91 protein-coding genes and 1 riboswitch (2 of these 92 running past the window's edge) are annotated in these 115,343 nt (G+C 70.4%); of the genes, 35 read left to right on the top strand and 56 right to left on the bottom strand.

The window, feature by feature from the left end; genetic code table 11:
- Both ACFQVD_RS02490 and ACFQVD_RS02485 read right to left on the bottom strand, forming a co-directional pair.
- Positions 1-375 carry the beginning of a glycosyltransferase family 2 protein gene (locus tag ACFQVD_RS02490; RefSeq protein ID WP_343983146.1) on the bottom strand. The gene continues 519 nt to the left of window position 1, outside the view, so only the first 375 of its 894 coding nucleotides appear in the window; the start codon lies at positions 373-375; its stop codon lies off the left edge, out of view.
- Between the two features lie 428 nt (positions 376-803).
- Positions 804-2,057, bottom strand: a complete 1,254-nt coding sequence (locus tag ACFQVD_RS02485; protein ID WP_343983149.1) for a hypothetical protein — start codon at positions 2,055-2,057, stop codon at positions 804-806.
- 390 nt (positions 2,058-2,447) lie between these two features.
- Here ACFQVD_RS02485 and ACFQVD_RS02480 point away from each other — a divergent pair, with 390 nt between their 5' ends.
- Genes ACFQVD_RS02480 through ACFQVD_RS02460 form a run of 5 tightly spaced genes read left to right on the top strand, consistent with a single transcriptional unit; the run spans position 2,448 to position 8,037 of the window.
- Complete coding sequence (locus ACFQVD_RS02480) at positions 2,448-3,614, top strand: glycosyltransferase (protein WP_386270486.1); 1,167 nt, start codon at positions 2,448-2,450, stop codon at positions 3,612-3,614.
- Positions 3,611-4,576 carry an NAD-dependent epimerase/dehydratase family protein gene (locus tag ACFQVD_RS02475; protein ID WP_343983152.1) on the top strand — a complete coding sequence of 322 codons (966 nt, stop codon included), beginning with the start codon at positions 3,611-3,613 and terminating at the stop codon, positions 4,574-4,576. Before ACFQVD_RS02480 ends, ACFQVD_RS02475 begins: the two co-directional genes overlap by 4 nt.
- Positions 4,577-4,632: 56 nt before the next feature.
- Positions 4,633-5,622, top strand: a complete 990-nt coding sequence (locus ACFQVD_RS02470) for an NAD-dependent epimerase/dehydratase family protein (RefSeq protein WP_343983155.1) — start codon at positions 4,633-4,635, stop codon at positions 5,620-5,622.
- Positions 5,619-6,656 (top strand): glycosyltransferase family 4 protein, encoded by a 1,038-nt coding sequence (locus tag ACFQVD_RS02465; RefSeq protein WP_343983159.1) that lies wholly within the window; start codon positions 5,619-5,621, stop codon positions 6,654-6,656. The genes ACFQVD_RS02470 and ACFQVD_RS02465 overlap by 4 nt, the downstream gene beginning before the upstream one ends.
- Before the next feature lie 4 nt (positions 6,657-6,660).
- Positions 6,661-8,037 (top strand): polysaccharide biosynthesis tyrosine autokinase, encoded by a 1,377-nt coding sequence (locus ACFQVD_RS02460; protein ID WP_343983162.1) that lies wholly within the window; start codon positions 6,661-6,663, stop codon positions 8,035-8,037.
- On the opposite strand, the gene ACFQVD_RS02455 is transcribed toward ACFQVD_RS02460, so the two are convergent.
- The 3 genes from ACFQVD_RS02455 to ACFQVD_RS02445 all read right to left on the bottom strand — a co-directional run bounded on the left by ACFQVD_RS02455 (position 8,015) and on the right by ACFQVD_RS02445 (position 11,483).
- Positions 8,015-8,596 carry an arsenate reductase/protein-tyrosine-phosphatase family protein gene (locus tag ACFQVD_RS02455; RefSeq protein WP_343983164.1) on the bottom strand — a complete coding sequence of 194 codons (582 nt, stop codon included), beginning with the start codon at positions 8,594-8,596 and terminating at the stop codon, positions 8,015-8,017. The two genes, ACFQVD_RS02460 and ACFQVD_RS02455, sit on opposite strands and share 23 nt — an antisense overlap.
- 288 nt (positions 8,597-8,884) lie before the next feature.
- Positions 8,885-10,651, bottom strand: a complete 1,767-nt coding sequence (locus ACFQVD_RS02450; RefSeq protein WP_343983167.1) for a DUF4012 domain-containing protein — start codon at positions 10,649-10,651, stop codon at positions 8,885-8,887.
- The gene (locus tag ACFQVD_RS02445) at positions 10,641-11,483 is read right to left on the bottom strand and encodes a hypothetical protein (protein ID WP_386270485.1); all 843 of its coding nucleotides are present in this window, start codon (positions 11,481-11,483) and stop codon (positions 10,641-10,643) included. Before ACFQVD_RS02445 ends, ACFQVD_RS02450 begins: the two co-directional genes overlap by 11 nt.
- Positions 11,484-11,850: 367 nt before the next feature.
- Between ACFQVD_RS02445 and ACFQVD_RS02440 the strand changes: the two genes are divergently transcribed.
- On the top strand, positions 11,851-12,603 hold the full coding sequence (locus tag ACFQVD_RS02440; RefSeq protein ID WP_343983172.1) for an SDR family NAD(P)-dependent oxidoreductase: 753 nt from the start codon (positions 11,851-11,853) through the stop codon (positions 12,601-12,603).
- 138 nt (positions 12,604-12,741) lie between these two features.
- On the opposite strand, the gene ACFQVD_RS02435 is transcribed toward ACFQVD_RS02440, so the two are convergent.
- Positions 12,742-13,962, bottom strand: a complete 1,221-nt coding sequence (locus tag ACFQVD_RS02435) for an ABC transporter ATP-binding protein (RefSeq protein ID WP_343983176.1) — start codon at positions 13,960-13,962, stop codon at positions 12,742-12,744.
- A 177-nt stretch (positions 13,963-14,139) separates the two neighbouring features.
- Here ACFQVD_RS02435 and ACFQVD_RS02430 point away from each other — a divergent pair, with 177 nt between their 5' ends.
- Positions 14,140-15,138 carry a LacI family DNA-binding transcriptional regulator gene (locus ACFQVD_RS02430; RefSeq protein ID WP_343983179.1) on the top strand — a complete coding sequence of 333 codons (999 nt, stop codon included), beginning with the start codon at positions 14,140-14,142 and terminating at the stop codon, positions 15,136-15,138.
- Here the strand turns inward: ACFQVD_RS02430 and ACFQVD_RS02425 are convergent.
- The gene (locus ACFQVD_RS02425; RefSeq protein ID WP_343983182.1) at positions 15,110-15,595 is read right to left on the bottom strand and encodes a glutathione peroxidase; all 486 of its coding nucleotides are present in this window, start codon (positions 15,593-15,595) and stop codon (positions 15,110-15,112) included. The genes ACFQVD_RS02430 and ACFQVD_RS02425 overlap by 29 nt on opposite strands.
- A 220-nt stretch (positions 15,596-15,815) precedes the next feature.
- On the opposite strand from ACFQVD_RS02425, the gene ACFQVD_RS02420 reads away from it, so the two are divergent.
- The gene (locus tag ACFQVD_RS02420; RefSeq protein ID WP_343983184.1) at positions 15,816-16,208 is read left to right on the top strand and encodes an aggregation-promoting factor C-terminal-like domain-containing protein; all 393 of its coding nucleotides are present in this window, start codon (positions 15,816-15,818) and stop codon (positions 16,206-16,208) included.
- A gap of 349 nt (positions 16,209-16,557) precedes the next feature.
- The gene (locus tag ACFQVD_RS02415; RefSeq protein ID WP_030923427.1) at positions 16,558-17,052 is read left to right on the top strand and encodes an aggregation-promoting factor C-terminal-like domain-containing protein; all 495 of its coding nucleotides are present in this window, start codon (positions 16,558-16,560) and stop codon (positions 17,050-17,052) included.
- 67 nt (positions 17,053-17,119) lie between these two features.
- Here ACFQVD_RS02415 and ACFQVD_RS02410 read toward each other — a convergent pair whose 3' ends face one another.
- Positions 17,120-17,752: a TetR/AcrR family transcriptional regulator C-terminal domain-containing protein gene (locus ACFQVD_RS02410; protein WP_343983189.1), complete on the bottom strand. Its 633-nt coding sequence runs from the start codon at positions 17,750-17,752 to the stop codon at positions 17,120-17,122.
- Between the two features lie 93 nt (positions 17,753-17,845).
- Here ACFQVD_RS02410 and ACFQVD_RS02405 point away from each other — a divergent pair, with 93 nt between their 5' ends.
- Positions 17,846-18,967: a ferritin-like domain-containing protein gene (locus tag ACFQVD_RS02405; protein ID WP_343983192.1), complete on the top strand. Its 1,122-nt coding sequence runs from the start codon at positions 17,846-17,848 to the stop codon at positions 18,965-18,967.
- Between the two features lie 78 nt (positions 18,968-19,045).
- On the opposite strand, the gene ACFQVD_RS02400 is transcribed toward ACFQVD_RS02405, so the two are convergent.
- The 3 genes from ACFQVD_RS02400 to ACFQVD_RS02390 form a co-directional block, all read right to left on the bottom strand.
- Positions 19,046-19,378 carry a DUF202 domain-containing protein gene (locus ACFQVD_RS02400; protein WP_343983195.1) on the bottom strand — a complete coding sequence of 111 codons (333 nt, stop codon included), beginning with the start codon at positions 19,376-19,378 and terminating at the stop codon, positions 19,046-19,048.
- Positions 19,375-19,716, bottom strand: a complete 342-nt coding sequence (locus ACFQVD_RS02395) for a YidH family protein (protein ID WP_343983198.1) — start codon at positions 19,714-19,716, stop codon at positions 19,375-19,377. The genes ACFQVD_RS02400 and ACFQVD_RS02395 overlap by 4 nt, the downstream gene beginning before the upstream one ends.
- Before the next feature lie 69 nt (positions 19,717-19,785).
- A complete protein-coding gene (locus ACFQVD_RS02390) occupies positions 19,786-20,187 on the bottom strand; it encodes a hypothetical protein (RefSeq protein WP_343983201.1) in 402 nt (133 codons plus the stop codon).
- A 130-nt stretch (positions 20,188-20,317) separates the two neighbouring features.
- Here ACFQVD_RS02390 and ACFQVD_RS02385 point away from each other — a divergent pair, with 130 nt between their 5' ends.
- On the top strand, positions 20,318-20,575 hold the full coding sequence (locus ACFQVD_RS02385; RefSeq protein ID WP_343983203.1) for a ubiquitin carboxyl-terminal hydrolase 14: 258 nt from the start codon (positions 20,318-20,320) through the stop codon (positions 20,573-20,575).
- A gap of 115 nt (positions 20,576-20,690) precedes the next feature.
- Positions 20,691-21,122 (top strand): hypothetical protein, encoded by a 432-nt coding sequence (locus ACFQVD_RS02380; RefSeq protein ID WP_343983206.1) that lies wholly within the window; start codon positions 20,691-20,693, stop codon positions 21,120-21,122.
- Positions 21,123-21,128: 6 nt separating this feature from the next.
- On the opposite strand, the gene ACFQVD_RS02375 is transcribed toward ACFQVD_RS02380, so the two are convergent.
- The 3 genes from ACFQVD_RS02375 to ACFQVD_RS02365 form a co-directional block, all read right to left on the bottom strand.
- Positions 21,129-22,712, bottom strand: a complete 1,584-nt coding sequence (locus ACFQVD_RS02375) for a Na+/H+ antiporter (protein ID WP_343983209.1) — start codon at positions 22,710-22,712, stop codon at positions 21,129-21,131.
- Between the two features lie 192 nt (positions 22,713-22,904).
- Positions 22,905-24,161 carry a hypothetical protein gene (locus tag ACFQVD_RS02370; protein ID WP_343983212.1) on the bottom strand — a complete coding sequence of 419 codons (1,257 nt, stop codon included), beginning with the start codon at positions 24,159-24,161 and terminating at the stop codon, positions 22,905-22,907.
- Between the two features lie 334 nt (positions 24,162-24,495).
- The gene (locus ACFQVD_RS02365; protein ID WP_343983215.1) at positions 24,496-24,723 is read right to left on the bottom strand and encodes a zinc ribbon domain-containing protein; all 228 of its coding nucleotides are present in this window, start codon (positions 24,721-24,723) and stop codon (positions 24,496-24,498) included.
- A gap of 376 nt (positions 24,724-25,099) precedes the next feature.
- Between ACFQVD_RS02365 and ACFQVD_RS02360 the strand changes: the two genes are divergently transcribed.
- On the top strand, positions 25,100-27,181 hold the full coding sequence (locus ACFQVD_RS02360; RefSeq protein ID WP_343983218.1) for an ATP-dependent DNA helicase: 2,082 nt from the start codon (positions 25,100-25,102) through the stop codon (positions 27,179-27,181).
- Between the two features lie 189 nt (positions 27,182-27,370).
- On the opposite strand, the gene aroB is transcribed toward ACFQVD_RS02360, so the two are convergent.
- The 4 genes from aroB to ACFQVD_RS02340 all read right to left on the bottom strand — a co-directional run bounded on the left by aroB (position 27,371) and on the right by ACFQVD_RS02340 (position 30,937).
- Entirely contained in the window at positions 27,371-28,447 is a 1,077-nt protein-coding gene (aroB, locus tag ACFQVD_RS02355; protein ID WP_343983221.1) for a 3-dehydroquinate synthase, read from the bottom strand.
- A complete protein-coding gene (locus ACFQVD_RS02350; RefSeq protein ID WP_343983224.1) occupies positions 28,444-28,947 on the bottom strand; it encodes a shikimate kinase in 504 nt (167 codons plus the stop codon). Before ACFQVD_RS02350 ends, aroB begins: the two co-directional genes overlap by 4 nt.
- A gap of 40 nt (positions 28,948-28,987) precedes the next feature.
- On the bottom strand, positions 28,988-30,166 hold the full coding sequence (gene aroC / locus ACFQVD_RS02345; protein WP_343983227.1) for a chorismate synthase: 1,179 nt from the start codon (positions 30,164-30,166) through the stop codon (positions 28,988-28,990).
- A gap of 69 nt (positions 30,167-30,235) precedes the next feature.
- The gene (locus tag ACFQVD_RS02340) at positions 30,236-30,937 is read right to left on the bottom strand and encodes a prepilin peptidase (protein ID WP_343983230.1); all 702 of its coding nucleotides are present in this window, start codon (positions 30,935-30,937) and stop codon (positions 30,236-30,238) included.
- 201 nt (positions 30,938-31,138) lie between these two features.
- On the opposite strand from ACFQVD_RS02340, the gene ACFQVD_RS02335 reads away from it, so the two are divergent.
- Together ACFQVD_RS02335 and ACFQVD_RS02330 are read left to right on the top strand one after the other, a co-directional pair.
- Positions 31,139-32,131 (top strand): hypothetical protein, encoded by a 993-nt coding sequence (locus ACFQVD_RS02335; RefSeq protein WP_343983233.1) that lies wholly within the window; start codon positions 31,139-31,141, stop codon positions 32,129-32,131.
- Positions 32,110-33,129, top strand: a complete 1,020-nt coding sequence (locus tag ACFQVD_RS02330; protein WP_343983237.1) for a hypothetical protein — start codon at positions 32,110-32,112, stop codon at positions 33,127-33,129. The genes ACFQVD_RS02335 and ACFQVD_RS02330 overlap by 22 nt, the downstream gene beginning before the upstream one ends.
- Here the strand turns inward: ACFQVD_RS02330 and ACFQVD_RS02325 are convergent.
- The 3 genes from ACFQVD_RS02325 to ACFQVD_RS02315 form a co-directional block, all read right to left on the bottom strand.
- A complete protein-coding gene (locus ACFQVD_RS02325) occupies positions 33,050-33,604 on the bottom strand; it encodes an SseB family protein (protein WP_386270483.1) in 555 nt (184 codons plus the stop codon). The genes ACFQVD_RS02330 and ACFQVD_RS02325 overlap by 80 nt on opposite strands.
- 65 nt (positions 33,605-33,669) lie before the next feature.
- Positions 33,670-34,761, bottom strand: a complete 1,092-nt coding sequence (locus ACFQVD_RS02320; protein WP_364148345.1) for a barbiturase — start codon at positions 34,759-34,761, stop codon at positions 33,670-33,672.
- Positions 34,762-34,788: 27 nt separating this feature from the next.
- Positions 34,789-35,697 carry a carbamate kinase gene (locus tag ACFQVD_RS02315; protein ID WP_343983247.1) on the bottom strand — a complete coding sequence of 303 codons (909 nt, stop codon included), beginning with the start codon at positions 35,695-35,697 and terminating at the stop codon, positions 34,789-34,791.
- A gap of 250 nt (positions 35,698-35,947) precedes the next feature.
- On the opposite strand from ACFQVD_RS02315, the gene ACFQVD_RS02310 reads away from it, so the two are divergent.
- The gene (locus ACFQVD_RS02310) at positions 35,948-36,829 is read left to right on the top strand and encodes an esterase/lipase family protein (protein WP_343983250.1); all 882 of its coding nucleotides are present in this window, start codon (positions 35,948-35,950) and stop codon (positions 36,827-36,829) included.
- Positions 36,830-36,838: 9 nt separating this feature from the next.
- Here the strand turns inward: ACFQVD_RS02310 and ACFQVD_RS02305 are convergent, their stop codons facing one another.
- The 8 genes from ACFQVD_RS02305 to ACFQVD_RS02270 form a co-directional block, all read right to left on the bottom strand.
- Positions 36,839-37,567 carry a thioesterase II family protein gene (locus ACFQVD_RS02305; RefSeq protein ID WP_343983253.1) on the bottom strand — a complete coding sequence of 243 codons (729 nt, stop codon included), beginning with the start codon at positions 37,565-37,567 and terminating at the stop codon, positions 36,839-36,841.
- Positions 37,564-37,782, bottom strand: a complete 219-nt coding sequence (locus tag ACFQVD_RS02300) for an MbtH family protein (protein WP_343983256.1) — start codon at positions 37,780-37,782, stop codon at positions 37,564-37,566. The genes ACFQVD_RS02305 and ACFQVD_RS02300 overlap by 4 nt, the downstream gene beginning before the upstream one ends.
- Positions 37,779-41,570, bottom strand: a complete 3,792-nt coding sequence (locus ACFQVD_RS02295) for an amino acid adenylation domain-containing protein (protein WP_343983259.1) — start codon at positions 41,568-41,570, stop codon at positions 37,779-37,781. The genes ACFQVD_RS02300 and ACFQVD_RS02295 overlap by 4 nt, the downstream gene beginning before the upstream one ends.
- Positions 41,567-49,321, bottom strand: coding sequence for an amino acid adenylation domain-containing protein (locus ACFQVD_RS02290; RefSeq protein ID WP_386368360.1), 7,755 nt, complete (start codon positions 49,319-49,321; stop codon positions 41,567-41,569). Before ACFQVD_RS02290 ends, ACFQVD_RS02295 begins: the two co-directional genes overlap by 4 nt.
- Positions 49,318-61,782 carry an amino acid adenylation domain-containing protein gene (locus tag ACFQVD_RS02285; protein WP_386274248.1) on the bottom strand — a complete coding sequence of 4,155 codons (12,465 nt, stop codon included), beginning with the start codon at positions 61,780-61,782 and terminating at the stop codon, positions 49,318-49,320. Before ACFQVD_RS02285 ends, ACFQVD_RS02290 begins: the two co-directional genes overlap by 4 nt.
- A 182-nt stretch (positions 61,783-61,964) precedes the next feature.
- Positions 61,965-64,343 (bottom strand): MMPL family transporter, encoded by a 2,379-nt coding sequence (locus ACFQVD_RS02280; RefSeq protein WP_343967261.1) that lies wholly within the window; start codon positions 64,341-64,343, stop codon positions 61,965-61,967.
- Positions 64,340-64,612 (bottom strand): acyl carrier protein, encoded by a 273-nt coding sequence (locus tag ACFQVD_RS02275; RefSeq protein ID WP_343967263.1) that lies wholly within the window; start codon positions 64,610-64,612, stop codon positions 64,340-64,342. The genes ACFQVD_RS02280 and ACFQVD_RS02275 overlap by 4 nt, the downstream gene beginning before the upstream one ends.
- 2 nt (positions 64,613-64,614) lie before the next feature.
- Positions 64,615-66,351, bottom strand: coding sequence for a fatty acyl-AMP ligase (locus ACFQVD_RS02270; RefSeq protein ID WP_343967265.1), 1,737 nt, complete (start codon positions 66,349-66,351; stop codon positions 64,615-64,617).
- Positions 66,352-66,602: 251 nt separating this feature from the next.
- Between ACFQVD_RS02270 and ACFQVD_RS02265 the strand changes: the two genes are divergently transcribed.
- Positions 66,603-67,499: a cation diffusion facilitator family transporter gene (locus ACFQVD_RS02265; RefSeq protein ID WP_364153361.1), complete on the top strand. Its 897-nt coding sequence runs from the start codon at positions 66,603-66,605 to the stop codon at positions 67,497-67,499.
- Here ACFQVD_RS02265 and ACFQVD_RS02260 read toward each other — a convergent pair.
- Positions 67,489-68,049 (bottom strand): TetR/AcrR family transcriptional regulator, encoded by a 561-nt coding sequence (locus tag ACFQVD_RS02260; RefSeq protein ID WP_343967269.1) that lies wholly within the window; start codon positions 68,047-68,049, stop codon positions 67,489-67,491. The two genes, ACFQVD_RS02265 and ACFQVD_RS02260, sit on opposite strands and share 11 nt — an antisense overlap.
- A gap of 81 nt (positions 68,050-68,130) precedes the next feature.
- Here ACFQVD_RS02260 and ACFQVD_RS02255 point away from each other — a divergent pair, with 81 nt between their 5' ends.
- Complete coding sequence (locus ACFQVD_RS02255; protein ID WP_343967271.1) at positions 68,131-69,717, top strand: MDR family MFS transporter; 1,587 nt, start codon at positions 68,131-68,133, stop codon at positions 69,715-69,717.
- Positions 69,718-69,822: 105 nt separating this feature from the next.
- Here ACFQVD_RS02255 and ACFQVD_RS02250 read toward each other — a convergent pair whose 3' ends face one another.
- The 3 genes from ACFQVD_RS02250 to ACFQVD_RS02240 form a co-directional block, all read right to left on the bottom strand.
- A complete protein-coding gene (locus ACFQVD_RS02250; RefSeq protein WP_343967273.1) occupies positions 69,823-70,326 on the bottom strand; it encodes an RICIN domain-containing protein in 504 nt (167 codons plus the stop codon).
- 197 nt (positions 70,327-70,523) lie between these two features.
- Entirely contained in the window at positions 70,524-71,438 is a 915-nt protein-coding gene (locus ACFQVD_RS02245) for a bifunctional 5,10-methylenetetrahydrofolate dehydrogenase/5,10-methenyltetrahydrofolate cyclohydrolase (RefSeq protein WP_343967678.1), read from the bottom strand.
- 14 nt (positions 71,439-71,452) lie between these two features.
- Positions 71,453-71,535: riboswitch (ZMP/ZTP riboswitch) on the bottom strand.
- A gap of 44 nt (positions 71,536-71,579) precedes the next feature.
- Complete coding sequence (locus ACFQVD_RS02240) at positions 71,580-72,752, bottom strand: pyridoxal phosphate-dependent aminotransferase (RefSeq protein WP_343967276.1); 1,173 nt, start codon at positions 72,750-72,752, stop codon at positions 71,580-71,582.
- 209 nt (positions 72,753-72,961) lie between these two features.
- Between ACFQVD_RS02240 and ACFQVD_RS02235 the strand changes: the two genes are divergently transcribed.
- Positions 72,962-76,102 carry a DEAD/DEAH box helicase gene (locus tag ACFQVD_RS02235; RefSeq protein ID WP_386274473.1) on the top strand — a complete coding sequence of 1,047 codons (3,141 nt, stop codon included), beginning with the start codon at positions 72,962-72,964 and terminating at the stop codon, positions 76,100-76,102.
- A gap of 43 nt (positions 76,103-76,145) precedes the next feature.
- The gene (locus tag ACFQVD_RS02230; protein ID WP_343967281.1) at positions 76,146-76,994 is read left to right on the top strand and encodes an SWIM zinc finger family protein; all 849 of its coding nucleotides are present in this window, start codon (positions 76,146-76,148) and stop codon (positions 76,992-76,994) included.
- Positions 76,995-77,127: 133 nt separating this feature from the next.
- Here ACFQVD_RS02230 and ACFQVD_RS02225 read toward each other — a convergent pair whose 3' ends face one another.
- The 6 genes from ACFQVD_RS02225 to ACFQVD_RS02200 form a co-directional block, all read right to left on the bottom strand.
- Positions 77,128-77,508, bottom strand: a complete 381-nt coding sequence (locus ACFQVD_RS02225) for a type II toxin-antitoxin system death-on-curing family toxin (protein ID WP_343967284.1) — start codon at positions 77,506-77,508, stop codon at positions 77,128-77,130.
- On the bottom strand, positions 77,505-77,702 hold the full coding sequence (locus ACFQVD_RS02220) for a FitA-like ribbon-helix-helix domain-containing protein (protein ID WP_350952663.1): 198 nt from the start codon (positions 77,700-77,702) through the stop codon (positions 77,505-77,507). The genes ACFQVD_RS02225 and ACFQVD_RS02220 overlap by 4 nt, the downstream gene beginning before the upstream one ends.
- 170 nt (positions 77,703-77,872) lie before the next feature.
- Positions 77,873-79,261, bottom strand: coding sequence for a GH1 family beta-glucosidase (locus tag ACFQVD_RS02215; RefSeq protein ID WP_343967288.1), 1,389 nt, complete (start codon positions 79,259-79,261; stop codon positions 77,873-77,875).
- Entirely contained in the window at positions 79,258-80,148 is an 891-nt protein-coding gene (locus tag ACFQVD_RS02210) for a carbohydrate ABC transporter permease (protein ID WP_343967290.1), read from the bottom strand. Before ACFQVD_RS02210 ends, ACFQVD_RS02215 begins: the two co-directional genes overlap by 4 nt.
- Before the next feature lie 3 nt (positions 80,149-80,151).
- The gene (locus ACFQVD_RS02205; protein ID WP_343967292.1) at positions 80,152-81,105 is read right to left on the bottom strand and encodes a carbohydrate ABC transporter permease; all 954 of its coding nucleotides are present in this window, start codon (positions 81,103-81,105) and stop codon (positions 80,152-80,154) included.
- Positions 81,106-81,231: 126 nt separating this feature from the next.
- Positions 81,232-82,515 (bottom strand): ABC transporter substrate-binding protein, encoded by a 1,284-nt coding sequence (locus tag ACFQVD_RS02200; RefSeq protein WP_343967294.1) that lies wholly within the window; start codon positions 82,513-82,515, stop codon positions 81,232-81,234.
- 279 nt (positions 82,516-82,794) lie between these two features.
- Between ACFQVD_RS02200 and ACFQVD_RS02195 the strand changes: the two genes are divergently transcribed.
- The 5 genes from ACFQVD_RS02195 to ACFQVD_RS02175 all read left to right on the top strand — a co-directional run bounded on the left by ACFQVD_RS02195 (position 82,795) and on the right by ACFQVD_RS02175 (position 86,522).
- Entirely contained in the window at positions 82,795-83,808 is a 1,014-nt protein-coding gene (locus ACFQVD_RS02195; protein ID WP_343967296.1) for a LacI family DNA-binding transcriptional regulator, read from the top strand.
- 75 nt (positions 83,809-83,883) lie between these two features.
- Complete coding sequence (locus ACFQVD_RS02190) at positions 83,884-84,831, top strand: DUF418 domain-containing protein (protein ID WP_343967298.1); 948 nt, start codon at positions 83,884-83,886, stop codon at positions 84,829-84,831.
- Positions 84,828-85,622, top strand: a complete 795-nt coding sequence (locus ACFQVD_RS02185; protein ID WP_343967300.1) for a carbon-nitrogen hydrolase family protein — start codon at positions 84,828-84,830, stop codon at positions 85,620-85,622. Before ACFQVD_RS02190 ends, ACFQVD_RS02185 begins: the two co-directional genes overlap by 4 nt.
- 10 nt (positions 85,623-85,632) lie before the next feature.
- A complete protein-coding gene (locus ACFQVD_RS02180; protein ID WP_245651881.1) occupies positions 85,633-86,094 on the top strand; it encodes a hypothetical protein in 462 nt (153 codons plus the stop codon).
- Positions 86,091-86,522: a hypothetical protein gene (locus tag ACFQVD_RS02175; RefSeq protein ID WP_343967304.1), complete on the top strand. Its 432-nt coding sequence runs from the start codon at positions 86,091-86,093 to the stop codon at positions 86,520-86,522. Before ACFQVD_RS02180 ends, ACFQVD_RS02175 begins: the two co-directional genes overlap by 4 nt.
- A gap of 73 nt (positions 86,523-86,595) precedes the next feature.
- On the opposite strand, the gene ACFQVD_RS02170 is transcribed toward ACFQVD_RS02175, so the two are convergent.
- The 7 genes from ACFQVD_RS02170 to ACFQVD_RS02140 form a co-directional block, all read right to left on the bottom strand.
- Complete coding sequence (locus ACFQVD_RS02170) at positions 86,596-88,092, bottom strand: carboxyl transferase domain-containing protein (RefSeq protein ID WP_343967306.1); 1,497 nt, start codon at positions 88,090-88,092, stop codon at positions 86,596-86,598.
- A gap of 31 nt (positions 88,093-88,123) precedes the next feature.
- Positions 88,124-89,281 (bottom strand): CaiB/BaiF CoA transferase family protein, encoded by a 1,158-nt coding sequence (locus tag ACFQVD_RS02165; protein WP_343967308.1) that lies wholly within the window; start codon positions 89,279-89,281, stop codon positions 88,124-88,126.
- Between the two features lie 180 nt (positions 89,282-89,461).
- Positions 89,462-90,121 (bottom strand): histidine phosphatase family protein, encoded by a 660-nt coding sequence (locus tag ACFQVD_RS02160; protein ID WP_343967310.1) that lies wholly within the window; start codon positions 90,119-90,121, stop codon positions 89,462-89,464.
- A 251-nt stretch (positions 90,122-90,372) separates the two neighbouring features.
- Positions 90,373-90,576, bottom strand: coding sequence for a cold-shock protein (locus tag ACFQVD_RS02155; RefSeq protein WP_343967313.1), 204 nt, complete (start codon positions 90,574-90,576; stop codon positions 90,373-90,375).
- 411 nt (positions 90,577-90,987) lie between these two features.
- Positions 90,988-92,844, bottom strand: a complete 1,857-nt coding sequence (locus ACFQVD_RS02150; protein WP_343967315.1) for a hydantoinase B/oxoprolinase family protein — start codon at positions 92,842-92,844, stop codon at positions 90,988-90,990.
- Entirely contained in the window at positions 92,825-94,906 is a 2,082-nt protein-coding gene (locus ACFQVD_RS02145) for a hydantoinase/oxoprolinase family protein (RefSeq protein ID WP_343967317.1), read from the bottom strand. The genes ACFQVD_RS02150 and ACFQVD_RS02145 overlap by 20 nt, the downstream gene beginning before the upstream one ends.
- A 213-nt stretch (positions 94,907-95,119) precedes the next feature.
- On the bottom strand, positions 95,120-95,563 hold the full coding sequence (locus ACFQVD_RS02140) for a hypothetical protein (RefSeq protein ID WP_343967319.1): 444 nt from the start codon (positions 95,561-95,563) through the stop codon (positions 95,120-95,122).
- 278 nt (positions 95,564-95,841) lie between these two features.
- On the opposite strand from ACFQVD_RS02140, the gene ACFQVD_RS02135 reads away from it, so the two are divergent.
- Both ACFQVD_RS02135 and ACFQVD_RS02130 read left to right on the top strand, forming a co-directional pair.
- Complete coding sequence (locus ACFQVD_RS02135) at positions 95,842-96,477, top strand: SRPBCC family protein (protein WP_343967321.1); 636 nt, start codon at positions 95,842-95,844, stop codon at positions 96,475-96,477.
- A 142-nt stretch (positions 96,478-96,619) separates the two neighbouring features.
- Positions 96,620-97,243, top strand: a complete 624-nt coding sequence (locus ACFQVD_RS02130; RefSeq protein WP_343967323.1) for a thymidine kinase — start codon at positions 96,620-96,622, stop codon at positions 97,241-97,243.
- A gap of 49 nt (positions 97,244-97,292) precedes the next feature.
- Here ACFQVD_RS02130 and ACFQVD_RS02125 read toward each other — a convergent pair whose 3' ends face one another.
- From ACFQVD_RS02125 to ACFQVD_RS02115, 3 genes are all read right to left on the bottom strand, one after another.
- Entirely contained in the window at positions 97,293-98,024 is a 732-nt protein-coding gene (locus tag ACFQVD_RS02125) for a DsbA family oxidoreductase (RefSeq protein WP_343967325.1), read from the bottom strand.
- Between the two features lie 281 nt (positions 98,025-98,305).
- Positions 98,306-98,518: a DUF5999 family protein gene (locus ACFQVD_RS02120; RefSeq protein WP_343967327.1), complete on the bottom strand. Its 213-nt coding sequence runs from the start codon at positions 98,516-98,518 to the stop codon at positions 98,306-98,308.
- 415 nt (positions 98,519-98,933) lie between these two features.
- Positions 98,934-99,986 carry a LysR family transcriptional regulator gene (locus ACFQVD_RS02115; protein ID WP_343967329.1) on the bottom strand — a complete coding sequence of 351 codons (1,053 nt, stop codon included), beginning with the start codon at positions 99,984-99,986 and terminating at the stop codon, positions 98,934-98,936.
- Positions 99,987-100,104: 118 nt separating this feature from the next.
- Between ACFQVD_RS02115 and ACFQVD_RS02110 the strand changes: the two genes are divergently transcribed.
- Both ACFQVD_RS02110 and ACFQVD_RS02105 read left to right on the top strand, forming a co-directional pair.
- Complete coding sequence (locus ACFQVD_RS02110) at positions 100,105-100,995, top strand: serine hydrolase (protein ID WP_343967331.1); 891 nt, start codon at positions 100,105-100,107, stop codon at positions 100,993-100,995.
- Positions 100,996-101,198: 203 nt separating this feature from the next.
- Positions 101,199-102,182, top strand: coding sequence for an MBL fold metallo-hydrolase (locus ACFQVD_RS02105; protein WP_343967333.1), 984 nt, complete (start codon positions 101,199-101,201; stop codon positions 102,180-102,182).
- Positions 102,183-102,299: 117 nt separating this feature from the next.
- Here the strand turns inward: ACFQVD_RS02105 and ACFQVD_RS02100 are convergent, their stop codons facing one another.
- Complete coding sequence (locus tag ACFQVD_RS02100; RefSeq protein ID WP_343967335.1) at positions 102,300-103,322, bottom strand: LacI family DNA-binding transcriptional regulator; 1,023 nt, start codon at positions 103,320-103,322, stop codon at positions 102,300-102,302.
- 207 nt (positions 103,323-103,529) lie between these two features.
- On the opposite strand from ACFQVD_RS02100, the gene ACFQVD_RS02095 reads away from it, so the two are divergent.
- Genes ACFQVD_RS02095 through ACFQVD_RS02080 form a run of 4 tightly spaced genes read left to right on the top strand, consistent with a single transcriptional unit; the run spans position 103,530 to position 108,292 of the window.
- Entirely contained in the window at positions 103,530-104,792 is a 1,263-nt protein-coding gene (locus ACFQVD_RS02095) for an ABC transporter substrate-binding protein (RefSeq protein WP_343967337.1), read from the top strand.
- Complete coding sequence (locus tag ACFQVD_RS02090) at positions 104,789-105,721, top strand: carbohydrate ABC transporter permease (protein WP_343967338.1); 933 nt, start codon at positions 104,789-104,791, stop codon at positions 105,719-105,721. Before ACFQVD_RS02095 ends, ACFQVD_RS02090 begins: the two co-directional genes overlap by 4 nt.
- Positions 105,718-106,503: a carbohydrate ABC transporter permease gene (locus ACFQVD_RS02085; protein ID WP_343967340.1), complete on the top strand. Its 786-nt coding sequence runs from the start codon at positions 105,718-105,720 to the stop codon at positions 106,501-106,503. Before ACFQVD_RS02090 ends, ACFQVD_RS02085 begins: the two co-directional genes overlap by 4 nt.
- Entirely contained in the window at positions 106,496-108,292 is a 1,797-nt protein-coding gene (locus ACFQVD_RS02080; protein WP_386274237.1) for a glycoside hydrolase family 127 protein, read from the top strand. The genes ACFQVD_RS02085 and ACFQVD_RS02080 overlap by 8 nt, the downstream gene beginning before the upstream one ends.
- A 106-nt stretch (positions 108,293-108,398) precedes the next feature.
- On the opposite strand, the gene ACFQVD_RS02075 is transcribed toward ACFQVD_RS02080, so the two are convergent.
- From ACFQVD_RS02075 to ACFQVD_RS02050, 6 genes are read right to left on the bottom strand one after another with little or no spacing between them, the layout of a single operon-like run.
- Entirely contained in the window at positions 108,399-109,337 is a 939-nt protein-coding gene (locus tag ACFQVD_RS02075; protein WP_343967344.1) for a nucleoside hydrolase, read from the bottom strand.
- A gap of 1 nt (position 109,338) precedes the next feature.
- Positions 109,339-110,088: a glutamine amidotransferase gene (locus tag ACFQVD_RS02070; RefSeq protein WP_343967346.1), complete on the bottom strand. Its 750-nt coding sequence runs from the start codon at positions 110,086-110,088 to the stop codon at positions 109,339-109,341.
- A 10-nt stretch (positions 110,089-110,098) separates the two neighbouring features.
- Positions 110,099-111,154, bottom strand: a complete 1,056-nt coding sequence (locus ACFQVD_RS02065; protein ID WP_343967349.1) for a phosphotriesterase family protein — start codon at positions 111,152-111,154, stop codon at positions 110,099-110,101.
- Complete coding sequence (locus ACFQVD_RS02060) at positions 111,151-112,152, bottom strand: ABC transporter permease (RefSeq protein WP_343967352.1); 1,002 nt, start codon at positions 112,150-112,152, stop codon at positions 111,151-111,153. Before ACFQVD_RS02060 ends, ACFQVD_RS02065 begins: the two co-directional genes overlap by 4 nt.
- Positions 112,149-112,922, bottom strand: a complete 774-nt coding sequence (locus ACFQVD_RS02055; RefSeq protein ID WP_343967355.1) for an ATP-binding cassette domain-containing protein — start codon at positions 112,920-112,922, stop codon at positions 112,149-112,151. The genes ACFQVD_RS02060 and ACFQVD_RS02055 overlap by 4 nt, the downstream gene beginning before the upstream one ends.
- 17 nt (positions 112,923-112,939) lie before the next feature.
- Positions 112,940-113,923 (bottom strand): substrate-binding domain-containing protein, encoded by a 984-nt coding sequence (locus ACFQVD_RS02050; protein WP_343967358.1) that lies wholly within the window; start codon positions 113,921-113,923, stop codon positions 112,940-112,942.
- Between the two features lie 207 nt (positions 113,924-114,130).
- Between ACFQVD_RS02050 and ACFQVD_RS02045 the strand changes: the two genes are divergently transcribed.
- Both ACFQVD_RS02045 and ACFQVD_RS02040 read left to right on the top strand, forming a co-directional pair.
- Entirely contained in the window at positions 114,131-115,177 is a 1,047-nt protein-coding gene (locus tag ACFQVD_RS02045; RefSeq protein WP_343967360.1) for a LacI family DNA-binding transcriptional regulator, read from the top strand.
- Positions 115,174-115,343 carry the 5' portion of a M20 family metallopeptidase gene (locus ACFQVD_RS02040; protein WP_343967362.1) on the top strand. Its footprint extends 925 nt past the window's final position, so 170 of the gene's 1,095 nt are visible here — the first part of the coding sequence; the start codon lies at positions 115,174-115,176; its stop codon lies off the right edge, out of view. The genes ACFQVD_RS02045 and ACFQVD_RS02040 overlap by 4 nt, the downstream gene beginning before the upstream one ends.

The raw sequence follows: 115,343 nt of genomic DNA, 5'->3' as shown, positions 1-115,343 counted from the left end.
CCGCTCGTCCACACAGAGGCCGGCGACCCCGGCGTACCTCCGGCTGTCCCCGATATCGGACCAATGGTCCAGGAGGCGGCGCAGCCCGCCGGGAACGAGCAGGTCGTCCGAGTCGATCTGAGCGATCAGTTCGCCGCGGGCCATCGAGACCCCGCGATTGAACGCCGAGTGCTTCCCACCGTTCGGCTGCCGTTGAAAGCGGACCGGGAACGAGCTGATCCGGGCCAGTTCCTCCATGACATCTTCGGTGTCATCGGTCGACCCGTCGTCGATGACGACCCATTCCAGGTCCATGTCCTGACGCAACAGGCTCGCGTGGAGTTCCGGGAGATACCCTGCCCGGTTGAACGTGGGAGTGAGAACGGTGACCAGCATCCGGCACACCTCATACCACTGTCGCGAAGACATCAGGCGGTACGACGGCTCCCCCGCGCGATCTATCGTCGCCTGCCCGCCGTCCGGCAAGGACCAGGCCGGGGACCGCACTCACGTCGATCCGGTGCATCATCACCACATGGCTCCCATCTCGGGAAAGGGCGGATCCTGGAAACGGACGGCAGCCGGAGGAGACCGCGTGCGGGCTCTTCGAGCCGGCTCGGTGCCGTGCGATCGAACCATCCGTCCTGAAGCGAATTCGCAGGCTGTCGTATCGCGACCGATGCTACGGCGGACGGCGGGCGCGCAGCCGTGATGATCAGCATGCACCGGCGAAAGGTTCGGCCAACGTTGGTCATGTCGGAGGTATGGTTCCGGCGTTGAAGCACCGGCCGCGTTTCCTCCGGCGACCCGGCCCGGTCGCGCCGTCAGATCACTTTCGAGACACCGCCATCGGCAGGCCGCCCGCATGGAGGAGCGGCCGCGGGCTGCTCCTCGCCCCATGAGCTCCTGCTCCACGCCACTGCGGCGAGCACACTCGTGACCAGGACGATCGGTATGCGTTGCCGGAAGATCAGGCCGATGTTGGCCATGGTGCTGGCGTAGACGATCGTGCCCGGGATGATGAACGACATGAGGATCAGGAGTGTCGCGCGGTCACGGCGCCACAGCCGGCGGCACCCGCGCGCCGCACTGTAAAGAAGGAAATACCAGATAAGGACGTCTATCTTCCCGAGATGCAATATCAGGCCGCCCTCGGTCCAGGGGAACGGGGACAGGAGCGTGTAGAGCACCTTGGAGCCGAGCGCGTTCCACGGGTCGCCGCCGTCTTCGAAGACGACGCCCGACCTCCCGTCCCCGTTGGCACGACGGACGGCCGCCGACTGCCCGTTCTCAAGCTGCTCCTGGGCCACCTCGAGCTGGGCTTCCCAAACGCCCCCGAAAACGAACACGGCGGATACCAGCAGCATCGCGAAGACGAGCATGCGCCGCGGGGAGAACACGCTCTTGAGACCCACCAGGCCAAGGATCAGCGGCACCGCGCACATGAACACCATGTACGGCCGCACGTACCACAGGGCCCACAGCAGCGGGACGAGCATGAGGAGCCTGTGCAGGTCGAATCGTCGTGAAAGCGAAACTCCCAGGCCGATGCTGGTCACCACGAGAAATGCGTTGAAGCCGTCCTTGTATGTATCCGAGGTGTGCAACAGGAACGCGGGCATGAACGCCGTGACGACGAGCACCAGAAACGCCGAGCGCTCGTCGGCACCGACGAGCCGGGCAAGTCTATAGATGACGATGCACAGCGCACAGGCGAGGAGCGCGACGATGGCGGTGCAGGCGAGCGGAGCGAGGCCACCGCACAGGTAGATGACGATCGCGAAGACCTGGCACGGCACAGCGACGGAGGTGAGGGTGTCGATCTCATCGGCCGTGACGAACTGGAAACCCTCCTGCCTCCAGTATTCGACGATTCCAACGGCCCTCCCCTCGTAACCCAGATTGTCGCCGCCGTAGTCGATGACACCGCTCCGCATCACCAGGACGTGGACGACCAGCCGGACGACGAAGGCGGCGAGCAGGACCGGCAGGACCCGGCGCGCCACTGCGGCGTCCAGGTTCGCACGGACAAGAAAGACGAGCACCACTGCGGCGGCGGCAACGATGAGATATTCCACGGGAGGCTACCTTCGATCCGCGTCAGGACGACGTCACAGGGGCCGGCGGTCGGTTTGACCCACCGGCGAGTGACTCTGCGTCGGCGACGCTAGCGCCGAGGGACGGATGTCCTCATGTCCGAAGGATGTCCATGGTCTGGTGATTACCCCCCATTGCCGATTCTTTTCGCCGGCGTATCCCGTCGGTTGAGCCCGCTGTCCGTGAAGCGACGCGGACGGCCGTCACACCGAGCAACGCGGCTCGATAACGCGCAGGTAGGGAGCGATAAAACATTTCACCACCGCCGTGACGGCGTGGACGGAACGGCCCGAATCCCTAGTTAGCTTCTCGACGTGAGCCACGCCTGTCAGCAAGGAGCCTGTGTGAAGCCCGACAGTCGGATTCGTGTCATGGAAATCATTGCCCGGATGAATGTCGGCGGTCCCGCTACCCAGGTAATGGGATTGTCTGAAGGGCTGAACCCGGATGAGTTCGACCACCATCTCTACACCGGTCACGTCGACAACGGCGAGGGAGACCACCTCCGGCTCCGCGACTCGGCGGTGCAGGTTCACCGGGTCGCGGGCCTCGGCCGGCCGCTCAGGCCCACCGACGACTATCGGGCCCTCTTCCATCTGATCAGCGCCATACGTGCGTTCCGCCCGCACATCGTCCACACACGGACGGCCAAGGCGGGTGCGCTCGGCCGTACGGCGTCACGCCTCGCCGGCGTCGGTTCGGCCCGGATCCACGTTTTCCACGGCCATCTCCTGCACGGCTACTTCTCACCGGCCAAACGTCACCTGTACGTACAGGTGGAACGGCTCCTCGCGTCCATGTCGGATCGGCTGGTGACCGTCGGATCTCAGGTCCGCGACGACCTGCTGGCGGCCGGGATCGGCCGGTCGGAGCAGTATGTCGTGATACCACCCGGTGTCCGGCTGGACCGGATTCCCGAGCGCGGGGCGGCTCGTGCCGCTCTGAACCTTCCCCTGGACGTGCCTGTCGTGGCCTTCGTGGGACGGCTCACATCGGTGAAACGGCCGGACCGGTTCGTCGCCACGGCGAACGCCGTCCTGCGGAGCCTGCCCGACTGCCGCTTCGTCATCTGCGGAGGAGGCGATCTCAAGGAGGAGGTGGAGCGGAGCATCCGGCCTGCGGGGGACTCCTTTCGCATGCTCGGGTGGAGAAAAGATGTCGAGACGGTATACGCCGCAGCCGACGTGATCCTGCTGACCTCCGACAACGAGGGCACGCCCCTCACCCTCATCGAGGCCGGGATGGCCGGAACCCCGGCCGTCTCCACGCGAGTCGGAAGCGTCGCCGAGATCGTCCAGGACGGGCGCACCGGCCTGCTGGCCGGAGCCGACGCGGAGGAGCTGGCGCGACACACCGTGAAGCTGCTCTCCGACCCCGCGCTCGCCTGCCGGATGGGCGAGGCGGCCCGCCGATGGGCCGATTCCTCCTTCAACGTGGAGCGCCTCGTCGCGGACACCGAAGCCCTTTATCGAGCACTGTACGCAGAACGCCGCGATCGCCTTGTTACGACAGGAATCATGAGAGGAATGAACAAGTGAGAGTCCTGGTGACCGGTGGAGCGGGGTTCATCGGCGCGAATCTGTGTCGTGCGCTCGCAGCTCGACCCGAAATCAAGAACATCACCGTGCTGGACGACCTGAGCAGCGGAGAGCTCGCCAACCTCGACGGTGTCGGGGTGGACTTCGTGATGGGCAGCATCCTGGACCGGGATCTCCTGGCCGACCTCGTCGCGGACGTCGCCACCGTCATCCACCTCGCCGCCCGCCCGTCGGTGCCCCGCTCGCTCCTCGACCCGCTGGCCTCGCACTCCGTCAACGCTACGGGCACCCTCCACGTGCTCGAGGCGTGCCGCGCGAACAGGCCGCACGTGATCCTCGCCTCCTCCTCCTCGGTGTACGGCGACAGTCCCGAACCCCACAAGCACGAGGACCTGCCCACCAGACCGCTCAGCCCGTACGGGGCCGGCAAGCTCGCGGGCGAGGCCTACGCGATGGCCTATGCGCACAGCTACGGCCTGCCGGTGCTGCCGTTCCGCTTCTTCAACGTCTACGGCCCGCTGCAGACCGCCGGCCACGCCTACGCCGCCGTGATTCCGGCGTTCGTCTCGGCGGCGCTGCGGGGCGAGCCGGTGCCGCTGCACGGTGACGGCCTCCAGTCGCGGGACTTCACCTACGTGGGGTCGGTCACCCGGGTCCTCGCCGACGCGGCCGCGTGTCGGATGACCAGCACGAAGCCGGTGAACCTGGCGTTCGGCACCACGGTCTCCCTCCGGCACCTGATAGACGTCCTCGCCGAGGTCCTCGGCCGGCCGGTCGAGTCGGCTCACCTGCCGCCGAGGGCGGGCGACATCCGGCAGTCCCAGGCCTCTCCCCATTTTCTGCGCGAACTGTTCCCCGGTGTGTGTCCCGTCCCGCTTGAGGACGGGCTCCGCACAACGGTGCGCTGGTTCGAGACGACCCAGGTTCCGGGCATCGAGTCGACGCTTGGCACGTACGCGTGAACCACCGCCTCCTCCCGCCAACAGAGATCTCTCCAAGCACGTGATGAGGGGAACCCGTGAGCACGACACTAAGAACCAACTATCTGATAACGGGTGGCAGTGGATTCATCGGATCGCACCTGTCCGACGCGCTGCTCGCGCGTGGTGACTCCGTCGTCGTCCTGGACAACCTCTCGACGGGGCGGCTGGAGAACCTGCGACCCCACCCGGACCTGCGTTTCGTGCACGGTTCGGTGCTGGACGAACTCATGGTCGACGAGTTGGTCCACCGGTGCGACGTCGTCGTCCACCTGGCGGCCGCGGTCGGCGTCAAGCTGATCGTCGAGCAACCGCTGCGGTCGTTGACGACCAACATCCGGGGTTCGGAGATCGTCATCGAGGCCGCACACCGGTACCGGAAGAAGATCTTGATCACCAGCACGAGCGAGATCTACGGCAAGAACTCCTCCGATGCGCTGCGCGAGGACGCCGATCGCATTCTCGGCAGCCCCGCGGTGGTCCGCTGGGCCTACAGCACCGCCAAGGCCGTCGACGAGATCCTCGCCAACGCCTACCACAGGGAGCGTGGCCTGCCGACGATCGTCGTCCGGTTGTTCAACACCGTGGGCCCGCGGCAGAGCCCGACCTACGGCATGGTGATCCCGAGTCTCGTCCGGCAGGCCCTGTCGGCCACGCCGCTGACGGTCTTCGGCGACGGGACCCAGACCCGCTGCTTCGCGCACGTCGCGGACGTCATCGACGCGCTGCTCCGGCTACTGGACGAGGACGCGGCCGTCGGTGAGACGTTCAACATCGGCTCCTCCGAAGAGGTCAGCATCATGGAGCTGGCGAAACTCATCATCGAGCTCACCGGATCCACCTCCGGGGTCGACCTCATCCCCTACTCCGAGGCCTACGAGCGGGGATTCGAGGACATGACCCGCAGGGTCCCCGACACCACGAAGCTCCACACGCTCACCGGCTGGACCCCGCGACGCACTCTCGACGAGATCCTCACCGAGATCATCAGAGAGTCCTGCGGAGATCCGACGGTGTTCCCCCGGTGAGCGGGACGATCGTCCTCACCGCGGGAGCGGCCTGCCTGCTCAGCGTGACGGCCGCCGTGCCGCTGAGACGCCTGGCGCTGCGATGGGATCTCACCGACCACCCCGGCGGGCACAAGGCCCACACCCGCCCGACCCCGTACCTCGGCGGCATCGCGATCATGGTAGGTACGGTCGTGCCCACCGTGGCCGCGCTCGGCCTCGCCGACCTGCAGATCACCGCGATCCTCCTCGCCGCCACCGCGGTGTGCGTCCTCGGCCTGATCGACGACATCGCCCCCCTGCCCGCGGCCACCAGACTGGCCGTGGAGACCGTGGTGGCGATCGGGGTGGTGCTCTCCGGCGTCCAGGCACCCCTGACCGGGACGTGGCTGGACGGCGCCCTCACCGTGGTGTGGGTCGTCGTGATGACGAACTCCTTCAACCTGCTGGACAACATGGACGGCGCGCTGGGAACCGTCGCCACCGTGACCGCCGGTCTCCTCGCGGCCACGGCCCTGGTACAGGGCCACACCGCGCTCGCGGTATTCCTGTCCGCGCTCGCCTGCGCGTGCCTGGGCTTCCTGCCGCACAACTGGGCGCCCGCGAGAGTGTTCATGGGGGACTCCGGATCGTTGTTCCTCGGATTCACACTGGCCTGTTCGGCGGCCGTCCTGGTCACCGGACGGCCCCCGGACGCGACGATCGCCGGACTGTTCCTGCCGACCTTCGTCGCGACCGTCGACACCTGCGTGGTCTTCCTCTCCCGGATACTGGCGAACCGCTCACCGTTGCAGGGCGGCACCGATCACCTGTCTCACCGGCTACGCCACATCGGCCTGGGAACCCGGGCGGTCTCCGTGACGCTGGGCACGATCACGGCGATCACCGGTGCCCTCTGCCTGACGATGCTCCTGGGCCGGCTGTCACCGCTCATCGCGGTGGTCATCGCGGGCGTGATCGCCGTCGTTCTCATCGGTCTACTGCGCGGCGCGAGCGTCGACTCGCCGGTCCAGCGCCCCAAGGCCCCTCAGAAAATCCGCGAAAGGCGGCGTTGACCCCGTGGATCTGCTCTACTACGTACGACTGGCGCGCAGGAACTGGCTGTTCCTCCTCCTCTCGATGATCCTGGCGGTAGGCGCGGCGCTCGCCATCACGGCGAACACGCCGCCGAAATACGTCGCGACGATCTCCATGCTGGTGTCGGGTTATGACAAGGAGGGCAGTCTCTCCACCGCCTATCAGGCGGGCATGTTGTCGGCCCAGCGGGTGCACTCCTACGCCAGCCTGCTGTCCAGCCGCCGGGTGGTCGGCCAGATCGTCAAGGGCGAGGACATCGGGCGCCTCCAGCAGAACATCACCGCCGAGGCCGTCCCGGGCACCGTGTTCCTGCGTGCCACGGTCACCGACACCGACCCCGCGCGAGCCTCCCAGCTGGCCAACGCCCTGGGGGACCGGTTCGCCGAGTTGATCGACCAGATCGAGCGGCCCACTCCGCGCAGCCGCCCCACCGTCAAGATCACGATAGTGGACCAGGCGGATGTCCCGGAGGAACCCATCAGTCCCAGACCACTGGCCAACCTGGCGGTCGCGGTGCTGACCGCGCTGCTGGCCACCATGACCGCGATCATCCTCCGAGACCGGCTGGACACGACCATCAAGACCTCCCAGGCACTGCAGGAGGCGTCGGGCAACTCGACCCTCGGGGTCATCGGCTACGAGCGGGACGCGCGGCACTACCCCCTGATCCTGCGCGACCGCGGCCGGTCCACCAGATCCGAGGCGTTTCGCGCGCTCCGCACCAATCTGCAGTTCATCGGCGTCGACCGGCAGCCGAAGTCACTCGTGGTCACCAGCTGCCTGCCGGGCGAGGGGAAGTCCTCGACCTCCGCCAACCTCGCGATCACGCTGGCCCAGGCCGGCTGGCGGGTCGTCCTGGTGGACGGCGACCTGCGCCGTCCCAGCATTCCTCGCTATCTCGGCATCGAGGGGGCGATCGGCCTGACGGACGTGCTGATCGACAGGGCACGCCTGGACGAGGTCATCCAGGTCTGGGGCGAGGCCGGTCTGTCCGTCCTGCCGAGCGGCCAGATCCCGCCCAACCCGAGCGAGCTGCTCGGCTCGGGCGGGATGCGTGAGGTACTCGCCCAGCTCACCGCGGCGTACGACATGGTGATCATCGACGCGCCGCCGCTACTGCCCATCACCGACGCGGCGGCGATCGCCGCACTCTGCGACGGCGCGTTGCTCGTCGCCCGGTACGGCAAGACCCGCCGGGAACACATGGCCCGCGCCTCGGAACTGCTGTCGTCGATCAACGTCCGCGTGGTGGGAACCGTTCTGAACTTCGTCCCCTCCGGTAACAACGCCTACCACGGCTACGGGTACGAGTACCAGGCGGAGGTCAAGAAGCCGGTCAAGAAGCCGGTGGGTGTGTGAGCAACCGGAGTGGGACGGCGAGCGATCTCGCGATGCGCCGTCCCACCATCCGATAGACCAGCCGGGATCGCCGGTACGGGTCGGCGATGTCCAGCCGGTCGACCCGGACCAGCCCGCGCATCGCCCGTGTCTCGTCGACCAGTGCGCGGGCCCGTCGTACGGGATCCCGGTGCCGGACGATCTCCTCGGGCGGCACGGCCCGCACCAGCGTGCCGAACTCGGCGATGGTGAAGGTCCGGGTGGCCGCCGCGAGGTGCATGGCCACCGATTCCGCGCGGTGCCCGTGGGTGGCCGTCAGCACGAGGTCCGCGGCGGCCACCAGCTCGGGGCTGAGCGAGCGGGAGCCGAAGCCGGCCGGATCGCCGCCGAGCCGTACCAGGACCCGCCGGGCATGCTCGGTCATCTCCCGCCCCGGTTCGGCGTGGGTGCCCGCGCTGATCACCTGGACCGCCGGGCACGGCCCGAGGGCGGAGCGGGTCAGCCGCTCGGCCATCGGGGAACGGCAGACGTTGCCGGTGCACACGAAGAGGATGCGGAAGCGAACACCGTCCCGTGGCACCCGTACCTCCCGGACATCCCGCCAGCAGCGCTGCCCGCAACCCTCGTGCCCGGCCGGAGCGCTCTCGCCCTTCCCCGGAAGAACCGCGGGGCCCTCGGTTCTCCCGGGGGCCGGTACGGTTCTCCTGGTCCACGGTGAAGCCCTCATAAGCGCGAGGGTAGATCGCCTCCGGCGCGCCTTCGCCGACGGCGCGCTGTTCTTTGCTCTTCTCTGCCGGTCCGGCGAGCGAGGCGGCGCGGCAGTGCACCGGAAGCGTACTCCCCGGCCTCCCGGCCGGGGAGTACGGCGTCAGAGGGGACATCCCCCCGGGTGTTGGATGACGCGGGTTCGCTGGGGACGGACCAGCGGCTGTACCGGAACCAGCGGCGGTTTCCCCGAGGCCGGCTCGGTGAGGTCGAACTCCAGGGAACGCGACTGACCGGGAGCCAGTTCCAGCATGGTCGAGTAAACGGGGTGGAACCGCTCCTTCTCCCTGAGGATCGCCATCCGGGCGCCGTCGAGCCGGGCCTCGGTCACCTGTCCGCCGCGCCCGCCGTACAGCGAGACCCAGAGCAGGTTGGAGCCGGGGAGGTGCTGTCGCCGGAAAAGGTCGAGCCGGCCGGTGACGTAGGAGGGCAGGACCTCCTTTGGCACGTCGTTGGTGAGCCGGATTCGCACGGTCGAGGAGCGCAGGCCGCCCTGGCAGGGGCCCAGTTCGTAGTCCAGGGAGCGATCCAGGTAATAGTCGAGCTTGCCCCCGGCGGAGTTGTTGACCACCAGTCCCGCGAACGGTCCAGGCCGTGACGGCAGCACCCCCCCGATCGGGGCTCGGGCCAGTAGCCGCTGTTCGGCCCCGTGGCGGCTCCAGACCTGGATCCGCCGCTCGCCCACCATGCGGCCCAGGACCGGCAGCAGCGCCATCGGGTCCGAGAAGGCCCTGGGCAGCGCCTCGCTGACGGCGCCGGCCACCCTGATCAGGAACCGTTTTCGCACCGCCGGATCCGGATAGCGGACGTAGGCCAGCCGCTCGGTGAGGTCGACGACGTTTCCCTCGGTCACCTGCTCCCCTCCGGGCAGGGTGACCGGTCCGGTCAGCCTCAGCAGGTAGGCCAGGCCGACCGGGTCCGTGGCGACGGCACCGTCCAGTCGGGTGCGCGACTGCCTTTCCCACAGTCCGGTCCAGATGGCCGCGGCGTAGGGGAAGTGCGGGGAGAGGTTGGAGACGGAGAGCATCCTGGCCGCACCCGGCCCGTAGCGCCGGAGGAAGTCCGGGCCGTGGTCGGCGACGGGGACGGGGCTCGTGACCAGGCCGGTGTCGGCGGACAGCCGCTCGACGGCGATCCTCCCCCTGTCGGCCTTCAGGATGCCGAAGGCTCCCACCAACCCCCCCGTGCCTCGTGCCTCGGCGTTGGTCTGGAAGGCCAGGAAGTAACGGCGGGTACCCTCCTTGCCGAGCATCGGCGGCAGCAGTGCCGCGGTGTCGGCCGCGATCCGGAGGGGGCCGCGCAGCCGGGCGAGCCCGCTCAGCGCGGTGTTCCTGGCCTCGTCGAGGGTGTTCAGGCGGGTGTCGGCCGGAGTGGCCCGCAGGCGTGACTCCACCCGCGCCAGACGGGTGACGGCATCGCTGAGAACCGGTGCCACGGCGTCGAGCGTGGCCAGTTGTCCCTGCATGTCGTTCAGGGCACGGTCGGTGACCGTCATGAACGGCGCGCCCGCCTCCTGTACCCCGGTGAGCACATCGGTCAGCTCGTCGGCGGCCCAGGCAAGGCCACCCACGGTCGTCGCGGCGTCTCCCGCGAAGGGAACATGGGAGATCAACCACCAGTCCGGTCCCCCGGTGAGCCTTCGCGCCTCGGCCGCGTGCAGCCGAGCCTCCGCGAGCGCCCCCGCCGCCGAGGCGGGGGCACCGGCACTCACCAGCGGTTCAAGCCGGGTCAGCGCGGCCGCGGCCGCCGTCAGGTGGTCGCGAACCCGCAGTCCCAGATGGACCGACCAGCCTCCGGCGATCGTCAGGACGACGGCGGAGGCCAGTAGGACAGCCCGGCGAGCCTTCCCTCCTCGTGATCTACTTCGCACTTGCGAGTCGGCGGCGCCGGCTGAACAACAGCACCCCGGTCCCCACTACGAGCAGGCCACCCCCCAGCGCGGCGAACGCCCCAGCGGGTGCTCCCGTGAACGGAAGCTCCTTGCCCGCCCCGCACGTACGTCCTCCACAGCAACCGTCGCCACCGCTGCAGCAGCCGCCACCGCCACAGTCAAAGCCGACGTTCTCCCCCAAGCCATCACCGTGACCGTGACCGACGTTCTCTCCACAACCGTTGTCGGCCACCCGATCGGCCACCGCCTCGGCCTCGGAGGCGACCTTCTCGGCGTTGAAGGCGATCTCCGCGGCCTTGGAGGCGAGCCTCGCGGCCTCGAGGTCGACCGTCCCAGCGAGGGTGACGACGTCCTCCGCCTCGTGGGCGATCCGCTCCGCCTCATCGGCGATGCGCCTCGCCTCGTTCGCGATCCGCCTGGCCTCCTCGGCGATGCCTCCGTCGTCGGCGGTCCCGGCCGCCTCTTGCTGGGTCGCGGAGGCGACCGCGGCGGCGTCGCCGGCGAGCTTCGCCGCGGCGGGGGCGACCCTCAGTGCCGAGAGGTCCCCGTCGCCGCCGGCCCTCCGCAGGTTACCGCCGATGTCGAGGGTGACACCGTTCTCGCCACCGCCCTGCCGCCGGCAGGCGGCGGCGATGGCCGCGGCCTGCCGGGCGATCTCCTCGGCATCGTCGGCGATCTCCTCGGCATCGTCGAGGATGGCCACGGCGACGGAGAGGACATTGATGAACGGCGGGTAGGGGTGCGTGTCCGAGACGATCACCGACGCTGGTGGGCCGGTTCCCGCGGCCGCCGTCCCCAAGGGGCCGATCATCGGACTGCTCCCAGCAGCCGCCATGATAAGGATGGATATTATGCATTTTATAGCCATTTTGGGCTCCCACAGCAATGGTTCCGGCCACAGAACAAGACACCCATCACGCAAGCGACGTGTCCCCGGAGTCTTTTATATTCGCCCGCCCGAAAATTGCTACTTAGACTGCCCCTCACCTTGCCGAACGATCACCGATCGTTCTCCGAATATTGAAACCTCCCCTCTCGGGAGGGTGACCAATGGATACGCCGATTACCACGAAAATTCCTGACACGCAGGACGATTTTCATGCACGCCCTTCTTGCGGCGGACACCCGTGTCCACCGGGCCGGGTCGTCCCTAGCCGGATCGTCCCTAGACTGCGGGTATGCCAACCGCATTGATCACCGGGGCGACGGCCGGCATCGGCGCCGCCTTCGCCCGACGTCTGGCCGCCGACGGATTCTCACTCGTCCTGGTCGCCCGTGACGAGAAACGCCTCACCTCGGTCGCCGAGGAACTGCGCCTGCGCTACGGGGTGAGCAGCGAGGTGCTCGCCGCCGACCTGGTGACCGACGAGGGGCTGGAGGCGGTGGAGCGACGGCTCCGCGAGGGGGTCGACCTGCTGGTCAACAACGCGGGCTTCGGCCTTCAGGGCCGTTTTCTCGACATCCCCGTGGAGGAGGAGGTGCGGATGCTCAAGCTGCACTGCGAGGCGGTGCTGCGGCTGACGCTGGCCGCGCTGCCGGGCATGAGGGAGCGCGACCGGGGTGCGGTGATCAACGTGGCGTCGGTGGCGGCGTTCTTGCCCGGGGGCTCCTACAGCGCCTCCAAGGCGTGGGTGGTCAACTTCAGCGAGTCCACGGCCATGGAGATGGCCGGTAGCCGCGTGCGGGTGATGGCCCTGTGCCCGGGTTTCGTGCACACCGAGTTCCACGAGCGCGCCTCGATAGACAAGTCGGGCATCCCCGGCTTCCTGTGGCTGTCGGCGGACAACGTCGTCCGCGAGGCCATGCGCGATCTGGCCCGCGGTGTGCTGGTGAGCGTCCCCGACCTTCGCTACAAGGCCGTCGTCGGGGTCAGCAGGTTGCTTCCGGCCAACGTGATCGCCCTGGTCTCCCGCCGCCTCGGCCGCCGCTGACCTGACGCCACTGACATGACAACACCGGCCTGACGTAACCGACAGAAAGGGCCCGCGCCACGGGAGGGGGTCGTGGCGCGGGCCCTTTCCGGCCTGCGGGGGTGGTCGACGACGGCCCCTGAGGTCCGCCGGGCCGAATCAGACGCGAACGTTGGCCTCGTGGCCGATCGCCAGGCCCGAGACCGGGTCGAAGAAGTGCAGGTTGTGGGTGTCGACGACCAGCTCGACGTTCTGACCGGGGCGGACGTGGCTGCGGGAGTTGACCCGGGCGGTCCACAGCGACTTGTCGCCCACCAGCGGCAGCGTCGCCTCCTCGTCACCGTCGGCGTCGGCGGCGGCCACGGTGTCCTGGTGCTGGACGGGCGGGGCGTCGATCAGGAAGAGCACGTTGATCTCGGAGCCCAGTTCCTCGGTGACCTCGGCGCGGACCTGCAGGCGGGTCCAGCCGCCCGAGGCGCCGTTGGCGGCGACCGAGTCCTCGAAGTCGGAGGGGCGGATGCCCAGGATGATCTTCTTGCCGAAGTACTGGTCGAGGCCGCGCTTCTCGGTGAAGGTCTCGTTCGGCACCGGCAGCCTGAAGCCCGCGAAGGCGACGGCCGCGCCACCGTCGCCGCGCACCAGCTCGGCGTTGACGAAGTTCATCGACGGGGAGCCCATGAAGCCGGCGACGAACAGGTTGACCGGCTTGTCGAAGAGGTTCTGCGGGGTGTCGACCTGCTGGAGCAGGCCGTCGCGGAGCACGCAGACGCGGTCGCCGAGGGTCATGGCCTCGACCTGGTCGTGGGTGACGTAGACGGTCGTCACGCCCAGGCGCTCGTGCAGGGTGTTGAGGGAGGCCCGCATGGAGACGCGGAGCTTGGCGTCCAGGTTGGAGAGCGGCTCGTCCATGAGGAAGGCCTGCGGCTCACGCACGATGGCGCGGCCCATGGCGACACGCTGGCGCTGGCCACCGGAGAGGGCGGCGGGCTTGCGCTTGAGGTACTGGTCGAGGCCGAGCATCTTGGCGGCCTCGTTGACGCGCTTGGCGATCTCCGCCTTGGGCATCTTGCGGAGCTTCAGACCGAAGGCGAGGTTCTCCTCGACGGTCATGTGCGGGTAGAGCGCGTAGTTCTGGAAGACCATGGCGATGTCGCGGTCCTTCGGCGGCAGGTGGTTGACCACCCGGTCGCCGATGGCGATCTCGCCGCCGCTGATGTCCTCAAGCCCGGCGATCATGCGCAGGGCGGTGGACTTGCCGCAGCCGGACGGCCCGACCAGCACCATGAACTCCCCGTCCTTGATCTCAAGGTCGAGGCCGTTCACGGCTTTGACGCCGCCCGCGTAGATCTTGTCGACTTTGCTGAGAACGATGGATGCCATGGAAGTCCTTAGCGCCTCGGGCCAACCCCGTGTTCACCCGATATTGGATACGTTTTCATGCATCTCACCGGAAACGGACATCCCTGTCAAGAGGATGGCCGGTTCTGGCCTGTCAGCAAGGCGGTCGTTATCGCTTCGCGCTGGATCGAACACGGAAAGCATGATGGAATCGTTTCCATGAACAGGCATCGCACAACGATCAAGGATGTCGCCGAGGCGGCCGGGGTGGGGGTCGCCACGGTGTCCCGGGTTCTGTCCGGCGGATCGGCGAGTCCCGAGACCAGGGAACGGGTGCTGAACGTCGCGGCCCAGCTCGACTACCGGCCCAGCGCGCTCGGTCGCAACCTGCGCCAGCGACGCTCGGGCGGGATCGGGCTGCTGCTGCCCGACATCACCGACACCTTCTACGGCCGCCTGGCCGACGGCGTGCTCACCTGCGCGCGCTCGGCGGGAGAGCCGGTGATCCTGGGCGCCACCGGCGACGATCCCGAGCGTGAGGCCGAGTTGATCGGCACGCTGCTCGAACAGGGCGTGGACCGGGTGGTCGCGGTCCCCTCAGGTGACGGCGACGGCTGGGCGCCGACCCTGCGGGCCGGGCTGACCACCGTGTTCGCGCACCGGCTCTCGCCCGGGCACTCCGACATCCCCGCGGTGCTGGCCGACGACCGCGCGGGAATCAGGACCGCGGTCGACTACCTGACGGGGCTGGGTCACCGTCGCATCGCCTACCTGGGCGGTCCCGGCCAGGAACAGCGCCTGTCCTTCTTCCGGCAGGCGCTCGGCCCCCTTGTCGACGAGGAACTGGTCGTGGTCGCCCGCGGCAGCCGCGACTCCGCCTACGCCGCCGCGGCCGGACTCTTCCAGCACCGGCCCGACCTGACCGCCGTACTGGCGGGAGGGAACCTGCTGGGCGAGGCGGCGGTGCTGGCGGCCAGGGAGCTGGACCTGCGCATCCCCAGGGACCTGTCTCTGATCATGTTCGACGACGTGCCCTGGGCGGAGCTGTGCTCACCGCCACTGACGGTGATCGCCCAGCCCGCCCAGGACATCGGCTACCGCGCCGCCGAACTGGTGCTGCGCGGCGGCACCAGGCGGCCGCGCGGGGTGCTGCTGCCCACCGAGCTGATCGTCAGGGGCAGTTGCGCGGCTAGAGGGACCTCTCGATCGCCTCGATGACCGCGGGATCGTCGGGCGTGACGCGCGGCCGGAACCTGGCGAGCACCTCCCCGTCCTTCGAGACGAGGAACTTCTCGAAGTTCCACTCGACGTCGCCGGCCTTGCCCTCGCCGTCGGCGGTCTGGGTGAGCAGGTCGTAGAGCGGGTGCCGACCCTCGCCGTTGACCTCGCTCTTGGCAAGAAGCGGGAAGTCGACGCCGTAGGTGGTGGAGCAGAACTCCTGGATCTCCTCGGCGCTGCCCGGCTCCTGTCCGTAGAACTGGTTACAGGGCACCCCCACGACCGTGAAACCCCGGTCGCCGTAGGTCCGCTGGAGGTCGACGAGAGCCGCGTACTGGGGGGTCAGGCCGCATTTGGAGGCGACGTTGACGACGAGGACCGCCCGATCTCCGGCCAGCTCGGCCAGGGTGGTGGGCGCGTCGGAAAGAGTGTGGATGGCGATATCACGGATTCCCATGCTCCGCACCCTAATCCCCCTGTCACATTTGAGAGTTATGTCGTCCATAAAGTGAAATGTGACAGAGGCCACAGGTGAGACGGCGCCCCCCTCACCAAGGCTTTGATCATTCTCTTACCGATCTTTGACATGGCTCCTGACAGGCGCTGTCGACTGGCCCGGCGGCGAATCGCCGGGCATCGTGGCGGCCGTCCCCACCCCCAAGGCACAAGGGAGTCCCATGTCGACGCTACGCCGTACCGGTGTGCTGATGATCGCCTCGGCGCTCACCCTCGGCACCACCACCACGGTCGCCCAGGCGTCCTCGGCGAGAACGGGCAACCAGGCCGTCGCCAGGCCGATGGTGGCCGCGCACGGCTGGAGCAGGGCCCAGTTCGACTGCCTCAGCAGGCTCTGGACCAGGGAGAGCAACTGGAACCACCGCGCCCGCAACCGCTACTCGGGCGCGTACGGTATCCCGCAGGCGCTGCCCGCGGGCAAGATGGCCGGCGCCGGCCGCGACTGGCGCACCAACCCCAGGACACAGATCAGATGGGGACTCGGATACATCAAGCAGCGCTACGGATCGCCGTGCCGGGCGTGGGCGCACTTCGGCTCGCGGGGCTGGTACTGATCCAATGATCCCGGAGCGGTGATCTGAAACCCCATGACGGGGTGATTTTCACACCGTCTCCACGCATGGGCGATTCGCCGGTCGTAACCGGACCCTCGCCGAATCTCCCGTAGATCAAGAAGATCGGGCAAACACCTTCCCTTCGCGTGTCCCATCCCCCTGTCCGACACTCTCTCGCGTACTAGAAAGCCGCCTAGAGAGACCGCCGCGGCGTCTCATGCCGGAAACCGGCCGGCGAGACCGCGCGGACGTTCCCCGCCCGAGCCACGGGCGCCGGATCTACGGCCGCACGAGAGCACCCAGGTGCCCTCCTGCGACTTCCGCACGCGGCCCAAGGACAAGGATCCATGTGAACAGTTACCGCGTTCTGCGCAACACAGTCGTGACCGTTCTCGCCGCCTCGGCGATGGTCGGGTCCTCGACTTCGGGACAGGCCGACAGTACGGCCGAGTCGTCCAGGAAAGGGACGGCGAGAACCGTCCATCGCCTCACCTGGGTCACCCAGGTGAAGCCAAGGGTGAAGGCGGTCGCGAGGACCGCCAAGAGCAGGAACAAGACGATCGCCTATCGTCTCGTCTCCCGCCGCGCGTGGCCGCACAGCCAGTTCCGCTGCCTGGACAGTCTCTGGACCAGGGAGAGCAACTGGAACCACCGCGCCTACAACCACTCCTCGGGTGCGTACGGAATCCCGCAGGCACTGCCCGGCTCGAAGATGGGCGGCAGCGGCGGGGACTGGCGGTACAACCCGATCACGCAGATCCACTGGGGTCTGAGCTACATCAAGAGCCGCTACGGGTCACCGTGCGGCGCGTGGGGTCACTTCCGGTCGAGCAACTGGTACTGACCCGCATGGAGAGTGTCCAGGGGAAGGGAAGGCTCTCCCGGCGCCCGGGGCCGCGAGGTTCCGGGCGTCACCTCTTGAGCTGCAGGGCCATCGCCTGAATGAGCAGTTCGAGGCCGAACGCGAACTCCGCCTCGTGGTCGCACTCGTGGAGTGCCGGAGCCAGCTCGCCGACCTGCGGGAACAGCAGCGGGTCGACCTCACCGACGCGGATGTCGGATCGGTGCACCGGGGCGAACGTCGGGGTCACCCCGACCTCCCTCAGCAGCGAGCCCACGATGTAGGCGATGAACACCCGCAGGGCGCGCACCGCCTCGTCGCCCCCGAAGCCAGCGCCGCGCAGCGTGGCCAGCGCCCGCTCCACCGGGAGCAGCCCGGCGGTGGAACGGAGCTGGCGGCTGACCACCACCATCGTGCACCGCGGGTAGTGGTGCGCGATCTGCCGGAAGGCGAGCGCCTGCATGCGCACCCGATCGGTCCATTCGGCGTCCGGGTCGTCAGTGAACTCGATCTGCGACAGCACGGTCTCGGCCACCGCGTCCAGCAGCGCCTCCTTGTTCGGCACATGGTTGTAGAGCGACATCACGCCCACGCCCAGTTCGGCGGCGATCGCGCGCATGGACACCGCGTCGGCGCCCTCCCGCTCGATCAGGTCGATCGCCGTGGTGACGATGCGCGCTCGGGACAGTGGCTCGGCAGGCATATGACCATTGTCCCCTCATTGATTCCATTGACGTACGTACAGTGTACGTGGCACGCTCGTTGCGTACGTACGGTGTACGTCTCTGGAGGCCGCATGTCGACACACGATCTCTACACCATCCCCACCGAGCTTTCCACGTGGGACGTCGAGGCGGCCGGAGCCGCCCGCTTCACCTGGGAGTACGACAACGGCAGGGACCACATGCTCGCCCTCTACCAGAAGGGCAAGGACAAGCAGTGGGACTCGGTCAAACGCATCGACTGGGACCTGGAGGTCGACCCGTACAACGTGCTCGGCATCCCCGACGAGACCATCGCGATCCACGGCACCCCGCTCTGGGAGCGGATGGACGAAAAGCAGCGCAAGGAGGTGCGCCTGCACGGCGCCTCCTGGCAGTTCTCCCAGTTCCTGCACGGGGAACAGGGCGCGATGATCTGCTCGGCCAGGATCGTGGAGTCGGTCCCCGACCTCGACTCCAAGTTCTACGCCGCCACCCAGACCATGGACGAGGCCCGCCACGCCGAGACCTACGCCCGCTTCCTCCAGGAGAAGGTCGGGCTGGCCTACCCCATCAACCCGCACCTGAAGTCGCTGCTCGACAGCACGCTGAGCGACTCCCGCTGGGACATGCCCTACCTCGGCATGCAGGTGCTCATCGAGGGCCTCGCCCTGGCCGCCTTCGGCGTGATGCGCGACATCACCACCAAGCCGCTGCCCAAGCAGATCCTCGCCTACGTCATGCAGGACGAGGCCAGGCACGTGGCCTTCGGCCGGATGGCACTGCGCGACTACTACCGTCAGCTCAGCGAGTCGGAGCTGCGCGAGCGCGAGGACTTCGTCATCGAGGGCTGCTACCTGATGCGCGACCGGCTGCGCGGCCAGGAGACCTGGGAGAACCTGGGGCTGAACAAGGCCGAGGTCGCTGATGCCATGGAATCCGTTGACAAGTCCCAATATCTCCAGCTATTCCGCTCGTTGCTCTTCAGTCGCATCGTTCCCTGCGTCAAGGACATCGGGCTGTGGAGCCCTCGCCTGCAACAGGCCTACGCCGACATGGGCGTGCTGGACATGGCGGGCCAGAGCCTGGAGGCGCTGATGCGGCAGGACGAGGACATCGCCGAGAGGCTCGACACCGAGCGCTTCGCCGCCGAGGAGGCCGAGCGCCACGCGGAGGTCGCCGAGACCGTCGCCCTCGGCGGCGAACCCCGCCCCTGACCGGACCTGATCCGGCCCGGCATCGGACCCGCCCTCGGCACCGGATGGATCGTCGGAGCGTGGCACGCCGCGTGTTCCCTACTTTCCGAACCCCGCCAGCACGAAGGCGGCGGCTCCGGCCACGGTGGCGAGGGTGCCGAGCCAGGCGATGAGGGCGTCGGCCCGGTTGTCGAGGGGACGGCTCTGGTGGAGTGCCTCCTGGACCCGGCGGAAGCGGATGCCCGTGTGGGTCAGCAGCAGGCCGGCGCAGAGCAGGGCCGGAACGAAGGGGACGATCGCCGTCAGGGGTGTGCCGGCGCGCAGGGCGATGCCCGCGCCGGCCAGGGCGGTGACGGCCAGCAGGGCGCTGGTACGTATCCAGGCGAGCTGGGTCCGCTCGCTCTGCAGCCCCTCGTCCCAGGGCCCGTTCATCGGGACAGCAGGATGAGGATCAGGGCGAGCACGGCGACCGCCGCCACCCCGTACCCGAACAGTGGTGCGAGGGCGGGCGGCGGCAGCGGGGCGGAACTGCGCAGGGCGTGCTGGACGCGGCGCCAGCGGGGGTAGGCCATCGCGGCCGCCAGAGCCGACAACGACACCAGGACCACCGCGAGCAGGGTCCGCATCCACGGGACGAAGACATCGGCGGAGACCGCGGCCATGGCCACACCGCCCGCGCTCAGCGCGAGCGATGTGCTCAGCCAGGTCAGGTAGGTGCGTTCGTTGGCGAGGGTGAACCGGGGGTCCGGTTCACGGTCCGGAGGCTTCATGAGAACGACGCTATTTCAGCCCCATTCCCCATAGAGAACCCGGGTTGGCGGAGCCCCCGCAGTTGAGGGCTACCCGCAGGCGTTGGTCAGTTGCTCGACCCACCGCACCGAGTCGGTCGCCACCTTCTGCGCGGTGTCGATGGCGCTGTTGGCATCGGGGACGTTGAAGCCCTCCAGGGTGTTGGAGACGCTGTCGGCCGCCTCCTTCAGCGAGGTGTTGGCCGCCTTGTCGGCCAGGTCGCCCAGCTTGGCGCCCCCGTCCTTCAGCGCCTGTTCCATCGCGGCGGGGTCGTTGAGCAGACCGGAGACCTTCGAGACGGTCTCGGTGACGATGCCCGCGGCCTGCACGCACTGCTGTGCCTTGTCGATGCCCTGGCTCACCTCCTGGATCTCGGAGCAGCCGGTGGTGATCAGGACGGCGGCGAGCGCTGAGGCGGCGAGGGCGGGGATTCGTCGCGGAAGGGGTCGCATGCCCAGACCCTACCCAACGAGCCGGTGCGGCAGGTGCCCGTCGGCCGGCTCGTTACCCGGCCCGCGAGGCGGTGGGGGCCGGACCACGGCCCCGGCGTACGATCACCAGTGTTCGAACGAAGGGAAGACCATGCCGATCTGCCAACATCTCGCGCAGGCCCAGGACCCGGCGCCGCGCACACCGCAGGGGTGCGAGGAGTGCCTCGCGACCGGAGATCGCTGGGTTCACCTGCGCAAGTGCCTGTCCTGCGGGCACGTCGGCTGCTGCGACTCCTCTCCCAACAAGCACGCCACCGCCCACGCGACGGTGATCGGCCATCCGGTCATCGCCTCGTTCGAACCGGGCGAGGACTGGCGGTGGTGCTACGTGGACAAAATCATCGGCTGACCGGCGGCGGCCGGGTTCCTCCGCCCCGCGGGGATGTTGTCAGCCACAAGTCTCTTCCAAGCGCGAGGGCCTATCTCTTGATCTGTAAAGATGCTCAAGAGTTTGGAACCACTCCATGCGTACCGGTCTTCGTGTCCTGCTCGGTCTGACCGCCGCCGCGGCGCTCGCTCTCGGCGGCCCGGCTCCAGCCCCGGCCCTGGCCGCCACCGCCGCCCCCACGGTCTGGAAGTGGGGCCCCCTCTACTCCACCGACGGACTCGCCGTGGCCTGGGGCAAGGTCGCCGTCGGTCAGTCGGGCCTCGTCGTGTACGGCACGGTGGAGGACAGCCGCGGCTCGGGCTGCTCATGGGCCCAGGTACGTTACCTGAGCGCTCAGAGCGGACGGTGGCACACGGCGTCCTACTACAACTGCGTCACCGGCCCGGGGACGTTCCGCAAGAACGTCGGCGGAGTCCTGCAGATCAAGGTGAGGACCTGCCGGGGCACCTCCGCACGGCCGACCGGGCGGTGCTCGCGGTGGAAGACCGCCTACACCCAGGGCGGCTGACCGAGGCTAGTCGCGCTCCAGAATGGCCTCCTCGAAGTCGATCTCGTGGAGAACCCGGCGGAGCACCTCGTCGTCGATGCGCCGCTCGTCGCGGAGGCGTACGAAAACCTCGCGCTCGACCACCAGCATCTCACGGCGGAGCCGCCGGTAGACCGTGCTGGGCGTCTCCTCCCCCTGTGGTCCCGTACCGCTGCCCAGTCGCTCCCAGGCGGTGAGGGTACGGCGCTCGGCACGTGCCCTGAGCTGGTCGACGACCTCCCGATAGACCTCGTCGACGCCCTCGCCCACCAGCTCGTCCAGCCGGGCCAGCGAGGCGGAGGTGGCCGCCTGCTGGGCGGCCGCCTCGGCCAGGTTGTCGGTGTAGATCTCCCGCTCGTTGGAGACCTTCAACCTGCGGATCAGCGCCGGGAACGTCAGGCCCTGGACCAGGAGGGTGCCGATCACCACCGAGAAGGTGAGAAAGAGCAGCAGGTCGCGGCCTCGCAGGGTCTGCGGGATGGCGAAGGCCGCGGCGAGGGAGACCACTCCGCGCATGCCCGCCCAGCTCACGACGGCCACCTGCTTCCAGGTCGGCGCGTGGGGCTCGCTCTCGCGGATCTTCGCGGACAGGATCCGGGGCAGGTAGATGCCGGGCACGAGCCAGACCACCCTGGTGACCACCACGGCGGCGAAGACGACCAGTGCCATCCCGGCGAGCTTCCACGGGTCGGCCCACTCCAGCCCTCTCATGATCGGCCAGAACTGCAGACCGATCAGCGCGAAGACGATCGTCTCCAGGAAGAACCCGAGAACCCGCCAGACCGCCTCGGACAGCAGCCGGGTACCGAAGCCCGCCCTGGGCAGGCGATGGCCGATGTAGAGCCCGACGATCACCACGACGATCACACCGGAGACGTGCACGCTCTCAGCCGCCAGGTAGACGGCGAACGGGGCGAGCAGCATGACGGTGTTCTCGATGAGCGGGTCACGCAGCCGGATCAGCACCCGGGCCAGGATCCAGGCGAGCCCAAGGCCCATCAGCACCCCGCCCACCGCGGACCGGGCGAAGTCGACGGTGACCTCCAGCCAGGTGATGCCCCCTCCCAGCGCGGCCGCGACCGCCACCCGGTAGGCGGTGAGCGCGGTGGCGTCGTTGAACAGGCTCTCCCCCACCAGGATGGTGACCGTCTTGCGGGGCAACCCGAGCCTGCGGGCCACGGCGACGGCGGCGACCGCGTCAGGTGGGGCCACGATCGCGCCCAGCGCGAACGCGGCGGCCGATGGCAGCTCGGGCAGGAGCAGGTGGGTGATCCACCCGACGACCAGCGTGGTGAACAGCACCAGGCCGATCGAGAGCAGCCCGATCGGTCTGCGGAAGTCCTTGAGCCTCAGGTAGGAGCTGTCGACCGCCGCCGAGTAGAGCAGCGGGGGCAGGAAGACCAGCAGGACCAGGTCGGGGTCGAGCTCGTACTCGGGGAAGATCGGCGACAGCACCAGGCCCGCGAGCACCAGCAGCAGCGGCGTCGGCCACCCCCTGCGCCTGGCGACCGCGGCCACCGCGATGCCGAGGACCGACACGGCCAGTGTCTGCACCACGGTCGACTGGTCCACGCCACCCCGCCCGATAGGGATCGATCGGCTTCCGTGCCTCCGCGCGCCTCGTGAACCGGCCGGGACGGCGGACACCGTCACACAGCGCCGGACCTCACATTCGGCGGACAGAACGACGCTACTCCCGGATGTGGATCTCGTACCCGGGACACGACGGAACCCGCCTCCGGGGAACTCACGTCCCCTGGAGAGTCACCACTCCCGGCGTTCGTCCCGGTTGTCGCGGCGCCGTCCCTCGCGGCGCCTGTCGTCGTACTGGTGCTCGTCATGGCGGCGGTCGTACCGGTCGTCGTAGCCCTGTTCGGGGCGGAGCCTCTCGCCCGTGGAGTGCGGCGGGTCCTGGAGGTAGGGGCGCGGCAGCCTCTGGTCGGGCGCGGACTGGCCTCCCAGACCCAGCGGGTCGGACGGATCGACGTCCTGCTGCGGGTAGGCGGGTGGCGAGCCGTACAGGTCTCTGAGGTCGGCGGGATGACCGGCCTGGTGCGGCTGTGCGGTGCCGAACGCGTAGGGATCCGGCTGCGCGGGAGCCGGATAACCGTACGGGTCGGGCTGCTGGATCCCGTGGCCCCCGGCCTGCTGCTGGGCGGCGAACCCGAAGGGGTCCGTCGAGTTCCCCTGCCCGTACTGGTCGGGGTCCGGCCGGCGGGCGGAGTTGGGGAACTGGTCGGCGTGCGGCGCGAACGGGTCGACGGGCCGTTGCTGGGGCGGCACGCCGTACGGATCGGACTGCTGGGCGCCGAACCGGTCGGCGGGCTGCTGCGCGGGCGCACCGTAGGGGTCCGGCTGCTGGGCGCCGTACGGAGCGGGCTGCTGCGCGGGCGGGTAGCCGCCCGGCATCTGGTAGGCGGCCTCACCGGACACCGGGCCCGTACCGAGCGGATCGAAGGAGTGCGGCTGCCCGTAGGGCAGGGCGTCGTTCACGATCATGTTCTCGCGCGGCACGGCGTCGGAGGAGCCGTGCCCCGGCGCCATCCGATCCTGCGACCAGTCGGGCCGATCCGGCGGAGGCACCACTCCCCGCGCGACGAGCACGTCGTTCGGCCCGAGCGCGGGAACCTGGCGGGGCTCCTCCGGCACGGGGACGTGACCGGACGGGTCGGGATACTGCTGGGGCTGGGCGTAGTCCTCGGGCCGCGGTCTGGCGTACTGACCGGTGCCGGGATACTCACTGTGGACCTGCTGCTCGGCAGGGGGGCGCTGCTCGGGGTGAACGGGCTCGCCCACCTCGTCGGGGTACTGCCCACCGGCTTGGACGAAGCCCTCGTCAAGGGTGTCGACCAGCCGCCCCACGTCGTTCATGGGCATGCGGAAACTCGCGGTGCACATCTCGCCGCGCCACAGGCTCAGCACCAGCGTGCCTTCGTGCCAGGTGACCCGGAGCACCCGCTCCTGGCCACGCTCGTCAAAGAACACCTCGCCGAACGACGGCAACGGGACAACTTCCGACATGGAGGACATAATGTACTCAAACGCCCCAAACATCCAGTTCGAGCAGGGACTTTGCAGGGCAATCGCACCTCACGCGGCGCAATCGCAGTGCAATCGCGGCGGACACCGTCACGCCGACCATCACTCTCGGTCACCGCCTAACGAGCAAAGGGTACGCATTGGAACACCTAAAGGGGACTATATCCGAGCGTAAGCTCAAGAGCAGGGGAACCCGCTCCAGGGCCCAGATGTCCTCCCAGGCTTGACCCTCACAAGGGAAAGGCCATACGCCCAGGTCAGCCTCCCGGCCCCGGGGCCGGGGCGGCAACTCCTCGCCGTCGATGGATTCGACGGTTCAGGCCGCGTCGCCGGCAACGTGGCACACCGCCCGGCGGCCGATATCGATCGCCGCGAAGTAATCCGCCGGGCCGGCGAGCCCGCACGAAACACCGCGAAAGTCATCCCGGGTAGAACGATTCCGTGTGTCGATATGGCCGCTCCCCGGACAGCTGCGGAAGGTGCCGCGCGGATCCACCGGCCGCACGACCACCCCGGCCGAAATCACTTTGTACGTCACGAACATCCGCGGTCGATGAGAACCCCACGAGCGCAGGTCCGCACACTGCCTCTGCCCCCGCTCGGGCGAGGGCGCGAGTTTGAGCATTTCCGTCACCGGCACGCACCGAGTCTGTCACTCACCGCCACCGGACGGCACCGTTTTCCGCGTTTCCTCCCCGCCGTGAACGACGGGGCCTGCGCGCGGCGATCCCGATGACCGCGCGCGGGAGCACCCCGGTGATGATCCGGCGGGTCGTCTTTCCGAACCGGGAACAGGACCCGCGACACGTGGATCACCAACCGGAGGTGCCGGTCTTCCGGAGTCGGCGAGGAAGACGGGGGCGCACCGCCCCCGCCGGAGCCGCCACGCTTGTCGGGGCGAGCCGGTACGGTTGGCTGTCGTGCCGACCGACTCCATCACCGCTCCCGAAGACGTCTCCTCAAAGGTGGATATCCCCCCGGTTGAGGATCTGCTGAGCACCGCCGTCGAGGCGGTGGGCGGGGTCGAACGCCCCGGACAGATCACCATGGTGAGGGCGGTGCAGCACGCGATCGAGTCGGGCGACCACCTGGCCGTCCAGGCGGGCACCGGCACCGGCAAGTCACTGGCCTACCTGATCCCCTCGATCAGGCACGCGATGACCTCCAAGGGAGCCGTGGTCGTCTCCACCGCCACCATCGCGCTCCAGCGCCAGCTCGTCGACCGCGACCTGCCCCGCCTCGCCAAGGCCCTCGCCCCGCAGCTGCCGCACGAGCCCACGTTCGCGATCCTCAAGGGCCGCCGCAACTACCTGTGCCGCTACAAGGCGAGCGCGGGGTGGCCCGACGAGGAGCAGGACCAGCTCTTCGACCCCCGGGAGGTCAACGCGACGGGCCGGATGGTCCAGCGCATCCAGGAGTGGGCGAACGAGACCGAGACCGGTGACCGCGACGAGCTGGTCCCCGGCGTCAACGAGCAGGCCTGGCACCAGTTCTCGGTCAGCGCCAGGGAGTGTCTGGGAGCCACGCGCTGCCCGAGTGGCATGGAGTGCTTCGCCGAACTGGCCCGCGCCCGCGCCGGCGAGTCCGACGTGGTCGTGACCAACCACGCGCTGCTCGCCATCGACGCGATGGAGGACTTCCCGCTCCTGCCCGAGCACGAGGTGGTCGTGGTCGACGAGGCCCACGAGCTGGTCGACCGCGTCACCTCGGTGGTCAGCGGCGAGCTGTCGGAGACCATGGTCGCGGTGACCGTGCGGCGGGTCGGCAAGCTCATCGAGCAGCACCTGGCCGACCGGCTCATGGAGGCCGGAGAGGACCTCAAGGCCCTCCTCGCCGCAGCCCCCGCCGGGCGCCTCGACGAGCTTCCCGATGTGCTCGGGCTGACGCTCGCCCTGATCCGCGACTCGGCGTGGGCGTGCATCACCGCCCTTGGCCCGCGCACCGGCGACAAGGACGACCCGGAGGGCGCGGGACTGCGCAAGGCGGCCTTCACCTCCCTGGACGAGGTGCACGACACCGCGCAGCGCATGCTCGACGCCTTCGGCCACGCCGAGGAGGTCGACCGGGCCGAGGTGGTCTGGCTGGAGGCGGGCACCGACCGGCGGCCTCCCCTGCTGCGGGTGGCACCGCTGACCGTGGCGGGCATGCTCCGCGACAGGCTCTTCGGTGACCGTACGGTCATCCTGACCTCGGCCACGCTCGCCCTGGGCGGCGCCTTCGACGGTCTGGCCCGCCAGTGGGGCCTTGGCGCCGAGGGCGGCAGGAAGGAGGCGGAGGAGACGGGCGAGGAGCGCGCCGACCCCAGGTCCGGGAAGAAGGCCGGCAAGAGCCGGGCCGGTTGGAACGGCATCGACGTCGGCTCTCCCTTCGACCACCCCCGCAGCGGCATCCTCTACGTCGCCAAGCACCTGCCCCAGCCGGGGCGTGACGGCCTGCCCGAGGCCTACATCGACGAGATCACCGAGCTGATCGAGGCCGCCGGGGGCCGCACCCTCGGCCTGTTCTCCTCGATGCGGGCCGCCAAGGCGGCCACCGAGGCCCTGCGCGACCGGCTGAGCGTGCCGCTGCTCTGCCAGGGCGACGACTCCACGATGCTGCTGGTCAAGCAGTTCGCCGAGGACGAGCCGACCTGCCTGTTCGGCACGCTCTCCCTCTGGCAGGGCGTCGACGTCCCCGGCCCCTCGCTGCGCCTGGTCATCATCGACCGCATCCCCTTCCCCCGCCCGGACGACCCGCTCAGCTCCGCCCGCCAGCGCCATGTGGCCGCCAAGGGCGGCAACGGGTTCATGTCGGTCGCCGCCACCCACGCCGCGCTGCTCCTCGCACAGGGCGCGGGCCGCCTGCTCCGCAGCCAGCACGACAAGGGCGTGGTCGCGGTGCTGGACCCCCGGCTGGCGACGGCCCGCTACGCCGGGTTCCTGCGCGACTCCCTGCCGCCCTTCTGGCCCACGAACGACCCGGCGAAGGTCCGCAGCGCCCTCAAGCGCCTCAGCGCCTCCTGAAACCGCCTCGGCCCCCGGCGACCCCGGCACCGGGATCGTCAGGGGCCGCCTCCCGCTGGAGGTTACGGGTCGCCCGGGTTCAGGTGGTGCTCTTGGCGACGGCGTGCCACGCGCCTGGCGCACGACCGGCGTCTCCCGCCCGGGGCGACCCCACACCCCGGGTCGCCGCGCCCGCCGGCGCCGTGAGGCTTACCGGGCGATCTTCCGATAGGCGGCTTCGAGAAGCTCCTCCGAGGGATCGGACAGCGGGGACACCTTCGCCAGGTCGTCCAGGAGGACGAAGCGCAGCATGGCGCCGCGGCTCTTCTTGTCGAGGCGCATGTGGTCGCGGAGCTCGGGCCAGGCCTCACGGCGGTAGGCGGTGGGCAGCCCGACCGAGGTCAGAATGGACCTGGTCCGCTCCACGAGGTCGGTGCCGATCCTGCCGTCCAGATGGGACAGCTCGGCCGCGTAGACCATGCCGATCGCGACGGCCTCGCCGTGGCGCATCCGGTACCGCTCGACGCGCTCGATGGCGTGTGCCAGGGTGTGACCGTAGTTGAGGATCTCCCGCAGGCCGCCCTCGCGCAGGTCGGCGCCGACGACGTCGGCCTTGATCTGGATCTTGCGCTCGATCAGCTCGCGGGTGTGCCGCCCCTCGGGGAGCCTGGCCCCCTCGGGGTCGTCCTCGATGAGAGAGAGGATCTTCGGGTCCGCGATGAAACCACCCTTGATGATCTCCGCGAGGCCGCCCACGTAGTCGTCGCGGGGCACCGAGACCAGGGTGGCCAGGTCACACAGGACCCCCGCCGGCGGATGGAAGGACCCGACCAGGTTCTTGCCCTCGGGGGTGTTGATACCGGTCTTGCCGCCCACGGCCGCGTCGACCATGCCGAGCAGTGTCGTCGGCACCTGCACCACCTTGACACCGCGCAGCCAGGTGGCGGCGGCGAACCCCGCCAGGTCGGTGGTCGCCCCTCCGCCGACGCCGACCACGGCGTCGGACCGGGTGACGCCCGCGCGGCCGAAGGCCGACCAGAGCTCCGCGACCACCTCGATGGTCTTGGCGCGCTCGGCGTCGGGCACCGGCAGCGGGACCACCTCGTACCCGGCCGCCTCGATCGCGCCGCAGACCGGGCGGGCGATCTCCGGCAGGCTCTCGGGGTGGATCACCGCGACGGTGCGGACCTTCGGCCCGAGCAGGCCGGGCAGCTCACCGAGCACTCCGGTGCCGACCACCACGTCGTACGGGCTCTCGCCGGCGACCTTGATCCTGGAGATCGTCACGGTTCCAGGCCTCTCACGATCTCGTCGACGATCTGGCCGGGCTCGCGCTCGTCGGTCACCACGACGATCCTGGCCAGCTTCTCGTAGATGGGGCGGCGGGCGTCCATCAGCTTCTTCAGCCGGCTGCGCGGGTTCAGCACGAGCAACGGCCGCGCCGAGGCCAGGCCCACCCGCTGGACGGCGTTGGCGAGACCGACCTCCAGGTAGACCACCGGATGCTCGGCCAGCAGCTCGCAGGTGGCCTCGGCGAGGATCGCGCCGCCACCGAGGGAGAGCACGCCGTCGTGCTCGGCCAGCGCCCGCCGTACGGCGTCGGCCTCCAGCTCGCGGAAGATCTCCTCGCCGTCCTCGATGAAGATGTCGCTCACCGGCTTGCCCGCCGTGCGCTCGACGTCGGTGTCGGTGTCGCGGAAGGCGACCCCGAGCCGGTCGGCCAGGAGCTGTCCGATGGTCGACTTGCCCGACCCCGGAGGGCCGATCAACACTGCACGGGGACTCATCTGCCCTCCTTGGACCGCGGCTCGCCGGCCTGGCGCCCGCTCACTTGATCACCAACGAGGAGAGGTAGCCGGACAGGTTACGAGTGACCTCCTCGACGGAGTCTCCGCCGAACTTCTCGATCGCGGCGTCGGCCAGGATCAGCGCCACCATGGCCTCCGCGACGATCGCGGCGGCCGGGACCGCGCACACGTCCGAGCGCTCGTGGTGGGCCTTGGCCGCCTCGCCGGTCAGCACGTCGACGGTGGCCAGCGCCCTGGGGACCGTGGAGATCGGCTTCATCGCCGCGCTGACGCGCAGCGGCTCGCCGTTGGTCATGCCGCCCTCGACGCCACCGGCCCGGTTGGTGATCCGGCGGATGCCACCGGAGGTGTTCTCGATCTCGTCGTGGGCCAGGGAGCCGGGGCGGCGGGCGGTCTCGAAGCCGTCGCCGACGGCGACACCCTTGATCGCCTGGATGCCCATCAGGCCGGCCGCGAGGCGGGCGTCGAGGCGGCGGTCCCAGTGGGTGTAGCTGCCCAGGCCCGGCGGCAGACCGTAGGCGACCACCTCGACGACGCCACCGAGGGTGTCGCCGTCCTTGTGCGCCTTGTCGATCTCGGCGACCATCGCCGCGCTGCCCTCCGGGTCGGCGCAGCGCACCGGGTCGGCGTCGATCGCCGCCAGGTCGTCGGGGCCGGGGATGACACCGGGGGTGGTCGCCGCCCCGCCGATCGAGACGACGTGGCTGACGATGTCGACGCCGAGGGCCTGCTTGAGGAAGCTCCGCGCCACCTGGCCGAGCGCGACACGGGCCGCGGTCTCGCGGGCGCTGGCCCGGTCGAGTACCGGGCGGGCGTCGTCGAAGCCGTACTTCTGCATGCCCGCGAGGTCGGCGTGGCCCGGACGGGGGCGGGAGCGCGGCGCGTTGCGCGCCTGCCCCTCCAGCACGGCCGGGTCAACGGGGTCGGCCGCCATGACCGTCTCCCACTTGGGCCACTCGGTGTTGCCCACCCGGATGGCGACGGGACTGCCGAGCGTGCGGCCGTGACGGACCCCGCCCACGATGGTGACGACGTCCTGCTCGAACTTCATCCGTGCCCCGCGGCCGTAACCGAGGCGGCGACGGCGCAGCGCCTCGTCCAGCTGGGCGGTGGTCACCTCCACCCCTGCGGGCAGGCCTTCCAGGATCGCGACGAGTTCGGGGCCGTGAGACTCTCCGGCGGTCAGCCAACGCAACATGCTGACAAGTCTTCCATGTGTCGCTCACTGGAATGGCCCCGGTTCACCCAGTGAGACATCCGCCGGCGGTCAGAGCGCGGTGAGGACCGCGGCGAGGGCGCCGACGGCCATGAAGGGGCCGAAGGGGATCTCGCTCTTGCGGCCCGCGCGGCGCAGGACCATCAGGGCGGCCCCGTAGACGCCCCCGGCCACCAGACCGAGGAAGGCCCCGGTGACCAGGGTGTCCCAGCCCAGCCAGCCGAGGGCGGTGCCCAGGCTCGCCGCGAACTTGACGTCGCCCAGCCCCATTCCCGCCGGATTGATCAGGAGCAGCACCAGGTAGAAGCCCGCCAGGGCGAGGCCGCCCAGACCCGCGCCGAGCAGATCGCCGAGGCGGCCGTCGACAAGGGCCGACGCGGCGAGCGGTACGGCGGTTCCCAGGTAGGCGGCCAGGGTGAGCCGGTCGGGCAGCCGGTGGACGGCGACGTCGACGAAGGACAGGGCGACGGCGACCACCGCCAGTCCCCCGAAGGCGAGCAGCTCCCCCGCCCTGCCGGCCGCGGTGCTCGCCGTCCCCGCGGGCGTGCCGGGCCACAGCGCCCGCAGTACGAGAGCGGCCAGCACCACCGCGGTGGTCACCTCCACGGCCCCCGCCACCGGCCGGGGCCGCCCGGGCCGGTCCCCGTCGGGCGCCGAGTGGCGGGCCACCACCCGCCGCGTCCACAGCCCGATCACCGCACCCGACGCGGCCGCCGCCAGGACCGGGAGGAGCGGGGCCGCCACGAGACTCACGAGACCACCGCCCCGCGGACCCGGGGACGGCTGGGGGGCCGGTGGGCCCGGTCGGCATACTCGCTCACGGAGCGACCATAATCCGCGAACCCCTGCCCCGCCGGGGATCTGAGGGTTCGAAGTGACCTCGAAGGTCATTGACGGGGCTCGCGATGATCACGGAGGCTGTATCCGACCCCCAGGTCCGGAGGGACGGTGCGCATGGACACGGATCGCTTCAGCAAGCTGCCCGCGGTCATCGCGTCATTCGTTCTCCTTCCGGTGCTGCTCGAACTCCTCGCCTGGTACATCGAGGGCGAGGAGTACGACGTGGCCCGCGCGGCCACCGTGGTCCTGGTGATCGTGATGCTCGCCCTCATCTCCACCGTGCTCGGCCGGATCAGGGCACGGCTGCCGGTGCTGATGGTGATCGCGCTGACGAGCACCGCGGCTGTCGAGGTGGTGCTGGGGTTCGTGGCGGCGTTCGGTCCCGTGCTCTGGCGGGGCGGGCTGCCCGGCGAGTTGCACGGCCTGATCACCACGGGGGTGAGCGCGTTCGCCTTCGTCACCGGCGTCTACCTGCTCATCCAGTATCGCCGGGGCCTCTACCTGCCGTACCTGGAGGCCGGGATGGGCCCGCTGCCCACCGCCACCAAGCGCAGGGTGATCGGCGAGTCGGAGATCCTGATCCGTACCCTGCCGGACATCGGCCCCTCGGTGGAGAAGGCGCTGACCAGCTGCGTCGCCATGGTCGACCAGGAGGACCTGCACTTCGTGGCCTACTTCGGCGACCTGCGGTGCTGTTTCTACACCGACGTGCTCGACGACGCGGACCTGGCCCACTTCTTCCACGACACCGACCCGGAGGAGCGCCGGAGGATCTATCTCAAGGCGGGCAACCAGCTCAACTGGCTCACCCAGCGGCTCAACCAGCAGCTGCGCCGGCTGGAGGGCGGCGTCCTGATCCGCACGGTCCTCGACGTGGAGCGCGGGGCCATGTTCTTCTACTGGATCGACGAGACCCGTTACCTGATCGGGGTGACGCTGGACCAGCGCAGGGTCGACGTCGCCGACGACAAGATGGCCAAACTCGTGGACACGATCCGCGGGCACTTCACCCTTCCGCCGATCAACCAGCGACAACGCCCCGCGAGACCTCAGGGGCACCTGCGATCCATCCCAGGGAGTGAACGGTGGCCCGAATCGGGCTCTTGATCGTCGTCGTCGGTCTCGGCTGGCTGGCCGCCGACCTGGGCGGTCTGCGTGATCTGGAACACTCAAGCGCGTACGTGCTGTTCAGCAGCCTGTTGCTGGCGATCGGCCTGTACGGCAGCACGCACGGGATCGACCGCGCCGAGGCCAGGGAGCACTCCCGGCTGATCGTGCTCGCGGTCACCGTCGGGGTGCTGCTCAAGACGGCGTTCATCGCCGGTGTCGTCTACCTCGTCTCGGGCGACCCCCGGGCACTGATCATGGCGGTGGTGGTCGCCCAGATCGACCCGCTCTCGGTCGCCGGGGTGATGCGGAACAGCCGGCTCTCAAGCCAGGCGAAGACGATCCTCGGGGCGTGGTCCTCCTTCGACGACCCGGTGACGATCATCCTGGCCGTCTACGCGGCGGCGCTGGTCAGCGGCTCGGGAGGGGGCGGCCTGTCGGCCTCGTACTTCGCCGACCTGGGGTTGAACGTGCTGTTCGCGGCCGGGGTCTACCTGCTCTGGCGGCTGGTCAGGAACGCTCCGCCGGTGCTGACCTACCTGACGGCGGTCGGGGCCGTCGTGTCGGCCGCGTGGAGCTCCCTCATGCTCGGCCTGGCGACCGCCGGGCTCTACCTGCGCATGCCCGACGCGCGCTGGCTGGGGCGGGCGGTGAGCGCGGCGTTCGCGCTGTCCGCGTTCCTGATGGGCCTGCTGCTCGTCGGCGGGACGAACATGGGCATGGGGGTGCTGCTCGGGCTGGCCGCGTACGCCGCGCAGATGGTCGCCGCGCTGGTGCTCACCCACGGCCTGCCGCTGATCGACCGGGTACACCTGGGGCTTGCCCAGCAGAACGGCGTGACCGCCGTGATCCTCGCCCTGGTCTTCGAACGCGACTTCGGCGGGTTCGTCGCCGTGATCGCCCCGGCGATTCTGACGATCAACCTCGTCCACGCGGTGGCCAACCGAACCGCCGACGTCTGGGAGGCTCGGCGATCTCTTCCATCCGTGCCACTGTGACCTCGGGGCCCAGCTCGTCAAGGGTGCCCGATGTGACCGCGGCGAGTGCCCGCAGCAGAGCACCCTCGATCACGAAGGGCACCGGGCCCGCGACGTCGATCACCACCGCAGCGGTGTTCTCGTGCACCGCCGCCTGGCAGACCTGAAGGATCGTGGCCTGGATGGGCCTGGCGTCCCGGCGCCACCGCCGCAGCGGCTCCATCCCGGTGAAGGAGAGCACCGCCTCGCGCCCGTCCGCGCCGACGAGCTTCGGCAGAGCCATCTCGCTCTCCTTCTCCTGCCGCAACCCGTGCTCGCCGATCTCCGACTCCTTCAGCAGGGCGACCACGGGCACCAGCAGCCGTGTCCCGCTCAGCGCGGCGACGACCGCACCGGCCTCCGCCTCCCCCGCGGCGAAGGCGGCGAGCGCGGATGTCACGGCGGCGTCGGCGGCGCCGTCGTCGCCGGGGACCAGGGGCTGCGGAATACTCGGCACGAACCGGGAGCCTACCCGCGGTGGCGCTCGGGGAGGATTTCCGCCCCCGCCCGAGCGCGTCCCCGTCAGCCGAGGTCGGCGATGGCGGCCACCGGGCCGCCGCCGCTCGGGCCCTGGTGGACCGCGGCGACCGAGACGAACACGGCCGGGTCGCCGGTGACGCTGGCCGCGACGCCGCCCACGGTGGCCTTGATCTGGCGGTGCCAGTGCACGTCGGAGTCGTCGAGCATGATGTTGCGGCGGCCCCGCACGCTGCCCGACGGGTCGGCCTCGCACTTCATGAAGACGTTGACCAGCCGGTCGCCCAGGTCGGAGGGATGGGGGCGGTCGGGCAGCTCGATGCCGCTGGAGCGGATGGCCTCCCAGATGCCGTCGGCGTCCAGCGCGTCCCGCATGACCGAGTGGCCGATCCGGTAGCGGCCGCCGATGCCACGTACGTTGCCGACGACCACGATCTGGGCCCGGTCCAGCTCGACGCCGGAGGAGCAGGACGCGACGGAGGAGTAGAGCGACAGGTCGCGGTGGATCTGGTCGGCGGCAGGCATCTCGATCTCGCCGAGCGCGACGGCGATACCGAGCGCGGTGGTGGAGTTGGAGATGTCCATCGACGGGCCGGTGTCCTCGATCACCACGTCCTTGCCGCGCGACTTGGCGTCGTTGATCGTGGACAGGGTGAGCAACGGGGTCTTGGTCTGGACATAGTGGACGTCGGCGGGGTCGTCGATCCCGGCCAGCTTCATGGCCTCACGCACTCCGGCGGCGACCTTCTCCACCATCGCGGGCCGGCCGATGTCCTCGGGCAGGATCACATCGCTCATCGCGATGCCGACGCTCACCCGCGGCTCGTCGCTCGGCTCGGCGTTCGCCGTGGTGGCGAAGATCGTGGCATGCGGGCTGAGCACGCCGTCGGTGCCACCCGACCACACCAGCGGCACACTCTGGGGGGAAGGATGCCCCTTGGCCTCCAGCACCTCGCGAAAGGCCCTGTCGGCCAGGATCCGGGTGTAGTCGTTCACCCCGCCGTTGCCCTCGGTCTTGCCGATCACCGCGAGCACCCGGTGCGCCTCGATCACCCCGTCGTCGATGAGCCGGGCCAGCCCGGAGGCGTCGGTCACGCTCTCGATGGGCACCTTGCGCACTTCAATGGGTTCCGGCATCCCTGCCACCTTTCAATCGCGTCGTGTTCACTTTCGCACCACGGTGCCGCTCTCGCCGGTGAGCGCCGCCCCGATGTTCTCCAGGGAGGTGATCACCGACCGGTCGCCGCCCTGCTCGACGAAGCGCAGCGCGGCCTCGACCTTCGGCCCCATGCTGCCGCCGGCGAAGTGCCCGGCGGCGTGCAGTACGCGCAACTCGGCCGCGGTGACCGCGCCCAGGGGTCTGGCCTGGGCCGTGCCGAACCCGACGACGGCCCCCGGGACGTCCGTCGCGATGACCAGGACCGTGGCCCGCACGTCCCGGGCGAGCACCGCCGCCGCCAGATCCTTGTCGATCACGGCCTCGACCCCGCCCAGCCGCCCTCCGGCGTCGCGGGCCACGGGCACGCCGCCACCACCCGCGGCCACGACGGTGAAGCCGGCGGCCACCAGCGCGGCGATCGCGGGGGCGTCGAGGATCTCCAGCGGCTCGGGAGAGGCCACCACGCGGCGCCAGCCCCGGTCGAAGCGGCGCCAGGTCTGCCCGAGCTCCTCGAATCGACGGGCCTCCGCCTCGCTGAAGTAGCGGCCGATCGGCTTGACCGGGTCCTGGAAGGCCGGGTCGGCGGGGTCGACGAGCGTGCGGGTGACCACGACGGCCGCGCGGCCGTCGAGCGCGTTGAGGACGAGGGTGCCTATGGTGGCCTGCGTCTGCGCCCCGCACCAGTCGAGCGGCACCGGAGGCACGACGTGCGCGGCGAGCTGGTTCTTCAGGATCAGGTTGCCGACCTGGGGGCCGTTGCCATGGGTGAGGGTCACCCGGTGGCCGTCCGCGACGAGCGCGGCGACATGGCGGACGGCCTGCTCGACCGCACGGCGCTGGTCACCGGGTGAGGCCCCGCCGTCGGGCCCCGTCATCGCGTTGCCACCGAGCGCGATCAGTACTCGTTCACCCACAGGCTGACGCTAACGGCCCCCGCGCCTCGCCTCATGGGCACTCACTGCCCAAGGAAGGCCAACTCTTCGACACAATCCGCCAGCCGGGTGGCCTTCCGGGGCGCAGACACCCCCGGCTGTGGCATCGGCAGGGGAATCGCTTGTCGCGGAGTGCCAACTTTGGGGCGGCAACAGGTGCGGGCGGGGCATAGCTCCGGAGCGGGGTCGCGAGAAAGGCTCTTGTCCGGCGTTCTTTCTGAGGAGAGATCGAGTGGGGCAGCTCCGTCTCGGCCACATCATCGTGATCGTCCTGTGTGTCGTGACGGGGTTCGCGGTGCTCACCGTCGCGGCCGGCACGCTCACCGGCGGGCGGTCCTCGTCCCCGCCGCCCAAGGTGGACATGGTCGCCGAGGCCAGGCGGCTGGCCTCGGCGGGACTGTCGAAGGCCAACGACTTCGACTGCCGGCCCGGCGAGGACGCGCCGTACCCGGTGGTGCTCGTGCACGGCGCGAGAAGCACCGGCGCGGCGACCTGGCCCGTCGCGGCCCCCTACCTGAGCAAACAGGGCTACTGCGTCTTCGCCCTCGACTACGGCTGGAGCAACTCGATCAGGCGCTCGGCCCGGACGCTGGGCGACTTCGTGGACGGGGTGCTCCAGGCCACCGGGGCCCAGAAGGTGGCGATCGTCGGGCACAGCCTCGGGGGGATCGTCCCGCGGGCGTACCTGCGCTCGGAGGGCGGGTCGGGCAAGGTGTCCGAGCTGGTCACCCTGGGGGCGCCGCACCACGAGCTGACCGGGGAGCTGCGCAGGAGCTGCGGCGGGGAGACTGTCTGCGACGAGCTCCGCTCGGACTCGGCCCTGATGAAGGAGCTCAACACCCCCTCCATGGTCGAGCCCGGCGTCGACTACACCGCGCTCGGGCTGAAGGCCGAGCAGGAGGCCGCCTCGACCTTCGTCGAGGGGCCGCCCGAGCAGGTGACCAACCGGATGCTCCAGGACGACTGCCCGCTCAAGGGGATCATCGAGGGTGCCATCGGGCACAACCTGGAGGCGCTCGATCCGGTGATGCTCTCCTATGTCAACAAGGCGCTGGAGACTCCCGGGCCGATGCCCCGCGGCTACCGGCCGGACTGCTTCGCGCTCATCCTCTGATCGGCTCGCTCAGCCCGCGAGCAGCCGGGTGATCTCCCCGACCACCGGCGCGCGCTGCGGCTGCAGGTAGAAGTGGTCGCCGGGAAAGATCGTGAGAGAGAAGTCGGAGATCGTGCGGGCCTCCCACGACTTGGCCTGGGCCGGGGTGACCTCCGGGTCCGCGTCGCCGACGAGGGCGGAGATCGGGGTGTGCAACGGGGGCCCCGGGCGATGGCGGTAGGCCTCGACCAGCCGGAAGTCGGCGCGGATGTAGGGCAGGGCGATCTCGCGCATCGCCCGGTGGGAGAGGATCTCCACCTCGGTACCGCCGAGCTTGGCCAGCTCGGCGACGAGGCGGTCGTCGTCGTACTCCGAGATCGCGCGCCTCTCCCGGGACTCGTGCGGTGCCCTCGCCCCGGACACCAGAAGCCGCGCCGGGGCGAGTCCCCTGGCCTCCAGGCGGCGCGTGACCTCGTAGGCGAGCGTCGCTCCCATGCTGTGCCCGAACAGCGCGAAACGCCGGTCGAGCAGCGGCGACATCGCCTCGGTCACCAGGTCGGCCAGCGTGTCCATGTCCTCCGGCGACGGCTCTCCGAACCGGTCCGCCCTGCCTGGCAGCTGCGTCGCGTGGAGCTCGACGGAGCCGGGTAGCAGCGCGGGCCAGTCCCGGTAGGCGGTGGCCGACCCGCCCGCGTGCGTGAAGCAGAACAACCGCGTGGTCGCCCCCGGGCGGGGGGAGGCGCAGCGCAGCCAGGTCATACGTTTCCCTCGTGTGCCCGGATCAGGCTGTTGGGCCGCATGTCGGTCCAGTTGGCCTCGATGTGGTCCAGGCAGGCCTGCCTGGAGTCCTCGCCGAAGGCGACGGTCCAGCCCGCCGGGATCTCCGACCAGGCGGGCCAGAGAGAGTACTGGCCCTCGTCGTTGATCAACGCCAGATAGACGCCCTCGGGGTCCTCGAACGGGTTGCTGCTCACTCTGTGTCCTCTCTGAGAAGGGCGGCGATCTCCGCGACGGGCCCGGGACTCAACATGTTCGCATGGTCGCAGGCGACCTGGTGATCACGGATGGCGCCGGTGACGTACGGCTTCCAGTCGGCAGCCGTGGGACCGCCCTCCTCGTGGCCGTGTGCCGCGGTCACGAAGAGCACATCCCCCTCGAACATCCTCGGTACGTACTCCTCGGAAATCTTCACACCGTTCCGGTAGTTCCGGTAGACCGCCGTCAGCGTCCGCTCGTCCAGCGTGGCGTACGGGCCGCCCCGCTCGCGCAGGAACTCCACGACGTCGCCGATCTCGCCCGGCCCGTCGTAGTCGATGGCCGAGAGCAACTCGACCAGCACATCGCGCTCGTCCGGGTTGATCTCCTGGCCCGGGTAGGAGTCGAGCAGCGCCAGCAGCGCGACCTCCTCCCCCCGCTCGCGCAGCTCCACGGCCATGGCGTGGGCGATCAGGCCGCCCATGGACCAGCCCGCCAGCCGGTACGGCCCGTGCGGCCGGACCTGGAGCAGGCGCTCCAGGTAGTCCAGGGCCATCGCCTCGATCGACGGGGCCACATAGTCGGGCTCGGCCAACACCCTGGCCTGGAAGGCGTAAAGGGGCTGGTCGGGGCCGAGGTGGCGGAGCAGTCCCGCGTACGGCCAGCCGAGCCCGGCACCGGGGTGCACGCAGAACAGCGGCGGCCGGGAGCCCGAGGCACGCAGCGGGAGCAGCATCTCCAGCCCGCCCTCTCCCAGGTCCCGCGTGCTCTTCCCCCGCGCGCGGGCGAGCGCCTCGGCCGTCTGGTGGGCGAACACCTCGCGCGGGCTGATCACCAGCCCCTCCCGCGCCGCGAGGGAGACCAGCCGGATCACGCCGATGCTGTCACCCCCCAGGTCGAAGAACCCGTCGTCGGCGCCGACCCGCTCCAGGCCGAGCACCTGGGCGAACAGCCGGCAGAGCGACTCCTCCTCGGGGGTGCGAGGGTCACGCCCCGCGGCGGGAGCGGACCCCGAGGGCAGGGCGGCGCGGTCCACCTTCCCGTTCGGGGTGAGCGGCAGCGCGTCCAGGCCGATCACCGACGACGGCACCATGTACTCGGGGAGCGTCCGCCCGGCGAACCGCCGCAGTTCCTCGGCCGCCACGGCGCCGACCACGTAGGCGAGCAGGCGGCGGTCACGGACGGTCACGGCCACCTGGACGACATCCGGGTGCCCGGCCAGGGCCGCCTCGATCTCCGCCGGCTCGATGCGGAACCCCCGGAGCTTGACCTGGCGGTCGGCACGGGTCAGGTACTCCAGCTCGCCGTCCGCCGACCACCTGACCACGTCCCCGGTCCGGTACATCCGCCCGCCGTACGGGCAGGCGACGAACCGTTCCGCGGTCAGCGCCGGGCGGCCGAGATAACCGCGGGCCAGCCCGGCGCCCGCCAGGTACAGCTCGCCCGGTGCCCCCGGCGGGACCGGCCGCAGGAAGCCGTCCAGCACGTAGGCGCGCATGCCGTCCATGGCCCGCCCGATGGGCGGCGTGCCGGCGCGGGAGACAGCGGAGACAGGGTGGTGGGTGGCGTACGTCGTGGTCTCGGTGGGTCCGTAGACATGGCCGAGCAGGGTCCGCGGGCAGGCCGCCAGCACCCGGCGCATGGCCGCTGCCGAGGCGGCCTCACCGCCGGTGAGGACCTCGGCGAGCGGCGCGAACGTGCCCGGCGCCTCCTCCGCGACCAGGTTGAACAGTGCCGTCGTGATGAACAGCGCGGTCAGGCGGTGCCTGGCGACGAGACCGGCGAACGCGCCGGGACCGAGGTCGCCCGGCGGCGCGATGACGACGGTGCCGCCGCGGAGCAGCGGCACCCAGATCTCGTAGGTGGAGGCGTCGAAGGCGTGCGGCGAGTGCATCAGCACCCGCCGGTGCCGTTCCCACCTGCGATCCGCGGCCAGGGCCACGACGTCGCACTGCCGCACCGCGACCCCCTTCGGTGTTCCCGTCGAACCCGAGGTGTAGATGACGTACGCGAGATGCTCGGGGTGAACCTCGACCCGTGGCTCCGGCGGTGCCGGATCGGCCGGGACGGGCTCGTCCACCCGGACCACCTGGGCGGCGTGCTCGAATCCGGGGGAACGGTCGGTCACCAGTACCGGAGCGCCGGTGTCGGCCATCACCCAGCTCATCCGGTCCGGTGGGTAGCCGTGGTGGATCGGGACGTAGGCTCCCCCCGCCTTGGCGATGGCCAGGGTCGTCACGACCACGTCGGCGGACCTGTCGAGCAGGACCGCGACCGGCGTCTCAGGGCGGACGCCCAGCCCGATCAGCCGGTGAGCCAGCCGGTTGGCCCGGCCGTCCAGCTCGGCGTAGCTGAGGGAGAAGCCGTCGCCGACGACGGCCTCGGCGTCCGGCGCCCGCCGCGCCCGCTCGGCGAAGGCACTCGCGATCGTCGCCGCGGCCCCGGGCACGGGAGGGGGTTCGGGGCCGTTCCACTCGTCAAGGATCCGGACGCGCTCGTCGGCGGAGAGCGGGTCGAGCCGGGCGAGCGGCAGCTCGGGGTCGGCGGCGACGGCCCCGAGAAGAAGGACGAGCCTGTCCAGGAGCCCGACGGCCTCGGCGTGCGGGACGACGTCGGGGCGATGGTCGAGTCGCAGGGAGAGGCGCTCACCGGGGACGACTGCCAGGGCCAGCGGGTAGTGGGTCGCGTCGCTGCCCGAGGCACCCGCGAGCCGCAGTCCCGCCTCCACGCCCGCTTCCGCGGAACGGTCGTTCAGGGTCGCGGTGTCGAGAGGGTAGTTCTCCAGGACCGTCATGGTGTCGAAGAGCCGCCCCAGCCCGCAGGCGCGCTGGATGTCGGACAGGCCGAGGTGGTGATGGGCGAACAACTCGGACTGCTCCGCCTGGAGGCGTTCGAGCAGCCCGGCCAGGGTCTCGGCGGGGTGCAGCCGTACCCGGACCGGCAGGGTGTTGATGAACAGCCCGATCATGCGTTCGGCGCCGGGCAGCTCGGGTGGGCGGCCGGAGACCGTACCGCCGAAGACGACGTCGTCGCGGCCGGTCAGCTGGGCCAGTAGCAGCGCCCAGACCCCCTGGACCGCCGTGTTGAGGGTGAGCGATCGGGCGCGCAGCACAGAGGTGAGGCGGCCGGTGAGGTCCTCGTCGAGGTGGGCTCGGACGCATCCGGGATTCACCGGCGTCCGGGTGGCGAGGTCCGGGGCTACGAGGGTCGGCCCGGCTACCCCGTCCAGGGCGCGGCACCACGCCTCCCGCGCGGCGGCCCGGTCCTGGCGTGCCAGCCAGGCCAGATGGTTGCGGTACGGCGGCGCGGGGGCGGGCTCCCGGCCCGAGTACAGCGCGAACAGCTCGGCCGCCAGCAGCGGTGTCGACCAGCCGTCCAGCAGGATGTGATGGTTGGTGAAAACCAGCCGGTATCTCTGGGTGCCACTCCGTACCAGCACGAACCGCATCAACGGCGGCCGGGACAGGTCGAACCGCCGGGCCCGCTCCTCGGCGGCCACCGTCTCGGCGTCGGTTCCCGCCACCTCCCGCCAGGGCACCTCCACCCGCCGGTGCACCAGCTGCACGGGATCTCCCCCCGCCCGCTGCCGGAACGAGGCCCGCAGGTTGGCGTGGCGGTGCACCAGCCGGCAGGCCGCGTCCCGCAGCGCGGGGACGTCGAGGGCGCCCTCCAGCTCCAGCACGAGCTGCGCGGTGTAGACGTCGGGCGCCGCCTCGTCGAACACGGCGTGGAAGAACAGGCCCTGTTGCAGCGGCGACAACGGCAGGATGTCCTCAAGCTGGCTCACCGTGCGCTCCACTCCGCGTCGAGTTCCGCCGCGAACGCGTCGATCTCTTCCTGGCTGATGGAAATCAGCAGGTCCGACGGGGTCAGGCCGTCTCCGGTGTGTCGGGACAGGCCGGTGAGGGCGGTGAACCACGCCTCGGCCAGTTCCCTGACCTGCTCCTCGCCGTACAGGCGCCCGGCCCACGACCAGGTCGCCGAGAGGCGCGGCCCGTCCGGCAGGTCCCTGGTGAGGGCGTTGACCTCCAGCGCGTGCGGGAGCGCGAGGTCGTCCGCGTGCCCACCGCCCACCGCCTCCGACTCAGGCGCCGGGGACCAGTCCGCACCTGTGGCGGCCTCGACGCGGCCGAGGTAGTTGAAGGCCAGCTCCGGTACGGGACAGCGGGCCAGCTCCCGCGCGGTGACGGGGTTGAGGTGGCGGAGCAGGCCGTAACCGATGCCTTCGCCGGGAGTCGCACGGAGCTGCTCCTTGACCCGTTTTATCGCCCGCGCGGCGGTGGGCCCCGGAAGGTCGGTCCAGTCGGCGGGACCCGGGTCGAGCCTGACGGGGTGGATGGTGGTGAACCAGCCCACGGTCCTGGACAGGTCGACGTCGGGGAAGATCTCCTCACGGCCGTGTCCCTCCAGGTCGAGGAGGACCTCCCGCTGCCCGGTGCAACGGGTCACGGCCAGGGCGAGCCCGGCGAGCAGCACGTCGTTGACCCGGCCGCGGAACGCCGCCGGGAGCCGGGTGAGCAGCGGAACGGTGACATCGGCGGGAAGTTCGAGCGTGAGGTGGCGCTGGGTGGCGAAGGTGTCCGTGGACGGGTCCAGCCGCCCGGTGCCGCCACCGAGCGTGCGGGTCCAGTGATCGAGCTCGCCGACCCTGCGGGCCGCCTCGTCGTGCAGGCGGTGTGCCCAGGTACGGAAGGAGGTGGGCACCGGCTCCAGCACCGGGACGGTCGGCTGAACCGCCCCCTCGTGAACGGCCTCTTCGTGAGCCGCCGCTGGCGGGGCCGCTTCCTGACCGGTCGTGTGCCAGGCGGTGAACAGATCCGGCAGCAGGATCCGCCAGGACACCCCGTCCACCGCCAGATGATGCACCGTCACCACCAACCGGCCCGACACCTCGGGCCCGGCGTCCAACCACGCCACCCGGACCAGCCGCCCGGCCACCGGATCCAACCCCGACCGCGAAACCGCCGCCTCCTCAGCCACCACGACGGCCAGATCCCCCGGCTCCCCCGACACCTCCACCCGGCGCACACACCCACCCGCCGCGACCGCCCCCCGCGGAGCGACCTCGTACCCCCCGTCCACCGACACCCGCAACCGCAGCACGTCATGGTGATCCAGCACCACCCGCACCGCGCAGATCAGACGATCCAGCCCCAACCCGGGCGGAACCTGAAGAACCACCGTCTGGCTGAAGTCACCGATCGGCCCGGCCAGGTCATTCAGCCAGGCCATGATCGGGGTCGCGGGGAACCACCCGACCCCCGCCCCCTCCGGCTCACCCCGCCGCTGCCGCTCCTCGACCGCGACCGCGGCCAACTCCCGCACACTCTGATACCGGAACACATCCCGAGGCGAGAACACCACCCCCGCCGCACGCCCCCGAGCCACCAACCGAATCGCCACGATGCTGTCCCCACCCAGATCGAAGAACCCCTCATCCACCCCCACCCGCTCAACCCCCAGCACCTCCGCGAACAGCGCGCACAACACCTCCTCACGCGCCGTCAACACCCCGCCCGCCACCTGCCCAGACCCCACCCCAGACACCGACGGCGCCGGCAACGCCGCCCGATCCAGCTTCCCGTTCCCCGTCAACGGCAACGCCTCCACCACCACCACCGCCGACGGCACCATGTAATCGGGCAACACCTCCCCCGCGAACCGCCGCAAACCCCCCACATCCAACCCACCCGACAGATCCACTGCCGTGTCCGTCACGTCCGCCACCACGTACGCCACCAGCCGCCGATCCCCCGGCCGGTCCTCCCGCACCACCACCGCCACATCCGCCACCAACGGATGCGCCGCCAACACCGCCTCGACCTCCCCCAACTCGATCCGAAAACCCCGCACCTTCACCTGCTGATCAACCCGGCCCACATACTCCAACCCCCCACCCCGCCCCCACCGCACCAAATCCCCCGACCGATACATCCGCCCACCACGACCACCGAACGGACACGCCACAAACCGCTCCGCCGTCAACCCCGCCCGACCCACATAACCCCGCGCCAACCCCGGACCCGCCACATACAACTCCCCCACCACACCCACCGGCACCGGCCGCAAAAACTCATCCAACACATACAACCGCAAATCCGGAATTCCCACCCCGATCAATCCGGCCGCGCTGTCCACATCCAGCGGCGCATAAGTGACATGCACCGTCGTCTCGGTAATCCCGTACATGTTCACCAGGGAGATCCCACGACCATGCCACTCGGCGATACGGCCGCCATCCAGCGCCTCCCCGCCGAAGATGACATACCGCAACGACAGATCCGCCCCACCCAGATCCCGCTCCGCCGCCATCAACTGATAAAACGCCGACGGCGTCTGATTCAACACCGTGACCCCGCACTCCACCAACAACTCCAAGAACTCCACCGGCGAACGACTCACCTCAAACGACACCACCACCAACCGGCCACCCGACAACAACGCCCCCCACAACTCCCACACCGAAAAATCAAACGCATACGAATGGAACAACACCCACACATCAGAATTTCCAAACCCGAACCACTCCCGAGTCGACGCCAGCAACCGCGTCACACTCCCCTGCGAGACCACCACCCCCTTCGGACGCCCCGTCGACCCCGACGTGAAAATCACATACGCCGGATGACCAGGAAGAACCCCCCGCTCCCCACCCACCACCGGCACCGGGGTCAAGGCCGAGACCGGGACATCCCCCGACAGTCCCGCACCCGCCACGACCTGCGAGCCGTCCAGCACCACCCGCGCCATCCCCGCCGGCAACACCCCCTCCGTCCCCGGCACCACCACCGCCACCACCGGAGCCGCATCCCCCACGATCTGCGCCACCCGCTCCACCGGATACGACGGATCCACCGGCACATACCCACCCCCCGCCTTCACCACCGCCACCACCGCCACCACCAACTCCACCGACCGCGGCACCACCAACACCACCAACCCCTCCGGACCCACCCCCGCAGCCACCAACACCCCCGCCAACACCCCCGCCCGCGCGTCCAACTCCCCATACGACACCTCCACCCCCTCACACACCACCGCCACCGCATCCGGCGAAGCCGCCACCTGAGCCTCGAACTCCTCCACGATCGTGGACGGGGCAGACGCGGTGCCGGTCCCCGCCCACTCACCGAGAATGACCTCACGCTCAACCGGACCCAACAGATCGATCTCACTCAACCGGACACCCGGATCGGCGACCACCGACTCCAGCAACCGCCCGAACCGCACCACCATCTCCTCGACCGTCACCCGATCGAACAGATCGAGGCTGAACTCCAGGCCGCCTTCGAGGCCGCCACCGGGACGCTCGGCAAGGGTGAGTTGGAGGTCGAACTTGGCGGTGTCCGGGGTGAACGGTTCGACGGAGATGGACAACTCGTCGAGTTGAAGGGCGGGGACGGGGTTGTTCTGGAAGGCGAGCATCACCTGGAAGAGGGGATGGCGGGCCATCGAACGAGCCGGAGCGACGATCTCCACCAACCGCTCGAACGGCAGATCCTGATGACCGTACGCCGCCAGATCCACCTCCCGCACCCGCCCGACCAACTCCCGAAAGGCCGGATTCCCCGAGGTATCGGTCCGCAACACCAACGTATTGACGAACATCCCCACCAGATCGTCCAACGCCTCATCCACCCGACCCGCCACCACCGAACCGATCGGAACATCCGAACCCGCCCCCAACCGGGTCAGCAACGCCGCCAACCCGGCCTGCACCACCATGAACACCGTCGCGTTCGCCTCGCGCGCCAGCTTCAGCAGGCCGCGGTGAACCTCTCGGCTGACCTCCAGCCGGACCGTGTCACCCCGGTGGGAGGCGACCGCAGGCCTCGGCCGATCGAACGGCAACGCCAACTCCTCGGGCAACCCCGCCAACCGCGACCGCCAGAACGCCACCTGCGCACTGACCAGACTCCCCGGATCCGACTCCGACCCCAGCAACTCCCGCTGCCACACCGCGTAATCGGCATACTGCACCGGCAACGGCACGAACCCCGGCGCCACCCCCCGAGACCGCGCCGCATACGCCGCCAGGACATCCCGCGCCAACGGCGCCATCGACCACCCGTCACCCGCGATGTGATGCAACACCAGCAGCAGGATCCGGGTGGAGGAGTCAAGCTCGAAGAGGCGGGCGCGCAGCGGCGTCTCCACGGTCAGGTCGAAGCCCCGCCCCGCCTCGGCCGCCAGCGCGGGCCCGAGCGTGTCGGCGCCGACTCGGACAATCTCGAAGGACACCTCCGCGGTGTCCAGCACCCGCTGACACGCCACCCCGTCCACCTCGGGAAACACCGTCCGCAAACTCTCATGCCGACCCACCACATCCCGCAGGGCCACCCCCAACACCCCCGCGTCCACCCCACCCACCAACCGCAACACCACCGGCACGTTGTAAACCCCCGCCCCCACCCCCAACCGATTCAAAAACCACAACCGCCGCTGCCCGAACGACAACGGCACCACCCCGGCCTCCGCCCGCGCCACCACCCTCCGACGCACCCCACCCCCACCGACCCCGCCAATCCACGCCGCCAGCCCCGCCACCGTCGAAGCCTCGAACACCGCCCGGACCGAAACCTCCACCCCCAGCACCGACCGCACCCGACCCACCAACCGCATCGCCAGCAGCGAATCCCCACCCAACTCGAAAAACGACTCCTCCACCCCCACCCGCTCCACCCCAAGAACCTCCGCGAACACCCCGCACAAAATCTCCTCCACCACCGAACGCGCACCCCGCCCCGGCTCCGAAATCACCTCGGGAGCCGGCAACGCCGCCCGATCCAACTTCCCGTTCCCCGTCACCGGCAACGCCCCCAACACCACCACCGCCGACGGCACCATGAACTCCGGCAACACCTCCCCCGCGAACCGCCGCAACTCCCCCACATCAAGCACCGGCCCCGCACCCACCGAGGCCGCCTCCCCCTCCGCCGAAACCCTCTCCGCCGAAACCCCCTCGGCCGGAACCACGTACGCCACCAACCGCCGATCCCCCGGCCGGTCCTCCCGCACCACCACCACCACCCGCGACACCGACCCATGCCGGGCCAACACCGCCTCCACCTCACCCGGCTCAATCCGAAAACCCCGCACCTTCACCTGCTGATCAACCCGCCCCACGAACTCCACAACCCCGTCACCACGACGCCGAACCACATCCCCCGTCCGATACATCCGCCCACCACGACCACCGAACGGACACGCCACGAACCGCTCCGCCGTCAACCCCGCCCGCCCCAGATACCCCCGCGCGAGACCGGGCCCGGCCAGGTACAGCTCCCCCTCCACCCCGGCCGGAACCGGCCGCAGCCACGAATCCAGCACGTACGCCCGCGCGTCGCGCACCGGCGAGCCGATCGGCGGGATCTCACCCGCCGTCAGGGGGGCACTCATGGTGGCGGCGATGGTCGCCTCTGTCGGGCCGTACGCGTTGATCATCAGACGGCCGGGGGCCCAGGTGTCCACCAGATTCGGCGCGCAGGCGTCCCCGCCGACGATCAGAGTCCGCAGGTCGGGCAGCGGGACCTCCGGAACCCCCGCCAGGGCCGCCGGGGGGATCAGGGCATGGGTGACCCGCGCATCCCGCAGGGCATCGGCCAGCGCGGCTCCGCTGTAGGCGCCGGAAGGAGGAATGACAAGGGCTGCCCCGGCCGCGAAGGCCATCAGCAGTTCCATGACCGAGGCGTCGAAGCTCGGCGAGGCGAAGTGCAGAACACGGCTGTCCGGGGTGATCCCGAACCTGTCGACCTGCGAGCAGGCGAGGGCGGCGATGCCGGCATGGGTGACCACGACACCCTTGGGCCGTCCCGTCGAACCGGAGGTGTAGATCACGTACGCCGGACTCTCCGGCACGAGCGGCACACCCGGATCGGACTCCACGTATCCGGAGGTGTCGACCCCGGCCAGCCAGTCGGCGTCGATCACCAGGGCGGGGGCGGCGTCCGCGAGCATATAGGCGACCCGTTCCTCCGGGTAGCCGAGGTCCACGGGCAGGTACGCACCGCCCGCCTTCAGCACGGCCAGCGCCGCGACCACCAGATCGGCGGAACGGCGCAGCCTCAGCGCCACCAACCGCTCGGGGCCGATTCCGTGCTCGGCCACCAGCAGCCGAGCCAGACGGTTGGCGCGGCCGTTGAGCTGCCCGTACGTGACACTCTCGCCGAGGTGGACCAGCGCGGTGGCCTCGGGGTCACGGGTGACGGCGGCTTCGAAGAGCTCGGGCAACGTACGGCGCGGCACCGGTGCGCCGGTTTCGTTCCACTCCTCGACGGCCTGTCTGTGCTCGGCGACGTCAAGGATGCCGATCCGGCCGACCGGCGTGTCCGGGTCGGTGACGATCGCGGTGAGCAGCAGGCTCATCCGGTCGAGCAGCCGCCGGGCCTCGGCGGTGCTGAACAGGTCGGGGCGGTGGTCCAGCCGCAGGGTGAGGCGGTCGCCGGGGAGGGCGGCGAGGGCGAGAGGGTAGTGGTGGGCGTCTGTCGAGCCGAAGCCGGTCAGCCGGACCTCGCCAAGGGCGGTACCGGCGGTGGAGGGATCGAATGGGTAGTTCTCCAGCACGGTGACGGTGTCGAACAGGATGCCGCGCTGGATTTCGGTCAGCCCCAGGTGATGGTGGGGCATCAGCTCCGCCTGCTCGTCCTGGAGGCGTTCCAGCATTTCACCGACGGGCTCGGCGGGCCGGAGCCGGACCCGGACGGGCACGGTGTTGATGAACAGGCCGACCATGTGCTCGACCCCGGGCAGCTCGGGCGGGCGGCCCGATACGACCGCGCCGAAGACGACGTCCTCGCGGCCGGTCAGCTTGGCGAGCAGCAGTCCCCACACTCCCTGCAGGACCGTGTTGACCGTGACGCCACGGCGACGGGCCAGTCTGGTCAGCGCGGCGGTCAGGTCGGCGCCCAGTTCGGTGGCGACCTTGCCCGGCGTCACGGGCGCGCCCGCGGCGGGCGCCACCAGCGTCGGCTCGTCAATGCCCTCCAGCGCCCGGTCCCAGGCGTCCTTCGCGGCGGCGCGGTCCTGGCGGGACAGCCAGGCCAGGTAGTTCTTGTACGGCGGCGCGGGCGGGGCCTCCACACCGAGATAGAGCGCCAGCAGTTCTGTGACAAGCAGCGGGGTGGACCATCCGTCGAGCAGGATGTGATGGTTGGTGATGATCAGCCGGTGCCTGCCGGGCTCCGGCCGTACGAGAACGAAGCGGATGAGCGGCGGCACCGCCAGGTCGAACGGGCGTGCCCTCTCCTCCGCGGCCACCACGGCCGGATCTGCCCCCTCGACCTCTCGCCAGGACGGTTCGACACTGTCCGGGATGACCTGGACAGGCCGGCTGAGGTCCTCGTGCCAGAAGGCGGCGCGCAGGTTGGAGTGGCGTTCGAGCAGCCTGGCGGCGGCGGCGCGGAGCGCGGGGACGTCCAGCGGGCCGTCCAGGTCGAGGGTGACCTGTGCGGTGTAGAGGTCGTGCTCGTCGTGGAGGGCGTGGAAGAACAGGCCCTGCTGCAGCGGCGAGAGCGGGAGGATGTCCTGGACCTGCGTCAACGCTTCTCCCACGCGGCTTGGATGCGGTCGATCTCCCCCTGGTCCAGGTCGACCAGGAGGTCGCTCGGCGTGTGTCCTCCCGCGCCGTGCTCGGCCAGCCCGGCGAGCGCCTCGAACCAGGTCTCGGCCAGCTCGGCGACCTCCGCCTCGTCGAGCACCCCCTCGGGCCAGGACCAGACGGCCTCCAGGTGGGGGCCGTCCGGCCGGTCGTGCGTGGTCACGTTGACCTCCAGGACGTGGGCCACCGGCATCCCGGGGTCGTAGCCGCCGATCTCGGTGGGAACCAGGTTCCAGTCGCCTTCGGTGACCGCGACCCGGCCGAGGTAGTTGAACACGATCTGCGGACGGGGAAGCTCGGCGAGCTTCTGCGCGGTCTCCGGTGCGAGATGGCGGAGCATCCCGTAACCCAGCGGGTCGGGCAGCGCTCTGAGCTGCTCCTTGACCTTTTTGATCGCCTGAGCCGCGGCCCTCTCGTCGGACCAGCCGGTCAGCCCCGGGTCGAGCCTGACGGGGTGGATGGTGGTGAACCAGCCCACGGTCCTGGACAGGTCGACGTCGGGGAAGATCTCCTCACGGCCGTGCCCCTCCAGGTCGAGCAGGACGGAGGTGCCCCGGGCGCCGCGCCTCCTGCGCCAGTGGGTCACGGCCAGGGCGAGCCCGGCGAGCAGCACGTCGTTGACCCGGCCGTGGAACGCGGCGGGGACGGCCGCCAGCAGAGGTTCGGCCCTCTCCGGAGGCAGGGTACGGCGGAGACTGCGCAACGTCGCAGCGGTGTCGAGACGCGGATCGAGGGACCTGCGCCCGATACGCGGATCGGGGCCGTCGAGGATCTCCGCCCAGTGGTCGAGTTCGCCGACCCTGTTGGGAGCCTCGTCGTGCAGGCGGTGTGCCCAGGTACGGAAGGAGGTGGGCACCGGCTCCAGCACCGGGACGGTTCCCCGACCGACCGCTTCTTGAGTGGCCGCTTCCAGCGCGATTCCCTCTTGAGCGGTCGCCTCTCGCGGGGCCCCCTCGTGAGCGGCCTCCTCGTGAGCCGCCGCTGGCGGGGCCGCTTCCTGACCGGTCGCGTGCCAGGCGGTGAACAGATCCGGCAGCAGGATCCGCCAGGACACCCCGTCCACCGCCAGATGATGCACCGTCACCACCAGCCGGCCCGACACCTCCGCCCCGGCGTCCAACCACGCCACCCGGACCAGCCGCCCGGTCTCCGGATCCAACCCCGACCGCGAGACGACCGCCTCCTCGGCCACCGCGGCGGCCAGATCCCCCGACACCTCCACCCGGCGCACACACCCACCCGCCGCGACCGCCCCCCGCGGAGCGACCTCGTACCCCCCGTCCACCGACACCCGCAACCGCAGCACGTCATGGTGATCCAGCACCACCCGCACCGCCGAGGTCAGACGATCCAGCCCCAGCCCGGGAGGAACCTGCAGGACGACCGTCTGGCTGTAACCGGCGACAGGACCTTCGCGCTCCGCGAGCCAGGCCATGATCGGGGTCGCGGGGAACCACCCGACCCCCGCCCCCTCCGGCTCACCCCGCCGCTGCCGCTCCTCGACCGCGACCGCGGCCAACTCCCGCACACTCTGATACCGGAACACATCCCGAGGCGAGAACACCACCCCCGCCGCACGCCCCCGAGCCACCAACCGAATCGCCACGATGCTGTCCCCACCCAGATCGAAGAACCCCTCATCCACCCCCACCCGCTCAACCCCCAGCACCTCCGCGAACAGCGCGCACAACACCTCCTCACGCGCCGTCAACACCCCGCCCGCCACCTGCCCAGACCCCACCCCAGACACCGACGGCGCCGGCAACGCCGCCCGATCCAGCTTCCCGTTCCCCGTCAACGGCAACGCCTCCACCACCACCACCGCCGACGGCACCATGTAATCGGGCAACACCTCCCCCGCGAACCGCCGCAAACCCCCCACATCCAACCCACCCGACAGATCCATTGCCGTGTCCGTCGCGTCCGCCACCACGTACGCCACCAGCCGCCGATCCCCCGGCCGGTCCTCCCGCACCACCACCGCCACATCCGCCACCAGCGGATGCGCCGCCAACACCGCCTCGACCTCCCCCAACTCGATCCGAAAACCCCGCACCTTCACCTGCTGATCAACCCGGCCCACATACTCCAACCCCCCACCCCGCCCCCACCGCACCAAATCCCCCGACCGATACATCCGCCCACCACGACCACCGAACGGACACGCCACAAACCGCTCCGCCGTCAACCCCGCCCGACCCACATAACCCCGCGCCAACCCCGGACCCGCCACATACAACTCCCCCACCACACCCACCGGCACCGGCCGCAAAAACTCATCCAACACATACAACCGCAAATCCGGAATTCCCACCCCAATAGCACTCGAAGCACCATCCTCCGCCATTCTGCGATTCAACGCCGCGTAAGTGACGTGCACCGTCGTCTCGGTAATCCCATACATGTTCACCAGCAGCGGCGCACTCTCGGAATGGCGGTCGTACCAGTCACGCAGTCGCCCCACCTCCAGCGCCTCCCCGCCGAAGATGACATACCGCAACGACAGATCCGCCCCACCCAGATCCCGCTCCGCCGCCATCAACTGATAAAACGCCGACGGCGTCTGATTCAACACCGTGACCCCGCACTCCACCAACAACTCCAAGAACTCCACCGGCGAACGACTCACCTCAAACGACACCACCACCAACCGGCCACCCGACAACAACGCCCCCCACAACTCCCACACCGAAAAATCAAACGCATACGAATGGAACAACACCCACACATCAGAATTTCCAAACCCGAACCACTCCCGAGTCGACGCCAGCAACCGCGTCACACTCCCCTGCGAGACCACCACCCCCTTCGGACGCCCCGTCGACCCCGACGTGAAAATCACATACGCCGGATGACCAGGAAGAACCCCCCGCCCCCCACCCACCGCCGAAACAGGAACCGAAGCCGGGGCCGGAGCCGAAGTAGAGGCCGGGGACGAACTCGGAGACGGGGTCAGAACCGAGGCCGAAGCCGGGGCAGAGGTTGAGGTCGGAGCGTCCCTCCATGGCTCCTCGACCAAAACCTGCGAACCGTCCAGCACCACCCGCGCCATCCCCGCCGGCAACACCCCCTCCGTCCCCGGCACCACCACCGCCACCACCGGAGCCGCATCCCCCACGATCTGCGCCACCCGCTCCACCGGATACGACGGATCCACCGGCACATACCCACCCCCCGCCTTCACCACCGCCACCACCGCCACCACCAACTCCACCGACCGCGGCACCACCAACACCACCAACCCCTCCGGACCCACCCCCGCAGCCACCAACACCCCCGCCAACACCCCTGCCCGCGCGTCCAACTCCCCATACGACACCTCCACCCCCTCACACACCACCGCCACCGCATCCGGCGAAGCCGCCACCTGAGCCTCGAACTCCTCCACCAACGTCGACCCGGCAGACACCACCCCCCGCCCCGCCCACTCACCGAGAATGACCTCACGCTCGACCGGACCCAACAGATCGATCTCACTCAACCGGACACCCGGATCGGCGACCACCGACTCCAGCAACCGCCCGAACCGCACCACCATCTCCTCGACCGTCACCCGATCGAACAGATCGGCGGCGTACTCGACGACACCGGTCAGGCCATCGCCCGTCTCGGTCAGGGACATCAGCAGGTCGAACCTGGCGACACCGAGGTCCAGCGGCTCCTGCCGGATCTCAAGGCCGTCGACCTCCAGCACCGGGACGGGGTTGTTCTGGAACGCCAGGGCCACCTGGAAGAGGGGATGGCGGGCCATCGAACGAGCCGGAGCGACGATCTCCACCAACCGCTCGAACGGCAGATCCTGATGACCGTACGCCGCCAGATCCACCTCCCGCACCCGCCCGACCAACTCCCGAAAAGCCGGATTCCCCGAGGTATCGGTCCGCAACACCAACGTATTGACGAACATCCCCACCAGATCGTCCAACGCCTCATCCACCCGACCCGCCACCACCGAACCGATCGGAACATCCGAACCCGCCCCCAACCGGGTCAGCAACGCCGCCAACCCGGCCTGCACCACCATGAACACCGTCGCGTTCATCTCACGCGCCAACGCCCTGAGCCGCCGCCCCGTCTCGGCCCCCACCGTCACCGGAACCGTGCCGCCCCGGTGGGAGGCGACCGCGGGCCTCGGCCGATCGAACGGCAACGCCAACTCCTCGGGCAACCCCGCCAACCGCGACCGCCAGAACGCCACCTGCGCACTGACCAGACTCCCCGGATCCGACTCCGACCCCAGCAACTCCCGCTGCCACACCGCGTAATCGGCATACTGCACCGGCAACGGCACGAACCCCGGCGCCACCCCCCGAGACCGCGCCGCATACGCCGCCAGGACATCCCGCGCCAACGGCGCCATCGACCACCCGTCACCCGCGATGTGATGCAACACCAGAGCGAGCACATGCTCACCCGGGTTCAGGGTGAACAGCCTCACCCGCAGTGGCAGCTCCGCCTCCAGGTCGAAACCGCGTCCCGCGAAGGCGCGCAGTCCGTCGGCCAGTTCGCCCTCCCCGACGCTCACCTGGTCGAACGGCACCTCCGCGGTGTCCAGCACCCGCTGACACGCCACCCCGTCCACCTCGGGAAACACCGTCCGCAAACTCTCATGCCGACCCACCACATCCCGCAGGGCCACCCCCAACACCCCCGCGTCCACCCCACCCACCAACCGCAACACCACCGGCACGTTGTAAACCCCCGCCCCCACCCCCAACCGATTCAAAAACCACAACCGCCGCTGCCCGAACGACAACGGCACCACCCCGGCCTCCGCCCGCGCCACCACCCTCCGACGCACCCCACCCCCACCGACCCCGCCAATCCACGCCGCCAGCCCCGCCACCGTCGAAGCCTCGAACACCGCCCGGACCGAAACCTCCACCCCCAGCACCGACCGCACCCGACCCACCAACCGCATCGCCAGCAGCGAATCCCCACCCAACTCGAAAAACGACTCCTCCACCCCCACCCGCTCCACCCCAAGAACCTCCGCGAACACCCCGCACAAAATCTCCTCCACCACCGAACGCGCACCCCGCCCCGGCTCCGAAATCACCTCGGGAGCCGGCAACGCCGCCCGATCCAACTTCCCGTTCCCCGTCACCGGCAACGCCCCCAACACCACCACCGCCGACGGCACCATGAACTCCGGCAACACCTCCCCCGCGAACCGCCGCAACTCCCCCACATCAAGCACCGGCCCCGCACCCACCGAGGCCGCCTCCCCCTCCGCCGAAACCCTCTCCGCCGAAACCCCCTCGGCCGGAACCACGTACGCCACCAACCGCCGATCCCCCGGCCGGTCCTCCCGCACCACCACCACCACCCGCGACACCGACCCATGCCGGGCCAACACCGCCTCCACCTCACCCGGCTCAATCCGAAAACCCCGCACCTTCACCTGCTGATCAACCCGCCCCACGAACTCCACAACCCCGTCACCACGACGCCGAACCACATCCCCCGTCCGATACATCCGCCCACCACGACCACCGAACGGACACGCCACGAACCGCTCCGCCGTCAACCCCGCCCGCCCCAGATACCCCCGCGCCAGCTGCGCCCCGGCCAGGTACAGCTCCCCCTCCACCCCGGCCGGAACCGGCCGCAGCCACGAATCCAGCACATGGAGGCGGGTGTTCCAGACGGGATGACCGATCGGCACGGAGGCGGTCTCGGTGCCGGGACGGTGCTCCCAGAAGGTGACGTCGACCGCGGCCTCGGTCGGGCCGTAAAGGTTGTGCACCGGCACCCCCAGCCGGGCCGCCGCCTCGTCGGCGAGCGCAGGCGGCAGTGCCTCACCGCTGCAGATGAGAAATCGAAGAGCCGCCCCCGTTCCGGACATCTCCGGCGAACCAGAAGGGGGCACCGCCTCCAGGAAGGCGGCCAGCATGGAGGGGACGAAGTGCAGGACCGTGATGCGTTCGGAGTCGATGAGCCCGGCGAGGTAGGACGGGTCCCGGTGCCCGTCCGGCCTGGCGACGACCAGGGCGGCGCCGGTCTGAAGCGGCCAGAAGAACTCCCAGACCGACACGTCGAATCCGGCCGGCGTCTTCTGCAGAACGCGGTCCGCCGGACCCAGCCGATACTCGGACTGGGCCCAGAGCAGGCGATTGACAATCGCACCGTGGGTGACCACGACCCCCTTGGGCCGCCCCGTCGAACCGGAGGTGTAGATCACGTACGCCGGATTCTCCGGCACGAGCGGCAGGCCGAGATCGGAAGCCGGATACCCGGAGGCGTCGGCACGGCCCAGCCAGTCACCGTCGATCACCAGAACCGGCCGGGAGTCGTCCAGCATCGACGCGATCCGCGCCGCCGGAAGCCCCGGGTCGACAGGCAGGTAGGCGGCGCCCGCCTTGATCACGGCGTACATGGCGACCAGCAGGTCCGGTGACCTGGGCAGCATCAGCGCCACCACTCGTTCGGCTCCCACCCCGTGCTCGGCCACCAGCAGACGGGCCAGCCGGTTGGCTCGCGCGTTGAACGTCGCGTAGCTCAGCTCGTCCCCCTCGAACACCAGCGCCGTCGCGTCCGGCGTCCGCGTGACCTGGGCCTCGAACAGCGCGGCCAGCGTGGTGCGGGGCACGTCCGCGGCCGTGTCGTCCCGGTGGTCCGGCACGGGCTCGCCCGAGGAGAGCCCGTCGAGACGGCCTACGGCGGTGTCCGGCTCGGCGACCAGTTCGGCCAGCAGTCCCAGGAAACGGTCGAGCAGAGCCGCGGCCTCCGCCTCGGTGAACACGTCGGGCCGGTACTGCAGCCGGAAACGGAGCACGTCCCCCGGCACGACCAGCAGCGTGATCGGATAGTGCGTCGCGTCGGCCACGTCCGCCGAGGTCAGGTCAAGGTCGCCGATCGCCGTACGGGAGTCGACGGGGTAGTTCTCCATCACCAGCAGCGCGTCGAACAGGGGGCCGCGCCGGATCTCGGCAAGGCCGACGTGGTGGTGCGGCAGCAGTTCCGCCTGCTCGTCGCGGAGCCTGCGCAGCAGGTCACCCACGGTTTCCGCGGGGTCGAGCCGGACCCGGACCGGCAGGGTGTTGATGAACAGGCCGACCATGCGCTCGACCCCGGGCAACTCGGGCGGGCGGCCGGAGACCGTACCGCCGAAGACGACGTCCCGGCGGCCGGTCAGCCGGCCGAGCAGCAGGCCGAAGGCGGCCTGCATGACGGTGCTGAGCGTGCTGGAGCGCGTGCGGGCGAGAGCGGTGAGCGCCCTGGTCCGGCCGTCGTCGAGCTCGGCGGTGACCCTGGCGGGCGCGACCGGCTCGGCCGGGGCGTGCGGGGCGACGAGGGTGGGCTCGTCGAAACCGTCCAGCGCGTGCTCCCAGGCCCGCCGCGTGGACTCGCCGTCCTGACCGACCAGCCAGGCCAGGTAGTTCTCGTACGGTGGCGCGGGGACGGGCTCCTGGCCCGAGTACAGCGCGAACAGCTCGGCCGCCAGCAGCGGTGTCGACCAGCCGTCCAGCAGGATGTGATGGTTGGTGAGGATCAACCGGTGCCTGCCGGGTCCGAGCCGTACCAGCGCGAAACGGAGCAGCGGCGGCCGGGACAGGTCGAACCGCCGGGCCCGCTCCTCGGCGGCCACCGTCTCGGCGTCGATTCCCGCCACCTCCCGCCACGGCACCTCCACCCTCCGGTGCACCAGCTGCACCGGGTCGCCGCGCAGCTCGAAGGAGACACGGAGGTTGGGGTGTCCGCGGACCAGGCGTTCCGCGGCGGCCCTGAGCCGTGGCGCGTCGAGGGGGCCGCTCAGGTCCAGGGTCAGCTGGGCGGTGTAGACGTCCACCTCCAGCAGGGAGTGGAAGAACAGGCCGTGCTGGAGCGGGGCGAGCGGCCAGACGTCCTGGAGGCCGGGGCCGAGCTCGTCGAGGTCGTCCTGGGTGAGGGGTACCGCGACGTCGGAGGGGGTGAGGCCGCCTCCGACATGCCGGGAGATACCGGTCAGAGCCTCCGACCAGGCGGTGGCCAGCTCGGCGATCCGGTTGTCGGCGTGGCGGGTGGGATCCCAGGTCCAGGTGACGCGGAGGACGTCGCCGAGGGCGATCGCGTCGATCTGGATGCCGTGCCTGAGCGGGGCGGCGGCGTCCTGGCCGCCGGACAGCCCGCCGGCCACGGGCTCCCAGTCCAGCCCGGAGGAGGTGATCCGGCCTAGATAGTTGAAACCGATCTCCGGCTGGGGCAGTGCGGCGAGTGCGGGTGCGGTGTCGGGGTTGAGGTGGCGCAGCAGGCCATAACCCAGCGGGTCGGGAAGAGCGCGGAGCTGCTCCTTCACCCGCTTGACCGCCTGGCCCGCGGCCTGGCCGCCGTTCTTGAGATCGGCCCAGTCGACGGGGCCCGCGTCGATCCTGACGGGATGCACGGCGGTGAACCAGCCCACGGTCGCGGACAGGTCCACGCCGGGGAGGATCTGCTGCCTGCCGTGCCCTTCCAGGTCGACGAGCACGGAACGCCGCCCGCTCCACCTCGCGACCGCCGCCGCGAGCCCGGCGAGCAGCACGTCGTCGGCGTTCCCGTGGAAGGCACCCGGCACGCTGCCCAGCAGCGACCCCGCCACGTCGGCGGGGAGCTCCACGACCGTCTCCCGCCGCTCCCCCCAGGTCCCCCGCTCGCGTACCGGCGCGGCGGGAGGGAGAGCCTCCCGGGGCAGGGCCCGCGCCGGTGAGGTCGGCGGGGAGGGCGTGAGGAGCGCGGTCCAGGCGGGGAGGTCGGCCACCCGGGCCGGGTTCACGGCCTCGGCCTGGAGCAGGCGCGCCCAGGCGCGGAAGGAGGTGGTGGGCTCGGGCAGGCGTACCTCGGTACCCGCTCTCCCGGCGCTCCAGGCCGCGAGGAGGTCGGGCAGCAGGATCCGCCAGGACACCCCGTCGACGGCCAGGTGGTGGATGACCAGCAGAAGCCGTCCGGACCGCTCGCGGCCCGCGTCGAACCACACGACCCGTACCATCCGTCCGGTGCCGGGATCGAGCTCACCCCGGACCCGCTCGGCATACCCGGCCACCGTCTCGTCCACCTCGTCCGGAACGTTCGAGACCTCCACCCGGCGCACGCAGTCCGCTGCCAGGACCGCTCCAGCCGGGGCGATCTCCAGCTCCCACGCCCCGGCACCCGCCGAAGGCGTGGACGTCCGGAGCCTCAGCGCGTCGTGGTGGTCCAGCACGATCTGGACGGCGGCCGTCAGGTCGTCGAGGCCGAGATCCGGGGGTACCCGGAGCACCACGCTCTGGCTGAATCCTTCGATCGGCCCCTCGCCCTCGGCGAGCCAGGCGACGATCGGGGTGAGGTCGACGGCTCCCGTGCCGTCATCCGCCGGGCCGTTCGGATCCGTGCCGTCCGCGGGCTCCTCCGCGACGTGGGCGACGAGGGCGAGGGCCTCGGGGGTCTGGTGCTGGAAGACCTGCTTCGGGGTGAGCGCGAGCCCGACCTCCCGTGCTCGGGAGACGAACCGGATGGCGAGGATGCTGTCGCCACCCAGGTCGAAGAACCCGTCGTCGGCCCCGGCCCTGGGCAGGCCGAGGACCTCGGCGAACAACCCGGCCAGCAGGCGTTCGCGGTCGGTCGCCGGCTCCCGGCCCGAGGTCTCCCCCGCGGGTTCCGGCAGGGCACGCCGGTCGAGCTTGCCGTTGGTGGTCAGCGGCATCTCGTCCAGCGTCACGATCGCGGCGGGCACCATGTACTCGGGCAGGGAGCGCCGCAGGTGCCTGCGCAGTTCCTCCGCGCTCGCGCCGCCGACCACGTACCCGACCAGCCGCAGGTCTCCTCCCGGCTCGGGCCCCCGGTCCCGGCGGGCCAGCACGGCCGCCTGCTCGACGCCGGAATGCGCGGCCAGTACCGCCTCGATCTCGCCCAGCTCGATCCGGAAACCCCGCACCTTCACCTGCTGGTCGGCGCGGTCGACGTAGTGGAGTTGCCCGTCGGCCCCCCAGCGGACCAGGTCGCCGGTGCGGTACATCCGCCCGCCGGGCACAAAGGGGTCGGCGACGAACCGCTCGGCGGTCAGCCCCGGCCGGTCCAGGTATCCGCGTGCCAGGCTGGGTCCCGAGACGTACAGCTCCCCGGTGGATCCCGGCGGGACCGGGCGCAGTCCGGCGTCCAGCACGTGCAGGCGGGCGTCGTAGACCGGGCGGCCGATCGGGGTCTCGCCGGGGAGGGTCAGCGGGTCGCTGCAGGTGACGACGACCGTGGTCTCCGTCGGCCCGTAAACGTTGATCATCCGGCGCCCGGCGGACCAGCGGCGGACCAGCTCGGGGCGGCACGCCTCGCCGCCCACCAGCAGGGTCCGCAGCCCGGGGAGCGGTCTGACCGGGACCGTCGCCAGCGCGGCGGGGGTGATGAACGCGTGCGTGACACGTGCCTCGGCGAGGAACCGGCCGAGCGGCTCACCGCCGTACACCCCGGCGGGCACCGGCACGAGCGCCGCACCCGCCGACAGGGCCATCAGCCATTCGAGCACCGCCCCGTCGAACCCGATCGAGGCGAACTGCAGGACCCGGCTGTCCTCGGTCACCGCGTACCTGTCGATCTCGGTGCGCGCGTACGCGGGCAGGCCCGCGTGGGTGACCACCACCCCCTTGGGACGCCCGGTGGATCCGGAGGTGTAGACGACGTAGGCTGGGTGTTCCGGCAGCAGCCCGGTCACCGGGTCGGTGGCGGGCAGGCCGTCGCCGGTCCAGGTGTCCATCTGGACGACCTCGACGCCGGGCGGCGTGTGGAACCCGGCGTCGGCGCGGGTCACCACGGCCGAAGGGGCGGCGTCGGCGAGCATCGTCGCCAGGCGCTCCGGCGGATGGCCGGGATCGAGGGGGAGGTAGGCGGCGCCGGACTTGAGGATGCCGAGGAACGCGACGGTCATGTCGAGGGAGCGGGGCACCGACAGGCCCACATAGCGGTCGGGTCCGGCACCGAGGGCGATGAGGTGGTGGGCCAGCCGGTTGGCCCGCGCGTTCAGCTCGGCATAGGTGATCTCGGTGTCCCCCTCGACGACGGCGACGGCACCGGGGGCGCGCCGCACCCGGTCCTCGAACAGGGAGACGGCCGTACCCGGCGGCACCTCGCGCGGCGCGGCGCCCCAGTCGGCCAGGAGCATGTGCTCGGCCTCGTCGAGGAGTTCCACGGCGCCGACGCGAATGCCGGGGCCCGCCTGGGCGACGCGGGTGAGGAAGCGCAGGAAACGGCCGTGGTGGTCGGCCAGCAGGGCCTCGCCGTACAGGTCGGGGTGGCCGTCGAAGTCGATGCGGACCCCGCGCCCGTCGGAGCCGTCGTAGAGGTTGATCGACAGATCCTCGACCGGCCCGGTGCAGAGCGGGTGCGCGACGGCGGTGTGACCGGCGAACTTCAGGTCGTAGTCGAAGCGCATGATGTTGACCACCGGGCCGAACAGCCGGTCGCCCACCGTGCCGCGAAGTTCGCGGCGCAGGTCCTCGTACCGGTAGCGCTGGTGCACCAGCAGCCGTCCGACCTCCCGGGTGACCTGGGCGGACAGCTCGCCGAAGGTCGTCTGCGGGGAGACCGTCAGGCGGAGCGGGAGCACGTTGGAGAGCATCCCCGGCGTTCGCCGGGCGGCGGGCGTGGTCCTGGCGGTGACGGCCAGCCCGAGGACCACCTCGCGGGCTCCGGTGAGGCGCCCCACGAAGGCCGCGATCGCCGCGATCATGAATCCGGAGACGGCCGTGCCGTGGGAGAGCGCGGCCTCGGTGAGCGCGGCGGCGTCGTGCTCACCGAGCGTGGCGCTCCGCCGGTTGAACCGCGAGGTGGCGGTGGTGCCGGGAGAGAGAGCGGGGACCGCGCTCAGATCGGCGAGTCTGCCGTGCCAGTGGCGGCGGTCGGCCTGGAAGTGGTCGGAGGCGCGGTAGGCGGCGTCCTCCTCCAGCAAGGTGGCCAGCGACTGGAAACCACCGGGGCCGGGGTCGCGGCCGTCGGCCAGTGCGGTGTAGACCTCGGCGAGACGCTGGGCGATCATCGGCCCGCTGTAGCCGTCCATGACCACGTGGTGGCAGCGCAGATACCACAGGTGGCGGTCGGGCGCGATCCGGATCAGGGCGGTTGCCACGAGCGCGTCCTCGCGGAACGGCGAGCGCAGGTCCTCCCGCATCCACTGCAGAGCGGCCCGCTCCGCACCGAGTCCCCCGTCGCCCGGTTCTCCCCCGGCGAGGTCGAGGAACGGGCACGGCACCTCGCGCTCCTCGACGATCTGACCGACCCGGCCGGCCCGGCCCGCCTCCTCGGTCTCGCCGCCGATGATCCGTACGTGAACGGCGTCGACCTCCCCGGCCGCGAGTCGCACGGCCGTGGCGAAGACCTCCGGATCGACCGGGCCGGAGATCTCTATGTACTGGGCAATGTAGAGCGGTTCGCCAGGGATAATCCGCTGGGCGTCCCATATTCCACTCTGCGCTGCAGACAATGGCAGGAGGGAATTCTTGCTGAACACCGTCGCCACGCTTTCCATCTGGGCCGGAAAATGCCTGACGGGCGCTTATTAGCACCTCGAAGGGGCAGAAACGCATTGTGTGCGCCGATCCACCCCCACGTTTATTACCGGCAAGTAAATCACAGGTGTGATCTGCCTCGCAATAACGCCTTTTATCATTTACCGCTAAACTCGCCTCCTACTTTTTCGCTCTTTCTCAAGGCGACCTTGCCGGATCCGAGCACCACGCGGGGGCGCACGAGCCGCCGGGGCCTGAGCATGACCCGCGGCCTGACCGCCACCGGCAGCCGGTATGGGCGCGGCCCGCGCCGCCACCAGCGGGTGCCCCTGGACAGGCGACTCGGCCACCAGACGGCGTCGCCGACGTCCAGGGTGAGCGCGGTCACCAGTACGGAACGGACGATCATCGTGTCGAGCAGCACCCCCACGGCCACCGCGAAGGCGATCTGGACCGTCTGCGTCAGCGGAAGCACCACCAGCACCGCGAAGGTGCCGGCGAGCACGACCCCCGCCGAGGTGATCACACCGCCGGTCGCGCCCAGGCCGAGGATCGCGCTGTGCGCCGTGCTGTAGCGGTGCGCCTCCTCCCGGACCCGGTGCATGAGGAAGATGTTGTAGTCGACACCCAGCGCCACCAGCAGGACGAAGACCAGCAGGACGAACCCCTGGTCCACCCCGGCGAAACCGAAGAGGTGCGCGAACGCCAGCGAGCTGATTCCCAGTGTGGCCAGGAACGACAGCACCACGGTGGCCAGCAGCAGCATGGGCGCGATGAGCGAGCGCAGCAGTACCGCGAGCACCGCGAAGACCACGAGCAGCACCAGCGGGATGATCACCACCCGATCCCGCTGCGCGCCGCGCTCCAGGTCGGCGATGAGCGCCACGTTGCCGCCCACGTTGACGTCCGGGGCGGCGACCGCCCGCAGCCGGTCGCGCAGGGCGAGCACCTCGTGCTGCTCGGCCTCCTCTCCGTCGCCCCCGCGTACCGTCACGTTGAGCAGGATGTCGCCGTTGCCCGCGGCGCCCAGCGAGATCGCGGTGACCTCCGGTCGCTGCGCGGTGTCCACGATCACGTCCCTGACGTACTGCTCGGTGGTGACCACCTGGACCGGGTCGGCCTCGCCCGAGGGGAAGTGCCGCTCGGCGGCCTCCTGCCCGACCACCGAGTCCGGCCTGGAGAGGAAGACGTCGGCGTTGCCCAGCCCGCCCGCCCGGTAGGAGGCCAGCCCGGACGCGCACAGGCAGAGCCCGAGGACCGTGACGACCCACACCAGACGGGGGTTCGCGTGGATCCTCCTGCCCAGGGCGCCCCATCTGCCGTGGTCGGCGGGGTGCTCCTCGGCGTCCGGGTCGTGGTGCGGGACGAGCGGCCAGAAGACCCAGCGCCCGAAGACGACCATGACCGCGGGAAGCAGGGTCATCATGGCGAGCATCGCGCTGGTCACCCCGACCGCGGAGACCGGCCCGAGGCCCCTGGTGGAGTTGAGCTCGGCCACCACCAGGCAGAGCAGCGCGGCGACCACCGTCGCCGCGCTCGCCACCACCGCCGGCCCGGCCCTGCGCAGCGCGACCGCCATCGCCTCGTGCCGGTCGGCGTGCCTGCGCAACTCCTCGCGGTAGCGGGCGATGACCAGCAGCGCGTAGTCGGTGCCCGCGCCGATCACCAGGACCATGAGCAGCGAGACCGCCACGCTGCTGACCGTGATCGCGCCCGCGGCGGCGAGCAGGTAGTTCACCCCCATCGCGACGGCCAGCCCGACCAGCACCGTTCCCAGCGGGAAGAGCCAGAGGACCGCGCTGCGGTAGGTGATCAGGAGCACCACCACGGCCACGCCCATCGCGGCCAGCAGCAGGTCGCTGTCCACCGTCGAGAACACGGCCAGCGCGTCGGCCTGGAATCCGACCATGCCGGTGATGTACGCGGCCAGTCCCGCGGGGCGGCCCTCGTCCACCACCCGGCGGATCCGGTCGACGATCTCGGCGGTCTCCCTGCCGCCCTGGTCCCTGACGATCACCACGACCTGGACCGCCTCGCCGTCCCCGGACCGCTGCGTGGCGATCAACTTGATCGTCTTGGTCAGCCTGGGCGCCCGGAACTTCTGCTCGACCCTCCGCAGTTGCTCGGGCAGCCGTCCTCGGGCGTCCCGGTACGGCGCGAGTTCCCTGTCGAACTCCGCACGCCCGAAGGTCCTGCCGCCGGTGGGGGTGGGCATCTCGGCCACCACCCCGGGGACCCCGGCCAGTGCCTTGACGTCCCTGGCGATCTCGGCGTCGTCGGCCTCGCCGAGACCGCCAGGCCGCTCGTAGACGATCGTCGCCGGGGAGAGGTTCTCCCCCTGCATGCCGAGGATGCGCCTGACCGCCTGCGCGGAGTCCGCGCTGGCGGGGAGGTATCCGGCGACGTCGTCCTGCTGCACCGACTCCAGCCGCCCGGCGAGGGAGGCGGCCACGACGACGACGCCGAGCCAGACGAGCAGCACCACCCACTTCGTGCGCCGCCCGCACAGCAGCCCGGCCAGCGACGCCCCGTTCATCGGCCCGTGCTCAGCCGTCCCAGCAGGTGGTCGGCCATGGCCGCGACCGTCGGGTGTTCCCAGGCCATGGTCGGCTCGATCTCCAGCCCGTACTCGGCCTCGATGTCCCCGCAGAGGCTGAGCGAGTAGACGGAGTCCATGCCGTACTGGGCGACCGGCACCAGCGGGTCGATCTCCTCCGGCGGGCGCATGACGTAGGAGGCCACCCGCGCCCTCAGCCAGCCGCGGATGATGTCCAGGTCTGCGGCGATCCCAGCGTCGGCGGACATGCTCACACTCCTTCTGATCGGACGCGCGCGGCGACGGCCGCCGTGAGCTCGGCGTGGACGACGGGCAGCGATCCGTTCAGCAGCAGGTCACGGGTGCGCGAGCGCTGGATCTTGCCGCTGGTGGTCTTGCCCACTCCGCCGCGCCTGACCAGCACGACGCTCATCGACGGCAGCCCGAAGGACCTGGCGAGCTCACCCTGCACGCCACGGGCCAGCTCTTCCGCGGGGGCGTCGAGGCCCCGTTCGCGAATCTCCTGGACGAGCACCACGTGCTCGCCCCCGGCACGTACGCCGAAGGCCGCCCCGGCCCCCAGCGACGGGTGCGCCTGCCGGGCGGCCTCCTCCAGGTCCTGGGGATAGAGGTTGCGCCCGTTGACGATGACGACGTCCTTGATGCGGCCGGTGACGTACAGCTCGCCGTCCAGCAGGAAGCCCAGGTCCCCGGTCCGCAGGAACGGCCCCTCACCCGCGGCGGTGCGCCCGCGGAAGGCGTCGCGGGTCGCCTCCTCGCGCTGCCAGTACCCCCGCGCGACGCTCTCCCCCCGTACCCAGAGCTCTCCGACCCGCCCGTGCGGCAGCTCGGTTCCGGTGCCGGGATCGACGACGTGCACGGACATGCTGATCGGCCGCCCGCAGCCGACCAGTTCCACGCCTTCTCCCGGGTTGTCCACCGGAACCGCCTCGTGCCGCTCCAGCGCCGCGACGTCGAACCCGCGGACCGTCGGCCCGTGCCCCAGCGGGGTGGCGGTGATCACCAGGGTCGCCTCGGCCATGCCGTACGCCGGGGCCCACGCCTTCTCACTGAAGCCCGCGGCTCCGAAGCGGCGCACCATCGCGCGCAGCGTGCCGGTACGCACCGGCTCGGCCCCGTTGAGCGCGAAGCGCAGGCTGGACAGGTCGAGCCCGGCCACCTGGGCGTCGGTGACCCGGGCCGCGCACCACTCGTAGGCGAAGTTCGGCGCGACGGTGTATCCGGCCCGGTATCGGCTGATCATCTCCAGCCAGAGCGCGGGGCGCATGACGAAGGCGATCGGCGAGGCGAAGTAGAGGTCGCCGCCCGCGTAGATCGGCTGGAGCAGCATGCCGACCAGGCCCATGTCGTGGTAGTGCGGCAGCCAGCCCACCCCGACGCCCACCTTGGGCGAGCCGATCGCCCGCCAGATCTCCCCCTCGTTGTGGAGCAGGTTGGCGTGGGTGATCATGACGCCTCTGGGCTCGCTGGTGGAACCGGAGGTGTACTGCATGTAGGCGAGGGTGTCGGGCCCCATCCGGGGCATCGTCCAGTCCCCGGGGTCGGGGAGGTCGAGAGCGTCGGTGGCCACGCACTCGACGGTGCCGTCCAGGCCGACATCGCGCAGCCAGGCGTCGAGCATGTCCAGATTGGCCGAGTCGGTGAGCACCAGCCGCACGTCGGCGTCCTTGATGATCCCCTCGGCGCGTTCCAGCGCACGGGGATCGGTCTGCGGCAGCGGCGAGGGCACCGCGACCACCCGGGAGTACAGGCACCCCAGGAACGCCGCCAGGAACTCCAGACCGGCCGGGTGAAGCAGCAGCACCGTCTGGTCCGTCATCCGCCGCCCCGTCAGCCAGGCGCCGATCGACCTGGCCCGTGCGTCGAGCTCGGCGAAGGTCAGACGGTCCTGCTCGACGAGCTCGCCCCTGCGGTCCTCCACGAAGGTGTAGGACCGTTCGTGCCCGTGCCGGTCCACCTGCGCGCGCACCCACTGCACAAAGGACATCTGGTCATCTCCCATGATGGCAAGAGACCCCAACATAGGAGGAAAGATCAGCCGGTCCCAGGCCTGGGCCGCACAAGCTCTCACCCGGTTTTACGCCGAAAGTTAGTACTTTCCCCCTCCCCGTTTCCGCCCCACGAGCCCGTGTACGGGGGCACACGCGGGGGCATGGACGGAGCTGAATCTTGCCGAGTCAGGCGCACCTTGCTTAACATATGAGCAGATGTTCAGGTGTTGACAGAATGGATCTTACGATGGGTCACGGGCATGGCCACGGGCACCGCGCCGACGCCGACCGCCGCTACCTCGCGGCGGCGCTCGCCCTGCTGCTCGCCTTCATGGCGGCCGAGGTCGTCATCGGCATCGCCGCCAACTCCATCGCGCTGATCTCCGACGCCGGGCACATGCTCACCGACGCCGGCGCCATCGCGCTCGCACTGGTGGCGATGAGGATGGCGGCCCGCCCGGCCCGCGGCGCCTACACCTTCGGCTGGAAGCGGGCCGAGATCCTCTCCGCGGCAGTCAACGGGCTGACGTTCGTGGCGCTCGTCGCCTACTTCGTCTACGAGAGCGTGCGGCGGCTCATCGAGCCGCCCGAGGTCGCCGGAGCCCTGGTTTTCGGCACCGCCCTGGCCGGGATCGCGGTCAACGCCGTCGCCGCATGGCTCATCGCCAGGGCCGACCGGAGCAGCCTCAACGTGGAGGGCGCGTTCCAGCACATCCTCAACGACCTGTACGCGTTCGTGGCCACCGCGATCGCCGGCGCGGTCGTCTGGCTCACCGGCTGGGGCCGGGCCGACGCGATCGCCGCCCTGGTCGTCGCGGCCCTGATGGCCAAGGCGGCCTACGGCCTGCTGCGCGACGCCGGACGCATCCTGTTCGAGGCCGCGCCCGACGGGGTGAACCCGACCGAGGTGAGCGCCGCGATCATCGCCCACGCGAGCGTGACGGGTGTCGAGGACCTGCACGTGTGGACGGTGACCAGCGGCTTCCCCGCACTCTCCGCGCACGTGACCGTCATGCCCGGCGGCGACTGCCACCGGGTCCGCCGCGAGCTGGCCGAACTGCTGCACCAGCGCTTCCACATCGACCACACCACACTGCAGGTCGACCACGTCCCCGGCACGGCATGCCACATGATCACCGGCTGAGGCAGGCCTCGAAGACCGCGGTGAGCCGGGCGATCACCGCCTCACGGTCGGGGACGTCGCTCGACTCGGGGCCGTAGAGCTGGCGCATCGTGCCGTTCCCGGTGATGAGCGCGGTGGCGATTCTCGCCCGGAAGGCCGCGTCGGGACCGGAGAGCCTTGCCGACAGGGGCTCCAGGATCGCCGAGCTGACCCGGTCCCGGATGAGATCGTGGATCTCCGGGCAGTTGGACGACCGGATGAGCGCGGCCATCACCGGACTCGCCTGGTCCGAGCGGAGCCGCTCGGCGATGTACTCTGCCAGGCGCCGAGGGAGCTCCTCCTCGGGGAAGTCCAGTACGCCGGGGAAGCGTCCCTGCATCGCGAGCACCTCGGCGAACAGCTCTCGTTTGCTGCCGAAGTAACGGTTGATCAGCGCTATGTTGGCATCCGCCTCGGCGGCGATCAGCCGCATCGTCACCTGGTCGTAGCCAAGGTCGGCGAACAGCCGGCGGGCGGCGTCGAGGATGCGCCGCCTGGTGCCCTCCCTGTCGCGCTGCCGTGTCTCATCCACCTACGCGATCCTTCCAGATTTGACGAGTAAACAAGCGTCTACTAACTTAATATGTACTCTACATGCATTGGGGGACGGTTCATGCCGACCGAACAACAGATCCAGGCCGAGGCCGCACCGGGTTTCACCCACAAACAGGTGCTGGAGATCCTGGCCGGACTGATGCTCGCCATGCTGACGTCGATGATCTCGACGTCCGTGGTGGGAACCGCGTTGCCGACGATCGTCGGCACGCTCGGCGGCCAGGACCAGCTCGCATGGGTGGCCAGCGCGACCCTGCTGACCATGACCGCCTCCACCCCGATCTGGGGCAAGGTATCCGACCTCTACGGCCGCAAGCTCATGTTCCAGGTCGCCCTGGTCGTCTTCGCGGTGTCCTCCGTAGCCGCCGGGTTCTCCCAGGACATGGGCCAGCTCATCGCCGCCAGAGCGGTGCAGGGCATCGGCGCCGGCGGGCTCGCCGCGCTCCCGCAGATCATCCTCGGCGACGTGGTGGAGCCCCGCGAGCGCGGCCGCTACTCCGGCTACATCGGCGCGGTCTTCGGCGTCTCGACGGTGGCCGGCCCGCTGCTCGGCGGGTTCATCGTGGACAACATGTCCTGGCGCTGGACGTTCTGGATCTGCGTGCCGCTGGCCGTGGTCGCGTTCGTCGTCATCCAGAAGGTGCTGAAGCTGCCCTTCACCCGCCGCGACACCAAGGTCGACTGGTGGGGCGCGACCTTCATCACCGGCGGCACCACCGCGCTGATGCTGCTGCTCTCCCTCGGCGGCAAGGAGTTCGGCTGGAACTCCGGGTGGACCTACGGCCTGGGCGCGCTCAGCCTGGTGATGTTCGGCCTGGCCGTCGTCGCCGAGCGCAGGGCGGCCGACCCGATCCTGCCCCCGCACCTGTTCCGCAACCGCACCTTCGTGCTCACCTCCGTCGCCTCCCTGCTGGTCGGCGCGGCGATGTTCGGCGCGCTGATGTTCCTGCCCCAGTACCTGCAGATCGTCAAGGGCATGAGCCCCACCGGCTCCGGCCTGATGACCCTTCCCCTGGTGCTCGCCCTGCTCGTCTCCTCGATCGCGGTCGGCAGGTTCGTCAGCAGGACCGGCCGGTGGAAGATCTTCCCCGTGGTGGGCATGCTGCTGGTCGGACTCGGCCTGTTCCTCCTGTCGCGCCTGCACGTCGACAGCTCGCTGCTGCTCGTCGGCGTCGACAACGCGGTGCTCGGCGTCGGGCTCGGCGCCACCATGCAGATCCTGATCCTGGCCGCGCAGAACGCGGTGTCCAGGGCGGACCTCGCCTCGACGACCTCCGGCGTGTCGTTCTTCCGCTCCCTGGGCAGCGCGGTGGGTGTCGCCGCCTTCGGCGCGATCCTGGCCAACCGCCTCACCGCGGAGCTGATCTCCCTGGCGAAGGCCGCGAAGCTGCCGCTGAGCGGTGGCGCGACCCCCAACCTCGGCTCCCCCGAGGTCATCCACCAGCTCCCCGCACCGGTCCTGGAGATCATCCTGGAGGCCTTCACCCGGGCGATGAGCGCGGTCTTCCTGGTCGGCGTCCCGATCGCCGTCCTCGCCGCGGTGACCGCCCTGATGATCAAGGAGATCCCGCTGCGCTCGGCCCGGTCCGCCGCCCCGGCCACCGCCGCCGATCCGGCCGCCCCGCCGGTCACCGTCGGCAGGTAGCGAACCTCCCCGCACACCGCCCGGGGCCGGCCCACTCTCCGCCGGCCCCGGGCTCCGGTGCACGGGAGGGCAGGGTGCGATCCCGCCGCCCGGGAGTGACGGCGGTCAGAGCGTCCACTTCTGGTTGGCCCAGCCGTTGCAGTTCCACAACTGCACCTTGGTGCCGTTCGAGCCGATGGTGCCCAGGTCCGCGTCCAGGCAACGCCCGTTGTACATGCTGTAGATCGTGTGGCTCGTCGCGTCGTAGATCCACTTCTGGTTGGCCCAGCCGTTGCAGTCCCAGAGCTGCACCTTGGTGCCGTTCGCGTTGATAGTGCCCAGGTCCGCGTCCAGGCAGCGCCCGTTCTCCCTGCTGTGGATCGTGTGGCTGGACACGTCATAGCTCCACGACTGGTTGTCCCAGCCGTTGCACCCCCACAGCTGCACCTTGGTGCCGTTCGGGCCGATGGTGCCCAGGTCGGCGTCCAGGCAGCGCCAGTTCTGGTGGCTGCGGATGGGCCCCCAGGCGGCGGACACCGAACTCGAGGCGGTCACCGCACCGGGGACGAACCCCGCGCAGCCGAGCGCGACCGCCGCCGCCGACGCCAGCACCCTGAATCTCCGTCGCATCGTCGATGCTCTCCTTCCTGCGGGTCACGGGAATGGAGAGCGACGTGCACCATCGGAAGACCCCCGCCCCCGATGACCACTCTCCGCAGCAGAACGTACACGCAGGGCGATCGGTTTCAGGGTGGCGACACGACGGTCGGCGTTTCGCGGGACGCGGCCACCCGGTGGCCTCCCCCGGAGGGAGGCCACCGGGGGACTCACCTGGAGGCCGTCGCGCGCTCGGCCGCGGTGATCGCGTTGCGGAACAGCATCGCGACGGTGGTGGGCCCGACCCCGCCGACCCTGGGGGTGATGGCCCCGGCCACCTGGGCGCAGGACTCGTCGACGTCGGGCAGCAGGCGCCTGCCCTCGTAGCGCACGCCGCCGCCGATGACCACGGCACCGGGCTTGACGTGCTCGGGCTGGATGATGCCCGGCACACCCGCGGCGGCGACGAGGACGTCGGCGCGGCGCGTGTAGCGGGGCCAGTCGCTCACCCCGGTGTGCACGACGGTGACGGCGGCGTTCGCCGTCGGGCGCTTCTGCGCGAGAAGGATCGACAGGGGCCGCCCGAGCGTGGCCCCGCGCCCGAGGATCACCACCTCACGACCGGCGACCGGGATGTCGTAGTAGGCCAGCAGCGCCTCGATCCCCGCGGGCGTGCACGGCAGCGGGCCGGGGAGCTCCAGCGCCAGCCGCCCGATGTTGAGCGGGTGCATGCCGTCGACGTCCTTGTCGGGATCCATGACCTGCAGGGCCCGGTCGTAGTCGAGGTGCCTGGGGACGGGATGCTGCACGAGCAGCCCGTGCACCGCCGGGTCGTCGTTGAACGCGGTGATGACCGCGTGCAGGTCCGCCTGGGTGGCGCTCGCGGGCAGGTGCTCGTGCGGCGAGGCGAAACCGAGCTCGGCGGCCTGCCGCTGCTTGATCCGGATGTATCCGGCGCTGGCGTCGTCGTCTCCGACGAGGACCGTCGCCAGGCTCGGGGTGACGCCCCCGCGGGTCAGCGCGGCCGCCCGCGCGGCCACGTCGTCGAGGATGCTCTGCGCGACCGGGCCGCCGGGAAGCAGCCGGGCGGACGGCGCGCTCCCGGGCTCCGAGCCGTCTGAGCCGTTTCGAACGGGCTGGGACATACGTGTCCTCTCGGCGTGGGCGCCCAGGCGGTCGACTCCCACGACGAGCTCCCCGATGGTTGATGCCATCCCCTTGCCGCCAGTCGCGTCATCCCCCAGGATGCCCGATCGGCATCCTGAAGGTCGAACCGCCCCCACCCGTCAGGAGGGGGTGCCGAGCCGGGCCAGGCGGCTCACCGCCTCGTCGATGACCTCGTCCCGCTTGCAGAAGGCGAAGCGGACGAAGTGGCTGCCACGCTCGGGGCGGGCGTAGAAGACCTGGGTGGGGACGGCGACCACGCCCGCCAGGGACGGCAGCTCCCGGGCCAGGGCGAGGCCGTCGGTGAAGCCGAGGGGGCGGATGTCGGTCTGCACGAAGTAGGTGCCCGCGGGGCGGTAGACCTCGAAGCCCGCCGCGGCCAGCCCCACCGCCAGCCGGTCGCGCTTGGACTCCAGGTCGGCCCGGAGCCGGGAGACCCAGTCCAGCTCGTGGCGGAGGCCGTGGGCGACGGCGAGCTGCCAGGGCGCGGCGGCGGTGAAGGTGAGGAACTGCTTGACGGTCTGCACGGCCCTGACCAGCTCGGCCGGCCCGCAGATCCAGCCGGTCTTCCAGCCGGTGACCGAGAAGGTCTTGCCCGCCGAGGAGATCATCACGGTCCGCTCGCGCATGCCGGGCAGGGTGGCCAGCGGGACGTGCTCGACGCCGTCGAAGGTCAGGTGCTCGTAGACCTCGTCGGTGACGGCGACCAGATCGCGCTCCTGGCAGAGCAGGGCGATCTCCTCCAGCTCGGCCCGGGTGAGGACCGTGCCGGTGGGATTGTGCGGGGAGTTGACCAGGATGACGCGGGTGCGCGGTCCGGCCGCGGCGCGCAGCTCGGCGGGGTCGAAGGTGAAGCGGCCCTCGACGGGGCGCAGGGTGACCGGGCGGAGCACCGCTCCGGCGAGGGCGACGGAGGCCGCGTAGGAGTCGTAGTACGGTTCGAACGCGATCACCTCGTCCCCCGGCTCGCAGAGCGCCAGGATCGCCGCCGCGACGGCCTCGGTGGCGCCGACGGTGACGAGGATCTCGCCGTCGGGATCATAGGAGAGGCCGTAGTGGTCCTTGCGGTGCTCGCAGACGGCCTGGCGCAGCTCGGGCACACCCGGCCCCGGCGGGTACTGGTTGGCGCCCTCGCGGATCGCCGACACCGCACGCTCCAGCATCGCCGCGGGCCCGTCGGTGTCGGGAAAGCCCTGCCCCAGATTGATCGAACCCGTCCGCAGGGCCAGCGCCGACATCTCGGCGAAGATGGTCGTGCCGAACCCGCGCATCCGTGTCACCAGAGGATCGTCCACGCGCCCCAGCGTAATCGGCGCCCCGGATCACTCGTCCGCGACCGTGCGGGTACGGCGCCGGCGCGGATCAACCGATCACTCCACCTCGCATACCGCCGGAGTCGTCGGTGCGCGAGACCGGCACCGGCCACCTGGCGCTCCGCGGACGAGGACCATCCGCCGCGCCACAGCTGTTACGGTCTTTCGTGGCGTGAGGAGGGGGCTTGGCGGTGCTGGTCGTCCATGGGGCCTGGGTCGGTGACAGGCTGGCGCTGTGGGGGGAGGATGCGGGCGGTTCCGCTGGGAGCGCCTCTCGGGCGAAGGTCCGGCCGCATCCGTTCGCGGCCCCGGCGAAGGGCATGGCGGACGGGGTGTCGCTCTGGGGAGAGATCCCGGCGGCGTCCGTGGGCAAGGCCGTCGCCGACGAGCTCGTCCTGCTGCTGCCCGGCTCCGCACGGAGCCCGCTGCCCTCCGCCGAGTCCGGGATCGAGATCGGCGCGCGGCAGCCGAGGATCGGCTCCTGGCGGGTGCCCGCCCTGCTGATCGAGCCCGGCGCGGCACTGAGCCTGCTCGACGCCGTGGACGAGATGACCCGTCTTCCGGCGGGAGCGTACGAACCCGACGAGTTCCCCGACGGAGAGGACCGGGCGCCGATCCCGGGCGCGTCCCTGCGCTACCTCGCCGTCGTCGCGGCGTACGCCCGCGACCTGATCCGCCGGGGCCGGGTGCTGCCACAGCTCGTCGCCGAGGACGCGGGCCACGCGGCCCGGTGGCGTCCCGTGCTGACCGGCCCCTACGCGACCCGCTTCGGTGAGCTGGCCGCCGCGATGCCGCCCGTCTGCCGTGCCGTCGCCGAGGAGCGCCCCTCGACCCACGTGCTGATCGAGGCCGTGGCCTGCCTGACCGACGCCGCGGTACGGCGGGCGCTCCCCGACCGCCTGCTCGGCGGGCACCGGCCGGGACCGCGCGCTCCTCTCCCGGACCGCTGGATGGTCGCCCTCACCGGTGCGGACGCCGCGCTTCCCGGGCTGACCCGGACCTCGGCGGAGAAGCTGGCCGAGCCGCTCCGGGAATGGTTCGACTCCGCGCACCGGCTCGACGGCCCGGTCAGGGTGTGCTTCCGGCTGACCGAGCCCGAGAGCGGTCCCGAGAGCGGTCCCGAGCCCGAGCCCGCCCGCGACCTCGTCGCGGAGTACGGCGGCCGTCCGGCGCCGCCGCCCGACGGCTCCCGCTGGCGGCTGGAGTTCGCCCTCCAGTCGTCGGACGACCCGAGCCTCTACCTCCCCGCACCGCTCATCTGGGCCGGCGAGACCGCCCCCGGCCTGCCGGGACGCCCCGACGAGGCGCTGCTCGCCGGGCTCGGCCGGGCGGCACGTCTTTACCCCAGGGTGGGAGACGCGCTGCGCGACCGCCGCCCCGCCGAGCTGGTCCTCGACACGGCGGGCGCGTTCGCGTTCCTCCGCCAGGCCGCCCCGCTCCTGCAGGCCGCCGGGTTCGGCGTGCAACTGCCCGCCTGGGCCGGCACCACGAGGCTCGGCCTCAAGCTCACCGCCCGCTCGCAGCCGACCGGTCCCGGCGCGGCGGCCGACCAGGGTTTCGGGCTGCGGCAGCTGGTGGACTTCCGGATGGACCTGGCGATCGGCGACGAGACGATCAGCGAGGAGGAGCTGGCCGAGCTGGCCAGGCTCAAGGTGCCGCTGGTCCGGGTGCGGGGCCGCTGGGTCGAGCTGGACGACCGGCAGCTCACCGCCGCGCTCAGAGCCGTCGAGCGGCGCCGGTCGGGTGAGATGACCGTCGGCGAGGTGATCCAGGAGGTCATCCACGGCGGCGACGACGAGTTGCCGGTCGTCACGGTGGACGCCGACGGCCTCCTCGGCGACCTGCTGTCCGGCGAGGCCGACCGCCGCCTCGTGCCGATCACGACTCCGGCCGACTTCCAGGGGGTGCTCAGGCCGTACCAGGAGCGCGGGCTGTCCTGGCTCAGCTTCATGTCCGAGATCGGGCTCGGCGGCATCCTCGCCGACGACATGGGCCTGGGGAAGACCGCGCAGACCCTCTCCCTGCTGCTCAACGAGCGCGCGACGGGTGTGCGACTGGGGCCGACCCTGCTGGTCTGCCCGATGTCGCTGCTCAGCAACTGGCAGAAGGAGGCCGCCAGGTTCGCCCCCTCGCTGGAGGTCTACCTGCACCACGGCACCACCAGGCTGCGCGAGGCGGACCTCGCCCGGCGGGTGGAGGGGGCGGACCTGGTCCTCACCACGTACGGCACCGCCCTGCGGGACCGTGAGACGCTGGCCGGCCTCTCCTGGGCCAGGGTCGTCTGCGACGAGGCGCAGGCCATCAAGAACAGCGCCGCCAGGCAGGCACAGGCCGTACGGGCGCTGCCGGCCAGGAGCAGGTTCGCGCTGACCGGCACGCCGGTCGAGAACCATCTGGCCGAGCTCTGGTCCCTGATGGAGTTCTGCAACCCCGGCCTGCTCGGTTCGGCCAGGGCGTTCCGGGAACGCTACCAGGAGCCGATCGAGCGGAACGGCGACGCCACCGCGACCGCCGCGCTCCGGCGTGCCACCGGGCCGTTCGTACTCCGGCGCCTCAAGACCGACAAGACCATCATCTCCGACCTGCCGGACAAGATGGAGATGAAGGTCTGGTGCACCCTCACCCCCGAGCAGGCCACCCTCTACCAGGCGGTGGTCACCGACATGATGGACAGGATCGCCGGCAGCGAGGGCATCGAGCGGCGCGGCAACGTGCTCGCGACCATGCTGAAGCTCAAGCAGGTCTGCAACCACCCGGCGCACCTGCTCAAGGACAACTCGCGGCTGTCCGGCCGGTCGGGGAAGCTGGCCCGGCTGGAGGAGTTGGCGGAGGAGATCGTCGGCGAGGGCGACAAGGCTCTGGTCTTCACCCAGTACGCCGAGTTCGGCACGCTGCTCCAGCCGTACCTCTCGGCGCATCTGGACCGCCCGGTGCTCTGGCTGCACGGCGGGCTGCCGAAGAGACAGCGGGACGCGCTGGTGGAGCGGTTCCAGGACGACGACGAGCCGATGCTCTTCCTGCTCTCGCTCAAGGCGGCGGGCACCGGGCTCAACCTGACCGCGGCCAACCATGTCATCCATGTGGACCGGTGGTGGAATCCCGCCGTGGAGAACCAGGCGACCGACCGGGCGTTCCGAATCGGCCAGACCAGGAACGTGCAGGTCAGGAAGTTCATCTGCGTCGGCACCCTGGAGGAGAGGATCGACGAGATGATCGAGCGCAAGCAGGCGCTCGCCGAGAGCGTCGTCGGCACCGGCGAGGACTGGATCACCGGCCTGTCCACCGACCGGCTGCACGAGCTGTTCCGCCTCGGGCCGGAGGCCGTCTCATGAGTGGGCGCGGCGCGTCTTCGGTACGGGTCCGCAAGGAGGCGTCATGAGCAGGAGCGGCTGGTTCGAACCGTCCGTGCCGATCCGGGTCGAGGGCGGCATCCGGGTCCGCAGCAAGCGGGGCTCGATCGGCGAGCGGTGGTGGTCGCGCCGGTTCATCGACATCCTCGAAGGCGTCTGCGACCCGGGCAGGCTCGGCCGGGGCCGCTCGTACGCCCGCTCCGGCCAGGTCCTCGACACGGAACTCGGGCCGGGGCTGGTCACGGCCCGGGTCCAGGGGTCTCGGCGCACCCCGTACCTGGTCGAGATCCGGATCACCTCCTACCGGGCGGACCAGTGGCGTGAGCTCACCGACGCGCTGGCCGCCCAGGCCCTCTACCGGGCCAGGCTGCTCGCCGGTGAGATGCCGCCGGAGATCGAGGACGCCTTCCGCGCCTGCCGCCTGCCGCTCTTCCCCGGCACCGGCGACCTGGACATGACCTGCTCGTGTCCCGACCGGGGTTCCCCCTGCAAACACCTGTCCGCCGTGCTGTACGTGCTGGCCGAGAGGTTCGACGACGACCCGTTCCTGGTGCTGGCCTGGCGGGGCATCGCCAGGGACGCCCTGCTCGACGCCCTCCGCGAGGCGGGCGGCACCGCGACCGGCTCCGGCTCCGGCGAGCGCGGCCCCGGGCTGTTCGACGTGGACGACGCGCCGTTCGCCGACCGGCTGGCCTCCTTCTACGAGCCGAGCGTCTCCGCGGCCCGGCTCCGCGACCGTACCGGTCTCCCCGCTCCTCCGCCCGACCTGCTGCTGCGCACCCTCGACCCGCCACAGGTCAAGGCCCGGCACATCCCGATCCTGGACCTCCTCCGCCCCGCCTACCGGACCTTCGCCGACAGCGACGACAGCTGACCCGGCGCCGGTCACCGGTCGCCCCGCCGCTGACGGGTGGGAGGATCCTGCGGCACTTTCCCGAGGCGGGGACGGAGGCCGGGCGCGCCCGGCCGGTGGGGCGTCGCCGATCGGCGACGGCGGTGAACCCGCCTCAACCGGTTACCGCGAAGCTCCGGAGCACGTCGGCGATCTCATCGACCTCGGTGAGCTTGCCCGAGGCGACGGCGATGACGAGGTCATAGGCCTCGTCATCGCCGGTGTCGATCGCCCTCCCGTTCCATGCCAGGAAGACGACCGTCGCCACCCACGCCACCCGCTTGTTTCCATCCACGAACGGATGATTGGCGGCCAGTGAATGAAGCAGGGCCGCGGCTTTGGCGAACAGGTCCGGATATGCCCTCTGCCCGAACATGGACGCCTGGGGTCTGTGCACGGCGGAATCGAGCAGACCCAGGTCGCGCAGTTCCGGCGTGGCTCCGATGGCCAACTCCGCGAGATCGAGAACCTGCTCCACCGTGAGACAGCGGGTCATTCGGCGAGCCGATCAAGAACGGGTTTCCATCGGCGCACCGCTTCCACGCCGAGCCGATGAACCTCCTCGTCATCGGAATGGCGAACCAGGTATTCCTCCACGGCCGCCAGCACCACCTGCTGCATGCTCCGCCCCTCTCGCTCCGCGCGTCGCCGGAGGGCTTCGGTCTGCTCGTCGGAGAGTCGCAATGTCATAGCCATGCCTCCCACCGTACGGCGAATCCGGTATCACGGCGATACCATAACCGAGAGGATAGGAGTCATTACCCAGAGTGGCAGTTCGTTTTACCGGACGACGTCCGGCAAGGACCTCACCTCCCCGGTCCGGCCGGTCGGCGGGGTGGGTGATCACCGCCTGACCAGGGTTAAGCCGAGCCGCCGGAGGACCCCGTGATGACGTCGCGGTACCAGTGGTAGCTGGCCTTGGGGGTGCGGGCCTGGGTGGCGTAGTCGACGTGCACCAGGCCGAAGCGGGCGGCGTAGCCCCTGGCCCATTCGAAGTTGTCGAGCAGCGACCAGCAGAAGTAGCCGCGCACCTCCACCCCCTCGGCGATGGCGGCCCCGGTGGCGGCCAGGTGCTCGCGCAGGTAGGCGATGCGACCGGTGTCGTCGAGGTCGCCGTAGTCGCCGTAGCCGTTCTCGGTGACGAAGACCGGCGGCAGTCCGCTGAAGCGGGCGGCGAGCCCGGTGAGGGTGTCCCACAGGCCACGCGGCTCGATCCGCCAGCCGAGCCCGCTGGTCCCCGGCCCGTCCGGCATGACCGTGCGCACGCCGATGTCGTAGGCGGAGCGGAGCGCTGGATCGGGCTGGACGTACGGGGCCGCGGCCGCGTGAATCGGGTAGTAGTAGTTCACCCCGAGGAAGTCCAGCGGCGCCGAGATGAGCTCCAGATCGCCGTCACGGCGGAAGGAGAAGTCGCTGATCTCCCCGTAGACCTCGGCCATGTCCGCCGGGTAGGCGCCGCCCAGCAACGGCTCGGTGAACTGCCGGTTGACCATCAGGTCCATCCGGCGGGCCGCTGCGGCGTCCTCGGCCGACGGGCTCGCGGGCACGCCGGGCGACATGTTGAGCGTGACGCCGACCTGCTCGCCCTGCCTGGCGTTCTCCCGCAGTCGGGCGCATGCCAGGCCGTGCCCGACGAGCAGGTGGTGCGCCGAGGCCAGGGCTCCATGCCCCTCACGGGCACCGGGCGCGTGGCGGCCCTCGGCGTACCCGGTGATCGAGGAGCAGTATGGCTCGTTCAGCGTGGTCCAGTACGGCACCCCGTCCAGGGCCTCGTGCACCGTGGCGGCGTAGTCGGCGAAACGCTCGGCGGTGTCGCGCACCCGCCACCCGCCACGATCCTCCAGCGCCTGGGGCAGGTCCCAGTGGTAGAGCGTGACGAACGGCATGATGTCCCGCTCACGAAGCCCGTCGATCAGGCGGCGGTAGAAGTCGAGGCCGCGCCGCTCGACGCGGCCGCCCCCGTCGGGGAACACCCTCGGCCAGGCCACCGAGAGCCGGTAGGCGCCGACGCCGAGGCCGGCGAGGAGCTCCACGTCCTCGGGCCAGCGACGGTAGTGGTCGCAGGCGGGGTCGCCCGACTCCCCCGCCGCCACCGCCCCCGGGACACGGGAGAAGACGTCCCAGATCGACGGGCCCCGGCCGTCGGCGTCGACGGCCCCCTCGATCTGGTACGCGGAGGTGGCCACTCCCCAGACGAAACCGGCCGGGAAGGCCCCGGCTCCGGGGACGCACTCTTCGGTCGTCGTCATCCCTTGATCGCCCCTGACATGATGCCTCCGATGATCTGCCGGCCGAGGAGCGCGAACACGACCACCATGGGGATGGTCGCGATCACGGCACCGGTCAGCACTAGTGCGAAGTCGGTCGTGTAGCCGCTGGCCAGGCTGGAGAGCGCGACCTGGACCGTCGGGTTCTCCGGGGTCAGCACCACCAGTGGCCAGAAGAAGTCGTTCCAGGCCTGCATGAAGGTGAACAGCCCCAGTACCGCCGCGGCGGGCCGGGCGGCGGGCAGCACCACGTGCCAGAACAGCCGGATCGTGGTGCAGCCGTCCATCCGACCGGCCTCCAGCAGCTCGTCGGGCACCGCGCCGGAGAGGTACTGCGTCATGAAGAACACGCCGAACGCCGTCACCAGGCCGGGGACGATCACCGCCTCGATTCGCCCGGTCCAGCCCAGCTCGCCCATGAGGATGTAGAGCGGGATGATACCGAGCTGGTGCGGGACCGTCGTGGTGGCGATCGCCGCCACCAGTAGGCCGCCGCGTCCCCGGAAGCGGAGCTTGGCGAAGGCGAACCCCGCCAAAGTGGAGAAGAGGACCACCGAGACGGTGACGGTGCCCGACACCAGGAAGGAGTTGAACAGGGCCTGCCCGAAGGCCGTGGTGTCGAAGACCCTGGCGATGTTGTCGAACAGGTGGCCACCCGGCACCAGCACGGGGGGCACCTTGGCGATCGCGTCGTTGCTCTGCGAGGCCACGACGAGCGACCAGTAGACCGGGAACAGTGAGCCGAGCAGGAACGCGACGAGCGCCGCGTAGGTCCAGAACCCCGCCGAGCGCGGCGGCCTGGCACGGCGCGGTCCGGGCGGGCGCGGGACGTCCGCCCGGGGCGGGGAGGGAGAGGTGATGGTCGCCATGGGTCAGCCGCTCTTGATCCGTCGGGTGATGGAGAAGTTGACGAGCGCCATGACCACGATGATCAGGCAGAGCGTCCAGGCGACCGCCGAGGCGTAGCCGAACTCGTAGAGGCCGAAGCCCTGCTCGTAGAGGTAGAGCCCGACCGTCTGGAACTGCCGGTCGGAACCGCCCGTCGGGTTGCCGGTCCCTGCCTGGAAGAGCAGCGGCTCAGCGATGATCTGGAAACCGCCGATGGTGGAGACGACGCCGGTGAAGATGATCGTCGGCCGGAGCATCGGGATGGTGATCCGCCAGAACTGGGTCCACTGGCCGGCCCCGTCGATGGTGGCGGCCTCGTAGAGGTGGCTGGGAACCGCCTGCATGGCCGCCAGGTAGATGAGGGCGTTGTAACCGGTCCATCGCCAGATGACGATCAGCGAGATCGCGATGTGCGAGCTGAGCGTCCCGGCCTGCCAGTCGACGGGGCCGAACCCGAACAGGCCCAGCGCCCAGTTGACCGCGCCGAAGTCACGGCCGAAGAGCTGGGCGAAGATGATGGTGACCGCGACGATCGAGGTGACGTTGGGCAACAGCACGCCCATCCGGAAGAACGTCCTGGCGCGCAGGCTGCGGTTGAGCATGTGCGCGACGACCAGGGCCACCAGCAACTGCGGGATCGTCGACAGCAGCCAGATGCTGACCGTGTTGAACAGCGCGTTCCAGAAATACCCGTCCTGGATCAGCGCGACGTAGTTCTCCGCCCCCACCCACTGCCTGGTCGACTCCAGCAGGTTCCAGTCCGTCATCGAGACGTAGGCGGTGTAGAGCAGCGGGAAGGCACCGAACACGCCGAACAGCAGGAAGAACGGCGCGATGTAGAGGTACGGCGAGCTCTTGACATCGAGCGTGTGGGCGAAGCGGCGCCATGGCCGCCCGGCGACGGGGGAAGGTCGTGGCCGCGGGGCGGCGGAGGTCATCGGGGTCTCGTTCCAGTCTCGGGGACTCGGGGGTCTCGTCACGGGCGGGGAGAGCCGCTGTGGGGGAAGGCGTGCACCCCGGGAGGGGGACGCCGGCGAGCCCTGACCGCCCACCGGCGTCCCGGCTCATTTGCTGATGCGCTCGACGTCGGTGAGCATCTGCTGCCAGGCCTGGTCGCCGTTCTGCTTGCCCTCCTCGACGCGGTTGATCGCGTCCCGGATGGCGGTCTGGATGTCACCGGCGCGCGGGCCCTGGTACTGCGGCTTGAGGTTGAGCGCCGCGGTAGTGAAGATCTTGCCGATCGGGGCGTCGTTGAAGAACTCGTGCTTCAGCCCGGTGACCTCGGGCTTCTGGTAGGTCTCCACCGTGGACGGCAGGATGCCGTGCTTGCCGAACACCTTGATCTGCTGCTCGGGCGCGGTGAGCCAGGCGATCAGCTCGACGGCCTCCTTGACGTGCTTGCCCTGGGCCGGGACGGTCAGGTAGGAGCCGCCCCAGTTCCCGCCGCCGCCGGGAATCGCGGCCACGTCCCACTTGCCGGCGAACTCCTTGGCCTGGTCCTGGATCTTGGCGAGCATCCAGGCGGGGCAGCCGACCGTGGCGAACTGGCTCTTGGCGAATCCGGTGTTCCACGCCGGGGAGCTGCCGACCAGCTTGGCCGACTCGCCGTCGGCCACGGCCCGCAGCACCTGGTCGTAGGCTTTGCGCACCTCGGGATTGCTCGCGACCACGACGTTGTCGGAGGTGTCGTAGTAGCCGACGGCGGCCTGGCCGACGATCGCGTTGAAGACCTGCGCGGCCCCGTCGAAGAACGCGGCGCCCTCCGGTTTGGTCGCGGTGTACTTCTTGCCCGCCTCGAAGTACGAGGCCCAGTCGGGCCAGAGCCTGGAGACCTCGTCGCGGTCGGTGGGCAGGCCGGCCTTCTCGAACAGATCGCGGCGATAGCACATGGCCAGGCCGCCGACGTCGGTGCCGTAGCCGATCTGCGCACCGGTCTTGGCGACGGACGCCTCCCACTTCCAGGGCAGCCAGCGGGCTTTGAGCTGCTCGGCGCCGTGCCGGTTGAGGTCGACGAAGTGCTGGGGTTGCCCGCGGAACCGGGCGATGAAGCCGGTGTCGATCCCCTCGACGTCGGCGGCGCCCTGCCCGGTGGCCAGGTGCGCGGCGAGGTTGCGATGGTGGTCGTTGTAGGCGGAGGTACGCTCAACGATCTTGATGTTCGGGTGGGCGGCCTCGTATTCGGTGTAGAGCTCCTTGAAGCCCATGTTGCCGAAGAGGTTGAGGGTCAGTGTGATCTTCTCGTCGCCCGAGGCGGCGGTGGAGGGGTCACCTTGCTGGGAAGCGCAGCCGGCGGCGAGCACTCCGGCGACCGCGATCGCCGCGATGACGCGCGACTTTTCCGATAACACAGGGAATCCTTCTTCCTGACAGAAGCGGGGGAAGGTCCCAGAGATACGAGGCGTGCGTGACCGCGGGCAACGAGCGGTGACCAGATTTCACATAATGTGGAACCTCTATGTCAAGTCACGGAAACATAACTCGAAATGATTTCCGGCGACGACCTGGACATCGGAAACGATCCGGGAATCACACCCCCGAGAAGGGGTTGACGAGATCGGGATCGAGGGCTACCTTCCCCTGTAACCGGTTACATGAAACCGGTTACAGAGGTGCGATACCGTACGATCGTGGCAACGATCAGAGACCTGGCCCGCCAGTGCGGCGTGTCGGTGGCGACAGTCTCCCGCGTGTTCAACAACCCCGAGGTGGTGACCCAGGAAACCCGTGACAACGTGCTGCGCGTCGCCGCGCGCATCGGCTACCTGCCGAACGAGTCCGCGCGGACCCTCGCCACGAAGAAGTCGTACATGGTCGGCCTCATCTGGGACACCGACCACCGGCGCCCCGGCTGGCGCCATCCCTTTCTCCAGGAAATCCTCATCGGCCTGAAAACCGCGCTGAGCGCGCGGGGATATCACCTTCTGATGCTCGCCACGAGCGACGAGGAGGACGGCCATCTCCGTGCCGCGAGAAGACACAATCTCGACGGCGTGGTGTTCATCGACAACGGCACCCGAGACCCCGCCCTCATCCGGCTCGCGGAGTCCGACGTGCCCTGTATCTCACTGGACCGCCCGGCCGCCGGCCCCCGGACGACGTACGTCATCTCCGACAACGCGGGGGGCGCGCGCCTCGCGGTGAACCACCTGCACGAGCAGGGCAGGCGGGCCATCGCGACGATCACCGGCCCCGGCCGCACCCGGCCCGGCGCCGAGCGGCTCACCGGATACCGTGACGCGCTCGCCGCACTCGGCCTGCCCGCGCGCGAGGAGTACGTCGTCGAGGGCGACTTCTACCTGACGGGAGGGCACTCGGCGATGCGGCGCCTGCTCGCGCTCGACGAGCGCCCCGACGCCGTCTTCGCCGCCGGCGACGAGATGGCGATCGGCGCCATCCGCGCCATCACCGAGGCCGGGCTCAAAGTCCCCGAGGACATCGCGGTGGTCGGCTTCGACGACATCGAACCAGCGGCGCTGCTCCAGCCCGGTCTGACCACCGTCGCCCAGGACAAGGCCGGGTTCGGCGTGGCCGCCGCCACCGCGCTGATCTCCATGATCAACGCCCCCGCCGCCGTATCGCCCGCCCCCAGTGTGCTGCCCACCACCCTGGTCGTCCGGGGCACGACGGCCCCGCGCCCGTGACTCCGGGCACCCGGGTGGGGTTACGAATGGGGTCATCTATGCATAGTTGATTATGGGGTGATACGTCTATTTCCTGTGACCCGACGATTCCACGAGCTCGACGCGCTCCGCGGCTTCGCGGTGTGCGGGATCATGCTGGTCAACACCTGGCAGCACACCCGCGACCACCTGAGGAACCCGGGCCAGAACGCGGTCGACTGGGTGATCGACAACCTGCTGCAGAGCAGGTTCTACCCGATCTTCTCCTTCCTGTTCGGGCTGAGCTTCGTCCTCTTCCTCCGCTCGGCGGCCGAGCGGACCGAGAGCCCCCGGGCCGTGCTGCTGCGCAGGCTGGCGGTGCTCGCGGCCCTGGGCGCGCTCCACCAGATCGTCAACCCCGGCGAGGTGCTCCTGCCGTACGCGATCTTCGGGGCGCTGGTCCTGCTGCCCGCCTCGTTCTTCCCGCAGCCCGCGGTGGTGCTGCTGGGCGTCGCCCTCACCGCCTGGGCGGTACACCAGGGCGGCGGGGTGATCCTCATCCCCGGGCTGTTCGTACTGGGCATGGCCATGATGGAGCGACCGCCGCCCGAGTGGCTGCTGCCGTTCGCGTTCGCGGCGAGCGTGGTGCTGGGCGTGGCGCTCACCTGGCTCTGGGTACGCATCGCGGGCGATCCCGTCCTCTTCAACCGGGCCGTCTACCCGGCCGCCGGGCTCGCCGCCGCCACGGCCTACTGCACCGGGCTGCTGCTTCTGCTGCGGACCCGGCTGCGTGACCCGCTGCTGGCGGCCCTGGCGCCGCTCGGCCGGATGGCGCTGACCAACTACCTGATGAGCACACCGGTCATCCTGCTCTTCCTGCCACTGCTCACCTCCGATGCGACCCGGCTGGCCGGTGTGGCGCTCTCGGTCGCCGTCCTGACGCTTCAGGTGCTGTTCAGCCGGGCGTGGCTGGCCAGATTCAGGTACGGACCGCTGGAATGGGCGTGGCGGAGCCTCACGTGGATGGAACGAGTGCCGAACCGACGGATAGGGTCACACCCGTGACGCGCATCGCCCTCTGCCAGATCCCGGTCTCGGAAGACCCCGCCGCCAACCTCGACCGTGCCCGCACGGCCCTCGGCGAGGCCGCCGCGGGCGGCGCCGAGCTGGCGATCCTTCCGGAGGCCACGCTCACCCGGTACGGCAGGAGAATCACCGACCTCGCCCAGCCGCTGGACGGACCGTTCGTCACCGGGCTGGCCGAAGCCGCACGGGAGCACGGTCTTTCGGTGATCGCGGGGGTGTTCGAGCCCGGTGATCACCGGGTCCACAACACCGCGGTCGCCATCGGCCCCACCGGCTCGATCGAGGCGGCCTACCGGAAGATCCACCTCTTCGACTCCTTCGGCGCCCGCGAGTCCGAGCTGGTCGCGCCGGGCGACACGCCGGTCGTGGTGGAGCTGGCCGGGCTCCGGGTGGGCCTGGTCACCTGCTACGACATCCGTTTCCCCGAACTGACCCGGGCCCTGGTGGACGCCGGGGCCGAGGTGTTCGCGGTGATCGCCGCGTGGGGTTCCGGGCCGATGAAGGAGGAGCACTGGACCACCCTCGTCAGGGCCCGGGCGATCGAGAACACCACCTGGGTCGCGGCCGTGGGCCAGGCGCCGAATCCGGAGGCCCGCGACAACTTCGGGATCGGACGGAGCATGCTGGTCGATCCAATGGGGGTGGTACGTACCGATATGGGCCCCGGACCCGGCGTACAGATATGCGAATTCGACTCCCAGATCACGATTGCCACCCGGAATGCCCTGCCGTGCCTGGAACACCGGCGACTCCGGGCCGGTGGATCGTAAAATGCCGACCGTGAGTGATCCACCTGGGCGTAGAACGCAGATGCAGAAGGTCATACCGCCTCGGCTGCTCGTGCCCTATCTGGCCGGCAGACGCACCGTGATCTCCGGGTACGTGTACCGGGTTCAGGACTGCGCGCGGCTGACCACCCCCGCTCAGCTCTTCGCCGGTCTCGACCTGGGGTTCGACGGCTCGGAACTGACCGCCACCGTCCCGGAGATCTATCTGATGCGCTGGTACGCCCGCGACATGGACGCCTACGTCGTGCCATACGGCCCGCACATGGGTGGTGACTGGAACGATTCACCGCCCTTCGCCGGGAACGGCTTCACCACCTCGCGGGATCACGTCGTGCCGCAGTTCCACACCACGCCCATGCCGATCCCCGCCGGGGCCGAGATCATCCACGTGACCGACGGCGAGGAGCGCCTCTTCGGCCGCTACGACGGCCTGAGCTGGCGGCCCGCCTCATGAGCGCCGAGATCGAGCCGGTCGCCTCGGGGTTCGCCGCCCACTACTCCGGCCGGACGTACGCCGCCGCCCTCGGCCCGGGTGCCACCGAGGTGGTGCTGTTCAACGAGCAGGCCCAGAAGGGCTTCGAGGCGGCCTCCGGCTACTGGCGGCTGGTCGTCGCGCGCGAGGACCTCGACTGGCTGGTACTGGTCCGCACCGTCGGGGCGTTCGGCGGCGAGCCCTGCCTGGTCCTCGACGTCTCCGAGGAGAACGGCGAGGAGAGCCTGCACATCGCCTACACCGGGCACAGCGGGGTGAAGGCCGAGGCCCTGGGCTACTGGATGGTCGACCACGGGGCGTACGAGGTGGTCGTCCCCCGCGACGAGGTCTTCTCCGTACGGATCGAGCGCCTGCCGGTCTCGCTCACCCCGGCGATCTCGGAGCCGTGACCTCCCCGCGTGCCTGACGCCCGCCTGAGGGCTCCCAGGTGACTGTCAGGCCCGGAGACCCGCCGCCGCCCGCTCAGCCCACGCCGAGCCGGCGGTAGCGGGAGAGCCTGGCTGCGAGGCGGTCCGCGGGAGGCTGCCCCAGCAGGGTCGCGATCTCGTACTCCAGTGCCCGCGAGACCCGGCGGCAGAACGCCTCCGGCTCGTAGGCGGCGTCGGGGAACTCCGGGATGATCCGGTCGACGAGGCCGTCCCGGCGCAGGTCCGTGGATCTCACCCCCTGGGCCTCGGCGATCTCCGGGGCGAAGTCGACACTCCGGTACAGCAGCGCCGACGCCCCCTCCGGGGAGAGCGGCGACAGCCAGCCGTGCTGGGCGCAGAGCACCCGGTCGGCGGGGAGCAGCGCGAGGGCGGCGCCGCCCGCGCCCTCCCCCAGCAGCAGGCAGACGGTCGGGGCGTCGAGCATCACCAGGTCGGCCACGGAGTGGGCGATCTCGGCTGCCAGGCCGCCCTCCTCCGCCGCCCTGGAGAGCGCGGCCCCGGCGGTGTCGATCACGGTGACCAGCGGCAACCCCAGCTCGGAGGCCAGGCGCATCCCCCTCCTGGCGACCCGGAGCCCGGCCGGGCCGAGCGGGGCGTCGATCCGCTGGCCCCGCCGGTCCTGGCCGAGCACGACCGCGGGGACCTCGCCGAACCTGGCCAGGGCGAGGATCAGCCCGGGGTCGTGCTCGCCCACACCGGTGCCGTTGAGCGGGGTGGCCTCGGCGGCTCCGAGTTTGAGCAGCGCCCGCACACCGGGGCGGTCGTCGCGGCGGGAGCGGCTGATCGCGTCCCACGCCTGGACCACCGGGATCCACTCGTCCGGCTCGGGGCCCGGATCCAACCCCTCACGGGGGGCGCACAGCACGGCGAGCACCCGCGTGGCGACCCGCCGGGCGTCCTCGGCCGACACCACGGCGTCGACCAGACCGTGGGCGAAGAGGTTCTCGGCGACCTGGACACCCTCGGGAAACGGGTAGCCGTGCAGCGCCTCGAACACCCTCGGCCCCAGAAACCCGATCAGCGCGCCCGGCTCGGCCGCGGTGACGTGCCCCAGCGAGCCCCAGGAGGCGAAGACCCCACCGGTGGTGGGATGGCGCAGGTAGACGACGTACGGCAGGCCCGCGGCGCGGTGCGCGGCCACGGCGGCGGTGACCTTCACCATCTGGACGAAGGCCACCGCGCCCTCCTGCATCCGGGTGCCGCCCGAGGCGGGGGCCGCCAGCAGCGGGAGCCGCTCGGCGGTGGCCCGCTCGATCGCGGCGGTGAGCCGTTCGGCGGCGGCCACCCCGATCGAGCCGGCCAGGAAGGAGAACTCGCACGCGACGATCGCCACCCGGCGCCCGTCGAGCAGGCCCTCCCCGGAGACCACCGCCTCGTCGTATCCCGTCCTGGCCCGGATCGCGGCCAGTTCCTCGGCGTACCCCGAGCCGGGCAGGGAGGGATCGGCGGGCGGCTCGTCCCACGAGAGCCAGGTCCCGGGGTCCAAGAAGGTGTCGATCAGGGTCCGCGCGTCGGGTCGCGCCTGGCTCATATCCGCGCTCCGTGAGGGATCCGCCTGCCTGTCAACGCTCACGCTCCCTCAGCCAGGCGAGGACCTCGTCGTTGTGCTCGCCGAGGGCTGGCGGGGCGGTATGGCGCATGGGAAGGTCGCCGTCGAAGCGGAGCGGCGGCCCCGGCAGCTCGATGGTGCCGAGCACGGGGTGGTCGACCTCGACGACCAGCCCCTGGGAACGGGTCTGCTCCCAGGCGTAGACCTCGTCGATGGACCTGATCGCCCCGGCGGGCACCCCGGCCTCGCCGAGCGCGGCCAGCCAGTGCTCCCTGTCGTGCTTGGTGAGCCTCCGCTCCATGTCCGCGATCAGCTCATCCCGATGCGCAAATCTTTCCCTGTTCGTGGCATATTTCGCGATATCTGGATCTATCTCCAGCAGGGCGGCGACCTTGCGCCACTGCGCGTCGTTCGCCACCGCGATCTGGATCATCCCGTCGGCGCAGTGGAAGGCCCCGTACGGGGCGATGGAGGCGTGGTGGTTACCGTTGGCGACGGGCACCTGGCCGCCGACGGTCCAGGCCGTGCCGTGGTAGGAGTGCACCCCGGTCACCGCGGCCAGCAGCGAGGTCCGCACGACCTTGCCCCGCCCGGTCCGCTCCCGCTCGTACAGCGCGGCCAGCACGCCGTAGGCGCCGTGGATGCCGCCGAGCAGGTCCGCGATCGAGGCGCCCACCCGGTACGGCTCGTCGGCCGACGGGCCGGTCAGGCTCATCAGCCCGGCCTCGCCCTGCGCGATCTGGTCGTACCCCGGCCTGCCGCCCTCCGGGCCGTCATGGCCGAAGCCGGTGATCGACAGGATGACCAGGCGGGGGTTGAGCTCGTGCAGCCGCTCGACGGGGAAGCCCAGCCGGTCCAGCACGCCGGTGCGGAAGTTCTCCACCAGCACGTCGCTCTGCCGCACCAGGCGCTCGATCAGCGCCTTGCCCTCGGCGGACTTGAGATCGAGGGCGATCGACTGCTTGTTCCGGTTGGCCGCCAGGAAATACGTTGAAATATCACCTTCAGGACCCACGAAGGGCGGGCCCCAGCCCCGGGACTCGTCACCTCCCCCGGGATGCTCCACCTTGATCACCCGGGCACCCAGATCGCCGAGCATCTGCGTGGCGTGCGGACCCGCGAGCGCACGAGAGAGATCGAGGACGACGATGTCGCCGAGTGCTCCCTGCAAGATCAACCTCCGATGCGTGGCGGCCGGACCCGGCCGGAGGAGCGCTTCCCCCGTTCCCGGCCCGCTTGCCGTGAGACTGGCACGATACCCGGACGAGGGAATCCCATGATCTCCCATACCGCCGTCCGGCGAGACGATCGGGGTGAGGTTATGAGGAAAACGCCGGGCCGGAACGGAGCGCTACCGTGTCCGCGTCCCCCGCAGGTGGCCCACCTCGTTGAAGATCTCGGACCTGGACCCGCGCCACACCGAGACCGAGGCGTTGCCGACCGGTGCGAACGCCTCGACGGAGGCGATCGGGATGCCCTCGATCACGTGCTTGAGCATCAGCACGACGGAGTCGTGCGCGACGATGAGAACCCGGCGCCCGGCATGCCCGGCACGCAGTTCCTCATGCACCTCACGTACCCGGTCGGCGACATCCTGGAAGCTTTCCCCCTCCGGCGGCCGGAAACCGCCGTACAGACGAGCCACCAGGTTCTCCGATTCACCGGGAAACCTCTCCCTGAGCGCGATCGGGTTCATCCCCGACCAACGCCCCATGTCACAGTCCCCGAGTCTCGGCTCCAACCGGACCTCGGGGGCGGCGCCCAGCTCGGCCGCGGCCAGCTCCCAGGTCTGCACCGCCCTGCGGTACGGCGAGCACAGGACGAGGTCGGGCGGATCCCCGACCGCCAGACGCCGCCCCAGCCCGGTGGCCTGCTCCCTGCCCAGCGGGGTCAACGAGACGTCCCGGTCCCGGCCTTCCAGGACGACCGCCCTCTCGGTGCGGAGAGCCTCCTCGAAGGCCACGTTGGACTCGCTCTGACCATGCCGCACCGCAGTGATCACCAAGGTCATGCCTACAGGAAAACGCCTTCTCCTCCCCTGCGCAAGACCGGCTGATCCGGCGAACCGGCCGCCCGGCCCACAGGCCGCGGCGACGGCCCGCCGGAGCCGGAACATTCGAGAACCCACCGCGCCCCGTCCCCGGGCGAAGGTCGGCTCCGAAGAACCCCGCGATGCCCGGCGGCGAACGAGCGGACATGAGACGAGCCGGGGCCCGCACCCCGAAAGGTGCGGGCCCCGGCCCTCGCCGTGCTGGTGCTACGTCAGACCGGAACGATGTTCTCGGCCTGCGGGCCCTTCTGGCCCTGCGTGACGTCGAAGGAGACCTTCTGGCCCTCCTGCAGCTCACGGTAGCCCTGGGTGGCGATGTTGGAGTAGTGAGCGAAGACGTCGGCGCCGCCGCCGTCCTGCTCGATGAAGCCGAAGCCCTTTTCCGAGTTGAACCACTTCACGGTTCCCGTAGCCATGACTTTCTCCTTTGATAGGGGGCAGAGCCGGAATCCGCACCGCGCGGATCCCGCGTCGCCGCGATGAGCCCATCCGGAGATGACCGGGAAAACAAAAATGCACCTGAAGGTCATCCGTCAGGTGCACACAGAGTTTCATGGGTACCACAACCGCAACTGCTTCCAGATTAGCACCTCCACGGCCCGGCACACCCACTCCTCACCCCCTCTGCTCCGGCGGGCCGCCGGAGCAGGGGGAAGGCGATCACCGGTACGGGCCGGCCATGATCCTCAGGCCGCCGTAGCGGCTCCCGGTCGACCCGATACGGACCGTGAGGCGAGGCCGAGGGGTGACCGCCGGAGGTGACAGCCCGGCCTCGCCTCTGCCGGGGCTCCCGATGCGGGCGGTACCCGAGGAGGACACCCGCTCGGCTACACGAGATCCACCTCCGCGTACGGCAGGCCACCGGACAGGGACGGGAAGCCGGGGCCCCGGTCGAAGAAGGGCGCGTCGGCGACCAGGGCGCGGAGTTCCGCGCGGCGGATCCCGGTGGCCTCGGTGTCCACCTGAGGGTCGTCCTGCGAGCCGGACAGGATGACCCCGTAGTCGTCGCGGGCGCCGTCCGGCGAGACCTTGCCGTCGCGGACGTCGGCGGCCACCAGGGCGGGGTCGCGGTCCAGCGGAGAACCCCAGCCGCCACCACCGGTGGTGCGGACCCGGATGATCTCGCCGGCGCGGACCGGCGAGTCGTCCACCAGGCCCTCCATCTCCCTCCCGTCGATCTCCACGACGAAGGGTTTCCCGGCCCGGCCGCCGTTCACCCCCCAGCACGACAGGATCGAGCGGTCGGCGATGGACATGAACGAGGCGTCGCGGAGCATCCGCAGGTGCTTGTCGTAGCCGAGACCGCCCCGGTAGAGGCCGGGGCCACCGGAGTCGCGGGCCAGGCCGAGCCGCTCGACCCGGAAGGGCCAGCGGGACTCGGCGAACTCGACCGGGATGTTGCGCGAGTCGGGCACCACGTGGATGGTGTCCTCCCCGTCCGCGTACCACCGGCCGCCCGAGCCGCCGCCGAGGACCTCGCGCATCAGGTACGGGGTGCCGTCCAGGCCGTCGCCGTAGACGCCGGTGTAGCGGATGGTCTCCTGGTCGGCGGGCATCCGGCCGCCGGTCGCCTTGGCCAGCACCCCGGCCAGCACCCCCAGCAGACGCAGGATCACGAAGGTACGGGCGTTGGTGGGGGCCGGGAAGATGGGGGTGAGCAGGGTGCCCTTCTGGGGGAATCGCATCTCGATGAGGGGCACGACGCCCTCGTTGACGTCCAGTTCGGCCATCCGCTCGGGGGTGTCGGCCAGGTTGCGCAGGATCGGCGCCAGCCACTTCTTCAGGAAGACCCCGTCGGCGTAGTCGCCCGCGTGGTTGATCGGCCCCTTGGCCTGCGGTGAGGTGCCGGTGAAGTCGATCACCAGCGGCACCGGCGCGGAGTGGTCGACGGTGAGGGTCATCCGCTGGGTGTGCAGGCGGGGGGAATCCACACCGTCGTGCTCGGCGTAGTCCTCCCACACATGGGTGCCCTCGGGAATCTTGGCCAGCAGTTCCCTGCGGAACGTCTCGGTGGTGTTGGAGATGATCGCGTCGAAGCACGCCTCGACCGCCTCGCGCCCGTACCGGTCGAACAGCTCGCCCAGCCGCCGCGCGCCCATCAGGCAGGCCGAGCACTCGGCGTCCAGGTCTCCGGCCAGCGAGTCGGGCATCCGCGAGTTGCGGGTCATGATGGTGAGCGCCGCCCGGTTGGGCACGCCCTCGTCCCAGAGCTTGATCGGCGGGACCATCAGCCCCTCCTCGAACACGCTGCGCGCGTTGCTCGGCATCGAGCCGGGCACGCCCCCGCCGATGTCGTCGTGGTGGCCGAACGCCTGCACGAAGGCGACGACCTCCCCGCCGTGGAAGACCGGGACCGTCACGCACAGGTCGGGCAGGTGCCCGATGCCCCCCTCGGACAGGTAGACGTCGTTGTGGAAGAACACGTCGCCGGGCTTCATCTCGGCGATCGGGAAGTCCCTGACGATCGGCTGGACCAGCGCCGAGTAGGACCTGCCGGTCAGCTTGCGCAGCCGTACGTCGTGGATGCCCGCGCGGAAGTCGTGCGCGTCGCGGATCATGGGCGAGCGGGCGGTGCGCGCGATGGCCGTCTCGACCTCCATCTCCACGGACGCGAGCGTCCCCTCGACGATCTCCACCAGCACCGGGTCGGCGGCGCTCGTCGATTCAGCCGTTGTCCGCCGCACGGCGCACCTCCAGGTTTCCGAACTCGTCCATGGTCGCGGTGAAGCCGGGGTGGACCGGCAACGTGGAGCCGTACTCCTCGATGACCGCGGGACCGCTGATCTCCGCTCCGGCCGCCAGGTCGGCGCGGCGGTGGATCGGGGTACTGCCCCAATCGTCGTAACAGACCTCGCGGAAGGTGACCGGCTCGGGCCGGCTCGTACCGTGCGGCCGGCGTCCGATGGCGGGGCGGGTGATCGGGCCGATGCCGGAGACCCGGAGGTTGACCCACTCGACGCCGTGCCGGGGGTCGTCGCGGTAGCCGTACCCGTAGAGCTTGTGGTGCTCGGTGTGGAAGCGGTCCAGCACCTCGGCCTGCCACGCCTCGTCCAGCGGTCCGGCCGGGGCCGTCACCCTGACCTCGTAGGCCTGGCCGAAGTAGCGCAGGTCGGCGCTGCGCGCGTAGACGTGCGCCTCTGCCGCGAAGCCCTCGCGGTCCAGGGCGGAGGCCGCCTGTCCCTCCAGCTCACCGAAGATCTCCGAGGCGGCCGCGAGCGAGAGGTCGCGGGTGACGAAGGTGCGCACGTAGTCGTTCTTGACGTCCACGGTGAGCAGCCCGAACGCCGAGACGTTGCCCGGGTCGGGCGGGACGATCACCGAGGGCAGGCCGAGGATGTCGATGAGCCGGCAGACCAGCAGCGGTCCTGAGCCGCCGAAGGCGACCATGGGGAAGTCGCGCACGTCCAGGCCACGCTTGACGGTGATCTGGCGGATGGCGTTCGACTGGTTGAAGGCGCTGATCTCCAGGATGCCCGCCGCGGTCCGTTCGGGAGTCAGTCCGATCTTGCCCGCGAGCGCCTCGATCCCCTGCCGGGCGGCGTCGGCGTCGAGCGGGATCTCCCCGCCGAGCAGGTGTGCCGGAACCCGGCCGAGGAAGACGTGCGCGTCGGTGACGGTGACCTCGGTGCCGCCCCGGCCGTAGCAGAGCGGTCCCGGGTCGGCCCCCGCGGACTTGGGCCCGACCTTCAGCGTGCCCTCCGGCGAGATCCACGCGACGGAGCCGCCGCCCGCGCCGACGGTCACGATGTCGATCATCGGGATCTTGCAGGGGTAGCGGCCGATGCTGCCCTCGGTGGTCAGCGACGGCTCCCCGTCGACGACCACCGCGACGTCGGTCGAGGTGCCGCCGCCGTCCAGGGTGATCACCGAGGGGTGCCCGGCGGTGGCGGCGATCAGTGCGGCGCCGAGCGCGCCCGCGGCCGGTCCGGAGAGCACCGTGGTGATCGGCTGGTGCACCACCTCGGCCGCGGAGAGTACGCCGCCGTTGCTCTTCATGACGGAGAACGGCAGTCCCTCGCCCGTACCCGCGGCGCTCGTCTCCAGACGCTGGGCCAGGTTGGCGATATAGCGGCGCATCGTCGGTTTGACCGCGGCGTCGACCAGCGTGGTGACCGAGCGCTCGTACTCGCGGTACTCGCGCAGCACGTCGCACGAGATCGAGACGACGGCATCCGGGTGCTCCCGTTCCAGGACCTCCCGCATGCGCACCTCGTGGGCGGGATTGGCGTACGAGTGCAGGAAGCAGACGCCGATCGCGGTGATGCCGCGGTCACGGAACCACCGGGCCACCTCGACGGCCTGCTCCTCGTCGAACGGCCGCACCTCGGCCCCGGTGTGGTCCAGGCGCCCGCCGACGGTCCTGACCCGGTGCACCGGGACGATGCGGGGCGGCTTCACCCAGAAGTAGGAGTTGCCGTAGCCGTCGGGCACGCTCTGACGGGCGATCTCCAGGATGAACTCGAAGCCCTCGGTGGTGACGAAACCCAGGTCGGCGATCCGGTCCTCAAGGAGCTGGTTGGTGGCGACCGTGGTGCCGTGCACCACCGCCGACACGGCTTCCAGGGTCACCTCCTCGGCCCCGGCCGCCTTTCTGAGGACCTTCCGTACCCCCTCCATGAACCCGTCGGCGGGGTTGGCGGGGGTGGAGGGAGTCTTGGTCGTGGTGATCTCACCGGTCTGCTCGTCCACCGCGACCACGTCTGTGAACGTGCCCCCGGTGTCGACCCCGATACGGACGCTGCGCATGCCCCCGTGTCTACCCAGTCCCGGCGAATCCGCAAATCGGCGGACCCTGCCGAAGCTACGGCCGATCCTTGGGCAGTGTTGGCGGGAGCGGAGGGGCGGGTACCGGCGGACGGCCGTGGCCGCAGGGGCCGGACCCGGCCGCGGAGACGCGAAAGGCCGGCCCTGCCGGAGGGTGTCCGGAGGCCGGCCCGCCGCGGATCCGCGGTGCCCGTCCTAGCGGCGCCGGGGACCCATGGTGGTGTTGATCACCGAGTCGGCGTCATGCGCGTGGACCTTGGCGGCGAGGCGGATGGCGATCTCGTTCGTACGGCGCAGCTCGGCCTCGACCCTGTCCTTGCCGGACTGGCCGATCTGCACGCCGAAGTAGGCGCCGATGATCGCGCCCGAGACGCCGACGAGCCCGGCGAACGGCGCGGTCGTGTCGCCCCCGCGAAGCGTGATCACCGCGAAGCCGATCAGGATGACCACGAGCCCCACGATGACGACGTAGAACCCGTACCGCCAGCGAGCCGCCTCGGCCTGGGCGGCGACGGCCTCGTCCTCGCTCATCATCGCCGCGAGCGCCACCGGTATCTCCGCGGTCTCCGCGGAGGGGCCGGAGGTCAGGGTGGCCGGGGTCTTGCCGAGGGGTGGAGCGGTCTTGTTGGTGGTCGTCACTGGTTCTCCCACTTTCCGATATGCCAAAGGGAATCTCCCACGCTTTTCACGGTCAAGCCAAGTCAAGCCCAGTCAGGCTATGTCAGCCAGGGACAACCCACTTCTACCAGCACATCTTCCCTCCAAACCCCTCGCTCGCAGACCGCCACCTCTCAGGCGGACACCCAAGGATGGACCGTTACAAAACATGAAAATCACGATCTGCGTTCGGAACACGGAAACCATGATCGGATGCGGTAGAAGACTTTCATCACCTCCCCCTCTCTCCCGAGGTATCCGTGACAAAGCTCTTCCGGCTTCTCGTGGCCCCGCTGTCCGCCGCCCTCCTCCTCACCGCCTTCTCGACCCCTGCCCGCGCCGACACCGACCCTCTGCTCGCCGCCCAGTGGCAGATCGCCTGGGACACCCACAGGTTCTACGAGTGCCTGGCCGCCCCCCTGCCGACAACGGGAAGGAAGCAGGTCAGGCGTGACGTCTCCATCGAGATCAACGCCCCGGTGGAGCACGTGTTCGACGCCTACTCCGATATCGACAACCATCTGGGCATGCACTCGTTCCTGAAGCGGGTCGTCACGCACGCGGATTGGCACGAACCAGGAACGCGCTACGTCAACTTCACCGCGGTCGAGGAGATCCCGGTCGCCGGGCTGCCGGTCACCAGCGACACGCACGCGCAGCAGCGCGTCCACCGCGACGACCTCTACTACGAGACCGACACCTGGACGCTGCCGAACGTCGTCACACATCAGAAGATCGTCTTCACCGACCTGGGCGACGGGCGGACGCGGGTCACCGAACACCTCACCTTCGAGGCGAGCATCCTGCTCATCGACTTCACCGTGACCAACGGCGTCTCCTCCCACCAGGCGACGCAGGCGGGCCTGAAGGCGGCGATCGAGAGCGGCCTGCTCTGACCCGCCGCCCGACGGGGCTCTCCCGCCGGGCGAGCCCCGTCGCCCCCCGGTACCGCGGGGGTCGCACGGCCAACGAAAGCGACAAACCGGTCACCAGGGGTGGAGATCGCCGACCACGTCAGAAGTACTAGGCTGGCGCCCCGTGACCGAAACGTCTGCCCTCTCCGCCGTTCCCACCGTCTCCCGGGACGGAGTGCTGCGCTTCTACTTCGGCCCGATGGACTGCGGCAAGTCCACACTGGCCCTGCAGATGAACTACAACCACGGCCGCCAGGGCAGGCGCGGCCTGGTGCTCACCAAACACGACCGCTCGGGCAGCGCGCAGGTCACCAGCCGGATCGGCCTGGGCAGCGAGGCCGTCGAGGTCGACGACGACCTGGATCTGGTGGCCCTGGTCCGCGCGCACCAGCCCATCGACTACGTCATCTGCGACGAGGCGTGCTTCTACACGGTCGCCCAGATCGAGCAGCTCGCCGACCTGACCGACGACTACGGCATCGACGTCTACGCCTTCGGCCTGGCATCGGACTTCCGCTCGCGGATGTTCCCCGCCGCCCAGCGACTCTTCGAGCTGGCCGACGAGATCAACCGCCTCCAGGTCGAGGTGCTGTGCTGGTGCGGGCGCCCCGGGCGCCTGAACGCCCGGGTGGTCGGCGGCAACATGACCCGTACCGGCGAGCAGGTGGTCATCGGCGACACCGGCGCCGCTCCGATCCGCTACCAGGTCCTGTGCCGCCGCCACCACCGCTCCGGCGAGCTCGGCTGACCTCCCGCGCGGGCCCGGCACCGTCAGACGGCACCGTCGGACGGCGCGGTCAGACGGCGCAGTAACCCTCGTCGTCGCAGGCGTCCCCGCCGGACTGGGCGGCCTTGACCGCCCTGGCGGCCGGTGACCGCCCGGTGCGCTCGGCGACCTCTTCCAGGGCGGCGAGCAGGGTGTCCTCGGGCTGGGCGCCGGAGACGGCGAACTGGCCCTCGAACAGGAAGAGCGGCACCGAACTGACGCCGATGGCACGGGCCCGGGCCAGTTCCTCCCGCACCGCCGCCACGCCGTCCGCACCGTCGAGGTCGGCCCGTACGCCGAGCTCGCCGGCCAGCCTGGCGAGCACCTCGCGCGAGCCGACGTCGAGACCGTCGGTGAAGTGGGCCCGGAAGAGCGCGTACAGCGCCTCCTCTCCCTTGCCCTGCTCTCCGGCGAGCCGGATGAGGCGGTGCGCGTCGAAGGTGTTGGCCTGGATCGCGTGGTCGAAGTCCAGCACCAGCCCGTCCTCCGCGGCGACCCCGCCCACTCTCCCGAACATCTGCGCGGCCCGCTCGGCCCCGCCGAACTTCTTCGCGGCCCAGGTGAGCGTGAGCTCGCCGTTGGACTTCGCGTCCGGCATGAGCTGGAACGGCCTGAACTCGACCTCCACCTCCCCGCCCTTGGCCCGGTAGCGCTCGACGGCGCGGGCGAAGCGGGCATGGCCGATGTAGCACCAGGGACAGACGATGTCTGAGTAGATTTCAACCTTCACGTACCGCTGCAACCGGTGCGGAGGGCCGCTCATTCCGCGATGTCGCCCGCGGCGCCCGGTGAGGCGGAACCGGTCAGTACGGCAGCCGCCTGCCCGCCGGAGTCCGCAGGTCCAGGGTGAGCCGAGCAGCGGAACGCGACCGCTTGCGGAGGTGGATCCGGCGCGTCGTCACCCGACCTTCTCGGGCCGCCGGTCGCCGGTCGGCCGCCACGCCATGGGCGCCGGGACCGGGACGGAAAAGAGCCGCCGGGGCGCCGTCCCCCGGCGAGGGGACTCCTCGGCGGCCACGGGGGAGGCTGGAGCGGCGAACGCTCTCATGCCGCCCCAACGCAGTGGCTGTGGTGGGCGGGAATGCCGCGATGGGCGGGAATGCTACGTCCGTCGGGCATAAGCTCCCCGGTGTCCTCGAAGACCACCACGCCGTTGCAGAGCAGCCCCCACCCCTGCTCCGGGTGAGAGACCACGAGACGCGCCGCCTCATGGTCAAAAGCGTCCGCGGACGGACAGGGGGGTATGTGCTGGCACACGATCTTGCTCCGATCTTGATTGGCTGAGGGAAGGACTCCCCGCTCGGAGGGAGACGGCGCGGACGACCTTCCCGGCCGGCCGCGCACCGGCTTCACGGAATTTCGTGCGTTCCAACGCGACCAGGTTCCGGTGGGTGGCCCCACCGGCGTCGCCGCGTCCATCTGTCCGATGACCCGCCCATGACGCGGGATCTCCTACCGGCGTTCCCTGAGCAAACAAGGTGTTAATTTGTCATCTTTTTGGTGTTAATTAATCTTTGTCTACACCCGGGCTCGTCGGCCGTCGATAGAGACAAGGCCCTGTCCTGGTAGAGCATTCTTTGCGATGCCGGGTTCCCCTGGCGGCAGGCGGAACCGGCCGACCGTGACCGTGATCGCGAGGCGGTGACCGGACGCGACCGGCGCCGGGAGGACGTCAGGGGGCGTAGACGACGGACCAGGGGCGAGGCTCGGGCGACGGTGCCCCCCCGAGGGCCGGCGGCGGCGTTCCTGCGGTGCCGTGCTGGGCGAGGATCTCGGCGGTCAGCACGGCGAAGCGGGCGGCCGCCGGGTGGGCCGACCGTTCCGGCCAGGCGACGCAGACGCCTCGCTGGAGAGGGTCTCCGGCCAGGGGGCGCCAGATCACCCGCGGCTCCCTGCGCGCCATCGCCTCCTGCTCGAACGCCACCCCGTGGCCCGCCAGCACCAGCCCCAGCAGGAACTCCGGGTTGCGCGCGTGCCTGAGCCTCACCGGGGAGAAACCCTTCGTACGGCAGACGTCGAGCAGGTGGTCGTACCAGGCCGGGGAGGTCTCGCGGGGGAAGACGACGAGGTCGTGCCCGGCGAGGTCGGCCAGCTCGATCTCCCACGGCCGCGCCCCTGGCCGCCGCCGTGGCTCCGGTTGTGGTTCCGGTTGTGGTTCCGGTTGTGGTTCCGACCGTGCCGGCGCCGAGGGGGAGGCCAGGGGGGAGGTACGTGGCAGCACCACGCCCAGCGGGATCCTCACGACCGGGCCGTACAGCAGACCGGGGGTGTCGACGGGGTGGTGCACGAGGCCCGCGTCGAGCTGGGCGGAGGCCAGGCGGCGGAGCTGTTCCGGGACCGTGAGCTCATGGAGCTCCAGGTGTAGCCCCGGAGTGTCCTCGGTGACGCGCCGCAGCAGGGCCTGGAGCGTCACGGCCGGGATCTCCGGGGGTACCCCGACTCGGAGGGTTCCCAGCTCGCCCTCACCGGCCTGGCGCATCATCGCCCGCAGGCGCTCCTCGCCCGCGAGGAACCGCCTGGCCTCGCCGACGAGAAGCCGGCCTGCCGCCGTGAGCTCGATCTGGCGGCGCGAACGGTCGAACAACTCGGCGCCGAGCTCGCGCTCCAGCCGCTGGATCGACTGGCTGAGCGGCGGCTGGGCGATGCCGAGCACCTCCGCGGCATGGCCGAAGTGCAGCTCTTCGGCGACGACGAGGAAATGTCGCAGATGCCGGGAAAGGTCCACGGCGCCACGATAGGCGATCCTGCACACGCGCCTCACCCCCCGAGACCTTCCGGGGGCGGTGAGGCGTCCGGCCGCCGCACGTCACGGGCCGCTGTCAGGTCTGGATAGCGTTGCGGGTGTGTCGACAGAGGAACGGATAGCGGAGATCTTCGCGGCGGCCGGCCTGGATGGTCATCTGCACGCGCTGGACATCACCGGGGGGCGTGAGGTCGGGATACGCGCCGACGAGCAGGTGGTGATCGCCTCGATCTTCAAGGTGCTGCTGGTCCTGGAGTTCGCCCGCCAGGCCGCGGCCGGCCAGCTCGACCCGGCCGAGCGCGTGCTGGTGACGGCCGGGGACAGGCTCGGCGGCTGGGGGACCGCCGGATGCGCGGACGACGTGGAGATGTCACTCCGCGACCTGGCTCACTTCGCCATGTCCGTCAGCGACAACACCGCCGCCGACCTGCTGATGCGCCGGGTGGGCCTGGACACCGTCCAGATGCTGGCCGCGGAGCTGGGACTGGGGCGCACGCGGGTGATCGGCGGGCCCAGGCAGGTGCTGGAGTCGATGCTCGCGGATGTGGGCGCGCGGGACGACGCCGAGTTCGCGCGGATCTTCCCGACCCTGCCCGCCGAGCGGGTCTGGGCGCTGCGGGTCTTCGACCCCGGTCACACGACCTCGAGCACCGCACGTGAGATGACCCGGCTGCTCGGGCTGATCTGGCGTGACGAGGCGGGACCGCCGCAGGCGTGCGCGGCGGTGCGTGACTACATGGCGCGGCAGATCTCCTGGACGCGGATCGCCTCGGGGTTCCCTCCGGAGGTGCGGGTGGCCGCCAAGACAGGGACGCTGCCCGGCCTGCACATGGAGGCGGGGGTCGCCGAGTATCCCCGTGGCGGGAGGTACGCGGTGGCGGTGTTCGCCAGGACCGAGCAACTGCACGCGACCCGGCGCATCGATGTCGACCTGGCGATCGGCCAGGCCGCCCGGGTCGCCGTCGACGCGCTGCGCGCCGGCCCCGGATGAGTCCCGCTCCCTGGGCATGAGAGCCCCCGCGGCCTCCGGTCCGCGACGTCTCTCCGGCGCCGCCGACCCCGGTGAACTGCTCTGATACGTGTTCACCTATGGAAGGCGACGCCCCTGAATCTTGGACGCGGGCGGCCGGGCGATGGTTGGGTCCCATCGAACCGCCCGGACGGCGGTCTCCGGTTCACACCCCAGGGAGAGACGTGTCCAGATTCGACAGAAGAGATTTCCTGCGGACCGCGACGGCGGGTGCGGTGCTGGCACCGATGGCCGGGCTCCTGCTGTCCTCGGCCGGCGCCGAGGCCGCCCCCGCGACGCCTTTGCCGGGCAGCGCGAAGGGCGGGGCGAAGGCCGCGGCGACGTTCCGCTGGCTCGGCAACTCGGGCTGGCGGGTGGACGTGGGCTCCTCGACGTTCCTCGTCGACCCGTACGTGACGCGGTTCGACACCGGTCTGTCCTCGGGGGCCTTCAATCCCGTCACCCCGCTGACCGTCGACACCAAGACGATCCGCAGGCACGTGGGCACCCCGAAGACGATCCTGGTGACGCACTCGCACTGGGACCACTTCAACGACGTCCCGTACATCGCCACATCGACCGAGGCCCGGGTGGTCGGCACCACCACGACCTGCAACCTGGCGCTGGCGTTCGGCGTGAAGGACGGCCTGCTCAGCCCGGTGAAGGGCGGGGAGGTGCTGGACTTCGGCGACCACGTCGTCGAGGTGGTGGAGTCGCTGCACAGCCGCAACGCCAACTACTCCATGCTCTTCCCCGGAGAGCTGGCGAGCAGGCCGAAGAGGAGGCCGAAGAACATCTCCGAGTTGCCCGAGGGTGACACCCTGGCCTTCCAGGTGACCGTCAAGGGCGGCCCGTCCGTGTTCTTCATGGGCGGCAGCGACTTCGTCGAGCGCAACCTCGCCGGTCTCGCCCCGGATGTCGCGATGATTCCCATCACCTCGTCGTCCTCCACCTACGACTACGTGCCGCGTCTGCTGCGGGCGCTGAGCAACCCCCGCGTGGTCGTCCCGGTGCACTGGGACAACTTCGAAGTGGCGCTGAAGAACCCGCCGCAGGCCGACGAGAAGTCGAAGAAGAGCCTCGCGGAGTTCGTCGCGACGGTGCGCAGGGTCAGCCCCGGGACAAGGGTGGTGACCCCGGAGTACCTGACGCCGTACACGTTCGGCTGAGGTCCGCGCCGGGCCGGAACACCGCGTGGAGCCACGGGGGCCACCGCGCGGGCCGCCGGAGGGTCCTCTGCCCGCCGTTCGAGCCGAGGTCCGGGCGGCCCCGGCTCCCGGCTCCTCTCAGGAAGGGCCTGGTGGTGCGGTGGAGTCGCGGATCACGAGCCGGCAGGGCATGGTGTGGATGCCGGGGGCGACCTTCCCGTCGATGGCGGCGAACAGGTGTTGCGCGGCCGTGTGCCCCAGCCGTTCCAGGTTCGGGTCGACGCTGGTGAGCAGCGGGCGGGTCTCGGCCGACAGCACCTCCCAGTTGTCGTAGCCGATCACCGCGATGTCCGCGGGCAGGCGCCGGCCGCGCTCCCTGGCCGTTTCCATGAAGCCCGCGGCGATCTGGTCACTACCGCAGAACACCGCGTCGAGATCGGGCTGCGCCATCAGCAGCATCTCGGCCGCCTGCCGCCCCCACCGCTGGGACCAGGCACCGAAGAGGGTCTCGCCCGCCTGTTCGAGACCGGCCTCGGCGAGCCCCCGCCGCACCCCCTCGGCCCTGTCGATCGCGGCCTTGTAGTCCGTGGGACCGGTGACATGGGCGATCCTGCGCCGTCCGGTGGCCAGCAGGTGCCGGACGGCGAGCATCGCGCCGCCCACGTCGTCGGGCACGAAGGAGACATCGTCGGCGTCGTCGGAGGGACCGTAGGCGTACACCACGGGAACCGGCAGGTCACGGCTGATGGAGGGGCGCGGGTTGGTGCTCTCCCCCACCACGATCAGGCCGTCGACCCGCCGGGACAGGAGCATGCGGACGTGGTGCTGCTCGCGGATGACGTCGCCACGGGCGTCGCAGAGCATCACCGCCATCTCCCCCGCGCCGAAGGCGTTCTCCGCGCCGAGGAGGACGGGGATCCCGAATCTCCCGGCGCTGTCGCTGGTCAACAGGCCGACCGTACGGCTCTGCCCGGTCAGCAGGTTCTTGGCGAGCGCGTTCGGCCGGAAGGCGAGCTGTTCGGCCGCCTCGAGCACGCGCTGCCGGGTGTCGGCCCTGACGTTGTCCTTCCCGTTGAGCGCCTTGGACACGGTGGCGATCGACACGCCGGCCAGCGAGGCCACGTCACTGATGGTCACCGCACGTGACCGCCTGCCAGCCATCTGACGAAATCCTTTTCTCTATGCCCTGTCAGTGGGATCGGCCATCACGATGGTGGCCACCCAGAGGGTAGCCCTCGGTCTCACCCAATGGCAAGGTCAGCCTCCTATCAGCAGGGGATTGACAGGGCCAGATGTTTCTTTTACGTTTCCGAAAACCTTTTAGTTCTATTTCGCGCGTCGCGGGGGATGCCGGAAGAGGAGAAGAGCATGCAGCCACGCGCCGGGATGGCCGCCATCGCATTGTTAGCGCTAACAACAGTGGCGGCCTGCGGCGGGAGCGAGAGGACCGCCGCTCCCGCCGATGAGGCCACCACGATCACCATGTGGACGCGCGCCGCGACGCAGGCGCAGAGCGAGCGACTGGTCAAGGCGTACAACGCGAGCCACAAGAACCAGGTGAAGCTGACGGTCATCCCGACGGACAACTACCAGCCGCGCATCGCGGCCGCGGCCGGGGCGAAGCAGCTGCCCGACGTGTTCGCGGCGGATGTGATCTTCGTCCCCAACTACACCTCGCAGGGCCTGTACCTGGACATCAGCGACCGTATCGCCGCACTGCCCTACAAGGACAAGCTCGCCCCCTCGCACATCAGGCTGGGCACGCTGGACGGCCGCTCGTACACGCTCCCGCACACCCTGGACCTGTCCGTCTGGTTCTGGAACAAGGACCTGTACGAGAAGGCCGGGCTGGACCCCGAGAAGGGGCCCACGACCCTGAAGGAGTTCGCCGAGCAGGCCACGACCGTCGACGAGAAGCTCGGCAAGGACGGCAAGGTGCACGGCACCTTCTTCGGCGGCAACTGCGGCGGCTGCTACGTGTTCACCTTCTGGCCGTCGGTGTGGGCCTCGGGCGCCCAGGTCATGGACGCCGAGGGCACGACCTCGCTCAACGACCAGGCCGCCATGACGGACGTGTTCAAGGTCTACCGCGACCTCTACGCCAAGGGCGTCACCGGCCCGACCGCCAAGGAGGAGCAGGGACCGACCTGGACCGGTTTCTTCCCCAAGGGGGAGATCGGCGTGATGCCGATGCCCTCGACCACGCTCGGCTCGATGCCGAAGGAGATGAGGATCGGCGTGGCGCCCATCGCCGGCCCCGACGGCGGGGAGTCCACCTTCGTCGGCGGCGACTCAGTCGGCATCTCTTCGACCAGCGAGAACGCCGACGCCGCCTGGGACTTCCTGTCCTGGACGGTCTCCGACGAGGCACAGGTCGAGGTCATGGCCAAGAACAAGGACATCCCAGCCCGCACCGACCTGGCCGACAACAAGTACTCCGCCCAGGACCCGAGGGTGGTGCTGATGAACTCCATGGTCGCCAAGGGACAGACACCGTACGCGCTGCGGTTCGGGCAGACCTTCAACGACCCGCAGGGGCCGTGGCTGCGCCTGGCCAGGGAGGCCGTGTTCGGTGACGCGGGCAAGGTCGCCCAGCTCAACGCCGAGATCACCAAGTCGCTGCAGCAATGACGGTGACACTTACCAGGCGCGACGGGAAGGCGGTGCGGGGGGCCGTCCCGGCACCGCCTCCCTGGTGGCGGACCCGGCGGGCGCAGGGCTGGGTCTACGCGGCCCCGACCGCCCTGATCGTCGGCGTGCTGTTCCTGGCACCGCTGGCACTGGTCGTCTGGATGTCGCTGAACCGCTGGCCGCTGCTCGGCCGGGCCACGTTCAACGCGCCGGACAACTACCTCAAGATCGCCGACAATCCCCTCTTCCTCGACGCGGTGGGCTTCACGCTGAAGTACACGGCCATCACGACCGTGCTGCTGTCGGCCGTGGCGCTCGGCCTGGCCCTGCTGGTGCAGGAGCGCAGGCCCGGTGTCGGCTTCTTCCGTACCGCGTTCTTCCTGCCGGGCGCGGTCGGCTTCGCCGCGGCGGCGCTGCTCTTCTACGGCATGCTCAACAACGACTTCGGGCCGATCGACCCGATCCTGCGGGCCCTGGGCCTCACCGACGAGCCGGTGAAGTGGACCGGGACCCCGAACATGGCGCTGTTCTCCACGATCGCGCTGGTGCTGTGGCGGTTCGCCGGATTCAACATGCTCATCCTGCTCACCGGGCTGCAGTCGATCCCGGTCGAGGTCTACGAGGCGGCCAGGAGCGACGGCGCGAGCCGCCGGCAGATCTTCACCAGGATCACGTTGCCGCTGCTCCGTCCCACGCTCGCGCTGATGCTCGTCCTCAGCGTCACCGGCTCCCTGCTCGCCTTCGACCAGTTCTTCATCTTCACCAACGGCGGCCCGGACAACAGCACGGTCTCCATGGTCATGGTCGTCTACCGCGACGCGTTCTTCCGCTTCGACCTGGGCGGCGCCGCGGCGCTGTCCGTCGTGCTGCTGGTCGCCCTGGTCGCGCTCAACGCCCTGCAGATGCGGGTGCTCGGGAGGTCGAAGTGAGAAGACCGGGGAGAACGCCCTACTACACCACGATGTCGGCCCTGGCGGTGCTCTTCCTGTTCCCCCTGCTGTGGAGCGGCTGGTCCTCCTTCGACGGCGGGGTCGGGAACTACCTGGAGATGGCCCGCTTCGGCGAGGGCGTCGGCACCTACCTGACCAACAGCGTGCTGGTCTCGGCGATGACCGTCGCCGGCACGCTGGGAGTCTCCGCCCTGGGCGGCTACGCCTTCGCCCGTTTCGACTTCCCCGGCAGGAACCTGCTCTTCCTCGCCACGCTGGCGATCCTGATGGTGCCGTACGCGACCATCCTGATCCCGCTCTACGTCCTGCTCGGCTACCTCGGGCTGCAGAACTCGCTGGTCGGGCTCGCGCTCGTCTTCGTGATGTTCCAGCTGCCGTTCGCGCTGTTCATGATGCGCAACGCCTTCGAGGCGATCCCGCGCGAACTGGAGGAGGCCGCCCTCGTCGACGGCTGCGGCACGTTCCGCGCCTTCGCCCGCATCCTGCTGCGCGCGGTGCGGCCCGCCCTGGTCACGGTCGGCCTGTTCGCCTTCCTGGCCTCGTGGAACGACTTCTTCGCCCCGCTCATCCTGCTCAACGACGGTGCGAGCTTCACCCTGCCGGTGGCCGTGGTCAGCATGACACAGCGCACGTTCGGCGCCGTCGACTACGGCATGTTGCAGGCCGGCGTCATGGTCATGGCCGTGCCCTGCCTGATCCTCTTCATCCTCCTCCAGCGCCACTACGTGCGCGGATTCATGTCAGGAGCCCTGCGTGGTTAGTCCCGTCATGCCCTCGGCGGGGGTACTGTCCCCGCTCGGTCTCGAGGCCGTACGGCTCTCCCCGGGTTTCTGGGGTGACCGGGTGGCGCTCAACCGCGAGGTCATCATCACCCACTGCCAGGAGTGGATGGAACGGGTCGGCTGGATCGGCAACTTCCGCGGCGTGACTCCCCGGCGGGGCCGGGAGTTCTCCGACTCGGAGATCTACAAGCTGCTGGAGGCGATGGCCTGGTCGGACCACCCCGCCCTGGACGAGCTGGCCGCGACCGTGGCGCGGGCGCAGGAGGAGGACGGCTACCTCAACACCCGCTGGAGCGGGCGGCGCTACACCGACTTCGAGTGGGGCCACGAGCTGTACTGCTACGGCCACCTGATCCAGGCGGGCGTCGCCAGGCTCCGCGCGCACGGCGAGGACACGCTGACCGAGGTGGTCCGCCGGGCCGCCGACCACGTCTGCGCCCGCTTCATGGACACCGAGGAGACCTGCGGTCATCCCGTGGTGGAGGCGGCACTGGTCGAGCTGTACCGCGTCACCGGGACCGAGCGCTATCTGGAGATGGCCCGGCGGTTCGTCGAGCGGCGCGGCCGGCCCGCCCTCGGCGAGATCCAGTTCCATCCCGCGTACTTCCAGGACGATCTGCCCGTACGGCGGGCGCGGGTGTTCCGCGGGCACGCCGTGCGCGCCCTCTATCTCGCCTGCGGCGCGGTGGACGTGGCCGTCGAGACCGGTGACACGGAGCTGCTCCAGGCGGTCCGGGCACAGTGGGAGCGCACTGTCGCCCGGCGTGTCCACCTGACCGGCGGGATGGGCTCACACCACTCCGACGAGGCCTTCGGCGAGGACTTCGAGCTGCCGGCCGACCGCGCCTACTCCGAGACCTGCGCGGGCATCGCCTCGATCATGTTGTCGCACCGGCTGCTGCTGGCCACCGGCGACGCGCGCTACGCCGACCTGGCCGAGCGGACCATGTACAACGTGCTCGCCACGGCGGTGGCGCTGGACGGGCGCTCGTTCTTCTACGCCAACCCGCTGCAGGTACGGGTTCCGGCCGAGCCGTGCGAGGGGGTCAACCACGGCGCCGAGGGCGGCCTGCGCTCGCCCTGGTTCGACGTGTCGTGCTGCCCCAACAACATCGCCCGCACCCTCGCCTCGCTCCCCGCCTACCTGGCCGCGGCGGACGGCGACGCCCTGCGCATCCACCACTACACGCCCGGTGAGATCCGCCACGACGGTCTCGCGCTCCGGATCGAGACGGACTACCCCTGGTCGGGCACGGTGACCGCGCACGTCGTCGAGGGCCGGGCCGGCCGGATCTCGCTGCGCGTACCGCCCTGGGCCGAGGGCGCGACCCTGACCTACGGCGGCGTGGCGCATCCGGCCGAACCCGGCTACGCCACGGCCGAGGCCGACTGGCGGCCGGGAGACCGGATCCGGCTCGACCTGCCGGTGCGGCCCCGCTGGACCTTCCCCGACCGGCGGGTGGACGCGGTTCGCGGGTGCGCCGCCGTCGAACGCGGTCCGCTCGTCTACTGCGCCGAGTCCGCCGCCGACGAGCCGCCGCTGGCGCGGGTCACGGCGGAACCCCTCGCGCCGGTCGAACGGCACGTCGACGGAGCCGTCGAGCTGGACGTCCCGGCCGCGCTGACGCCGCCGGAGGACGACGCCTGGCCTTACCGGAGCGATCCGCGGGCGACGACCGGACGGGAGATCCCGCTGCGGCTGATCCCCTACCACCGCTGGGGCAACCGGGGTCCGGTCAGCATGCGCGTGTGGTTGCCGCTGGCCTGACCCGCGCCGTTCCGCATCAGGACGCGCGGGCGGGTCGTGGCCATCCGGCCCGGCCGTGATCTCTTCGAGACGGGCGGCCGGTGAGCTGCACTCCGTACCGGGTGCCTCAGCTCCGGCCGAGGGTGTCGATCGCACCGATCATGATGTCCCAGAAGCGGTCCCGGTCGAGCACGGTTCCGACGTCCGCGTTGGGCTCCCAGTCCATCCGGCCGTGCAGGTCGGCCACGGTGGCGCCCCGGGTGTGCACGCCGTCCAGCTCGACCCGCAGGCCCACGCGGACACGCGTGAGGACCGCGGGGTCGATCAGGTAGGCGAGGGTGATCGGATCGTGCAGCGGTGGCGCCTCGAATCCCCAAGTCTGGTGGTAGCTGGAGCCGAAGAAGGTGAGAAGTTCCACGCAGACACGGGCCAGCGGGGTGTCGAGCGCGGCGATGCGGTCGAGGACGTCCGCGGTGACGAGCGCCTGGTGGCTGACGTTGAGACCCACCCAGGTGGTCGGGACGCCGCTGCCGAGCACCTCCGCCGCCGCCTCCGGGTCGGCGTAGATGTTGAACTCGGCGTAGGGCGTGTGGTTGCCGCGTTCGGTGGAGCCCCCCATGATCACGATCTCGCGAATCCGATCGCGGTCACCGGGGTGACGGCGCAACAGCGTGGCGATGTTGGTCAACGGCCCGATGGCCACGACCGTCACCGGCTCGTCGGCGGCGGCGAGCGTGTCGTGGATGAGCTCGACACCGTGGCGCGGATCGAGGGGCACGTCGGGCTCGCCGAAGGCCGGGCCGTCCAGCCCGCTCTCACCGTGCACGTAGTCGCCGATCTCCAGCGGACCGGCGAGCGGCCGGTCGCAACCGGCCGCGACCGGCACCCCGGCGGCCCCCGCCAGGCTGAGCATCCGCCGCGCGTTGAGAGCGGTCTTCGCCACGGTCTGGTTGCCGGCGACGGTGGCGACCGCGCGCAGGTCGATCGCCGGGTCGGCCACCGCCAGCAGGATGGCCAGGGCGTCGTCGTGACCCGGATCGCAGTCGAGGATCACCGGGATCGGCATGTCAGATCTCCTTCGCCAGCCAGCGCACGGCCTGGGTGAAGAGAGTGCGGTAACCGTCCCAGGTGACGAACTCCTCGGGGCACCAGTGCGGGGCGATGTCGGAGGCCCAGGCGAGGGTGCGGCCCGCCCCCGCCTGCCGTACGGCGAGCAGCGGGTCGGCCCCGACGGTGGCGAGCAGCCGGGCGTCCTCAGGGACCTCGAAGCGGTTGTAGCCGAGCAGGTCGGGCCAGTCGGCGGGCAGCCCGCCCACGATGGGATGGGCCGGATCGACGACGACGCCCGGAAGACCCTGCGGGGCCTCCACCCGGTCGTCGTAGGGGGAGATCCGGGCGGGGAGCACCCGCTCCACGGGGGTGCCGCGGAAGGCCGCCTTCGCCTCGATGCCCTGGAAACTGAGGTAGCCACCGGCCATCGCCAGGCCGCCGCCCTGCTCCACCCAGCTCTCCAGCACGTCGAGCCGGTTCACCGACTTCCTGCTGTGCAGCCAGGTGTCGGGGTGCAGCAGGATGCTGTTGGCGCCGATGTCGGAGAGCACGACGACGTCGTAGGCCGCCAGCTCGTCGAGCGTCCCGGGGAACAGCTTGGGCACGTCGTGCGCGGGCAGGTGGTCGACCTCGATGCCGTCCGCGACCAGTGCGTCGCGCAGTGGCTCGAAGCCGGTGTGGTACGTCGTGGTGGTGAACGAGTCGAAACCCTTGTAGTGGGTCGACTCGCTCACCCACGTCTCACCGGCGACCAGCACGCGGGTCATGATTTCTCCTTCAGGGTTTCTTCGCGGTGGTGAAGAGCTCGCACGGGTTGGCGACGAGCAACTGGGTGGTGTCCTCGGAGGTCAGCCCGTGGCGGTGCAGACGCGGCACGAAGTGCGTGAGGATGTGCGCGTAGCCGGTTCCGCCGTTCCTGACCAGCATGGTCTTGAGGAACACGTCCTGGGAGAGCAGCAGCCTGCCGCCCAGGCCGGACCGGACCAGCCAGGCGACGGCGGCCGCGTTCTCCTCGTCGCACGGCGACTGGCCCTCTCCGGGGTAGAGGTAGTCCATGCCGCACATGTCGTATCCGAGGTAGGCCCCCCGGGCTGCGAGGGACACCTGGTAGTCGCGCTCGTGCAGGCTGGGGTTCATGTGTGACAGCACGGTGGCGCCGAGGAGGCCGCCCTCCTCGGCGACGACGTCGAGCACCCGGTGGCCGTACCGCACCCACCCTGGCAGGTGCACCGAAAGCGGCACTCCGGTGCGGGCCTGGGCCCGGGCGGCGCCGCGGAGCACCTTCTCCTCGGCCGGGGTGAAGTCCGGGGAGATCCCGATCTCACCGATCACCCCGGCGCGCACTCCCCCGGTGCCGTCGACCAGATCTCGCTCGATCTCGTCGGCGACGTCGGCGGCGCTCATGCCGCGAACCCGGGCCGGGTGGGTGCGTTCCAGGTAGAAGCCGCAGCCCATCACGATGTTCAGACCGGTGGCGCGGGCGATGCGGGCCAGCTCCGCCGGCGCGCGGCCGATGCCCTCCGGGGTGACGTCCAGCACGGTGCGGCCCCCACGGGCCGCGAACCGGGCCACCTCCTCGATCGCCACTCCGGTGTCGTCGAGGGACACGTTGTCCCGGGAGAGGTAGGGATCCGACCGCAGCCGGCCGAGGAACTCCATCCGCACCGGCGAGCCGGCGATCAGCTCACCTTCCGCGTCGCCCTCGGGGGCGGGGTGCCAGGCGCTGGCGCCGTCGTTACGCAGGTGCTCGTGGCAGAGCGTGATGCCGAGTTCGGCGACGGGCACCTCACCGAGCACCGTGGAGACGGTGACCGCCTCGGGCACACCGGTCATTTCCGTACCGCTCCGAACTTCGCCCACACCTTGTTGTTCGCGAAGATGGCCAGCAGCAGGATGCCGCCCTGCACGATCTGCACGTAGAACGGCGAGACGTGCAGCAGTACCAGGCCATTGGCGATGACGCCGAGGGTGAGGGCGCCGAAGATGGTGCCGAGCATGCTGGCCCTGCCACCGAACAGACTGGTCCCGCCGAGCACGACGGCCGTGATGACCTCCAGCTCGAAACCGGTGCCCGCGTTCGACGACCCGGAGCTGAGCCGGGTGGCGATCAGCACTCCGGCGAGCGCGGCGGCCAGACCGGCCAGCACGTAGACGGTGAGCCCGATCCTGCGGGTGTTCACACCGGTACGGCGCAGCGACTCGCCGTTGGAACCGAGACCGATCACGTAGCGGCCGAACGGCGTGCGGGTGAGGACCAGCCAGCCGAGCAGTGCGACCACCACGGCGATGATGGCCGGCACCGGCACTCCGGCGATGCGGCCCTGGCCGAGCTGGACGATCCACAACTCGCCGTCGATCGGGGTCGAGTAGCCCTCGGTCGCGCGCAGGGCGGTGCCCCGGAGGATCGAAAGCATGGCCAGGGTGACGATGAAGGCCGGGACGCCCTGGTAGGAGGAGAACCAGCCGTTGACGAATCCGATCGCCGCGCCGAGCGCGAGGATCGCGATGAGCGCGAGGCTGGGGTCCCAGCCCTGCTGCAGGACGATGGCCAGCAACGATCCGGACAGCGCGACCGTCGAGCCGACCGACAGGTCGATGCCGGAGGTACTGATCACGAAGGTCATCGCGACCGCGACGATCAGGGTCGGGGAGATCTGCCGGATCAGGTTGAGCAGGTTGCCGACGGTGGCGAAGCGGTCGGCGGAGAACGAGAAGAAGATCAGCAGCAGGACCAGCACCGCCCCGATGGCGATGGTCTGGGCGTGGCTGCCGATGTGAGCGGTGAGGCGGGCCGACCGGGTGGTGACCACCCTCTCACTGACGACGGTCATGACCGCGCTCCCTCGGGCTGGTCGTGGGCGACGATCTCCGACACGAGCCGCTCCAGGCTGGTGCTGCGGGCGTCGAGGTCGGCGCGGAGCGTCCCCTCGTACATCACGCAGAGCCGGTCGCAGACTCGGAACAGGTCCTGGAGGCGATGGGTGATCAGGATCACCGAGACCCCCTGGGAGGAGACGGTCTTGATCAGTTCCAGCACGGTCTCGACCTCGGCCACGGCGAGCGCGGCCGTGGGCTCGTCGAGGATGAGCAGTTTGGGGCCGAAGGTGACCGCGCGGGCGATGGCGACCGCCTGCCGCTGGCCGCCGGAGAGCCCTCCCACCGGGATGTCGGTGAGGGGGATCCGAATGTTGAGCGCGTCGAGTTGACGGCGCGCGTCCCGGTGCATCCGCTGGATGTCCAGCAGCAGGCCACCGGCCCGGCGCGGTTCGCGGCCGAGGAACAGGTTGCCCGCCACGTCGATGTCGTCGCAGAGCGCGAGGTCCTGGTAGACCATCTCGATCCCCAGCTCACGGGCGTCACGGGGAGTGGCGAAGGACACCTCGCGACCGTCGAAGACGATCTGCCCGGAGTCCGGCACCACGGTGCCCGCGAGCACCTTCATCAGGGTGGACTTGCCGGCGGCGTTGTCGCCGACCAGTCCCACCACCTCACCCGCGCCGACCCGCAGGTTGGCCCCGCGCAGCGCGTCGACCATCCCGTAGCGTTTGCGGATGTCGCGCATGACCACACGGTCCGTGCCGGTCGCCTCGTATTCGCTCATAGGGGTCTCTCCGCCGCTCACTTGAACGTGGAGCGGTACTTGTCGACGTTTTCCTTGGTCACGATCGTGACGGGCACATCGATGGTCTTCTTGGCCTGCGCGCCTCCGACCAGTGCCTTGATCTCCTTGACCGCCTCGTAGCCCTCGGTCCTGGGGTCCTGCTGCACGACTCCGGCGACGAAGCCGGCGTCGATGCCGTCGATCGCCTCCTTGGTGAGGTCCCAGCCGAAGACCTTGACCCGGTCGTTCGCGTTCTGCGACTTCACCGCGGCCACCGTGCCGAGCAGCGCGGGCTCTCCGGTGGCGTACACGGCGGTGAGGTCCGAGCGCGAGGTGAGCAGGTTCTCGGCGGCGGCCAGGGCGGCCTCCTGCTTGTTCTGCCCGTCCACGGTCTGGACGATCTTGGCGCCGGCCGCCTCGACGGTCGAGTTGAAACCGTCCTTGCGCAGGTTCTGGATGAATGAGTTGAGCGCGCCGACCACGCCGATGTTCGGCACGGCCACGTTCTGCTCCTTGGCCCACTCGTTGACGAATGTGCCCATCTGCTTGGCCGCCTCGGCGTTGTCCACGCCCACCTGGGTGTCGACCGCCGGGGAGTCCACGATCGCGTCGACGGCCACGACCTTCAGTCCCGCGTCCTTGGCGATCTTGACGGCGGGCTTGATGCCCTCGACGTCGATGGCCACCACGATGACGCCGTCGAACTGCTGCTGAACGAAGTTGTCAATGGCCTCGTTCTGCTTCACGGAGTCGTCGTTGGCGTTGAAGATCGTGAGGTCGACGCCCGCCTCCTCCGCGGCCTGCTGGGCGCCGGCGTTCATCTCGTTGAAGAAGATCGCCTGCTGGTTGATCTGCACCAGGCCGATCTTCGGCTTTTCTCCGCCGTCGGCCGAGGGCGCGCTGTCGGCGGAATCCGTGCCGCCACATGCCGCGGCCAGCAGACCGGTTGCAAGGATCGCCGTGACGGCGGTCAGGCGGGTGAAGCGAGTCGGTCGTGCCATCGAATCAGCCTTTCGAGACGCTGATACAGGGGGGCTTGGTAATCGATTACCAATGTCCGGGGATGGTAGCGACCAGGGCAAACCCTCGTCAAGGTGACGTAAGGCCGTGGACGCTCTATGGTTCTAACAACCCGCACCTGAGCGACCTCACGTGGCGGGGAGGCGACCGGTTATCCTCAGCGCGACCAGGGAAATCGATTACACAACATGGGCGTGACAATCCACGACGTGGCCAGAGCGGCCGGCGTCTCCGTGGCCTCGGCCTCGCGTGCCCTGTCCGGCCGCCGCAAGGTCACCCCCGAGGTGGCCGAGCGGGTGAAACAGGCCGCCGCCGAGCTGGGCTACCGGCCGAACGCCGTCGCCAAGGCACTGCGCGACCAGACCACCGGAACGATCGGCATGATCGTTCCCGGCATCGGCAACCCGTTCTTCACCACGATCGTCGAAGCGGTGGAGCATCAGCTCCAGGAGACCGGGCGCGACCTGCTGCTGTGCGCCTCCCTGTACACGCCCGAGATCGAGGCCCGGCGGCTGAACACGTTGCTGGCCCGGCGGGTGGACGGCCTGATCATCAGTCCGTGCGACTTCGAGGCCAGTGCGCCGGCCGTCCTGAACGCCGCCCGGCAGGTGCCCCTGGTGCAGGTGGACCGCTACATCGAGGGCGGCGGAGCCGACTGGGTCGGCGTGGACGACGACTCGGCGCTGGCCCAGGCGGTCGACCATGTGGTCGCCGGAGGAGCACGCTCCGTCGTCTTCGTCAGCAGCCGCCTGATGAACTCCTCCGCGAGGTTGCGGCTGGCCGGCTTCCAGCTCGCCACGGCCCGCGCCGGGATCGCCGCCAGGTCGCCGCTGCTCGGCGAGTTCACCCTCGCCTGGGGCTTCGAGGCCGGGCGGTCGCTCCTGGCCGACGGCCCCCTGCCGGACGCGGTGGTCTGCGGGAACGACGAGATCGCGGTCGGCCTGCTGCGAGCGCTGCGGCTCGGCGGCGTACGCGTTCCCGAGGAGGTGTCGGTGGTGGGATTCGACGACGTCGGCCACGCGGCGATGTGCGACCCGCCGCTCACCACCGTGCGCCAGCCGGTGGAGGAGATGGCGGCCGAGGCGGTACGCCTGCTGGGCCAGGTGCGGGTGGGCGAGCCACGGGCCGCGCAACGCATCGCGATCGCGCCCCGGCTCGTCGTACGGGAGACCAGCCGCCTCGCGACCGGAGGAACCATGACCGGGGACGGTCAGGAAGGCAGGGAAACGACATGACCGACGTCGTGGCACTGACCCGCGAGCTGATCAGGATCGACTCGGTGGGCGGCGGCGAGGCCGCGGTCGCCGAGCCGCTCGCCCGCAGGCTGGAGGCCGCCGGTTTCGAGGTGCGGGCGCACGACCACGCGCCCGGCCGTACCGGACTGGTGGCCCGATGGGGCAC

The organism is Streptosporangium amethystogenes subsp. fukuiense, assembly GCF_042665875.1.
In the GTDB taxonomy this organism is placed as follows: Bacteria; Actinomycetota; Actinomycetes; order Streptosporangiales; family Streptosporangiaceae; genus Streptosporangium; species Streptosporangium fukuiense.
Note: the sequence above shows the minus strand (reverse complement) of the source record. Positions and strands in the feature narration are given on the sequence as shown.

Bases quoted from the DNA above. Each gene is read 5' to 3' on its own strand.
- ACFQVD_RS02480 (WP_386270486.1), top strand. From the start codon at position 2,448: ATGGAAATCATTGCCCGGATGAATGTCGGCGGTCCCGCTACCCAGGTA.
- ACFQVD_RS02445 (WP_386270485.1), bottom strand. From the start codon at position 11,483: ATGATCGGCCCCTTGGGGACGGCGGCCGCGGGAACCGGCCCACCAGCG.
- ACFQVD_RS02440 (WP_343983172.1), top strand. From the start codon at position 11,851: ATGCCAACCGCATTGATCACCGGGGCGACGGCCGGCATCGGCGCCGCC.
- ACFQVD_RS02435 (WP_343983176.1), bottom strand. From the start codon at position 13,962: ATGGCATCCATCGTTCTCAGCAAAGTCGACAAGATCTACGCGGGCGGC.
- ACFQVD_RS02430 (WP_343983179.1), top strand. From the start codon at position 14,140: ATGAACAGGCATCGCACAACGATCAAGGATGTCGCCGAGGCGGCCGGG.
- ACFQVD_RS02425 (WP_343983182.1), bottom strand. From the start codon at position 15,595: ATGGGAATCCGTGATATCGCCATCCACACTCTTTCCGACGCGCCCACC.
- ACFQVD_RS02420 (WP_343983184.1), top strand. From the start codon at position 15,816: ATGTCGACGCTACGCCGTACCGGTGTGCTGATGATCGCCTCGGCGCTC.
- ACFQVD_RS02410 (WP_343983189.1), bottom strand. From the start codon at position 17,752: ATGCCTGCCGAGCCACTGTCCCGAGCGCGCATCGTCACCACGGCGATC.
- ACFQVD_RS02405 (WP_343983192.1), top strand. From the start codon at position 17,846: ATGTCGACACACGATCTCTACACCATCCCCACCGAGCTTTCCACGTGG.
- ACFQVD_RS02400 (WP_343983195.1), bottom strand. From the start codon at position 19,378: ATGAACGGGCCCTGGGACGAGGGGCTGCAGAGCGAGCGGACCCAGCTC.
- ACFQVD_RS02395 (WP_343983198.1), bottom strand. From the start codon at position 19,716: ATGAAGCCTCCGGACCGTGAACCGGACCCCCGGTTCACCCTCGCCAAC.
- ACFQVD_RS02390 (WP_343983201.1), bottom strand. From the start codon at position 20,187: ATGCGACCCCTTCCGCGACGAATCCCCGCCCTCGCCGCCTCAGCGCTC.
- ACFQVD_RS02385 (WP_343983203.1), top strand. From the start codon at position 20,318: ATGCCGATCTGCCAACATCTCGCGCAGGCCCAGGACCCGGCGCCGCGC.
- ACFQVD_RS02380 (WP_343983206.1), top strand. From the start codon at position 20,691: ATGCGTACCGGTCTTCGTGTCCTGCTCGGTCTGACCGCCGCCGCGGCG.
- ACFQVD_RS02370 (WP_343983212.1), bottom strand. From the start codon at position 24,161: ATGTCGGAAGTTGTCCCGTTGCCGTCGTTCGGCGAGGTGTTCTTTGAC.
- ACFQVD_RS02365 (WP_343983215.1), bottom strand. From the start codon at position 24,723: ATGTTCGTGACGTACAAAGTGATTTCGGCCGGGGTGGTCGTGCGGCCG.
- ACFQVD_RS02350 (WP_343983224.1), bottom strand. From the start codon at position 28,947: ATGAGTCCCCGTGCAGTGTTGATCGGCCCTCCGGGGTCGGGCAAGTCG.
- aroC (WP_343983227.1), bottom strand. From the start codon at position 30,166: ATGTTGCGTTGGCTGACCGCCGGAGAGTCTCACGGCCCCGAACTCGTC.
- ACFQVD_RS02335 (WP_343983233.1), top strand. From the start codon at position 31,139: ATGGACACGGATCGCTTCAGCAAGCTGCCCGCGGTCATCGCGTCATTC.
- ACFQVD_RS02320 (WP_364148345.1), bottom strand. From the start codon at position 34,761: ATGCCGGAACCCATTGAAGTGCGCAAGGTGCCCATCGAGAGCGTGACC.
- ACFQVD_RS02305 (WP_343983253.1), bottom strand. From the start codon at position 37,567: ATGACCTGGCTGCGCTGCGCCTCCCCCCGCCCGGGGGCGACCACGCGG.
- ACFQVD_RS02280 (WP_343967261.1), bottom strand. From the start codon at position 64,343: ATGAACGGGGCGTCGCTGGCCGGGCTGCTGTGCGGGCGGCGCACGAAG.
- ACFQVD_RS02275 (WP_343967263.1), bottom strand. From the start codon at position 64,612: ATGTCCGCCGACGCTGGGATCGCCGCAGACCTGGACATCATCCGCGGC.
- ACFQVD_RS02270 (WP_343967265.1), bottom strand. From the start codon at position 66,351: ATGTCCTTTGTGCAGTGGGTGCGCGCGCAGGTGGACCGGCACGGGCAC.
- ACFQVD_RS02265 (WP_364153361.1), top strand. From the start codon at position 66,603: ATGGGTCACGGGCATGGCCACGGGCACCGCGCCGACGCCGACCGCCGC.
- ACFQVD_RS02255 (WP_343967271.1), top strand. From the start codon at position 68,131: ATGCCGACCGAACAACAGATCCAGGCCGAGGCCGCACCGGGTTTCACC.
- ACFQVD_RS02250 (WP_343967273.1), bottom strand. From the start codon at position 70,326: ATGCGACGGAGATTCAGGGTGCTGGCGTCGGCGGCGGCGGTCGCGCTC.
- ACFQVD_RS02245 (WP_343967678.1), bottom strand. From the start codon at position 71,438: ATGTCCCAGCCCGTTCGAAACGGCTCAGACGGCTCGGAGCCCGGGAGC.
- ACFQVD_RS02230 (WP_343967281.1), top strand. From the start codon at position 76,146: ATGAGCAGGAGCGGCTGGTTCGAACCGTCCGTGCCGATCCGGGTCGAG.
- ACFQVD_RS02225 (WP_343967284.1), bottom strand. From the start codon at position 77,508: ATGACCCGCTGTCTCACGGTGGAGCAGGTTCTCGATCTCGCGGAGTTG.
- ACFQVD_RS02220 (WP_350952663.1), bottom strand. From the start codon at position 77,702: ATGACATTGCGACTCTCCGACGAGCAGACCGAAGCCCTCCGGCGACGC.
- ACFQVD_RS02215 (WP_343967288.1), bottom strand. From the start codon at position 79,261: ATGACGACGACCGAAGAGTGCGTCCCCGGAGCCGGGGCCTTCCCGGCC.
- ACFQVD_RS02210 (WP_343967290.1), bottom strand. From the start codon at position 80,148: ATGGCGACCATCACCTCTCCCTCCCCGCCCCGGGCGGACGTCCCGCGC.
- ACFQVD_RS02205 (WP_343967292.1), bottom strand. From the start codon at position 81,105: ATGACCTCCGCCGCCCCGCGGCCACGACCTTCCCCCGTCGCCGGGCGG.
- ACFQVD_RS02175 (WP_343967304.1), top strand. From the start codon at position 86,091: ATGAGCGCCGAGATCGAGCCGGTCGCCTCGGGGTTCGCCGCCCACTAC.
- ACFQVD_RS02170 (WP_343967306.1), bottom strand. From the start codon at position 88,092: ATGAGCCAGGCGCGACCCGACGCGCGGACCCTGATCGACACCTTCTTG.
- ACFQVD_RS02160 (WP_343967310.1), bottom strand. From the start codon at position 90,121: ATGACCTTGGTGATCACTGCGGTGCGGCATGGTCAGAGCGAGTCCAAC.
- ACFQVD_RS02155 (WP_343967313.1), bottom strand. From the start codon at position 90,576: ATGGCTACGGGAACCGTGAAGTGGTTCAACTCGGAAAAGGGCTTCGGC.
- ACFQVD_RS02145 (WP_343967317.1), bottom strand. From the start codon at position 94,906: ATGCGCAGCGTCCGTATCGGGGTCGACACCGGGGGCACGTTCACAGAC.
- ACFQVD_RS02125 (WP_343967325.1), bottom strand. From the start codon at position 98,024: ATGAGCGGCCCTCCGCACCGGTTGCAGCGGTACGTGAAGGTTGAAATC.
- ACFQVD_RS02100 (WP_343967335.1), bottom strand. From the start codon at position 103,322: ATGGCTGGCAGGCGGTCACGTGCGGTGACCATCAGTGACGTGGCCTCG.
- ACFQVD_RS02095 (WP_343967337.1), top strand. From the start codon at position 103,530: ATGCAGCCACGCGCCGGGATGGCCGCCATCGCATTGTTAGCGCTAACA.
- ACFQVD_RS02090 (WP_343967338.1), top strand. From the start codon at position 104,789: ATGACGGTGACACTTACCAGGCGCGACGGGAAGGCGGTGCGGGGGGCC.
- ACFQVD_RS02075 (WP_343967344.1), bottom strand. From the start codon at position 109,337: ATGCCGATCCCGGTGATCCTCGACTGCGATCCGGGTCACGACGACGCC.
- ACFQVD_RS02070 (WP_343967346.1), bottom strand. From the start codon at position 110,088: ATGACCCGCGTGCTGGTCGCCGGTGAGACGTGGGTGAGCGAGTCGACC.
- ACFQVD_RS02065 (WP_343967349.1), bottom strand. From the start codon at position 111,154: ATGACCGGTGTGCCCGAGGCGGTCACCGTCTCCACGGTGCTCGGTGAG.
- ACFQVD_RS02060 (WP_343967352.1), bottom strand. From the start codon at position 112,152: ATGACCGTCGTCAGTGAGAGGGTGGTCACCACCCGGTCGGCCCGCCTC.
- ACFQVD_RS02055 (WP_343967355.1), bottom strand. From the start codon at position 112,922: ATGAGCGAATACGAGGCGACCGGCACGGACCGTGTGGTCATGCGCGAC.
- ACFQVD_RS02050 (WP_343967358.1), bottom strand. From the start codon at position 113,923: ATGGCACGACCGACTCGCTTCACCCGCCTGACCGCCGTCACGGCGATC.
- ACFQVD_RS02045 (WP_343967360.1), top strand. From the start codon at position 114,131: ATGGGCGTGACAATCCACGACGTGGCCAGAGCGGCCGGCGTCTCCGTG.